This is a genomic window from Bradyrhizobium australiense (assembly GCF_013114825.1).
In the GTDB taxonomy this organism is placed as follows: Bacteria; Pseudomonadota; Alphaproteobacteria; order Rhizobiales; family Xanthobacteraceae; genus Bradyrhizobium; species Bradyrhizobium australiense.
Genome location: NZ_JAAVLX010000003.1, coordinates 453962 through 568212 on the forward strand (window position 1 = coordinate 453962; position 114251 = coordinate 568212).

At 63.1% G+C, this 114251-nt stretch carries 103 protein-coding genes, 1 tRNA gene and 1 pseudogene (2 of these 105 running past the window's edge); 58 read left to right on the top strand and 47 right to left on the bottom strand.

Annotated elements, in window-relative coordinates; genetic code table 11:
- Positions 1–408: the 3' portion of a bifunctional 2-polyprenyl-6-hydroxyphenol methylase/3-demethylubiquinol 3-O-methyltransferase UbiG gene (ubiG, locus tag HCN58_RS09255; protein WP_171579047.1), read on the top strand. 360 nt of this gene lie to the left of the window's left edge; the window shows 408 of its 768 coding nt (coding positions 361–768); the start codon falls outside the window, past its left edge; the stop codon is at positions 406–408.
- 235 nt (positions 409–643) lie between these two features.
- Entirely contained in the window at positions 644–1543 is a 900-nt protein-coding gene (locus HCN58_RS09260; protein WP_171579048.1) for a DMT family transporter, read from the top strand.
- A 111-nt stretch (positions 1544–1654) separates the two neighbouring features.
- On the opposite strand, the gene HCN58_RS09265 is transcribed toward HCN58_RS09260, so the two are convergent.
- Genes HCN58_RS09265 through HCN58_RS09280 form a run of 4 tightly spaced genes read right to left on the bottom strand, consistent with a single transcriptional unit; the run spans position 1655 to position 4108 of the window.
- Positions 1655–2125: a DUF1178 family protein gene (locus HCN58_RS09265; protein ID WP_171579049.1), complete on the bottom strand. Its 471-nt coding sequence runs from the start codon at positions 2123–2125 to the stop codon at positions 1655–1657.
- Complete coding sequence (locus HCN58_RS09270; RefSeq protein WP_171579050.1) at positions 2122–3000, bottom strand: carbon-nitrogen hydrolase family protein; 879 nt, start codon at positions 2998–3000, stop codon at positions 2122–2124. Before HCN58_RS09270 ends, HCN58_RS09265 begins: the two co-directional genes overlap by 4 nt.
- Positions 2997–3269 (bottom strand): glutaredoxin 3, encoded by a 273-nt coding sequence (gene grxC, locus HCN58_RS09275; RefSeq protein WP_171579051.1) that lies wholly within the window; start codon positions 3267–3269, stop codon positions 2997–2999. Before grxC ends, HCN58_RS09270 begins: the two co-directional genes overlap by 4 nt.
- Before the next feature lie 29 nt (positions 3270–3298).
- Positions 3299–4108, bottom strand: a complete 810-nt coding sequence (locus HCN58_RS09280; RefSeq protein WP_171579052.1) for a ComF family protein — start codon at positions 4106–4108, stop codon at positions 3299–3301.
- A gap of 77 nt (positions 4109–4185) precedes the next feature.
- Here HCN58_RS09280 and HCN58_RS09285 point away from each other — a divergent pair, with 77 nt between their 5' ends.
- Entirely contained in the window at positions 4186–5031 is an 846-nt protein-coding gene (locus HCN58_RS09285) for a methyltransferase domain-containing protein (protein WP_171579053.1), read from the top strand.
- A 239-nt stretch (positions 5032–5270) separates the two neighbouring features.
- On the opposite strand, the gene mutT is transcribed toward HCN58_RS09285, so the two are convergent.
- The 3 genes from mutT to HCN58_RS09300 form a co-directional block, all read right to left on the bottom strand.
- On the bottom strand, positions 5271–5681 hold the full coding sequence (gene mutT, locus HCN58_RS09290; RefSeq protein ID WP_171579054.1) for an 8-oxo-dGTP diphosphatase MutT: 411 nt from the start codon (positions 5679–5681) through the stop codon (positions 5271–5273).
- A gap of 15 nt (positions 5682–5696) precedes the next feature.
- The gene (gene argJ / locus HCN58_RS09295; RefSeq protein ID WP_171579055.1) at positions 5697–6935 is read right to left on the bottom strand and encodes a bifunctional glutamate N-acetyltransferase/amino-acid acetyltransferase ArgJ; all 1239 of its coding nucleotides are present in this window, start codon (positions 6933–6935) and stop codon (positions 5697–5699) included.
- Positions 6936–7135: 200 nt separating this feature from the next.
- Positions 7136–8056 carry a peptidylprolyl isomerase gene (locus HCN58_RS09300; RefSeq protein WP_171579056.1) on the bottom strand — a complete coding sequence of 307 codons (921 nt, stop codon included), beginning with the start codon at positions 8054–8056 and terminating at the stop codon, positions 7136–7138.
- 346 nt (positions 8057–8402) lie between these two features.
- On the opposite strand from HCN58_RS09300, the gene secA reads away from it, so the two are divergent.
- Entirely contained in the window at positions 8403–11240 is a 2838-nt protein-coding gene (gene secA, locus HCN58_RS09305) for a preprotein translocase subunit SecA (RefSeq protein WP_171579057.1), read from the top strand.
- 605 nt (positions 11241–11845) lie between these two features.
- On the opposite strand, the gene HCN58_RS09310 is transcribed toward secA, so the two are convergent.
- From HCN58_RS09310 to HCN58_RS09325, 4 genes are all read right to left on the bottom strand, one after another.
- Complete coding sequence (locus HCN58_RS09310; RefSeq protein ID WP_171579058.1) at positions 11846–13327, bottom strand: L,D-transpeptidase family protein; 1482 nt, start codon at positions 13325–13327, stop codon at positions 11846–11848.
- 288 nt (positions 13328–13615) lie between these two features.
- Complete coding sequence (locus HCN58_RS09315; RefSeq protein ID WP_171579059.1) at positions 13616–14578, bottom strand: acetyl-CoA carboxylase carboxyltransferase subunit alpha; 963 nt, start codon at positions 14576–14578, stop codon at positions 13616–13618.
- A 331-nt stretch (positions 14579–14909) separates the two neighbouring features.
- Positions 14910–15872: a site-specific tyrosine recombinase XerD gene (gene xerD / locus HCN58_RS09320; protein ID WP_171579060.1), complete on the bottom strand. Its 963-nt coding sequence runs from the start codon at positions 15870–15872 to the stop codon at positions 14910–14912.
- Positions 15873–15942: 70 nt separating this feature from the next.
- Positions 15943–16089: a histidine kinase gene (locus tag HCN58_RS09325; protein ID WP_171579061.1), complete on the bottom strand. Its 147-nt coding sequence runs from the start codon at positions 16087–16089 to the stop codon at positions 15943–15945.
- 142 nt (positions 16090–16231) lie between these two features.
- Between HCN58_RS09325 and HCN58_RS09330 the strand changes: the two genes are divergently transcribed.
- From HCN58_RS09330 to HCN58_RS09340, 3 genes are all read left to right on the top strand, one after another.
- Positions 16232–16864, top strand: coding sequence for a shikimate kinase (locus HCN58_RS09330; RefSeq protein WP_171579062.1), 633 nt, complete (start codon positions 16232–16234; stop codon positions 16862–16864).
- Positions 16861–18003: a 3-dehydroquinate synthase gene (gene aroB / locus HCN58_RS09335; RefSeq protein WP_171579063.1), complete on the top strand. Its 1143-nt coding sequence runs from the start codon at positions 16861–16863 to the stop codon at positions 18001–18003. The genes HCN58_RS09330 and aroB overlap by 4 nt, the downstream gene beginning before the upstream one ends.
- A 67-nt stretch (positions 18004–18070) precedes the next feature.
- The gene (locus tag HCN58_RS09340) at positions 18071–19423 is read left to right on the top strand and encodes a hemolysin family protein (protein ID WP_171579064.1); all 1353 of its coding nucleotides are present in this window, start codon (positions 18071–18073) and stop codon (positions 19421–19423) included.
- A 157-nt stretch (positions 19424–19580) separates the two neighbouring features.
- Here the strand turns inward: HCN58_RS09340 and HCN58_RS09345 are convergent, their stop codons facing one another.
- Both HCN58_RS09345 and HCN58_RS09350 read right to left on the bottom strand, forming a co-directional pair.
- The gene (locus HCN58_RS09345) at positions 19581–19940 is read right to left on the bottom strand and encodes a hypothetical protein (RefSeq protein ID WP_235983510.1); all 360 of its coding nucleotides are present in this window, start codon (positions 19938–19940) and stop codon (positions 19581–19583) included.
- A 291-nt stretch (positions 19941–20231) separates the two neighbouring features.
- Positions 20232–20510, bottom strand: a complete 279-nt coding sequence (locus HCN58_RS09350; RefSeq protein WP_171579066.1) for a BolA family protein — start codon at positions 20508–20510, stop codon at positions 20232–20234.
- Between the two features lie 109 nt (positions 20511–20619).
- On the opposite strand from HCN58_RS09350, the gene HCN58_RS09355 reads away from it, so the two are divergent.
- A complete protein-coding gene (locus tag HCN58_RS09355; RefSeq protein ID WP_171579067.1) occupies positions 20620–21267 on the top strand; it encodes a J domain-containing protein in 648 nt (215 codons plus the stop codon).
- 150 nt (positions 21268–21417) lie between these two features.
- On the opposite strand, the gene HCN58_RS09360 is transcribed toward HCN58_RS09355, so the two are convergent.
- Complete coding sequence (locus tag HCN58_RS09360) at positions 21418–22509, bottom strand: citrate synthase/methylcitrate synthase (RefSeq protein ID WP_171579068.1); 1092 nt, start codon at positions 22507–22509, stop codon at positions 21418–21420.
- Positions 22510–22581: 72 nt separating this feature from the next.
- On the opposite strand from HCN58_RS09360, the gene HCN58_RS09365 reads away from it, so the two are divergent.
- Positions 22582–23799: a citrate synthase family protein gene (locus HCN58_RS09365; protein ID WP_171579069.1), complete on the top strand. Its 1218-nt coding sequence runs from the start codon at positions 22582–22584 to the stop codon at positions 23797–23799.
- On the opposite strand, the gene HCN58_RS09370 is transcribed toward HCN58_RS09365, so the two are convergent.
- Positions 23757–24440, bottom strand: a complete 684-nt coding sequence (locus HCN58_RS09370) for a DedA family protein (protein WP_171579070.1) — start codon at positions 24438–24440, stop codon at positions 23757–23759. The genes HCN58_RS09365 and HCN58_RS09370 overlap by 43 nt on opposite strands.
- A 302-nt stretch (positions 24441–24742) precedes the next feature.
- Between HCN58_RS09370 and cobS the strand changes: the two genes are divergently transcribed.
- The 5 genes from cobS to HCN58_RS09395 all read left to right on the top strand — a co-directional run bounded on the left by cobS (position 24743) and on the right by HCN58_RS09395 (position 31448).
- Entirely contained in the window at positions 24743–25741 is a 999-nt protein-coding gene (cobS, locus tag HCN58_RS09375) for a cobaltochelatase subunit CobS (protein WP_065746623.1), read from the top strand.
- Positions 25742–25874: 133 nt separating this feature from the next.
- Positions 25875–27779 carry a cobaltochelatase subunit CobT gene (gene cobT, locus HCN58_RS09380; protein ID WP_171579071.1) on the top strand — a complete coding sequence of 635 codons (1905 nt, stop codon included), beginning with the start codon at positions 25875–25877 and terminating at the stop codon, positions 27777–27779.
- A 4-nt stretch (positions 27780–27783) separates the two neighbouring features.
- Positions 27784–28851: an esterase-like activity of phytase family protein gene (locus HCN58_RS09385; RefSeq protein WP_171579072.1), complete on the top strand. Its 1068-nt coding sequence runs from the start codon at positions 27784–27786 to the stop codon at positions 28849–28851.
- Between the two features lie 120 nt (positions 28852–28971).
- Positions 28972–30084, top strand: coding sequence for an NADH:flavin oxidoreductase/NADH oxidase (locus tag HCN58_RS09390; protein WP_171579073.1), 1113 nt, complete (start codon positions 28972–28974; stop codon positions 30082–30084).
- Between the two features lie 263 nt (positions 30085–30347).
- The gene (locus HCN58_RS09395) at positions 30348–31448 is read left to right on the top strand and encodes an LLM class flavin-dependent oxidoreductase (RefSeq protein WP_171579074.1); all 1101 of its coding nucleotides are present in this window, start codon (positions 30348–30350) and stop codon (positions 31446–31448) included.
- Positions 31449–31609: 161 nt separating this feature from the next.
- Here the strand turns inward: HCN58_RS09395 and HCN58_RS09400 are convergent, their stop codons facing one another.
- The 6 genes from HCN58_RS09400 to rpmB form a co-directional block, all read right to left on the bottom strand.
- Positions 31610–32731 (bottom strand): DUF2336 domain-containing protein, encoded by a 1122-nt coding sequence (locus tag HCN58_RS09400; protein WP_171579075.1) that lies wholly within the window; start codon positions 32729–32731, stop codon positions 31610–31612.
- A 479-nt stretch (positions 32732–33210) separates the two neighbouring features.
- The gene (locus HCN58_RS09405) at positions 33211–34497 is read right to left on the bottom strand and encodes a T6SS phospholipase effector Tle1-like catalytic domain-containing protein (protein WP_171579076.1); all 1287 of its coding nucleotides are present in this window, start codon (positions 34495–34497) and stop codon (positions 33211–33213) included.
- 113 nt (positions 34498–34610) lie between these two features.
- Entirely contained in the window at positions 34611–34937 is a 327-nt protein-coding gene (locus HCN58_RS09410) for a transcriptional regulator (protein ID WP_171579077.1), read from the bottom strand.
- A 110-nt stretch (positions 34938–35047) separates the two neighbouring features.
- Positions 35048–36709: a P-loop NTPase fold protein gene (locus tag HCN58_RS09415; protein ID WP_171579078.1), complete on the bottom strand. Its 1662-nt coding sequence runs from the start codon at positions 36707–36709 to the stop codon at positions 35048–35050.
- An 11-nt stretch (positions 36710–36720) separates the two neighbouring features.
- Entirely contained in the window at positions 36721–37290 is a 570-nt protein-coding gene (locus HCN58_RS09420; protein ID WP_171579079.1) for a P-loop NTPase fold protein, read from the bottom strand.
- A 150-nt stretch (positions 37291–37440) separates the two neighbouring features.
- Positions 37441–37749: a 50S ribosomal protein L28 gene (gene rpmB, locus HCN58_RS09425; protein WP_171579080.1), complete on the bottom strand. Its 309-nt coding sequence runs from the start codon at positions 37747–37749 to the stop codon at positions 37441–37443.
- Between the two features lie 337 nt (positions 37750–38086).
- On the opposite strand from rpmB, the gene HCN58_RS09430 reads away from it, so the two are divergent.
- The 6 genes from HCN58_RS09430 (at position 38087) to HCN58_RS35650 (ending at position 45483) form a co-directional block, all read left to right on the top strand.
- Positions 38087–38992, top strand: coding sequence for a DUF3108 domain-containing protein (locus HCN58_RS09430; protein ID WP_171579081.1), 906 nt, complete (start codon positions 38087–38089; stop codon positions 38990–38992).
- A gap of 517 nt (positions 38993–39509) precedes the next feature.
- A complete protein-coding gene (locus HCN58_RS09435) occupies positions 39510–42932 on the top strand; it encodes a helicase-related protein (protein ID WP_171579082.1) in 3423 nt (1140 codons plus the stop codon).
- A 12-nt stretch (positions 42933–42944) separates the two neighbouring features.
- Positions 42945–43214, top strand: coding sequence for an RNA-binding S4 domain-containing protein (locus HCN58_RS09440; protein ID WP_171579083.1), 270 nt, complete (start codon positions 42945–42947; stop codon positions 43212–43214).
- Positions 43215–43338: 124 nt separating this feature from the next.
- Positions 43339–43677 carry a ferredoxin FdxA gene (fdxA, locus tag HCN58_RS09445; RefSeq protein WP_057842040.1) on the top strand — a complete coding sequence of 113 codons (339 nt, stop codon included), beginning with the start codon at positions 43339–43341 and terminating at the stop codon, positions 43675–43677.
- 414 nt (positions 43678–44091) lie between these two features.
- Entirely contained in the window at positions 44092–44877 is a 786-nt protein-coding gene (locus tag HCN58_RS09450) for a CarD family transcriptional regulator (protein WP_210265924.1), read from the top strand.
- Between the two features lie 264 nt (positions 44878–45141).
- Complete coding sequence (locus tag HCN58_RS35650) at positions 45142–45483, top strand: hypothetical protein (RefSeq protein ID WP_235983511.1); 342 nt, start codon at positions 45142–45144, stop codon at positions 45481–45483.
- A gap of 156 nt (positions 45484–45639) precedes the next feature.
- Here the strand turns inward: HCN58_RS35650 and HCN58_RS09460 are convergent, their stop codons facing one another.
- Together HCN58_RS09460 and HCN58_RS09465 are read right to left on the bottom strand one after the other, a co-directional pair.
- Positions 45640–47127 (bottom strand): M48 family metalloprotease, encoded by a 1488-nt coding sequence (locus tag HCN58_RS09460; RefSeq protein ID WP_171579534.1) that lies wholly within the window; start codon positions 47125–47127, stop codon positions 45640–45642.
- A gap of 99 nt (positions 47128–47226) precedes the next feature.
- Positions 47227–48012, bottom strand: coding sequence for a thermonuclease family protein (locus HCN58_RS09465; protein WP_171579085.1), 786 nt, complete (start codon positions 48010–48012; stop codon positions 47227–47229).
- A gap of 83 nt (positions 48013–48095) precedes the next feature.
- Here HCN58_RS09465 and HCN58_RS09470 point away from each other — a divergent pair, with 83 nt between their 5' ends.
- The 6 genes from HCN58_RS09470 to HCN58_RS09495 all read left to right on the top strand — a co-directional run bounded on the left by HCN58_RS09470 (position 48096) and on the right by HCN58_RS09495 (position 56692).
- Complete coding sequence (locus tag HCN58_RS09470; RefSeq protein WP_210265925.1) at positions 48096–48527, top strand: VOC family protein; 432 nt, start codon at positions 48096–48098, stop codon at positions 48525–48527.
- A 57-nt stretch (positions 48528–48584) separates the two neighbouring features.
- Positions 48585–49862, top strand: a complete 1278-nt coding sequence (locus HCN58_RS09475; protein WP_171579086.1) for a serine hydrolase domain-containing protein — start codon at positions 48585–48587, stop codon at positions 49860–49862.
- A gap of 387 nt (positions 49863–50249) precedes the next feature.
- Positions 50250–53594 (top strand): adenylate/guanylate cyclase domain-containing protein, encoded by a 3345-nt coding sequence (locus tag HCN58_RS09480; RefSeq protein ID WP_171579087.1) that lies wholly within the window; start codon positions 50250–50252, stop codon positions 53592–53594.
- Positions 53595–53765: 171 nt separating this feature from the next.
- On the top strand, positions 53766–54974 hold the full coding sequence (locus tag HCN58_RS09485; RefSeq protein WP_171579088.1) for an ABC transporter substrate-binding protein: 1209 nt from the start codon (positions 53766–53768) through the stop codon (positions 54972–54974).
- Positions 54975–55131: 157 nt separating this feature from the next.
- Complete coding sequence (locus tag HCN58_RS09490; protein WP_171579089.1) at positions 55132–55926, top strand: enoyl-CoA hydratase; 795 nt, start codon at positions 55132–55134, stop codon at positions 55924–55926.
- A gap of 1 nt (position 55927) precedes the next feature.
- Entirely contained in the window at positions 55928–56692 is a 765-nt protein-coding gene (locus HCN58_RS09495) for a VOC family protein (RefSeq protein WP_171579090.1), read from the top strand.
- A gap of 184 nt (positions 56693–56876) precedes the next feature.
- Here HCN58_RS09495 and HCN58_RS09500 read toward each other — a convergent pair whose 3' ends face one another.
- From HCN58_RS09500 to HCN58_RS09510, 3 genes are read right to left on the bottom strand one after another with little or no spacing between them, the layout of a single operon-like run.
- Entirely contained in the window at positions 56877–57677 is an 801-nt protein-coding gene (locus tag HCN58_RS09500) for an enoyl-CoA hydratase/isomerase family protein (RefSeq protein ID WP_171579091.1), read from the bottom strand.
- 39 nt (positions 57678–57716) lie between these two features.
- Positions 57717–58877, bottom strand: coding sequence for an acyl-CoA dehydrogenase family protein (locus tag HCN58_RS09505; RefSeq protein ID WP_171579092.1), 1161 nt, complete (start codon positions 58875–58877; stop codon positions 57717–57719).
- Positions 58878–58911: 34 nt separating this feature from the next.
- Positions 58912–59979 carry an acyl-CoA dehydrogenase family protein gene (locus tag HCN58_RS09510; RefSeq protein WP_171579093.1) on the bottom strand — a complete coding sequence of 356 codons (1068 nt, stop codon included), beginning with the start codon at positions 59977–59979 and terminating at the stop codon, positions 58912–58914.
- Between the two features lie 279 nt (positions 59980–60258).
- Between HCN58_RS09510 and HCN58_RS09515 the strand changes: the two genes are divergently transcribed.
- Positions 60259–61038, top strand: a complete 780-nt coding sequence (locus HCN58_RS09515) for an SDR family NAD(P)-dependent oxidoreductase (RefSeq protein WP_171579094.1) — start codon at positions 60259–60261, stop codon at positions 61036–61038.
- A gap of 146 nt (positions 61039–61184) precedes the next feature.
- Here HCN58_RS09515 and HCN58_RS09520 read toward each other — a convergent pair whose 3' ends face one another.
- Positions 61185–61463 carry a GlsB/YeaQ/YmgE family stress response membrane protein gene (locus HCN58_RS09520; RefSeq protein ID WP_171579095.1) on the bottom strand — a complete coding sequence of 93 codons (279 nt, stop codon included), beginning with the start codon at positions 61461–61463 and terminating at the stop codon, positions 61185–61187.
- A 71-nt stretch (positions 61464–61534) separates the two neighbouring features.
- A complete protein-coding gene (locus tag HCN58_RS09525) occupies positions 61535–62104 on the bottom strand; it encodes a YidB family protein (RefSeq protein ID WP_171579096.1) in 570 nt (189 codons plus the stop codon).
- Between the two features lie 138 nt (positions 62105–62242).
- On the opposite strand from HCN58_RS09525, the gene HCN58_RS09530 reads away from it, so the two are divergent.
- Together HCN58_RS09530 and HCN58_RS09535 are read left to right on the top strand one after the other, a co-directional pair.
- Entirely contained in the window at positions 62243–63250 is a 1008-nt protein-coding gene (locus tag HCN58_RS09530; RefSeq protein ID WP_171579097.1) for a 2-dehydropantoate 2-reductase, read from the top strand.
- A 64-nt stretch (positions 63251–63314) separates the two neighbouring features.
- Positions 63315–63515, top strand: a complete 201-nt coding sequence (locus HCN58_RS09535; protein ID WP_171579098.1) for a hypothetical protein — start codon at positions 63315–63317, stop codon at positions 63513–63515.
- Between the two features lie 201 nt (positions 63516–63716).
- On the opposite strand, the gene HCN58_RS09540 is transcribed toward HCN58_RS09535, so the two are convergent.
- Together HCN58_RS09540 and HCN58_RS09545 are read right to left on the bottom strand one after the other, a co-directional pair.
- Positions 63717–64358 (bottom strand): hypothetical protein, encoded by a 642-nt coding sequence (locus HCN58_RS09540; RefSeq protein WP_171579099.1) that lies wholly within the window; start codon positions 64356–64358, stop codon positions 63717–63719.
- Positions 64359–64623: 265 nt separating this feature from the next.
- Positions 64624–65580 (bottom strand): helix-turn-helix domain-containing protein, encoded by a 957-nt coding sequence (locus HCN58_RS09545; RefSeq protein WP_235983512.1) that lies wholly within the window; start codon positions 65578–65580, stop codon positions 64624–64626.
- A 252-nt stretch (positions 65581–65832) separates the two neighbouring features.
- Here HCN58_RS09545 and HCN58_RS09550 point away from each other — a divergent pair, with 252 nt between their 5' ends.
- From HCN58_RS09550 to HCN58_RS09560, 3 genes are all read left to right on the top strand, one after another.
- Entirely contained in the window at positions 65833–66471 is a 639-nt protein-coding gene (locus HCN58_RS09550; protein ID WP_171579100.1) for an RraA family protein, read from the top strand.
- Between the two features lie 213 nt (positions 66472–66684).
- Entirely contained in the window at positions 66685–67053 is a 369-nt protein-coding gene (locus HCN58_RS09555; RefSeq protein WP_171579101.1) for a cupin domain-containing protein, read from the top strand.
- Between the two features lie 57 nt (positions 67054–67110).
- Positions 67111–68070 carry a Bug family tripartite tricarboxylate transporter substrate binding protein gene (locus tag HCN58_RS09560; RefSeq protein ID WP_171579102.1) on the top strand — a complete coding sequence of 320 codons (960 nt, stop codon included), beginning with the start codon at positions 67111–67113 and terminating at the stop codon, positions 68068–68070.
- Positions 68071–68173: 103 nt separating this feature from the next.
- Here HCN58_RS09560 and HCN58_RS09565 read toward each other — a convergent pair whose 3' ends face one another.
- Positions 68174–68722: a PRC-barrel domain-containing protein gene (locus HCN58_RS09565; RefSeq protein ID WP_171579103.1), complete on the bottom strand. Its 549-nt coding sequence runs from the start codon at positions 68720–68722 to the stop codon at positions 68174–68176.
- A gap of 571 nt (positions 68723–69293) precedes the next feature.
- On the opposite strand from HCN58_RS09565, the gene HCN58_RS09570 reads away from it, so the two are divergent.
- Positions 69294–69370, top strand: a tRNA-Arg gene (locus HCN58_RS09570).
- A gap of 364 nt (positions 69371–69734) precedes the next feature.
- Here HCN58_RS09570 and HCN58_RS09575 read toward each other — a convergent pair.
- Positions 69735–70103, bottom strand: a complete 369-nt coding sequence (locus HCN58_RS09575) for an antibiotic biosynthesis monooxygenase family protein (RefSeq protein WP_171579104.1) — start codon at positions 70101–70103, stop codon at positions 69735–69737.
- Positions 70104–70201: 98 nt separating this feature from the next.
- On the opposite strand from HCN58_RS09575, the gene HCN58_RS09580 reads away from it, so the two are divergent.
- Entirely contained in the window at positions 70202–70672 is a 471-nt protein-coding gene (locus tag HCN58_RS09580) for a MarR family winged helix-turn-helix transcriptional regulator (RefSeq protein WP_171579105.1), read from the top strand.
- A 24-nt stretch (positions 70673–70696) separates the two neighbouring features.
- On the opposite strand, the gene HCN58_RS09585 is transcribed toward HCN58_RS09580, so the two are convergent.
- Positions 70697–71659, bottom strand: coding sequence for an alpha/beta hydrolase (locus HCN58_RS09585; protein ID WP_171579106.1), 963 nt, complete (start codon positions 71657–71659; stop codon positions 70697–70699).
- A gap of 252 nt (positions 71660–71911) precedes the next feature.
- Between HCN58_RS09585 and HCN58_RS09590 the strand changes: the two genes are divergently transcribed.
- A complete protein-coding gene (locus tag HCN58_RS09590) occupies positions 71912–72154 on the top strand; it encodes a hypothetical protein (protein ID WP_171579107.1) in 243 nt (80 codons plus the stop codon).
- Positions 72155–72190: 36 nt separating this feature from the next.
- On the opposite strand, the gene HCN58_RS09595 is transcribed toward HCN58_RS09590, so the two are convergent.
- A complete protein-coding gene (locus tag HCN58_RS09595) occupies positions 72191–74038 on the bottom strand; it encodes a di-heme-cytochrome C peroxidase (protein ID WP_171579108.1) in 1848 nt (615 codons plus the stop codon).
- Positions 74039–74276: 238 nt separating this feature from the next.
- On the opposite strand from HCN58_RS09595, the gene HCN58_RS09600 reads away from it, so the two are divergent.
- Together HCN58_RS09600 and HCN58_RS09605 are read left to right on the top strand one after the other, a co-directional pair.
- Complete coding sequence (locus HCN58_RS09600; RefSeq protein WP_171579109.1) at positions 74277–74999, top strand: alpha/beta hydrolase family protein; 723 nt, start codon at positions 74277–74279, stop codon at positions 74997–74999.
- 138 nt (positions 75000–75137) lie between these two features.
- Positions 75138–75872: an aspartate/glutamate racemase family protein gene (locus HCN58_RS09605; protein ID WP_171579110.1), complete on the top strand. Its 735-nt coding sequence runs from the start codon at positions 75138–75140 to the stop codon at positions 75870–75872.
- Here the strand turns inward: HCN58_RS09605 and HCN58_RS09610 are convergent.
- Together HCN58_RS09610 and HCN58_RS09615 are read right to left on the bottom strand one after the other, a co-directional pair.
- Positions 75864–76646, bottom strand: coding sequence for an SDR family oxidoreductase (locus tag HCN58_RS09610; RefSeq protein ID WP_171579111.1), 783 nt, complete (start codon positions 76644–76646; stop codon positions 75864–75866). The genes HCN58_RS09605 and HCN58_RS09610 overlap by 9 nt on opposite strands.
- A gap of 15 nt (positions 76647–76661) precedes the next feature.
- Positions 76662–77636: a ketopantoate reductase family protein gene (locus tag HCN58_RS09615; RefSeq protein WP_171579112.1), complete on the bottom strand. Its 975-nt coding sequence runs from the start codon at positions 77634–77636 to the stop codon at positions 76662–76664.
- A gap of 207 nt (positions 77637–77843) precedes the next feature.
- Between HCN58_RS09615 and HCN58_RS09620 the strand changes: the two genes are divergently transcribed.
- The 7 genes from HCN58_RS09620 to HCN58_RS09650 all read left to right on the top strand — a co-directional run bounded on the left by HCN58_RS09620 (position 77844) and on the right by HCN58_RS09650 (position 85258).
- Positions 77844–79202 (top strand): Spy/CpxP family protein refolding chaperone, encoded by a 1359-nt coding sequence (locus HCN58_RS09620; protein ID WP_171579113.1) that lies wholly within the window; start codon positions 77844–77846, stop codon positions 79200–79202.
- Positions 79203–79278: 76 nt separating this feature from the next.
- A complete protein-coding gene (locus tag HCN58_RS09625) occupies positions 79279–80076 on the top strand; it encodes an enoyl-CoA hydratase-related protein (protein ID WP_171579114.1) in 798 nt (265 codons plus the stop codon).
- A complete protein-coding gene (locus tag HCN58_RS09630) occupies positions 80077–80883 on the top strand; it encodes an aspartate dehydrogenase (RefSeq protein ID WP_171579115.1) in 807 nt (268 codons plus the stop codon).
- A gap of 103 nt (positions 80884–80986) precedes the next feature.
- Positions 80987–82351 carry an FAD-dependent oxidoreductase gene (locus HCN58_RS09635; RefSeq protein ID WP_171579116.1) on the top strand — a complete coding sequence of 455 codons (1365 nt, stop codon included), beginning with the start codon at positions 80987–80989 and terminating at the stop codon, positions 82349–82351.
- A gap of 190 nt (positions 82352–82541) precedes the next feature.
- Positions 82542–83546 carry an ABC transporter substrate-binding protein gene (locus HCN58_RS09640; RefSeq protein WP_171579117.1) on the top strand — a complete coding sequence of 335 codons (1005 nt, stop codon included), beginning with the start codon at positions 82542–82544 and terminating at the stop codon, positions 83544–83546.
- 121 nt (positions 83547–83667) lie between these two features.
- A complete protein-coding gene (locus HCN58_RS09645; RefSeq protein WP_171579118.1) occupies positions 83668–84441 on the top strand; it encodes an ABC transporter ATP-binding protein in 774 nt (257 codons plus the stop codon).
- Entirely contained in the window at positions 84434–85258 is an 825-nt protein-coding gene (locus tag HCN58_RS09650) for an ABC transporter permease (protein ID WP_171579119.1), read from the top strand. Before HCN58_RS09645 ends, HCN58_RS09650 begins: the two co-directional genes overlap by 8 nt.
- Before the next feature lie 106 nt (positions 85259–85364).
- Here the strand turns inward: HCN58_RS09650 and gtdA are convergent, their stop codons facing one another.
- The gene (gene gtdA / locus HCN58_RS09655; protein WP_171579120.1) at positions 85365–86405 is read right to left on the bottom strand and encodes a gentisate 1,2-dioxygenase; all 1041 of its coding nucleotides are present in this window, start codon (positions 86403–86405) and stop codon (positions 85365–85367) included.
- Positions 86406–86512: 107 nt separating this feature from the next.
- Between gtdA and maiA the strand changes: the two genes are divergently transcribed.
- Both maiA and HCN58_RS09665 read left to right on the top strand, forming a co-directional pair.
- Positions 86513–87142: a maleylacetoacetate isomerase gene (gene maiA, locus HCN58_RS09660; protein ID WP_171579121.1), complete on the top strand. Its 630-nt coding sequence runs from the start codon at positions 86513–86515 to the stop codon at positions 87140–87142.
- Positions 87132–87641, top strand: coding sequence for a MarR family winged helix-turn-helix transcriptional regulator (locus HCN58_RS09665; protein ID WP_171579122.1), 510 nt, complete (start codon positions 87132–87134; stop codon positions 87639–87641). The genes maiA and HCN58_RS09665 overlap by 11 nt, the downstream gene beginning before the upstream one ends.
- 213 nt (positions 87642–87854) lie before the next feature.
- Here HCN58_RS09665 and HCN58_RS09670 read toward each other — a convergent pair whose 3' ends face one another.
- From HCN58_RS09670 to HCN58_RS09680, 3 genes are all read right to left on the bottom strand, one after another.
- Positions 87855–89468 (bottom strand): benzoate-CoA ligase family protein, encoded by a 1614-nt coding sequence (locus HCN58_RS09670; protein ID WP_171579123.1) that lies wholly within the window; start codon positions 89466–89468, stop codon positions 87855–87857.
- The gene (locus HCN58_RS09675) at positions 89465–90604 is read right to left on the bottom strand and encodes an FAD-dependent monooxygenase (protein WP_171579124.1); all 1140 of its coding nucleotides are present in this window, start codon (positions 90602–90604) and stop codon (positions 89465–89467) included. The genes HCN58_RS09670 and HCN58_RS09675 overlap by 4 nt, the downstream gene beginning before the upstream one ends.
- A 231-nt stretch (positions 90605–90835) precedes the next feature.
- Positions 90836–91045 carry a hypothetical protein gene (locus tag HCN58_RS09680; RefSeq protein WP_171579125.1) on the bottom strand — a complete coding sequence of 70 codons (210 nt, stop codon included), beginning with the start codon at positions 91043–91045 and terminating at the stop codon, positions 90836–90838.
- Positions 91046–91174: 129 nt separating this feature from the next.
- On the opposite strand from HCN58_RS09680, the gene HCN58_RS09685 reads away from it, so the two are divergent.
- Complete coding sequence (locus tag HCN58_RS09685) at positions 91175–91534, top strand: hypothetical protein (RefSeq protein WP_171579126.1); 360 nt, start codon at positions 91175–91177, stop codon at positions 91532–91534.
- 43 nt (positions 91535–91577) lie between these two features.
- Here HCN58_RS09685 and HCN58_RS09690 read toward each other — a convergent pair whose 3' ends face one another.
- Together HCN58_RS09690 and HCN58_RS09695 are read right to left on the bottom strand one after the other, a co-directional pair.
- Positions 91578–92432, bottom strand: a complete 855-nt coding sequence (locus HCN58_RS09690; RefSeq protein ID WP_171579127.1) for a cysteine rich repeat-containing protein — start codon at positions 92430–92432, stop codon at positions 91578–91580.
- A gap of 76 nt (positions 92433–92508) precedes the next feature.
- Positions 92509–92736, bottom strand: a complete 228-nt coding sequence (locus HCN58_RS09695) for a hypothetical protein (RefSeq protein WP_171578671.1) — start codon at positions 92734–92736, stop codon at positions 92509–92511.
- Here HCN58_RS09695 and HCN58_RS09700 point away from each other — a divergent pair.
- The 3 genes from HCN58_RS09700 to HCN58_RS09710 all read left to right on the top strand — a co-directional run bounded on the left by HCN58_RS09700 (position 92729) and on the right by HCN58_RS09710 (position 98638).
- Complete coding sequence (locus HCN58_RS09700; protein WP_376701163.1) at positions 92729–93835, top strand: efflux RND transporter periplasmic adaptor subunit; 1107 nt, start codon at positions 92729–92731, stop codon at positions 93833–93835. The two genes, HCN58_RS09695 and HCN58_RS09700, sit on opposite strands and share 8 nt — an antisense overlap.
- A 9-nt stretch (positions 93836–93844) precedes the next feature.
- Complete coding sequence (locus tag HCN58_RS09705) at positions 93845–97006, top strand: efflux RND transporter permease subunit (RefSeq protein WP_171579129.1); 3162 nt, start codon at positions 93845–93847, stop codon at positions 97004–97006.
- A gap of 510 nt (positions 97007–97516) precedes the next feature.
- Entirely contained in the window at positions 97517–98638 is a 1122-nt protein-coding gene (locus tag HCN58_RS09710; RefSeq protein WP_171579130.1) for an amidohydrolase family protein, read from the top strand.
- Positions 98639–98839: 201 nt separating this feature from the next.
- Here HCN58_RS09710 and HCN58_RS09715 read toward each other — a convergent pair whose 3' ends face one another.
- A complete protein-coding gene (locus HCN58_RS09715) occupies positions 98840–99841 on the bottom strand; it encodes an NADP-dependent oxidoreductase (protein ID WP_171579131.1) in 1002 nt (333 codons plus the stop codon).
- A 229-nt stretch (positions 99842–100070) separates the two neighbouring features.
- On the opposite strand from HCN58_RS09715, the gene HCN58_RS09720 reads away from it, so the two are divergent.
- Together HCN58_RS09720 and HCN58_RS09725 are read left to right on the top strand one after the other, a co-directional pair.
- Entirely contained in the window at positions 100071–101360 is a 1290-nt protein-coding gene (locus tag HCN58_RS09720; RefSeq protein WP_171579132.1) for a dicarboxylate/amino acid:cation symporter, read from the top strand.
- A 12-nt stretch (positions 101361–101372) separates the two neighbouring features.
- The gene (locus HCN58_RS09725) at positions 101373–102299 is read left to right on the top strand and encodes an amino acid ABC transporter substrate-binding protein (protein WP_171579133.1); all 927 of its coding nucleotides are present in this window, start codon (positions 101373–101375) and stop codon (positions 102297–102299) included.
- A gap of 113 nt (positions 102300–102412) precedes the next feature.
- Here the strand turns inward: HCN58_RS09725 and HCN58_RS09730 are convergent, their stop codons facing one another.
- On the bottom strand, positions 102413–103729 hold the full coding sequence (locus tag HCN58_RS09730) for a bifunctional folylpolyglutamate synthase/dihydrofolate synthase (protein ID WP_171579134.1): 1317 nt from the start codon (positions 103727–103729) through the stop codon (positions 102413–102415).
- A complete protein-coding gene (locus HCN58_RS09735) occupies positions 103729–104727 on the bottom strand; it encodes a hypothetical protein (RefSeq protein WP_171579135.1) in 999 nt (332 codons plus the stop codon). The genes HCN58_RS09730 and HCN58_RS09735 overlap by 1 nt, the downstream gene beginning before the upstream one ends.
- Positions 104728–105017: 290 nt before the next feature.
- Here HCN58_RS09735 and HCN58_RS09740 point away from each other — a divergent pair, with 290 nt between their 5' ends.
- The 6 genes from HCN58_RS09740 to HCN58_RS09765 all read left to right on the top strand — a co-directional run bounded on the left by HCN58_RS09740 (position 105018) and on the right by HCN58_RS09765 (position 113796).
- Positions 105018–105791, top strand: coding sequence for a ferredoxin--NADP reductase (locus HCN58_RS09740; RefSeq protein ID WP_171579136.1), 774 nt, complete (start codon positions 105018–105020; stop codon positions 105789–105791).
- Between the two features lie 145 nt (positions 105792–105936).
- Positions 105937–106809, top strand: a complete 873-nt coding sequence (locus HCN58_RS09745; RefSeq protein ID WP_311966791.1) for a patatin-like phospholipase family protein — start codon at positions 105937–105939, stop codon at positions 106807–106809.
- A 188-nt stretch (positions 106810–106997) separates the two neighbouring features.
- Entirely contained in the window at positions 106998–108629 is a 1632-nt protein-coding gene (locus HCN58_RS09750; protein WP_171579137.1) for an FMN-binding glutamate synthase family protein, read from the top strand.
- 146 nt (positions 108630–108775) lie between these two features.
- Complete coding sequence (locus HCN58_RS09755) at positions 108776–109174, top strand: hypothetical protein (protein ID WP_171579138.1); 399 nt, start codon at positions 108776–108778, stop codon at positions 109172–109174.
- A gap of 48 nt (positions 109175–109222) precedes the next feature.
- Positions 109223–110446: an efflux RND transporter periplasmic adaptor subunit gene (locus tag HCN58_RS09760; protein ID WP_235983557.1), complete on the top strand. Its 1224-nt coding sequence runs from the start codon at positions 109223–109225 to the stop codon at positions 110444–110446.
- Positions 110446–113796: an efflux RND transporter permease subunit gene (locus HCN58_RS09765; protein ID WP_235983513.1), complete on the top strand. Its 3351-nt coding sequence runs from the start codon at positions 110446–110448 to the stop codon at positions 113794–113796. The genes HCN58_RS09760 and HCN58_RS09765 overlap by 1 nt, the downstream gene beginning before the upstream one ends.
- Here the strand turns inward: HCN58_RS09765 and HCN58_RS09770 are convergent.
- Both HCN58_RS09770 and HCN58_RS09775 read right to left on the bottom strand, forming a co-directional pair.
- Positions 113719–114006: pseudogene (locus HCN58_RS09770) on the bottom strand (DUF3147 family protein); the annotation flags it as partial. The gene HCN58_RS09765 and the pseudogene HCN58_RS09770 overlap by 78 nt on opposite strands.
- Positions 114007–114024: 18 nt before the next feature.
- On the bottom strand, positions 114025–114251 hold the end of the coding sequence (locus HCN58_RS09775; protein ID WP_171579538.1) for a carbohydrate porin. 1672 nt of this gene lie beyond the right edge of the window; the window shows 227 of its 1899 coding nt (coding positions 1673–1899); the start codon falls outside the window, past its right edge — the gene reads right to left on this strand; its stop codon occupies positions 114025–114027.

Sequence of the window (114251 nt, forward strand, 5' to 3'; positions counted from 1 at the left end):
TCTATCGATTATCGCTGCACTACCGTCGAGGAGATAGACCACCACGAGCGGTTCGACATCGTGCTGGCGATGGAAGTGATCGAGCATGTCACCGATGTCGGCGCGTTCCTCGCCCGCTGCGCGGCCATGGTCAAGCCGGGCGGGATGATGGTGGTCTCGACGCTGAACCGTAACTGGAAGAGCTTTGCGCTCGCGATCGTCGGTGCCGAATATGTGCTGCGTTGGCTGCCGCGCGGCACCCACCAATGGGACAAGTTCGTCACCCCCGACGAGCTCGCCCAGCACCTCGCCAATAACCGCCTCACCATCACCGAGCAGGCCGGCGTGGTCTACAACCCGCTCGCCGACCGATGGAGCATCTCGTCCGACATGGACGTGAATTACATGGTGGTGGCGGAAGGGATGTAGGCTACTCCTTATCGTCCTCGCTGCGAACGCAGGGACCCATAACCACGTGTGCTCGTTGTCGCGCGAAAGCCGTCGATCAGCGCAATTTGATTGAGAAGCCTCGGCGTATGGATCCCTGCGTTCGCAGGGACGACGGCAGGTTTGTGGCCCGAGCGCAATCCTGTCATGACGCCGCTCCCGTTGACCTAGCCCATCTCGCCCGGCACGGTGCGGCAGCTTCCTGCCGGTATCCTCCATGTTTTCCGTCGCCACGCTCTGGATTCCCTTCACTATCATCGCTGCGCTCGGGCAGGTCGCGCGCAACGCGATGCAGCGGTCGTTGACGGGGCCGCTCGGGACTTGGGGCGCCACCAACATCCGCTTTCTGTTCGGCTTTCCGTTCTCTCTGGTGTTCTTCGCGCTCGTGGTGGCGTTGACCGGCGACGCCGTTCCGTGGCCGACGGCTGTGTTCTGGCCATGGCTGCTGCTGGGTGCACTGAGCCAAATCGTCGGCACAGGCATGATGCTCCTTGCGATGAACGACCGTTCCTTCGTAGTGACGACGGCTTATTTGAAGACCGAGGCAATCCAGACTGCGATCTTCGGATTCATCTTTCTCAGCGACCATTTGACGGTGCTGAAGGTGATCGCGATCCTGATCGCAACCGCCGGCGTGGTCATCGCCGCGCTGCGACCCGGCTCCGAGAAGGGCTTTGCGGATTTGAAGCCGACGCTGCTGGGCCTCGCCGCCGCCGCGGCATTCGCGCTGTCGGCTGTCGGCTTTCGCGGCGCAGTCATCGTCGTGCCTGGCGTCTCCTTCGTCACCGCGGCGTCCTACACGCTGGTGCTCGGCCTGTTCGTGCAAACGCTGGTGCTGACGATCTATCTGCTCGCCCGCGCGCCTGATGTGCTGATGAAGATTTTCGGTCTGTGGCGGCCCTCGATGCTCGCCGGCTTCATGGGCGCGTTCGCCTCGCAATTCTGGTTTTTGGCGTTTGCGTTGACGGCGGCCGCAAACGTGCGCACGCTGGCGCTGGTTGAGGTGCTGTTCGCGCAGGCCGTGTCGTATTATTCGTTCAAGCAGCCGCTATCGGCGCGTGAACTGTCGGGCATAGTGCTGATCGTGATCGGCGTGGCGCTGCTGGTGGCGGTTTGATTCGGGAATCGTAGGGGTGGGCAAAGGCGCATTGCGCCGTGCCCACTAATCTCAATTCGCGCGAGATAATGGTGGCACGCTGTCGCTTTGCCCACCCTACACGATAGAACATCAATTCCTGTCGTCCGGCAGCACCGGCAGCGGCGAAACTTCGACCCCTTCATCGATCAGCGCGCGCGCCTCATCCGGCGAGGCTTCGCCGTAGATCGGGCGATGCTCGATGTCGCCGTAATGCATCTTGCGCGCTTCGTTGGGGAAGCGCTCGCCGACATTGTCGGCATTTTTCACGATGTGGTCGCGCAATTCCTTCAGCTTGGCGCGCAGCTCGCGCTCCTGTGCCATCAACAGCGGCGTCGATTCCGATCCGGTTACTTCCGCAGGCGCGGCCGGCGTGGGCGCGGCTTGCTCGCGGCCCTTCTTGCTGACGATCTGCGGAGCCATGATGGCGCGCTCGACCTTCACCGAGCCGCAATTCGGGCAGCTCACCAGCCTGCGCTTTTCCTGGCTCTCATAGGCCGCGGAGCTTTGAAACCAGCTTTCGAAAGCATGGCCCTTCTCGCAGCGAAGGTTGTAGCGGATCATGCCGAGCCCCGGACGACGTGCAGATGCTCGGGGCCGGCCTTGGGATCGGCAATGCCGAAGCGCCTGCCATGCTGCAGCGACGGCACGGCTCGCCGAGCAGTCTCGACTTTGGATGTATCGATCTCGGCAAGGAACACGCCGGGCTCGATGCCGCCCTCGGCGAGAATTTCGCCCCAGGGCGCGACGATCAGCGAATGGCCGTAGGTCTCGCGCTTGTTCTCGTGCATGCCGGCCTGCGCGGCTGCGAACACGAAGCAGCCGTTCTCGATGGCGCGGGCGCGCAACAGCGTGTGCCAATGCGCCTCGCCGGTCTTCCTGGTAAAGGCCGACGGGACCGTGAGGAATGACGCGCCGGCTTCGGCCAGCGCCCGATAGAGCGCGGGGAAGCGTACGTCGTAGCAGATCGTCAGCCCGATCCGGCCCCATGGCAGGTCCGAGATCACGGCAGTCTCGCCCGGCTGGTAGTTGGCGGATTCGCGATAGCTCTCGCCGCCGGGCAGATCGATATCGAACATATGGATCTTGTCGTAGCTGGCCAGCAGATTGCCGTCAGGCCCGATCAGAAACGAGCGGTTGACGGCGCGTTCCGGCGAGAAGCGCAGCGCCAGCGAGCCGATATGGAGATGGATCTTCAATTCCGCCGCCAGCGCGCGATAGGCCTTCAGCGAGAGATCGTCTTCTTCCGAGGCGAGATGTTCGAACAGCGCCTTGCGGTTCAGTTGCATCATGTTGCTCACCTCGGGCGTGAGCACGTAGTCAGCGCCTTGTGCGGCGGCCTCGCGAATCAGTCTGACGCCCTGCTCGAGGCTCGGTTCGGGCAGCAACCCGGTGCGCATCTGCACCATGGCAGCGGTGAAGGTGGAACCAGCGCTCATGAAGGGGCCTTTTCTCCCGCCAGCAACGTGTCGAGCTTGCCCGCGCGGTCGAGTGCATAAAGCTCGTCACAGCCGCCGACATGGGTTGTGCCGATGAAGATCTGCGGAAAGGTCGAGCCGTGCCCGGCGCGCTCGTACATCTGCTCGCGATAGGCCGGGTCGGCGGCGACGTTCAGTTCCGTGAACGCGGCGTTCTTGCGCGCCAGCAGCGATTTGGCGGCGGTACAGTAGCCGCAGCCCGGGCGGGTATAGATTTCAATGGCAGTCATGGCGCGCTCTGATTTGGCAAGTCTTTGAATTATATGGGAGCCCGGTGGCTGTCCACAACCCGCGCGAATACCAGCACGTCGACCTGCGCGGCCTTGGCGCGCAGTAGCGCACGAGCGCAAGCGTCGGTCGTGGCGCCTGACGTCAGCACGTCGTCGATCAGGATGACGCGGCGGCCCTGGATGTCGGCCGCGCGGTCGGCGGCAACCTTGAAGGCGCCCTGCACATTGTTGGCACGCTGCGGCCGGGATAACCCGATCTGCTGCTCGGTCGCGCGAATGCGGCGAAGCGCCTCGGAGGCCAGTTTGACGCCGGTTTGCTGCGAAATCACCCGCGCCAGCGCGCCGGACTGGTTGTAGCGGCGGCTCCAGCCGCGCCGCCAGTGCAGGGGAACTGGGACCAACACGTCGGCCTCATCAAGCAATTCCTTGCCCGCCCGGGCCATCCAGCGGCCCATGGACGGCGCCAGATCGGTGCGGTCCTGGTACTTCAGCGCATGAACCAGCGTCCGGGCGACGTCGTCATAGCGCACCACGGCGCGGGCGCGCTGGTAGGCTGGCGGGTTGGCGATCGCCTCCATCGACAGCAATTCGGGACCGGGGTCGTAGACGAAGGGGATGCCGAGCCGCGGACAGAATGGTGGTGCGATGAACGACAGTTTCGCCCAGCATGCCGCGCAAACGCCATCGCCATCGACCGGCTCGCGGCAGGAAACGCACAGCGTCGGCAGCGCGATGTCGAGCGCGAGCCGCGGCAGATGCGCGAATGCCTCGCAGCAGGCGCTCAACGCGCCGCGCAGATGGCTGGAAATGGAGCGTGGTGGTGATGCCTCGGCGTCCATGGAGTGAGGCTAGCGGTGTCCCGCGTGCGGCTCAAGCACGGCATTGCCAGAGATAGGCAGCCAGCGTACCAACCGGCATGGCTTCGAACCCGGCCAGCGCGCCTATCCTGTTCGACCGTGCGCTGCTGCGTGCACGGATCGAGCGCGCGCGGCGCGGCGGGCCGGTGACGTTCCTGCTTGATCGCGTTAGGGAAGACTTTGAAGAGCGGCTGCAGACGGTGATGCGAAGTTTTGCCGACGTGGCTGACATCTGGACGCCGGGTGAACTCCTGCAAAAACCTTTGGCCGATCGCTTTGCGTCCATTACCGGAGTCGATGTCGATCGATCGGAGACCCTGCGCTTGCCGCCGCAATCGCTCGATCTCGTTGTTTCCGCTCTGGCTTTTCAGTTCGTCAACGATCTGCCCGGCGTGCTGGCGCAGATCCGCCGCGCGTTGAAGCCAGACGGGCTGTTGCTCGCCGCAATGATCGGCGGCGATACGCTCACCGAACTCAGGCAATCTTTTGCCGCCGCGGAAGCCGAATGCGAGGGCGGGGCGTCGCCGCGCGTCGCGCCGTTTGCCGATTTGCGCGATATCGGCGCGCTGCTGCAGCGCGCAGGGCTCGCGCTGCCGGTCACCGATGTCGATCGCGTCGTGGTGCGCTACGACAGCGCGTTTGCGCTGATGGTCGATCTCAGGCGGATGGGTGCGACCAATATTCTGATCGAGCGGCGGCGCACGCCCACCCGCCGCGCCACCATGCTGCGGATGGCGCAGATTTACAGCGAGCGTTTTGCCGATGCGGACGGCCGTGTCCGCGCGACTTTCGATGTGATCTGGCTGTCAGGCTGGGCGCCACATGAAAGCCAGCCGAAGCCGTTGCGGCCGGGATCGGCGAAAGCAAGCCTGGAAGCGGCGGTGAAGAAAACTGCTCCCAAATAGACAACCTAAAGCGGGATGAGATTAGGTTGGGCCGTGACGACGGACCATTTTTCGTCTCGTGCCCCGGACGCAAGCAGCACGAGTGCTGCGAGCCGGCCCCATTCCTACTGTGCATGGGGTTGTTTTCGCGATTTTGTGTTTGGGCTCTGCGTGCCGCCGAAGAGGCGCTGCGCTGGAAGACTCTTTGAAGTTGATAGATGCCCGGATCAAGTCCGGGCATGACAGTGGTATGCGCCACCTCACATCAGCAAATCGATCAGATGCGGGATCAGCGGAATGTCCGCGGGCGGCATCGGGTAATCGCGCAGTTTGTTGGCGCGGACCCAGGCCAGCTGCTGGCCTTCGCGCGCCATCACCATGCCTTCCCAGCGCCGGCAGATGTAGAGCGCCATCAACAGATGAAAGCTGTCATAGGCGTAGCTCGCAAACGTCAGCGGCGCCAGACAGGGTTCGCTGACGTCGATCCCGATCTCCTCATGCAGTTCGCGGATCAAGGTCTGCTCCGGCCGCTCGCCGGGTTCGACCTTGCCGCCGGGAAATTCCCAGAGTCCTGCAAGCGCCTTGCCCTGCGGGCGCTGCGCGATCAGCACGCGCTTGTCGGTATCGACGAGGGCGCAGGCGACGACGAGAGTAAGCTTGATGTCAGCCATGCGCCGCTGTCTCGATCACGACCGATAGTCGCCGTTGATCGCGACATATTCCTTGGTGAGGTCGCAGGTGAGCACGCGGTCGCGGCTCTTGCCGAGCCCGAGGGCGACCTTGATCTGGATCTTCGGGTTCTTCATCACCTCGGAAACTTCCGCCTCGTTGTAGGACGGATCGCGCGCGCCGCTCTTGGCGACGCGAATGCCGTTGAACGAGATCGAAAGCTTGTCGCGGTTGGCGGGCTCGCCGGCCTTGCCGACCGCCATTACCACGCGGCCCCAATTGGCGTCCTCGCCCGCGATCGCCGTCTTCACCAGCGGCGAATTCGCGATCGACATGGCGATCTTGCGCGCGGAGTTCTTGGTGGTCGCGCCTTCGACGATCACTTCGACCAGCTTGCGCGCGCCTTCGCCGTCGCGGGCCACCTGTTCGGCAAGATTGGCCAGCACCTCGTTGAAGGCCTTGGCGAAAGCCTTCAGCCGCGGATCGCTGGCACGGCTGATCTTTGGCGCTCCGTCGGCCGCGGCCGCGCCGGTGGCGAAGGCCAAGAGCGTATCCGATGTCGAGGTGTCGCTATCGATGGTAATGGCGTTGAAGGTGTCCTCGACGCCGCTCTTCAGCAGCGACTGCAGCACGGCGGACGACAGCGGCGCGTCGGTGAACACGAACGACAGCATGGTCGCCATATCAGGGGCGATCATGCCGGCGCCCTTGGCCATGCCGTTGATCGTGACTTTGGACTTGCCGAGCTTCGCCGTGGCGGTTGCGACCTTCGGGAAAGTATCGGTGGTCATGATGGCCTTGGCCGCGGCCATCCATTCATCCGGCGCAGCTTGCTCGGCGAGTGTGCCAAGCACGCCGTTGAACTTGGTGGCATCAAGGGGCTCGCCGATCACGCCGGTAGACGCAAGAAACACCTCGTTGGCGCTGCAGCCCACCGCTTTTGCAGCGATCGAGGCCGTCAGTGCCGTCGCCTGTCGGCCGGTCTTGCCGGTGAATGCATTGGCGTTGCCGGAATTGACCACCAGCGCGCGGGCGCCGCGGCCGAGTTTGGCGCGGCACCATTCCACCGGCGCGGATGGGCATTTCGATTTGGTGAACACGCCGGCGACCGTGGTGCCCTTGTCCATCACCGCGAGCAGCACGTCAGTACGCCCCTTGTAGCGGATGCCGGCCGCAGCGGTGGCGAGCTTCACGCCCGCGATGGGGGGCATGTCGGGGACATCGGTCGGGGCGAGGGGGGAGACGGTAGTGGACATGGGCCAGAATCCGAGCGTGGGCATCAATTCGATCGTCATAGCCGGGCACAGTAATCTGCTTTGCGCAGACTACGTACACTTGTCTGCGCTCCCGGCCATCCACGTCCTCAGCAGCCGTCAATAAAGCCCCTTAAGACGTGGATGCCCGGCACAAGGCCGGGCATGACGTCTCATTACTGAACTCTGAGTGCGAAGTCGATTTACTTCTTCGCCGGCGCCATCTTGGAATCTGCGGGCTTCGCGGCATCCGGCTTGGCGTCAGTCTTGGCGGCTTCGGCCGGCTTGTCCATGCGCTCGACCTTGGCGGCCTCGCGCAGCTTGGCGACGTATTCGGCCTGCGCCTTGCGCGTCACATAGGTCTCGATCTGGGCCTTGACCTGCTCGAACTCGGGCGCCTTGCGGGCGCGCTTTTCCTCGACCTTGATGAGGTGCCAGCCGAATTGCGACTTGACGGGATCGGAGATCTTGCCGGGTTCGAGCGTGAAGGCGACCGCGGAGAATTCCGGCACCATCTGCTCCTTGGTGAAGAAGCCGAGATCGCCGCCATCGGAGGCGCCGGGGTCCTTGGACTTCTTCTTCGCCAGTTCGGCGAAGTCTCCGCCCTTCTTCAACTCTTCCGCGATTGCCTTGGCCTCATCCTCGGTCTCGACCAGGATGTGCCGGGCGTGGACTTCCATTTCCCCGGTGATCTGCTTGGCGGCCTCCTCATAGACCTTCTTCATGGCCTCATCGGTCGTCGCAGCCTTGCCCTCGGTGGCGAGCAGGCTGTCCATCAGCAGGCGGCTGCGCGTGAACGCCAGGCGCTTCTTGAAGTCTTCGGAATTCTCGACCTTCTTGTCCTCGGCGGCTTTTGCGACGATTTTCAGGTCGATCAGGAAGGCCAGCACGTTGTCCTTCTTGGTCGCCGGGTCCATTTGCGCGAGGCTGGGGCCGAGTTCCTCTTCCGCGAGCGCGACGTCGCTCTGGCGGATCTCCGCACCGTTAACCTTGGCGAGAACGGGGTTGTCCTGGGCGCGAACCGGCAGACCGGCGGCAAGAACCGCAGCCAGACAGGCCGTTACGGCCAGGGTGGCCGTGCCGAAGCGCAGGCCGGTTTTCGTTTCCGGGAACGAGGTGGTCATGGAAAATCCTTGTCTTGAAGAGGGGCGCCAAAGGCGGCGGGACACTCGCCCAATCATGCAGCCTTGGCAACGCGAAAAGTCTGTCAAAATGATGAATTCCTTGACATATGGACCCACGTTGACAAGGCCCGAACCCAGCCATATCTGTGCCGGATCGTACGGCGGCGATAGCGCTTATTTTGCTGCGTTTTTTGCCGCTGAACCTTGGATTGCTTAATTCCCACTCATTAGGCGGATGATGCCCCGGAACGGGCTATTTGCCGCCGTGCGTCACGGTGAGTTGATAGGCAACTTGGTGGACCACATCACGGCTGCAACGCAAGTAACGGCAAAGGCAGGAATTGGCATGATCGGCGCGCTCGCCCGCAAATTTTTCGGCTCCGCCAACGACCGGCGGGTGAAGGGATATCAGTCCCGCGTCAACGCCATCAATGAGCTTGAGCCTGAGCTTGCGAAGCTCTCGGATGAGGCGCTGAAGGCCCGCACCATCGAATTCCGCCAGCAGCTCGCCGACGGCAAGACGCTCGACGACATCCTGGTTCCAGCCTTCGCCACCGTGCGCGAGGCCGCCAAGCGCACCCTCGGCCAGCGCCATTTCGACGTCCAGCTGATCGGCGGCATGGTGCTGCATGAGGGCGACATCGCCGAGATGAAGACCGGCGAAGGCAAGACGCTGGTGGCGACGCTCGCGGTCTATCTCAACGCGCTCGCCGGCAAGGGCGTTCACGTCGTCACCGTCAACGACTACCTCGCCCGCCGCGATAGCGAATGGATGGGCCAGATCTACAAATTCCTCGGGCTCACCGTCGGCGTGATCGTCCATGGCCTCGACGACGCCGAGCGCAAAGACGCCTATTCGCGCGACATCACTTACGGCACCAACAACGAATACGGTTTCGATTATCTACGCGACAACATGAAGTACCGGCTGGAGGATATGGTCCAGCGCGGTCATTTCTACGCCATCGTTGACGAAGTCGACTCGATCCTGATCGACGAGGCGCGTACGCCGCTGATCATCTCCGGTCCGCTCGACGACCGCTCGGAATTCTACAACACCATCGACACCTTCTTCCCCAAGCTCGACAAGACCGATTACGAGGTCGACGAGAAGCAGCGCACGGTGACGCTGACCGAAGCCGGCATGGAGAAGATCGAGACGCTGCTGCGCGATGCCGGCCAGCTTAAGGGCGAGTCGCTCTACGACGTCGAGAACGTCTCGGTCGTGCACCACATCAACCAGGCGCTGCGGGCGCACTCGCTGTTCACCCGCGACAAGGACTACATCGTCCGCGACGGCGAAGTCATCATCATCGACGAGTTCACCGGCCGCATGATGCCGGGACGGCGCTATTCGGAAGGTTTGCACCAGGCGCTCGAAGCCAAGGAGCACGTCCAGGTCCAGCCGGAAAACCAGACGCTGGCCTCGATCACCTTCCAGAACTATTTCCGGATGTACGAAAAGCTTGCGGGCATGACCGGTACGGCCGCGACCGAAGCCGACGAATTGTTCGACATCTACAAGCTCGAGGTCGTGGAAATCCCGACCAACCTGCCGGTCGCGCGGCTCGACGAGGACGACGAGGTCTACCGCACCCAGACCGAGAAATACGCCGCGATCCTGGCCGAGATCGAGCGCGCCAATGCGCGGCTGCAGCCGGTGCTGGTCGGCACCGCCTCGATCGAAAAGTCGGAAGTGCTGGCTGAATATCTGAAGAAGCACGGCTACAAGCAGATCGACTTCGGCAATGACGCCGCGCTGGAGAAGCTCTATGCCGCGGCGCGCGCCGGCAAGCCGGCAAAACTGTTTGCAGTGCTGAACGCGCGCTTCCACGAGCAGGAAGCCTATATCGTCGCCGAGGCCGGCGTGCCCGGCGCGATCACGATCGCGACCAACATGGCCGGCCGCGGTACCGACATCAAGCTCGGCGGCTCGCTCGAGATGCGGATCCTTCAGGAGACCGCTGACATCACCGACGAGGCCGAGAAGGCCAAAAAGATCGAACAGATCAAGGCCGACATCGAGCGCTTCCGCGAGCTCGTGCTGAAGGCCGAGGAAGTGGTGGAGCTCGAGCCTGCCAAGGGCTCAAAGCCGGCCAAGACCGTGACCAAGCCCGGCGGGCTCTACATCATGGGCTCGGAGCGCCATGAATCCCGGCGCATCGACAACCAGCTCCGCGGCCGCTCTGGCCGCCAGGGCGACCCCGGACGCTCGAAATTCTTCCTGTCGCTGGAAGACGATCTGATGCGGATCTTCGGTTCCGACCGGCTCGACACCATGCTGCAGCGGCTTGGCCTGAAAGAGGGCGAGGCCATCATCCATCCCTGGATCAACAAGGCGCTGGAGAAGGCGCAGCAGAAGGTCGAGGCGCGCAACTTCGATATCCGCAAGAACCTGCTCAAGTTCGACAACGTCCAGAACGACCAGCGCAAGGTGATCTTCGACCAGCGCGTGGAGCTGATGAGGAGCGACAGCGTGGCCGAAATGGTCACGGACATGCGTCATGACTTCATCGACGACATCGTCGCCAAGCACGTGCCCGAGCACGCCTATGCCGAGCAGTGGGACGTCGCCGGCCTCAAGGAGGAATTGAAGCGAGTGCTTGACGTCGACCTGCCGGTTGATGAATGGGCCAAGGAAGAAGGCATTGCCGACGAGGAACTGCTGACGCGGATCGAGCAGCGCGTCGACGAGCACATGGCGGCCAAGGTCGCGCAATGGGGTCCCGACGTGATGCGCTACGTCGAAAAGACCATCCTGTTGCAGACGCTGGATCACCTCTGGCGCGAGCATCTGATCATGCTCGACCATCTGCGTCAGGTGATCGGTCTGCGCGGCTATGGCCAGCGCGATCCCTTGCAGGAATACAAGTCGGAAGCCTTCGGCCTGTATGAGGCAATGACCGCGCATCTGCGCGAGGCGGTGACGGCGCAATTGATGCGCGTCGAGATCGTGCCGCCGGAAGAGCAGCAGCCGGTGTTGCCGGCGATGGAGGCGCACAAGTTCGATCCCAACACAGGCGAGGATGAATTGGCCTTCGCTAACGCCTCGCTGGTGCCCCAGGCCCCGGCCGCCGATCGAGATCCCAAGAATCCCGCAAGCTGGGGCAAGGTCGGCCGCAACGAGGATTGTCCCTGCGGAAGCGGCAAGAAGTACAAGCACTGCCATGGCAAGTATGCCTGAGCGAAAGTGCAGGCAATTGGGTCATCATCCGCGAAAGCGGATAGGCGGGGGTAGGCATAGCGTGCTTTCGTGCATGTCTACCGGATCGCTGCACAATCTTGCTCGCTGGAGACTCGCTTTGCTCGGCTCTCCCTGCGATCTTGATCGCGTCTCTCGATTACCATTCCGTTAGCGGACAGTGTTGTAGGTCCAAAGCCGTGCAAGGTGCTTGCGGTTGTTATGGATCAGTTCGCAATTTCCCATCCTTGGCTTTCTTTCTGGGAGGCTTAGCCCTTTGTGCCCTGCCCGGGTTGGTCGCGGCCGGGGGAGGTGCAGGGCCTTGGATGGGGTGCGCCGTGGTTGCTAGCGGTCTATCGCTTTTGCTTTTTGTGGTGCTTTATCAGCCGGGGATACTCACCGGCTAAGAGTTTTACCCGTCAGTTTGGGGACCCGTGCTCTTGGTCGTCTGCCTGAGTTGGTTATTCACCTGGGCATCCATTCGGGAACGGCGTCGACGAATGTAACGCCGCCGGACGCGAGGAGAAAAATCGTTCGGCCCGCGACAACATTGATGCGTGGTGTGCCTCGCATGATCCAGGCTGCGTTTCCTGGCTTTTCGAAGTGTCTTACTTCACCGCCCCGAAGCGGCTGTCGAACGAATTCGTGGACATGATCGGTGCGGAGCCTGCGACCTGATTGTCCTTGGCGGCAGGGGTCGGACTATCCGACACCGAGGGTTTCAGCGGCGGGCGGCTGGCGGCCGCGTGTTTGGCGTCGGGTTTCGCTGCCGTCGTCTTCGGCGCAGTGGCTTCGGGACGTGGTGGGTCGCTCCGCTTGGCCTCGCCCGCCTTCGGCTTGGACGGCGGCGTGCTGGCGGTCGCGTCGGCGGCGCCGCCGAGACCGACCTTGCGGGCGAGATTGGAGAAGAAGCCGTCATTCTGGGCGGTCGGCGCCGCATTGGCGACCCGCGTCGGTGCTGCGGCGGGGGCAGGGGCAGCAGCCGGCGCTGCGGCCAGCTTCGGCTGCTCGGGCGGACCCATCAGCAGGTTTTCGGACGGAGCTTTCGGCGGATTGACATGGGAGGGAATGGTGCCGGGGGCGCGCGCCATCAGCGACAGGCTTGAGCCGTCGCCGGCCTCCGAAAGGCCGGTGCTGCCTTCGGGCACGCGGGCGGCGAACACCTTGTGCATGCCGCCGTCGATGCCGGTGTTGATTCGGGCGACGGGAGTCCCCTTCGCGATCAGTTTGGCGGTTTCGGCAAGGTCGGTCGCCTGCTTCTCGCGCACGGCGTCCGCGATTTCATCTGATATCACATAGGCGGGGCATTTGGCCGACGCGTCGAACACCGGGTCCTTGGTCGCGTTCGGCGGTTTGACCGCGTCGAACACGTATTTCTTTTCGCAGAAATCGACCTTCGGCTCCTGCCGCGTCACTTCGAAATGATCATTGCCTTCCTTGATCATTTTCCAGAACGGCATGTTCGGATTGTTGCGGTGCTTGGCCATGTTGGCCGGCGTCATCCGGAACGGATAGGCCTGCAACTGGAACGACTTCTGGCCGCCGAAGAAGGATTCGCGGCCCAGCGAATAGATTTCCGCGATCTGCTCGTCGGTCATCGCGTAGCAGCCGCGCGAGGAGCAGTCGCCATGCACCATCAACTGCGAGCCGGTACGTCCCAGCGCCTTATCGAACGCGTTGGGATAGCCGGTGTTGAAAGAGAGATAATAGGCGGATTGCGGGTTCATCTGCGCCGGCGAGATCGAGTAGAAGCCTTCCGGCGCCTGGCGATCGCCTTCGCGGATCTTGGGGCCGAGATCGCCCGACCAGCGGCAGATCGGATAGGTCTTCAAGAGCGCGAAGCGGCCGGAGCGATCCTGCTTCCAGATTTCCAGTTCGGCTTCCTGCTTGAACAGGCGGACCAGGATCGGCGACTGCAGATCCATGTCTTTCGCCGTCATGTCGGCGATCAGCTTTGGCGGGACCGGTTGATTGGCTTTGGCGTTGTTGGCCAGTGAAATATCGTCGCTGTTGCAGCCGGCCATCAATACGCCGGCGCCCGCAAGGACAGCCGACGTGACGAGCGCGCGAACCAGCGAGCGGTTAATCAAAGGCTAAGCTCCACACCCACCGGGCATTTTCGCACCCCAAATCACAGCGTCATGCCCTGAAGCCGTTGTCTAAAATCTTACCCATTGCCCCCCTGCGCCGCAACCCGAATGAGGCCGTCCAGCGGCTGCTGCGGCAGGCATGGTCAACAGAAACTAAAGACCGGGCTCGGGGCCTAATTGCGGCCGAATCAAGCGGCTCGCGAAAATAATGGCAGTTTAGAGGTCGTTAATGATTGTGGCGGGCAGGCCCGGGCGACCGCTCAAACGAGATCAGATACGGCGACGAAATCAGCCGAGCTTGCGGCCGATATCGAGGAATTTCTGCCGCCGGTGCCGCCGGATGGCATCCGCATCGAGGTTGCGAAGGTCGTTGAAGGCCTCCGCAACGGCATCGCCCGTGGCCGAGATCATGGCGGCCGGATCGCGGTGGGCCCCGCCGGCAGGCTCTTTCAGGATCTGATCGATCACGCCGAAGCGCAGCATGTCCTGCGCGGTGATCTTCATGCTGGTGGCGGCTTCCTGCGCCTTGGTGCCGTCGCGCCACAGGATCGAGGAGGCCGCTTCCGGCGAGATCACGCTGTAGATCGCGTGTTCGAACATCAAAACCTTGTTCGCGGTGGTGATGGCGATGGCGCCGCCCGACATGCCTTCGCCGGTGATGATCGCGACATTGGGCACGCCGAGCGACAGGCAGGCATCGGTGGAGCGTGCGATCGCTTCCGCCTGGCCGCGTTCCTCGGCGCCGATCCCGGGATAGGCGCCGGCGGAATCGACGATGGACAGCACGGGAATGCCGAAGCGATCGGCCATTTCCATCAGCCGGACGGCCTTGCGGTAACCTTCGGGACGCGCCATGCCGAAATTGTGCTTAATGCGGCCCTCGGTCGAGGCGCCCTTTTCCTGGCCGACCACGCAGATGCTCTCGCCGCGGAAACGGCCGAAGCCACCCACCAGCGCCTCGTCCTCGGCGAATTTGCGGTCGCCCGCCATCGGCGTGAATTCTGATATCAGCGCGGTGACGAAGTCGGTGAAGTGCGGGCGCTGCGGATGGCGCGCCACCAGCGTCTTCTGCCACGGCGTCAAATTGGCGTAGAGGTCGGCCAGCGCCTGCTGCGCCTTGTCCTCGATGCGCGAAATCTCATCGCCGATGTCGCTGCCGGACGCCGCCAGCGCGCGCAATTCATCGACCTTGGCCTCGAGTTCGGCGACGGGTTTTTCAAAGTCGAGATAGCTGCGCATCTGATCCGGCATCAAGGCAATATAGGTAACAACGTGCTTTGTGGCGAAGCGGTTTCGATTCGCTCCAGGAAAGCACGTAGCTTCAATGATTTAGCGCGCATCTCGGTCCGGATGACCCGGTTTGCCGAAAGCGCGCCAAACAAGGCCGCGGGCGGGAAACGGCTCTTTCGGGGCAGATGGCGCGGAAGTCAAGGCGGCAAGTTCATCCAGCCGTCGTCCCCACGCACACGGGGACCCATAACCATGGGTATTTATGGTTAGAGAACGCTGGGGCTCCAGCGTATCTCATCTGGCTGGTCGGTGGTTATGGGTCCCTGCGTTCGCAGGGACGACAAGAGGATCCTTACTTCTCTGCCAGCGGATGCAGGTCGCGCACCAGGCTCTTCAGCCGCTCCTCGACCACATGGGTATAGATTTGCGTGGTCGAGATGTCGGTGTGGCCGAGCAGGGTCTGCACGATGCGCAGGTCGGCGCCATTGTGCAGCAGGTGGCTGGCAAAGGCGTGCCGCAGCACGTGCGGGGAGACCAGCCGCGGCGCGAGGCCTGATGCAGCCGCCAGTTCCTTCAAGTCGCGCGCAAAATGCTGCCGCGTCAGATGGCCGCTCTCGCCGAAGGAGGGAAACAACCACTTTGATGGGGCAGCGTTTTTCTTCTTCTCGGGCTTGAGCGCATCCATCGCGGCGAGATAATCGGCCATCGCCTGCCTTGAGGCTTCGTTGAGCGGCACCAGCCGCTCCTTGTTGCCCTTGCCGCGCACCATGATCATGCGGGCATCGCGCCGCGCGGCCGACAGCGGCAAGGCCACCAGCTCGGAGACGCGCAGGCCCGTGGCGTAGAGCACTTCCAAAAGGCAATACAGCCGCATCGCGCGCAGCCGCTGCTGCGGCGAAGCGTTCTCGGCCGCGGTCAATTCCTTGGCCCGCGTCAGCATGCGGTCGACGTCCGCGATCGACAGCACTTTCGGCAGCCCGCGGCCACGTTTTGGACCTGATAGGATCGCGGCCGGATCGTCGATACGGATGCGCTCGTTGAGGAGGAAGCGGAACAGGTGCCGCATCGCCGACAGCCGCCGCGCCACGCTGGAGGATTTGAAGCCGCGGGTGTCGAGATCGGCGAGGTAGTCGCGCAGCACGTCGGTCCCGGCACGGGTAAAGTTCTGGCCGGCCTGCCCAAGAAATTCGGAAAAATCCGTAAGGTCGCGGCGATAGGCGTCGAGCGTATTGTTGCCCGCCCCCTGTTCCGCCGCGAGCATGTCGAGGAACAGATTGATCAGCTTCGTATCGGAGTTCGACTTGCTGGAACGCATTGAGCTCGACATCTCTTTAAAAGGGAGATGTCTCCCGAATTCGCCTCATCCACAAATCAGACGATAGCGGCTATTTCTTGAGAAATCTGTCTGCGGGAATCGTAACCGTCATTTCACGGGGCTTCGGGTTGACGAAATTCGCCAGCGCGAAAATCACGCCATAGATCACCCCGGCGATCACGCCGACGACGGTCAGAAAGCGGAACAAACTGGGCATACGGGGCTCAAGGCGGCGAATTAACCAATGAAATCATCCAACATGTTCCCATCCCCGTGGCAAGAGTCTCTGGCAACGGCGTCAGCCGGGGTAGTATAGGTGTCGCGGAGCGGTGGAAATCCGCGAAACCACAGGGTTTTTTATGTCCGAGACCGTCGCACCGGCCCAGGCGAGCGCCCCTCAGGAGGCCGGCATCACGTCGGCGCTGGGAAGGCGTTCGGTCGTGCTGGTCGGGATGATGGGGGCCGGCAAGTCCACCATCGGCCGCCGGCTGGCGGCGCGGCTGGGCCTGCCGTTTCTCGACGCCGATATTGAGATAGAAGCGGCGGCCGGGATGTCGATCCCGGATATTTTCGAAGCCCATGGCGAGCCGCATTTCCGGGACGGCGAGGCGCGGGTCATTGCGCGGCTGCTCGACAGCGGCCCGGCCGTGATCGCGACCGGCGGCGGCGCCTTCATGCGCGAGGAGACCCGCAACCGTATCCGCGACAAGGCGGTCTCGATCTGGCTCAAGGCGGATGTTGACATCATCATGAAGCGGGTGAAGCGCCGCGCCGACCGGCCGCTGCTGCAGACCGAGGATCCGGCCGCGACCGTCAGCCGTCTGCTCGAAGCGCGCGAGCCGGTCTATCGGACGGCCGACCTGACCATCTTGTCTCGCGACGTGCCGCATGACCGCATTGTCGACGAATGTATCGAGGCCCTGCGCGCCCGGCTGTGTGCTGGCGCCGCAGCCGCCCAGCCAACAACCGACGGGATGAACGTCACGCCATGACCGCGCCGCTGAAACATTCCGCCGACATCACGGTCGACGTCGCCCTCGGTGACCGCGCCTATAACATCGTGATCGGCCGCGGCGTGCTTGATACGCTCGGCGCGCGCGTCGCTGCGCTGCGCCCCGGCGTGCGAACCGCCATCGTCACCGACCGCACCGTCGCAAAGCATTGGCTGGAGCAGACCGAGCGTTCGCTGGCGGAAGCCGGCATTCCGATCTCGCGCGTCATCGTCGAGGAGGGCGAGGGATCGAAAACCTATGCCGGTCTCGAAAAGGTCTCTGAAGCGCTGATCGCGGCGAAGATCGAGCGCAACGATCTGGTGATCGCGCTCGGCGGCGGCGTGGTCGGCGATCTCGCCGGCTTTGCGGCCGCGATCCTGCGCCGCGGCGTCGATTTCGTGCAGGTGCCGACCTCGCTTTTGGCGCAGGTGGATTCCTCGGTCGGCGGCAAGACCGGCATCAATTCGCCGCAGGGCAAGAATCTGCTTGGCGCGTTTCATCAGCCGGTGCTGGTGATCGCCGATACGTCGGTATTGGATACGCTGTCGCCGCGCCAGTTCCGCGCCGGCTACGCCGAAGTCGCCAAATATGGCGTGCTCGGCGATGAAGCCTTTTTCACCTGGCTCGAAGCCAACCATGCCGACATCTTCTCCGGCGGCGCGGCGCGCGAGCACGCGATTGCAACTTCCTGCCGCGCCAAGGCCGCGATCGTCTCGCGCGACGAGCGCGAAAACGGCGAGCGCGCGTTGCTCAACCTCGGCCACACTTTCGGCCATGCGCTGGAGACCGCGACCGGCTTTTCCGATCGCCTGTTCCACGGTGAAGGCGTTTCCATCGGCATGGTGCTGGCGGCGGAGTTTTCAGCGAAACTCGGCATGATCTCCGAGGCCGACGCCAGCCGGGTCGAGCGCCATCTTGCTTCCGTCGGGCTCCCGACCCATTTGCAGGACATCGCGGGCTTTGCCCAGGAAGGGCTGGCCGATGCCGACGCCCTGATGGCGCTGATGGCGCAGGACAAGAAGGTCAAGCGCGGCAAGCTCACTTTCATCCTGCTGCAGGCGATCGGCCGCGCGGTGGTTGCAAACGACCTCGAGCCGGCGCTGGTTCGCGATTTCCTGCAACAGAAGTTGTCTGGATGAGAACGGAATTGTCGGGGCGCGGCTTGACGCAAGCGTCGCGTGGGGCCGGGGCCGTCACGAGGAATATATGAGTTCGACCGCGTACAATCTGCTGCTCGCGATCTTGCTGCTCGCCGCCAACGCGTTTTACGTGGCCGCCGAGTTTGCGCTGGTCAAGAGCCGCGGGTTTCGCATCAGGGCGATGGTCGAGCAGGACCGGTTCGGCGCCCACCTGCTGCACGGCATGATGGGCAATATCGAGGCCTATCTCGCCTGCTGCCAACTCGGCATCACCATGGCCTCGCTCGGCCTCGGCTGGGTCGGCGAACCCACGGTTTCGGCGCTGCTCGAGCCGCTGCTTATCCCGCTCGGAATGTCGGAACGCACGCTGCACTTTGTCTCGTTCCTGGCGGGCTTTTTGGTGTTCTCCTCGTTGCACATCGTCGTCGGCGAGCAGGTGCCGAAGACGCTCGCGATCCGCCAGCCGATGCCGGTCTCGCAGTGGATCGCCTATCCGCTCCATCTGTCCTATCTGGTCTTCTATCCGCTGAACTGGCTGCTCAACACCGCGTCGCGCGGGATCTTGCGCATGCTCGGCGTGAAGGAATCCTCGCAGCACGAAATCCTCACCGATTCCGAGATCGAGGGGCTGGTGGAGGAATCGGCCGTGCACGGCGGTATCGAAAGCGGCGAGGCCGAGTACATCCACAACGTCTTCCGCTTCGGCGATCTCGCGGTATCCGACGTCATGGTCCATCGCACCGCGATGGTGATGATCAACGCGGACCTGCCGCCGGACGAACTGGTGCGCGAGGTGCTGGCGACCGAGTACACCCGGATTCCCTTGTGGCGCGACAAGCCGGAAAACATCATAGGCGTGCTGCACGCCAAGGATCTGCTGCGCGCGATCCGCGCTTCCGAAGGCGACACTTCGCGCATCGACGTTTCGGCGATCATGCTGCCGCCCTGGTTCGTGCCGGAGATGCGGCCCCTGTCCGAACAGTTGAAGGCGTTCCGCCGCCGCAAAACCCACTTCGCGCTCGTCGTCGACGAATATGGCGAGGTCGAAGGCATGGTGACGCTGGAAGACGTCCTGGAAGAGATCGTCGGCGACATTTCCGACGAGCACGACGTCGTGGTTGCCGGCGTCCGCGTCCAGGCCGACGGCTCCGTCGTGGTGGACGGTTCAGTGCCGATCCGCGATCTCAATCGCGCCATGAATTGGCACCTGCCCGACGAGGAGGCGACCACCGTTGCAGGCCTCGTGATTCACGAAGCGCGCTCGATCCCGGAACGCGGCCAGAGCTTCACCTTCCACGGCTGCCGCTTCCGCGTGCTGCGGCGGGAGCGCAACCGCATCACCGCGCTGAAGATCACACCGCTGCCGCGCGATACCGAGGCGGAGGATCCGAAGCCGAAGCGGGCGGGAACGGCGTTTTAGGAGGACTGGACTGCGGTCTTACCGTCACCCTGAGGAGCCGCGAAGCGGCGTCTCGAAGGGCGACGGCCCGGCCGGTGGCCGCTCATTCGTCGAGGCTCGCGGAGCCTGTCATCGGGCCGCGCTTCGCGCGGACCCGTTGGCTCGCGCCTCAGGATGATTATTCAATATCGATGGCGACGCCGCTGAGCTTCCACTGGCCGTCAGAGGGAATGAAGCCGAGCTGGTACTTCACCTTTTTCGGCGTGGTGTCGAAGCGGCCCTTCAGGCGCAGCACACCCTTGTCGTCGATCCTGGCGTCCTCCTCCGGAATGACCGGGCTGGCGACGATGGCATCGAACACGGCGTGCTTCTCGACCAGGTCCTTGAAGACGGCCCGCAGCTTGTCGGGTGGAAACTGGTCACGGAACGGCTTTGAAATCTTGGCGTGCAGAATCGTGAAATTGTCCGATGCCACCGCGTCGTTGAGCGTCACGAGAATGCTCTTGATCAGCACCTCCTGGACAAAGGGGCTCGGCATGTCCAACGCCTGCGCCCGGATTGAGGAGACCGCAACCAGCAGTGCTGCGGCGGCACATCTGAAGCGTGCCCAATATCGCATCGGACGACCCATCGAGCTGCGATGGCATCAGGCTGAGCCGCGTTCAAATGGAACCTGATCCACCGCCTCAGTGATTGTCTCACAGTTGCGAAAACGGTTCTACCGGCCCGGCCGATCTTCACAGGAAGCTGGCGGATCGCCCCATGTCAGGCTGCCGATGGCTTCCGCGAGCAACCCGTTCGGGTGAGTGCGCCGACATATCCAGCCAAACTACCGGCCGGCGGTTTCTCCCGGCGCCTGCGCCTTGATGGCGAGCGCATGGACGGAGCCCTGGAGTTCCGCTGCAAGCGTCGCATTTACCATGCGGTGACGTTCGATCCGGCTCTTCCCTTCGAAGGCCGGAGATACGATATAGACCCTGAAATGCGTTTCGCCGCCCGGCCTGTGGCCGGCATGGCCTTCATGCAGATGCGATTCGTCGGCGACATCGAGGCTTTCCGGCAAGAAAGCTTCACGCAACTTGTTTATGATAGTGTCCTTGGTGCTCATGATGGCGGCAGATAATTCTGTATCTGCTTTCCGTCAATGATGCATCCGAACGGAGGTATTCGCAATGTCAAGACTTGAAGCTTTGGGCATTGCGTAGTCAAAGTCAGCCATGGCGATTGATTCATCCAAGTTTTTCGATTCCATTCGCATCAAGCCCAACAAGCTGAGTGCGAAGCAGCAGGCGCAGGCGCGCGAGGAAGCCGCCATGTGCGAATGGGCGGGCTGCCAGAACAAGGGGCCGCATCGCGCGCCCAAGGGCCGGGAGAATTCCCGCGAGTATTGGCACTTCTGTCTCAACCACGTGCGTGAATACAACCAGTCCTACAATTTCTTTCAGGGCATGAACGCCGATGCCGTCGCGCGCTACCAAAAGGATGCGCTGACCGGCCATCGCCCGACCTGGAAGATGGGCGCCAACACCGCCGGCAAGAAGGGCAAGCAACCCAGCGCCGAGGACTTTGATGGCGCCGCCGATCCGTTCAGCATGTTCTCGGAGCTCAACGGCCGCGGCCGCTGGCGTCCCGGTCCAGGCGCACAGGCCAAGACCGAGACGCGCAAGGTGATGAACGCCGAACGCAAGGCGCTGCAGGTGATGGGGCTTTCCGCCGAAGCAACGCTCGAGGACGTCAAGGCCAAGTACAAGGCGCTGGTCAAGCAGCACCATCCCGACGCCAATGGCGGCGACCGCTCCACCGAGGACCGCCTGATCGAGATCATCAAGGCGTATAATTATTTGAAGACGGTGGTGCGGGCGTAGTCAGCCCTGTAGCGCGGATGGAGCCAACGGGTCGCGCGAATGCGCGCCCGACGACAGGCTCCGCGCAATCCGGGGTTCTCTCATCCGCTGATACACTGGTCCCGGATTACGCTGGCGCTCCATCCGGGCTACGTTTGCTACGATTTTTGCTCACCCCGGCATCGATCCAACATAAGCCGAACTCGGCCGGATCAGCCGGCCGCCACGCTGCTGCTCCCGGGCATGCGCGGTCCAGCCCGCCGCGCGGGCCACGGCAAAGATCGGCGTAAATGCCTGGCGCGGAATTTTCAGCGCGTCGAGCAGGATTGCGGTGAAGAACTCCACATTGGTGTCGAGCGGGCGATCGGGATTTTTCCGCCGCAGCGCGTCGCGTATGTAGGCTTCGACCTCACCTGCGAACGCCAGATCGGTGCCGCCTCCTGCAAGCCGCTCGATCGCGCCCTTGAGCACATCGGCACGAGGATCGCGGACGCGATAGACGCGGTGACCGAAACCCATCAGCCGCTCGCCGCGGGCCAGCGCACTGTCGACCCACGGCTTGATCCGCTCGGTCGAGCCGATCGCATCCAGCATCTCCAGCACCGGTTCAGGGGCGCCGCCATGCAATGGCCCGGTCAGGGCGCAATAGCCGGCGGTGACGGCTGCGAATAAATCCGCCTGCGTCGAGGCCACCACGCGCGTCGTGAAGGTCGACGCGTTCATGCCGTGATCGCAGACCGTGACGAAATAGGTGTCCAGCGCAGTGATCTCGGGCGTTTCGGCCTTGCGGCCGCGCAGCATCGACAGTGTGTCGGCAGCATGGCCAAGGGTCGGATCGGGCGCGATCGGATCATCGCCTTTGGCCCGTTGCAGCAGCGCGCCGGCAATCACAGGCAACGCGCCGAGGATGGTTGCCTCATGCTCAAGTCCGTTCTCCCCGCGCAAGCCGGCGACGGCAGCGCGAAAGCCGTCGATAATCGACAAGCCACGCGTTGCCGGCAGCAATTCGGGTAGTCGTGCGAATGCGCGTTCCCGCGCAGCGCCGAGCCTTGAGCGCACATTGGCTTCGCTGAGGGAGATTCCCATTGCCGAGTTCCACAGGCGCGCGGTCACGCCTTCGAAACTCGATTTTCCCGCGAAGTCGCCGATCCGCTCGCCGGTGATAATTAGTTCGCCGCCCTCGCCGTCGACATGGCTGAGCGCGGTTTCGGCGGCCGGAATGCCGTCGAGGCCGATCGGGGTCTTCGAAATCTGCATGTTCATGGGGCTCTCCTTTGCTTGCGGCAAAGGTCGGGCCTCTCGACAGATTGATCAATCTTGATTACGTAAATCAATATGAAAAAATCCGCCGGACTTTACCTCTCGGCGCGCGAGGCCTCCGCCGAACTCGCTATCTCCCAAGCGACGCTTTATGCCTATGTCAGCCGTGGCTTGATCCGCTCGGAGCCGTCTGACGATTCTCGCAGCCACCGCTACCGGGCCGAGGACGTCCGCACGCTAAAAGAGCGCCGCGCGCCGTCGCCGGAGCCGCGCGGCCTGCGCAGTTTCGACGCCGATCTGCCGGTGATGGATTCCGCCGTCGGAACCATCACCGAGGACGGCGCGATCTATCGCGGCGTCAACTGCATCGATCTCGCCGAGCGCGACACGCTCGAACATGCCGCGACGCTGCTGTGGGACGTGACCGGCGTCGATCCCTTCGATCAGAACAATTGCCCCGTTGTGTCAGACGAAATGCGCGCAGTGGCCGAGGCCGCACGTGGAGCTAATGCGATCGATCGCGCCATCGCAGTGCTGGCGCTCGCCGCCAGGGCTGACCCAAGGGCCTTCACCCGCGCCGACGAAGAGCGCGCGATGCTAGGTGGCCGCATCATGCGCCTCGTAGTCGCGACCATGCTGAACACCAAACCCTCGGCAAAGCCGCTTCACGTGCAGATCGCACGCGTCTGGGCGCCAGAGCACAAGCAAGCGGCCGATTTGATCCGCCGCGCGCTGGTGCTGCTGGCGGATCATGAGCTGAATGCCTCGACCTTCACCGTGCGCTGCGCGGCCTCGACCGGGCTAAATCTCTACGATGCCATGATCGCCGGTCTCGTCGCGCTGAAAGGCCCGAAGCATGGCGGCGCCGGCGTGCTGGCGGCGCAGCTCCTGAAGACGCTCGCAGATGGCGAGGTCGCCCCTCTGATCCGCGAGCGCGTCGCGCTCGGCGAACACTTTGCCGGCTTTGGCCATGGAGTCTACAAGCATGGCGATCCCCGCGCGCGGGCGCTTCTGGAGGCGCTGGCGCGCTCGGGCGCTGACCGCAAGCTCACCCACGAAATCCCGGAGCGGATCGCCGAAGCGACCGGCGAGTTCGTCAATATCGATTATGCCCTTGCGGTGCTGGTGCACACGCTCGGCCTGCCGCCCGGCCATGAACTGGTGCTGTTTTCCATGGCGCGAACCGTGGGATGGATCGCGCATGCCTGCGAGCAATTGCGCCATGGCCGGCTGATCCGGCCCCGCGCGCGCTATGTTGGTCCCGCACCGGGACGGAGCCCGGTCCGGGCCTGATCCGAAGGAGTCTTTCCGATCCGCCGGCGGCGCAGCGCCCAGACGCCGAGCGCGATGATCGCTGCCGCGAACACGGCTAGAATCCACACGTGCTTGCCGGCGCCCTGGTGATGCGGCACGCCGGCATATTTATGCAATGCGGAGACCGCGAGCACGCCCGGCAGCACATGCGCCAACGCCCAGGCGAGTACCGCGGGAATATTGACGCCGAAGAAGAGCGCTGGCGACATTCCGAGCGCGCCCGCCGTGACCGGTACGAACGCGCGGATCGGCGGCACAAAGCGCGCAAACAATACAGCCAGCGTTCCCCAGCGCTGGAAGAAAGCTTCGCTCTGCGCCATCACGCCTGGATAGCGGGACATCGGCCGGGCGTTGAGAATTTCGCGTTGCGAGCGATGGCCGACCCAGAATGCCGAGCCGTCGCCGAGCACGGCGCCGGCGATCGCGGCCGCCAGCACGCCTCCCAGCTTCAGTTCGCCGCCGGGCACCAGGGCACTCAGGGCAAGGATGATGGTCGAGCCCGGCACCAGCGCGCCTGCAACCGGGATCGCTTCCAACAGGGCAGCGAGAAATAGCGTCAGGTAAGCCAGCCACGGATGGGCAGATACGAATGCAATCACGGGATCGAGGAATGAAGTCACAACTGCCGTCCAGTGGGTGGGCCGCCTGCACCAGAGCTACCAAGCCCGGGCAGGGGCCGAAAGTGCCGGCAGACCTCCGGTTTTGCCCCGGCAAAGTGACCAGGGCGGCAAAAGTACGGCGTGATTCGCAGAGCAGCCCTCCAAAAACCTGATACGCGTCCTATCTTAATGATAAGGCAATGGAACTTTGATTGCGCCGCGGGCTTCTGCCGGCCCTTGCTCTCTGCTAGGTTCACGTTAGCCCCCATCCGCAGCCATTCAACAGATCTGGTTTCGGGAACGCCCGGGACCTCGGAGGATTGATGACGACCGCCGCCATGAGCAAAGTTTCGGAGCCCGTCGGATTGCCCGACATGAAGGTGTCGGTCCGGCAGGTCTTCGGTATCGACAGCGACCTCGAAGTGCCGGCCTATTCCGAAGTCGACCCGCATGTGCCGGAGGTCGATTCGGACTACCGCTTCGACCGTGCCACCACGCTCGCGATTCTCGCCGGCTTCGCCAAGAACCGCCGCGTCATGGTCACCGGCTATCACGGCACCGGCAAATCGACCCATATCGAGCAGGTCGCGGCGCGCCTGAACTGGCCCTGCGTGCGCGTCAACCTGGACAGCCACATCAGCCGTATCGACCTGGTCGGCAAGGACTCGATTGTCATCAAGGACGGCAAGCAGGTCACGGAATTCCGCGATGGCATCCTGCCGTGGGCGCTGCAGCACAACATTGCGCTGGTGTTCGATGAATACGACGCCGGCCGCCCCGACGTGATGTTCGTGATCCAGCGCGTGCTGGAAGTTTCCGGCCGCCTGACGCTGTTGGACCAGAACAAGGTCATCAAGCCGCACCCGGCGTTCCGCCTTTTTTCGACTGCGAACACGGTGGGGCTCGGCGACACCTCGGGCCTCTATCACGGCACCCAGCAGATCAACCAGGGCCAGATGGACCGCTGGTCGATCGTCACCACGCTGAACTATCTGGCGCATGACGAGGAAGTCGAAATCGTGCTGGCCAAGGCGCATCACTACCGCACCCAGGAAGGCCGCGATATCGTCAACAAGATGGTGCGCCTTGCCGATCTCACCCGCAATGCCTTCGCCAACGGCGATCTATCGACGGTAATGAGCCCGCGCACGGTGATTACCTGGGCCGAGAACTCCGACATCTTCGGCGATATCGGCTTCGCGTTCCGCGTCACCTTCCTCAACAAGTGTGACGAACTGGAGCGGCCGCTGGTGGCCGAATTCTATCAGCGCTGCTTCAACCAGGAGCTGCCTGAGAGTTCGGTGAACGTGGCGCTCTCATAGTCGTCGTCCCTGCGCAAGCAAGGACCCATACGCCGTGACGTCTCAATAGTGCGACGGAGCCAGAGTTTGAAGACAATGATCGCCGGTGGTTATGGGTCCCTGCTTTCGCAGGGACGACGGCGGTGAGGTGGTAATGACGACGTCGAACTCGAAATTCCGCACCGGATCCAAGGAAGCACCGACCGAGCCGTTCAAGCGCGCGGTGACCTCGTGCCTGCGCGCGATTGCGAAGGCGCCGGAGCTGGACGTGACGTTCGCGGCCGAACGTCCCGGTCTCGCGCCTGGCAAGGCGCGGCTGCCGGAGCCCGCCCGCAAGATGACCAAGCGGGATGCGGCGATCGTGCGCGGCCATGCCGATTCGATCGCGCTGAAGCTCGCCTGTCACGATCCCAAGGTGCATCGCAAGCTGATGCCGGGAAATCCGCAGGCGCGCGGCGTGTTCGAGGCGGTGGAGCAGGCGCGCGTCGAAGCCATCGGCTCGCGACGAATGGCAGGCGTTGCCAAAAATCTTACCGCGATGCTCGACGATCATTTCCATCGCGGCAAATACGACGAGATCACCGACCGTGCCGACGCGCCGCTGTCGGATGCGCTGGCGATGCTGGTGCGCGAACGGCTGACGGGACTTGCGCCGCCGACGGCTGCTAAAAAAATGGTCGATCTCTGGCGCCCAGTGCTGGAAAACAAGATCGGAGCCCGGCTCGACAAGCTCAGCCGCGTCACCGAGGACCAGGCCAAGTTCGGCGATCTCGTGCACGACTTGCTGTCGGCGCTCGACCTCGGCGATGACCGCGATGCGGACGCCGATGACGACGAAAACGATGATGAGAATCAGGACGGCGAGAGCGATCAGTCCGGCGCCGAGGGCTCGCCCGATTCCGATGCCGCGCAGGAAATGAGCGCCGACCAGGCGCAGGCTTCCACCGACGAGATGTCGGAAAGCGCGATGGAGAGCGCGCAGGCCTCCACGTCAGATACGTTCGACGACGGCGAACTCGGCGACGACGAGACGCCGGGGGAAGCGACGCGGCCGAATACGCGCGGCGCCAACGAGCCGCGCGGGCCGGAATATCACGCCTTTGCACCGAAATTCGACGAGGTCATCGCGGCCGAAGATCTCTGCGACCATGACGAGCTGGAGCGGTTGCGCTCGTATCTCGACAAGCAGCTCGCGCACCTGCAGGGCATCGTGGCGCGGCTGGCCAACCGGCTGCAACGCCGCCTGATGGCGCAGCAGAACCGCGCCTGGGAGTTCGACCTTGAGGAAGGCATCCTCGATCCGGCGCGGCTGTCGCGCGTGGTCACCGATCCCTATCACCCGCTGTCCTTTATGCATGAAAAGGAAGCGACCTTCCGCGATACCGTGGTGACGCTGCTGCTCGACAATTCCGGTTCGATGCGCGGCCGCCCGATCACGGTGGCGGCGACCTGCGCCGACATTCTCGCGCGCACGCTGGAGCGTTGCGGCGTCAAGGTCGAGATTCTGGGCTTCACCACCCGCGCCTGGAAGGGCGGCCAGTCCCGCGAGGCGTGGCTTGCGGCCGGCAAGCCGGCCAATCCCGGCCGCCTCAACGACCTGCGCCACATCATCTACAAATCCGCCGACGCGCCCTGGCGGCGTTCGCGCAAGAATCTCGGCCTGATGATGCGCGAGGGGCTGTTGAAGGAGAACATCGACGGCGAGGCGCTGGACTGGGCGCACAAGCGACTGCTCGGTCGCGCCGAGCAGCGCAAGATCCTGATGATGATTTCGGACGGCGCGCCGGTCGACGATTCTACGCTGTCCGTCAATCCCGGCAATTACCTCGAGCGGCATCTGCGCCACATCATCGAGGAGATCGAGACCCGTTCGCCGGTCGAACTGATCGCGATCGGCATCGGTCACGACGTCACGCGCTATTATCGGCGCGCGGTCACCATCGTCGATGCCGAGGAGCTCGGCGGCGCCATCACTGAAAAGCTCGCCGAGCTGTTCAGCGAGACCCAGGGCGCCGCGCCCACCACGGGCCACCACCGGCCGCGCCGCCTGCACTCGTGAGAGCATGCGCCCGCTCATAGGCCGCCGCCGCCTTTTGAAATATGCAGCGGCGGGGCTTTCGGTTGCGGCCGTGCCGGGAGCCGCGCTGGCGCAAACGGCGGTTCAGCGGCCGCCGAAGCAGACCGTTCCCGACGAATTCTCGGTCAGTGCGCCGGTATCGATCGAGGTCAATGCCCGGCCGCTGCCCTCCTTCGACACCCGCGACCGGTCGCGGGTGCGGTTCGGCGAACTCGAATATCGCAGTGGCCTCATTCTCACCTCGCGGTTTCGCGGCTTCGGCGGGTTGTCGGGCCTGCGGCTGGATGCCAAGGGCGAGCGCTTCATCGCCATCAGCGACAAGGCCGGCTGGTTCACCGGGCGTATCGTCTACAAGGGCCGCGAGATGACCGGGCTCGACGATGTCGAGGCTTCGCCGATGCTCGGGCCTGACGGCAAGCCGATCACTTCGCGCGGCTGGTTCGATACAGAGGCGATCGCGCTCGACGGCTCGCTGGTCTATGTCGGCCTCGAGCGCGTCAATCAGATACTGCGCTTCGACTTCGCCAAGGGATTTACCCGCGCGCATGGCGAATTGATTCAGTTGCCGCTGGGCGTGCGCAAGCTGCCCTATAACAAGGGAATCGAGGCGCTTGTCGTGGTGCCGAAAGGCTTGCCGCTGGCGGGAACGCTGATCGCGATCTCCGAACGCGGGCTCGACGCGCATGGCAACATCACAGCCTTCCTGATCGGTAGGACGCTGGGGCTGTTCAGCATCCGCCGCAGCGACAATTTCGATATCAGCGACGCGGTGCTGCTGCCGTCCGGCGGGCTGCTGCTGCTGGAACGAAAATTCTCCTGGCTCGGCGGGATCGGCATTCGTATCCGCCGCGTCGCGCTTGCTTCCATCGCGCCCGGGGCCGTGATCGACGGTCCCGCGATCTTCGAGGCCGATCTCGGCAACGAAATCGACAACATGGAAGGCATCGACGCCCACGTCACGCCGGAGGGCGAAACGGTCCTGACGCTCGTCTCGGACGACAATTTCTCGCTGATCCAGCGCAATCTGCTGCTGCAATTCGCGCTGGTGGAGTAGCGCCGCTCGTTCTCCCCCGTATATTCGCCCGGCAGGGTTGAGCCAGGCGCGGTTGAGCGGCGGGCGCGGCCTCGTTACACAATAGGGCTTGCTTTCCTCCCGGTCCGGATCCCTTCGCCCATGAGCGCTTTGTTTACCCCGATCAAACTGCGCGGCCTGACGCTCGCCAATCGCATCATGGTGGCGCCGATGTGCCAGTATTCCGCTGATAATGGCGAGGCCAATGACTGGCACTTCACCCACATCAATTCGCTGGCGCTGTCGGGCGCTGCGGTCTTCTGCATCGAGGCGACGGCGGTGGAGCCCACGGGCCGCATCACACCCGGCTGCCTCGGCCTCTATAACGACGCCACCGAAGCCGCGCTGAAGCCGATCCTTGGCTCCGTGCGCAAGCGTTCGAAGGCCGCCGTGATGATGCAGCTCGCGCACGCCGGCCGCAAGGCATCGAGCCACACGCCGTGGGATGGCGGGCAACTGATCCCGGTAGCCGAAGGCGGCTGGCGGCCGGAGGGGCCGTCGGCGATCCCGCACAAGGAAGGCGAGCCGCCGCCTGTCGCCCTCGATGCCACGGGCCTGGCGCGCGTGCGCGACGCGTTCGTGGCGACTGCGAAGCGCGCCGAGCGGCTTGGGATCGATGCGATCGAGGTGCATTCGGCGCACGGCTATCTGCTGCATCAGTTTCTGTCGCCGATCGCCAACCGTCGCACCGATCAGTATGGCGGCTCGTTGCAGAATCGCATGCGCTTCCCGCTCGAAGTGTTCGACGCGGTGCGCGCGGCGTTCCCGCACGACAAGCCGGTGGGATTGCGCGTCTCCTGCACCGACTGGGTGGAAGGCGGCTGGGATCTTTCGCAGACCATCGAGTTCGCGCAGGAGCTGAAAAAACGCGGCGTCGACTGGATCGACGCGTCCTCCGGCGGCGTCTCGCCGCTGCAAAAAATTCCGCTCGGCCCCGGGTATCAGGTGCCCTTCGCGCAAGCGATCCGCGAGGCTACGGGGCTGACCACGATTGCCGTCGGGCTGATTACGGAGCCGAAGCAGGCCGAGGAGATTGTGGCCTCGGGCAAGGCCGACATGGTCGCGCTCGCCCGCGCCATGCTCTACGACCCGCGCTGGGGCTGGCACGCCGCAGCCGAACTCGGCGGCGAGGTGTTCGCGCCGCCACAATACTGGCGTTCGCAGCCCTCGACGCAAAAGGCACTGTTCGGCGCCACGACGTTCGGGACGCGGTAGCCTCTTTCTTTCTTCTCCCCTTGCGGGCGAAGGGAAGTAAGCGCTCCGCTCTTTCCCCGTCATTGCGAGCGAGGCGAAGCAATCCATCCTTTCGTCACGCGGCGATATGGATGCTTCTTTGCTTCGCGCCTCGCAATGACGATCTCGAAACCGAACGCCTGCCCATCCGTTTCGTCATATCTCGGCCATACGTCCGGCGTGCTATGCTTTCGCGTGCGCGCGATAGACGCGTTTTCAATAACAACATACCGCGAGGACACCCCATGGAGATCGGATATTTCACGATGCCGTCGCATCCGCCGGAGTGCGGATTGAAAGAGGGTCACGACTGGGACCTGCAGACGCTGCGCTGGCTCGATGAACTCGGCTATCAGGAAGCCTGGATCGGCGAGCACCACACCGCGCCCTGGGAACCGCATCCCTCGCCCGATCTCATTCTCGCGCAGGCGTTCTTGCAGACCAAGAACATCCGCCTCGGTCCCGGCGGTTTCCTGTTGCCCTATCATCATCCGGCGGAATTGGCGAACCGCGTCGCGATGCTCGATCATCTCTCCGGCGGACGGCTGAACTTCGGCGTCGCGGCAAGCGGCCTGCCGAGCGACTGGGCGATGTTCAACGTCGACGGCATGTCCGGCCAGAACCGCGACATGACCCGCGAGGCGCTGGAGATCATCCTGAAAATGTGGACCGAGGACGCACCCTGGACCCACACCGGCAAGTTCTGGACCGTGAGCAAGCCCGACACCATGTTCGACTTCCTCAAGCCGCACCTCAAGCCGTTGCAGGCGCCGCATCCGCCGATCGGCGTCGCCGGTCTCTCCAAGGGCTCGGATACGCTCAAGCTCGCCGGCGAGCGCGGCTACATCCCGATGAGCCTCAACCTCAACCCGGCCTATGTCGGGAGCCACTGGGAATCGGTCGAGATCGGGGCTGCGAAAACCGGACGCAAGCCGAAGCGCAGCGACTGGCGGCTGGTGCGCGAGGTGTTCATCGCCGACACCGACGAGGAGGCGTGGCGGCTTTCGGTCGGCGACATGATGGGCCGCATGATGGGCGAATATTTTTTGCCCTTGCTCGGCCATTTCGGGTTCAAGGACTACCTCAAGGCCGCGCCCGATGTCGCCGACTCCGACGTCACCGTCGAGTATTGCGCCCGCAACAACTGGATCGTTGGCTCGCCGTCGACGGTCACCGAGAAGATCGAAAAGATCTACCACGAGGTCGGCGGCTTCGGCACGCTGCTGGTGTTCGGCTTCGACTACAAGCACAAGCCGGAGGCGTGGTACAATTCGCTGCGCCTGTTGAAGCAGGAGGTGATGCCGCGGCTGGAGCATCTCGACGCTGGTCTCACCAAGGCGGCGTGACGGCTCTTCCTTTCTCTACAAGGGGAGAGGGGAGCGAGCGCTCCGCTGTTTCCGCGTCATTGCGAGCGTAGCGAAGCAATCCATTCTTTCGTGATGCGGAGAGATGGATTGCTTCGTCGCTATCGCTCCTCGCAATGACGGCGGATGCCATCACAAATCGCTCAATTCGTCTTCGCCGCGTCGGCGGCGCGAACCTGCCAGAAGCGCAGCAGGCGGCGGGCGTTCTCGACCGTCAGCTTGGCGTATTGCTCCCTTGCTTTCGCCAGCTCATGCCGGCCCATCGAGCCCGCGACGAAGCGGCTGTCGAGTACGGCGGCCACCGTTTCCCAGTTCAGTCCGGCGACGCGGCAGGGGATCAGCACGCCCTCGTCGCGCAGGCTCTGCATCACCGGGCGGATCACCTCGACGCTCGAGCCGGAGAGCTCGGCGAGCGCTGCGACCGTCTCGGCATATTTCCGTTCTCTCGCAAACGCCAACAGCGCCGGCTCGTTCAGCTTGCCGTGCCTGGCGAGCGCGGTGACGAAGCGGCGCGCGGCGGCGAAATCGCGCGTGCGCGACATTTCGCGGCCGGCGCCGTTGGCCGCAGCCGCGATCGCGTTGCGAATTTCCTCGAACAGATGCGGCGGCGCGCGAGATAGCAGCCGCGTGCGTACGACGTCGGTCGCGTTCTGCAGCAATTGCCGGCGCTGCTCGGCCGGCAGGTCGACGCGGATGCCGGTCTCGACCGCCAGATCGGGATCGCTCTCCGCCTGCTTCAGCACGATCGCGTAGCCGCTCGCCGACATCCGCGCGCCGGGATTGCTGACGAGGCGCCGGCTGACGGAGGGATAATGCCGTTTCAAGAGCGCATCGGTGACGATCTCGGTCAGCCACCAACGTCCTGAGATCGCCAGCAGATGCTGCTCGCCCTTGGTCTCTGCCAATTCGACCAGATCCTCTGCCGTCAGCCGCGCCGATTCGGTCAGCACCGGACGGGCGATCGCAATCTCATCATTGTGGGCGAGCCTTCGGATCACGCGAGGCGGCGCCTGCTTGATCGAAGCGAGCTGCGTGCTCAGTTCGGCGAGCGCGATGCGCGCGGACACATCGGCCAGCGCGCGCAGCTCGATGGTCCGGATCAGCCGTTCCAGCACGTCGCCGAAAAGCTCGATCTGCTCGCCGGAATAGCCGTCGGCGGACAGCAGAAGCAGGTCGGTGACCTGCCTAAGCGCATCCAGATGTTTTTCCGCCGAGCCGGCCTGGATGGCCGCCTCGACCTCCTCAGTGATCGATCGTTCCAACATCGCTCGTCCTGAGCGTTTCAAGCCGGTTCTGGCAGCAGATGGATGAGAATAGGCAGCAGAGTTGAACGATTCGTAAACCATTTGGGTTCCGCGGCGGCAGGAATGCGGCTGTGGGATTGCGGGGTGCTAGGCCAGTGGCCCAGTGACGCGGCGGCCTTCTCCCTCTCCCGCGTGCGGGGGAAGACGAGCAGAGCTCGCTCTGAGAGGGCCGGGGTGGGGGTGCCTCCGCATAACGAGCTCGTAGTGTGGCTAAGTGGGGAGGGAGCCGACCGCCCGTGTGGCGATAATATGCTGAGCTGTCATACCCCGCGCATGCGGGGTATCCAGTACGCTGCGGCCTATCGATAGTGGTGACGGTATGCGCATGTGCGCAAACTCTCTCCCCGTTATTGCGAGGAGCAACGCGACGAAGCAATCCATAGCGCCACGCGCCGAGGCATGGATTGCTTCGCTTCGTTCGCAATGACGGGGAGAGGCCATCAATCCGCCGCGACGTCCTCCGCGCTCGCATGCGCCGGCGGCACCGGCATTGGGAATTTCTCGTACTGCTTCGGCAGGTTGACCGGGCGGTAGCTCGGCATCGCATCCATGCGCGCCAGCACCGACTCGTGGATCACAGCGCCGTCGGGAATGAAGCGCGGCTCGGCGTCGGGGATGTAATAGCCGAGATAACTCTGCCGCGCCGGCCATTCCTTGTACGTCGCACTCTTCGGCAGATATTCGAGCAGCCACCACGCGCCGCGCAGCGACTCGTGCAGCTCGCCGCGCACGTCAGGCGCGACATAGGAGAACGGGCTGCCCTTGCGCTGGATGCCCCAGGCGAGCTGGTTGACGGTGGCCTGGTTGACGCGGAGCCCGCATTTGACCGCCTCGTCGATCATCCAGAGCAGCGGATATTTTGAAAGCCCGCTTTGCTTTTCCGGATAGCCGCCGCCGATATCGGCATGGACGCCTGAGAACCACACCTGCAGAATATCCTGCGGCTCGGCGTTGATGTCGTTGAAGCGGTTGTGCCGGAAGGTCTGTGGATCGTCCCACTTCTTGAGGCGGAACATGCAGCGCCGCTCGTCGATCGAGATCGCCTGCCGGAACGCCTGCACGCTCGGATTCGCAATCGTGAACGCCAGCTCCTCCAGGCTCGGCCAATAGAAGCGATCGGCCCGCGGCACGATCACGCTCGCGACCGTATCCCAGACGCCGACGAAGCGGATCGTCGGCCAGCGCGCCGAGGTGATGCGCGCGAACTGCGCGGCGTTGTCGAACGCCGTCTGCGGCAGCGGCCCTCCCGCGTCGCCGGCATCGCCGAGCAGCTTCATCTCGCGGCGCAGCTTCGGCGCCTCGTCGGAGGAGAACTGCTTGTAGGCGATCAGCCCGCTTCCTGCGAGATTGACCTGCTCGGGCGTGATCAATCCAATCTTGTGCACCAGCCCCGCCAGCACCCGCACGGTATAGGCGCCGCGGGAAAAGCCGAACAGATAGATCTGGTCGCCTTCGCGATAATGCTGGACCAGGAAGCCATAGGCCGCGAGCACGTTGTCATCGAGCCCATAGCCGGTGGCAAGCCCCAGGATGGCGTTGAAATCCTGCTTCAGTCTGTGCCACGGGTCCGGCCGCTCCAGCGTGCCGACGCCGGGATCGTAAAACACCATCTGCCGCGGCTCGGTCTTCTCCGTCTTGCGCAGGCAGCGATACAGCTTGAGCACGTTGGAGATGTTCTCGGAAATCTCGTTGCCGGTGCCGTCGCAGCAGATGATGATGTTGCGCATGATGACGTTCCCCCGGTGCTACCGGAGCGAGTATAGCGGAATTTGGGGATTTTGGATGACGCTGCGGGAAGTGGCCATATCTCGTCCACGTCTTCCTTGCGCAAGGCCCCGCATCAGACCGCTTCGGTGACCGCGCGAATCTTCAGGTGCACGCCGGTTTCTTCCTGCAGCGCGCCGATGACGCCAAGCAGGTTTTCAGCCGTAGGATTGCCCTCCGGCCCGAACATCCGCATCAGGCTCTTCGGCGAGCGCCCGAGCACCTCGCCCAGCCGGTCGAATCCGACCGTTGCGTTGATATAGGCCCGCAAAGCGGCGCGGCCGTGATCGGTCTCGCCCTGCAGCAGGGCCTGCACCGCCTCCTGAAACAGCGCCCGGCGAAAGGTAGGCTCTCGCTCCGCCCGCGCCCGCACGGTGTCGCGAAAATTCAGGGTCAGTGGCATGGCCTCATCCTTCACGCTTTCGCTTCTTGTAATCGCGCCAGCGGCAGCGCGGCCTCGATGCCGTTCTGCGGTCAATTTTAGTTGCTTCGCCGGATTTGTCCTTCTCTTGGTTAGTTCTTTGGTGATGCTTGCCAAGCCCCTAGTAACTCCTTCGCTTTTATCGAATGCGAACCGAGTTCTGCTGCAGTGGCCAATTGCTTAAGGCGTTCGAGCACCTTGTCAGGATCAGTAAGAACACGAACGTATTGCTCGTATAGTGGATAATGAACGCCGCGGTCAGAGCTGTTTGCCCAACCTCGAAGTGCTTCGAGTGCCCACAGAAATCTCCCGTCCTTAATCGTTGCTTCCGAAAATCGCCTCCTAACATCATCAGCATCGCCCAACTGTACCCAACAAAAAAGTACGTCCGTCGGACTCGGAAGAGCGAAGATCTTCCGCATTCCGAGAGACTCAAAGCGCTTGATGATTGTGCTGAGACATTCGTCGAATTCCTCTCGATCAAGCCAAGCATTTTGCGGGTAAGATCGATGCCCCTCTGGCAAGCCTAATGCAAATCCCTGGTCGCGCATAACGAACGCGAGCCAGTTGATGCTCTTTCCTTCGCGCACGGCAGCGAGAAAATTCCCTGGAGAGTTCTTGCGTAAGAGAAGCCGAGTTCGATCCCAAGTCTCACTGTGCCCAAGTACGGCTATTTGATCAGTGCGTCGCGCAAAATCATCCATAGTTTCGGCGAAGGCTGCTAGCATTCCTGAACGCGCGGTCGGTCCTTCGATGTCTGCCGGCCCATCAACGAGACGATCAAGCAAGAAGTCCAGGAAATGACCTTTACGCTCATGAGCGCGCTCGAAGAGCGATATCAGGATTTCAACCGCCTTCGCGGGGTCGTCTTCGACCGCGCTTCTGAACGCTGAGATGTCAGCATCGCGGACTGCATAGGAAGGCATGTCGAATGCGAAATAGCCCCTCCAATGGCTCGGGCTGCCCAACCGTTTGCCGTGCTCAAAGACTTCTAGTTCGCCTCGCTCAAACTTAAAGACTTGAGGACCCTTATCGGAGGACAATGATAGCGAGTTGAGGCCCGGCAATATTCGATCAAGCCCGGACATATAGGCCTCCTCGCTCCAACCGCGATTTTTTAGTAGGTCAAGGAGCTTTTGAGCCGCCGCCGCCCGTTCAGTGTCGTTGACACTTCCGCGATCACGATAGCTTCCAACATTCTGCAGATAGTCGCGTGTCCAAGAGTAGAGTTCAGGCCACTTTGTTTTCAGGAGCTGAAGCCAAACGAAGTCGAAGAAATCGAGTTCGCCAGGAACATAAGGCCAAGCAAGCTCTATCGATTGATGCAATCGAACAACGTCCCGTGGTGTGTTCAATAGTAGTCCGCACCATCGATCGAACAATGATTCTCGTCTGAATTGGACTTCGTGATCTTTGGCGCCACCTTCCATCTGAAAAGGAAAGGACTTCTTCAAAAGCCTCTGGAAATACCTCCGCAAAGCAAATGGCTCTTGGGGAGGAACGTGGACGATGTCTTGGAAGATTTTATCGATGTATAGGCGACCATCCTGTATTCCAAGCCCGTGGTTGACCTGCTGAGACAAGACGTTCGCATCAAAGCAAAAGACATACGTAACAAATGGGAAGTCCGCAACTTTTCTGGCTAGCCGAAGAAGTTCTAACGCTTCGTACGCTTCTAGGCGGTCAGTATCATCGATGATAACTGTGAAACGAACGTTTGGAAGCAGCTTGCCGACAGCATTCAGCCCCGCCACGATTTCCGCCTTCAGTTGATCAAGAGAAGGAGCCTCCCGAAAAGCTTGGCAAATCCGCTAGCAGTCTTGAGGCCCGTCGCAGCTAGAGCAGTTGCGCCTGTCGGATCGACAGCAACCGCGCTACCAACAGGAACGGCCAGGGCGCTCATGTATTCGCCGTATCGTCGCATTCTCGTAGATAGTCGCCTGGCGGCTCTTCCAAGCAGCCATCTGGAGGGATGCCAGTAGCTTCGCCGTCGTTGAACGACTTCTATTTGTTGCGCCAATTGGCCGAAGAATGCTGCGATAAGTGCGTTCTTCTCGCCAATCAGCCAAGGTTCGAATCGAATGACGACGTGTTCGTCATATTGGGTGAGTTGCTCCGCAACAAAATTGGCTAGCGTTGATTTCCCGCTTCCCCAAGTACCCTCCAATCCTAAAACGTATCCATCGGCCGATATCCGTGTTGCGAGAATTTGAGATAGGCTGCGCGAAATCTCAGCAAGGCCAAACTCGTCATCCTTTATCGCCTTCAGGGGAGCGTCACCCTTCAGCTTTTTCTCGTCCGTCACGCCCAAGTCAACGCTGCTCGTTTCTGCCATAGGTCATGCCATGCGCAATAGAGGGGTCTCAATCTTACATAGAAGATCGATCGGCGTCCTCGTACGGTTGTATGAGCTTGAGAAACAAAAACGGCCGGGTCTTCCGACCCGGCCGCTCCAAACTTCGATCCGCCGATTGTAACTTAAATCTCAGCTCGCCTTCTTCACGAACGCGGGCTTGCCGACCTTCTTCTCGATCGCGCGCTTCAGTTCGAGCGCGCGGGGGGAGAGGACGTCGGCCTTGGCCTTGAGGAGGTAGGCGTCGAGGCCGCCATTGTGGTCGACGCTCTTGAGCGCATTGGTCGAGACGCGCAGGCGCACGTTGCGGCCGAGCGCGTCCGAGATGAAGGTGACGTTGGCCAGGTTCGGCAGGAAGCGCCGCTTGGTCTTGATGTTGGAGTGGCTCACCTTGTGGCCCACCTGGGGGCCCTTGGCCGTCAGTTCGCAGCGCCGGGACATCTTGCAAAATCCTCTTCCATCCCCGACAGGGCCAAGCCGCTTCTCGCGGGCGCCGCGGGGGTCCAAAATCGCGTCCATTTCCAGGAACCGCGGACGTATAGGGGGAGACGGCCACGCGGTCAAGGTTCTTGCGCTGGCCGCGACCGCTGAATTAGCGGGTTTGTAAGGGGTTCCAGCCACTTAAGCCATCATATAAAGGGCGCAATCCGCGCCGACATCATGGGTTTAGCACAAAACGACCTTGGCCCTCCCGCGAGCGGCGGGCGGCGATGAAAGGTCCATCAAAAGGCGTGGTTTCGCGAAAAACACGCGTTGTTTGCCGGATATTTCTGCCTAAATGAACATCAGCTCGCGCCGTTCCCGGGATTTTTCATTCGTGACCGCCAGATGCGCCGTTTCGCGCCAACCCCTCTCCGCAAGCCTCGGCCTCGTCGTCGGCCTGTGTGCCGCCGCGTTTGCATCGCTCGCGCCACAGCCGGCTGCCGCGCAAGGGCGGCTGGATGCGCATTATGAGGCGACGCTGGCGGGCATCCCCGTCGGCAAGGGAAGCTGGACCATCGAAATCGGCGATGATGCGTTTTCGGCCTCCGCGCAAGGCGGCACGGCCGGGCTGCTCAAGGCGTTTTCCGGCGGCACCGGTTCCGGCGCCAGCCAAGGCCGCATCGTGAACGGCGCGCTGGTCGCGAACGCCTATACCGCGACCACCACCACGCAGAAGAAATCCGAAACCATCCGCCTCGTGCTGGCAGGCGGCAACGTGAAGGACTTTTCGATCGACCCGACGCCGCCGGTCGATCCGGACCGTATCGTCGTTACCGAGGCGCACCGGAAAAACGTGCTCGATCCCATGACCGGCTCGATGCTGCGCGTGCCTGGTAATGGCGAGGTGCTGGCGCCGGATTCCTGCCGCACCGGCGCGGGGATCTTTGACGGACGCCTGCGCTACGACCTCAAGCTCGACTACAAGCGCATGGAAACGGTGAAGGCCGAAAAGGGCTATCACGGGCCGGCGCTGGTCTGCGCGATCTACTTTACGCCGGTTGCCGGCTACATTCCCGATCGCCCCGTCATCAAATATCTCGCCGGCGAACGGCGGATCGAAATCACGTTTGTGCCGATCGCCGGCACGCGCGTCCTGGTTCCCTTCCGCATGACGATCCCGACGCCGTTTGGCCTGGCGATGCTGGAAGCGACGTCTTTCGTGACGTCAGCGATGCCGCCACGGGTGGCGAAGACGAATTGAGCTCATAGTTTGCCGTCGTCCCTGCGAACGCAGGGACCCATAACCACAGGCGATCATTGTTGCGGGCGCTCGTAATTCCCATCGCCCGTAATTGTACGGCCGCGGCGTATGGGTCCCTGCGTCGCAGGGACGACGGGGAAGCTGAATCCACCTTGACTCTTCCCCACTTCTGATTCGACTCCGCTGCCTCGATCTTTTTAAGAAATCAGTCCCAAAACCGTCGCTTGTGGAGCCGCTGTAAACTTGATCTAGTGCCACCCCGAGCGCTTCAGCGCGAGATGTTGCGGTGAACGTATCGGGTCTCGGTAGGAGTCAGCGATTCGGACGCGATTCGTTCCAGACTCGTTCCAGAGCTTAAGCCGCGACAGCATCACCGTCGCAAAGTGAAACAGTTTCCGTCATTGCGAGCGAAGCGAAGCAATCCATCGGGCCGCAAAGAAAGAATGGATTGCGTCGTCGCGTTGCTCCTCGCAATGACGATGGAAGCGCCGGAATTTTAAAGAAACACCTGCACAGAATGGCTTTCTCTCCTTCCACGTTCGCGAATGATCGCGCGCCCGGCGCGGGCGTTACCGCTGTCCTCGGGCCGACCAATACCGGCAAGACGCATCTCGCGATCGAGCGGATGCTGGGGCATTCGTCGGGCGTGATCGGCCTGCCGCTGCGGCTGCTGGCGCGCGAGGTCTACAACAAGATCGCGGATCGGGCGGGGAGCGAAGCGGTCGCGCTCGTCACCGGCGAGGAGAAGATCAAGCCGAAGAACCCGCGCTACTGGGTCTCCACCGTCGAAGCGATGCCCCGGGATCTCGACGTGTCGTTTCTGGCCGTCGACGAAATCCAGATCGCCGCCGATCTCGAGCGCGGGCATGTCTTCACCGACCGCATCCTGCACCGCCGCGGCCGTGACGAGACGCTGCTGCTCGGCGCCGCCACCATGCGGCCGATCATCGAGCGGCTGCTGCCGGGTGCTTCCATTGTCACACGTCCGAGACTCTCGCAGCTCGAATTCGCCGGCGACCGCAAGATCACGCGCCAGCCGCGCCGCACCGCGATCGTCGCTTTCTCGGCCGATGAAGTCTATGCGATTGCCGAACTGATCCGCCGGCAACATGGCGGTGCGGCCGTCGTGCTCGGCTCGCTCTCACCACGCACGAGAAACGCGCAAGTCGCGATGTTCCAGAACGGCGACGTCGATTATCTCGTCGCGACCGATGCTGTGGGCATGGGGTTGAACCTCGACGTCGACCACGTCGCTTTCGCTTCCGACCGCAAGTACGACGGCTATCAGTTCCGCAGGCTCAATCCGGCCGAGTTCGCACAGATCGCGGGCCGCGCCGGGCGCGCCACCCGCAACGGCACCTTCGGTACCACGGGCCGCTGTGCACCTTTCGAGCCGGAACTGGTGAACGCGCTGCAGAACCATACGTTCGATAGCGTCAAGATGCTGCAGTGGCGGAATTCGAAGCTGGATTTCTCCTCGCTCGGCGCGCTGCAGGTGTCGCTGGCGCTGCCGCCGGGGCATGACGCGCTGACCCGCGCGCCGATTGCCGAAGATTTGCGCGTGCTCGATCATGCGGCGCGCGACGGCGAGGTGAGGGACATGGCCCACGGCAAGGCCGCGGTGGAACGGCTGTGGGACGCCTGCCAGATCCCGGATTACCGCAAGATCGCGCCGGCCGCCCACGCCGAGCTCGTGACCACGCTTTATGCGTTCCTGATGCAAAAAGGTCGGATACCCGATGCATGGTTCGCCGCCCAGGTCGACCAGGCCGACCGCGTTACCGGCGATATCGACACGCTGTCGGGCCGGATCGCGCAGATCCGCACCTGGACCTTCGTCGCCAACCGGCCGGACTGGCTGTCCGACCCCGACCACTGGCAGGGGATCACCCGGGAGGTGGAAAATAAATTATCCGATGCGCTGCATGAACGGCTTACGGAGCGTTTCGTTGACCGGCGGACCAGTGTATTGATGCGCCGCCTGCGGGAGAACTCAGTTTTGAATACGGAAATTGGCAAGACCGGCGAAGTGATTGTTGAGGGGCACGCGATCGGCCGCCTCGATGGATTTACCTTTGCGCCCGATGCGGCGGAAGCCGGCTCGGACGCGAAAGCCCTGCAGGCCGCCGCGCAGCAGGTGCTGGCAAGCGAAATCGATGCGCGCGCCGCAAAACTTTCCGCAGCCCCCGACGACCAGTTCGTGCTGACCTCCGACGGCACCATCCGCTGGACCGGCGATGCCGTGGCAAAGCTGGTCGCGGCCGACGATGCGCTGCATCCGCGCATCCGCATCATTTCCGACGAGCGCCTTTCAGGTGCGCCGCGCGAAGCCGTGCAGGCGCGGCTCGATCTGTGGCTGAAGACGCATATCGAAAAGCTGCTGGGCCCGCTGTTCGGGCTCTCCAAGGCCGAGGACATCACCGGCATTGCGCGCGGCATTGCGTTCCAGCTCGTCGAAGCGCTCGGCGTGCTGGAGCGTAGCAAGATCGCGAGCGAGATGAAGGATCTCGACCAGGCTTCGCGCGCGACGCTGCGTAAATACGGCGTCCGCTTCGGCGCCTATCACATCTATTTCCCCGGGCTTTTGAAGCCTGCGGCGAGGGCGCTGGCCTCGCTGCTGTGGGCCGAGAAGCAAGACAATGTCGACATGTCCGCGCTCTCGGGCGCGCAGCATCTGGCGAGTTCGGGGCGCACCTCTTTCCCGGTCGACAAGGCACTGCCGCGCGATGCCTATCGCGTGCTCGGCTACCGCCAGTGCGGCGAGCGCGCGGTGCGCGTCGACATCCTGGAGCGGCTCGCCGATCTCATTCGGCCCGCATTGGCGTGGCGCGAGACGTCGCCGGGCGAGAAGCCGGCCGGCGCGTTCGATGGCCGCGGCTTTGTGGTGACGCAGGCGATGACCTCGCTGACGGGATCCGCCGGTGAAGATTTTGCGTCGATCCTGCGCGCGCTCGGCTACCGCATGGACCGTCGCCCGCCATTGCCGCCGAAGCCCGCGCCCGAGGCCGTGGTCGAGACCGTCAACGCCGAAACACCGCCGGTGGAGGCAAGCGCCGAGGCGACCGCCGAGACGCCGGTGGAAGAAGTCGCGGCCGAACTGCCCTCGACGAACGAGGCTGCTTCGTCCGCCTCGCTGCTGCCGGACGTCACGCCGTTCGCCGCGGAAGAACCTGCGGCTGAGCCTGCGCCCGCCGAGACCACGCCCGCGGAAGCCGCGATTCTGGACGCGCCACCGGAACAGGAACCGGCGGAAGCGATCAGCGCCGCGGAAGTGGCGGCCGAGCCCGCAACCGCGAGCGAAGCTCCCAGTGAACCCGCTGCCGCCGAAACCGCTCCCGTCGAAGCCGCTGCACCAGAGACGAAATCCGAGACGCCGGCGGAGCCTGTGCTCGTCGAAGTGTGGCGGCCCGGCGGCCGTTCCGATGAGCGCCGCCCGCATCATGACCGCCACCGGCAGCGCCATCACCGCGCGGGCGAAGGCGCGCCGGCAGCAAGCGGCGACGGCGGTGAGGGTGCGCCGCGCGAGCAGCGCCATCGCCGCGGCCGTCGCCATGGCGAGTTCAGAAAACCCCGCGAGGGCGCGCCGGCCGATGCTACGGCTACGCCGGCTGCCGAAGGCGCGCCCGCGGCAGAGGCGCGTCAGGATCGCCCGCCGCGCGAGCGTTTCGAGGGCAAGGGCCGTGACCGTGAGGAGCGCCGCGACAAATTCGATCGCAACAAGGGCGAGCGCAAGGGTGGCCGCGACAAGGGCGAGCGCGGCGGCCGCGATTTCGGCGGACGCGACAAGGGCGGCCGCGACAAGCGCGATAGCGGCCCCTCCCATCGTCAATGGGCGACCAGTGCGAACCCACGCGACCGTGACCGGCCGATCGATCCGAATTCGCCGTTCGCAAAACTGGCGGCGCTGAAGGAACAGCTCGCCGGCAACCGCAAGGAATAGTCGAGCAAATATTTGGAGCGGCAGCGTCTCGACAAATGGCTGTGGCATGCGCGGGTGGTGAAGGCCCGCACCTCGGCTGCCGCCCTCGTCGAGGCCGGTCATGTCCGCATCAACGGCGTGCGCGAAATGGCGCCGGGACATTCGGTGAAGGTCGGCGACGTCTTGACGATCGGGCTCGATCGCACCGTACGCATCCTCAAAGTCGTGGGTTTTTCCGAGCGGCGCGGGGATGCTGCGGCCGCGCGCGTGCTCTACGACGATTTGCAGATTGGCAAACAATAACTATCTGCGCAGGGCACGCAGGGACGCCTGAAAAACGGCCGCTAAGGGCCCGCTGCTTCCCTTGCAGCAGCGCACCGCATGCGCTACGCAAACCCCGGAAAACTGATCCGTTTCGGAGCGTTGGATGACTTACGTCGTCACTGAAGCCTGCATCAAGTGCAAGTATACCGACTGCGTTGAGGTCTGCCCCGTAGACTGCTTCTACGAGGGCGAGAACATGCTGGTCATCCATCCCGACGAATGCATCGACTGTGGCGTCTGCGAACCCGAGTGTCCTGCGGATGCCATCAAGCCCGACACCGAGCCCGGCCTGGAGAAGTGGCTCGAGGTCAACACCGAATACGCCAAGAGTTGGCCCAACATCACCCAGAAGAAGGATGCCCCGCCGGACGCGAAAGAATTCGAAGGTGTCGAGGGCAAGTTCGAGAAATATTTTTCCAAGGAGCCCGGTAGCGGCGATTAAGCCTGTGGATAAATTGAGGGCTGTGAGCCTGATTTTGGCCCCAATCTGAACCGAACGCGCTTGTCGGATTTAACCCTGTTAGCGGACTTATGCCGGAAACCGCCCCGTAAGGGCCCGGAACCCGGCGTAAATCATTGATTTTTGCGGAAAATGTGCTATATTGAGCACATTACAAGCCGATCCCGGCCATGCGTATCCTGTGGCCCCGGTGGGTTTCTGTAAAAACATCGAACAGGGGCGTGGCAGTTCCGCGCGCAGGCTGTGTCACAGAAAACGCGTAAAAAGAGTGCTTCCAAGACGACGAAAAAAGCCGCTCCGGCCAGCCGCAGCGCAACCAAAGGCCGTGCCAAGGCGCCCGTAAAGGAAGCCAGGAAGGTTTCGGCCACAAAGTCCTCAAAGAACAAAAGAAGCGCAATGCCAGAAAAGACTGCCAAGACCGCCGCGAAAGCGACGGGTTCGAAGACCAGTGCCCCGAAACTTGCTGCCAAGGCTCCCGTCAAAACCCCTGTGAAGGCTGCGCCTGCGAAAGCCGCGGCGCCGAAGGCTCCGGCCAAGCCGGTCGCTGCCGCGCCGCGCGTCGAGGAGCCGAAGAAGGTCGTGACCCAGCGTCAGGGCTTCAAGGCCAACGAATTCGTGGTCTATCCCGCTCACGGCGTCGGCCAGATCCTGGCGATCGAGGAGCAGGAGATCGCGGGCGCCAAGCTCGAGCTGTTCGTGATCAATTTCATGAAGGACAAGATGACGCTCCGCGTGCCGACCGCCAAGGTCGCCAATGTGGGCATGCGCAAGCTGTCCGAGCCGGCGTTGGTCAAGAAGGCCCTCGAAACCCTCAAAGGCCGTGCGCGCGTAAAACGCACGATGTGGTCGCGCCGGGCGCAGGAGTATGAAGCGAAGATCAATTCGGGCGACATCGTCGCGATTGCCGAAGTGGTCCGTGATCTCTACCGTTCGGAATCGCAGCCCGAACAGTCCTACAGCGAACGTCAGCTCTATGAAGCCGCGCTCGACCGTCTGTCGCGCGAAATCGCCGTCGTGCAGCATTCGACTGAGACCGAAGCGGTCAAGGAAATCGAAGGCCAGCTCGCCAAGAGCCCGCGCCGCGGCGCCAAGGCTGAAGCGACGGAAGCTGACGCCGAAGCCGACGAGGCCGATGTCGACGCTGACGGCGACGACGCAGCCGTGGCGGACGAGGCCGCCTGAAAGAATCCCGAGCATTGAAACGAAAAGCCCGGTCGAAAGACCGGGCTTTTTGTTTTGAGGTGAGGAAATTCCTTCGCGTCCTTCGTCCCTTCTCCCACAAGGGGAGAAGGGACGTCGCCGGTTGACGAGAGAGGCAAGCTCACCCGAAGATTGGACAGTATTTGCAGTCACTTACGCGGAAAGTGGCCCAATTTTCGACTTTTTGTGACCAGAATCGGGGGAGAACCTCCCGACTGCATCCAGATCTACCGCAAGGGGGATTCGATGAAAGGGCAGGTTCAGACAGTCTTGTTCGCCGTTGTCATGGCCGCGCTGCTTCCGGTCAGCGCGCCGGCCGCGCAGGTCAGGGAATGCAGTGCGGCTGTGCCCTCAAGTCAGAAAGGGCATTGGTCCTGGCGCCTGATCGACGGGCGCAAATGCTGGTACGCCGGCACGGCCATGATTTCGAAATCATTGCTGAAGTGGCCTGCCGCAGCGCCGGCAGAGGCGGCGCCCGTCAGTCTCGCCACGGAGAAGCGCAGCGAGCCGATGGATGCGCAGGCGCGGATGCTCGACGATGACAATAGTTTCGAGTCGCGCTGGCGCGCGCGTGTGATTCCGGAGTAGGTGCGAACTTCGCCTCCTTCTCCCACAGGGGGAGAAGGAAGGCGGAACCGTAGCCCGGATGGAGCGAAAGCGTCATCCGGGGCCATGCCGGAAGGAGGTCGAGGTAATCCCGGAATGCGCTGCGCTCCATCCGGGCTACGTTCGCCGGGGTCGGCCTCAATCCACCACGATCTTCACGCGATCCCTTGGCTTGATCTGGGCGTGCTGGTCGAGGCCGTTGAGGATACGGAAGCGCTCGGTGGGGCGGTCGAGGCCGGACATGCGATGGGAGAGCGATTCCACGGTGTCGCCGGGCTGCACCGTGATGACCTTGATACGCAGGGGACGCGCGGCCTGGATTTCTTCCAGCGTCAGGCGGCGGAACGAGTTGACGGTCTCGCGCGCATTGCGCTCGCTTTCGGTGTTGCGCTGCTTGGCGGCGAAGATAAAGCGGTAGACGTCGCTGCCGTAGCGCAGCGCATAGACCTTGAACTGCCACTGATCGCCGTTCGCGGAAGCCGAAGCCACCGGAAAACCATTGATCATGAGGTCTTCGGTCGAGCCCTTGTCGACGCCTTCCATCCAGCCGGAATTGAGGTAGTCGGCCAGCGACTGTTCGGCCGGCACGCGCACCACATCGAAGCGCATCGCCTGCGTGCCGCCCTCGCGCACGCCGATCACGGCCTGCGCGGTGTTGTCGAGCGTAAACGTCTCGGGTGCGGCAAAGGTGAAGCCGAGCTTGGGATGCAGGAAACGCCGGCCGCGCACAAAACCTTCGCTGGGATCTTCGCCATAGACGATGTTGTCGATCGCGGCGAGATAGGTCTCGCGGTCGCGCTCGCCGCTCTGCGGCGAGGTATATTGCCGCGCGCTGGCCTGCGCGTTCTGCACGCGCTCAGGCGTCGCCGGGTGCGAGGAAAGGAAATCCTGCGCGCGCGGATCGAGCGAGGTCTTGCCGGCCTTCAGCGCCGCATTGCGTTCCATCGCGGCGAGGAAGCGCGCCGCGCCGTAGGGATCGAAATGGGCGCGGGCCGAAATGCCGACGCCGATGCCGTCGGCCTCGAATTCCTGCTGCCGCGAGAAGCTCGCCATCGTCAGCTTGGTTTTTGCCAGCGCCAGCGCCGTCAGGTCGGGATCGTTGCTCATGTCAGTGACGACGCGCGTCACTACCGCCGCCTGCCGCGCCTGGTCCTCACGGATCGAGGCATGCTTTGCGATGACATGCGCCATTTCGTGGCTCAGCACCGAGGACAGTTCCGAGGTGTCGCTGGCGAGCGCCACCAGCCCGCGCGTTACATAGAGCTGGCCGGTCGGCAGCGCGAAGGCGTTGACCGCGCCGGAATTGAGGATGGTGACCCGGTAGGCCTGGTCCGGACGGTCCGACGCCGCCACCAGCCGGTCGACGGTCTTGCCGATCAGGGTCGCGAGTTTCGGATCGTCATAGGCGCCGCCATAGGAGGCGAGAATGCGCTCGTGCTCGCGCTCGCTCGCCGGCGTCTGGGCGACGGTGCGGCTCGGCTTGGGCGCGGCAACCGTCGGCGCAGCGGTCTCGATCTTTCCAAGATTCCCACAGGAAGAAAGCGTCAGCGCAGCGCACAACAGGGCCGGCGCAGCCAGAAGGCGGCAGCCCGTATTTCCTTCGCGCCGTTCTGCACGATGCGTCAAATCAGCCACTCAGATCACGATCCGACCGGAATCAGTGATCCCATCCCTTTTCTGCGCGTGATCCAAACGAAAACCGGTGCCCAGTTTTCGGATCAAGCGCTATTTCCCGCCCAGCACCTCAATCTGCCCCACCCGAAGCAGTTCGATCCGTGGTCCTCCCCGCGACGAGACAACCCCGCGGACACGAATCCGTCGATTTTCGAGCGACTTAGGTCCAAGGCCGGCGCTCTCGAACACCGGTATGATGCGCCTTGAAATAGTCGCAGCAAAGTCCCGTGTCCAGTTCCGCCCGAAATTCAAGTAGGTGACTGCCCCCGCCTGTCGAACGGACAGTACTCTGCCCTCGACCACCGTAAACTGCCCAATCGCGGCCAGAATATCGCCCGGACTTTCCGTGTTTTTTATGGCCGTGGGTTCAGCCCAGATGCCCAATTTGGCATCCCGCGCGGTCGCCTCGGCCGCGGCCAGCGCTGCAGCGCAATTTTTATCAGCTATATCGCTCGAAACCAGCGCCTCGCCGCGGCGCAGCAGCTCGCTTTGGACCGATTGTTCCGAGCCGGTCACGAACACAATGGCCGGCTGCCGGCCATAACGATCCGGCGTGTCGTCCTCGCCATGCAGCGTCACGTCGCGGCCAACGACAATGGCGGACAATGCGGCTCTGCCCCCGGCCCTATCGGTTCCAGCACGCTCGATGCCGGCAAGGCGGATCTCGCGGCCGTCCTCGAGGCGAAAGCTGCGCGCGTCGGTTACGGCGGCGACACGGACTTCGCCTTGCCGCTCGAATACGCAATCCGCGCCGTAGGCTCGGCCGACGGACGCCAGCACAAGGCAGGCGGCGTAGGCCGGAAGCGCAGCGCTGTAACGTAATGCCGGACCAATCATAACGCTGCCTCTGTCCCGCTCGTTCCTTGTATGCTTGGATGGCAACGACATTGCTACCTGAGATTGCCACGCGGGGAGCGACAATGGAAGTCAACGGCATCGCGCATATTTTTCTCACCGCCTCGAATTACGAGCGCTCCCGCGATTTCTATCGGAAGCTGCTGTCGTTCCTGGCCTTGAAACCGGTGATCGACACCGAGACGACCTATTACTGCGTCGGCGGCCGTACCGCGGTCGGCATCAACGCGCCGTCAGCGGAGCACGAGGACGCCGCGTTCGAACCGCAGCTCGTCCGCCTGCATCACCTCTGCTTCCGTGCCCGCGAGCGCGCCGACGTCGACGAGCTGCACAGCTTTCTGCAGACGCTCGGCGCCAAAATCATCCGCGCGCCGCGCGAAGATCAATGGGCGCCGGGCCATTACCTCGATCCTGTTCGAAGATCCCGATGGCATCCGGCTAAAGCTCAATCATGTGCCGGGGAAGGGGTTGTTGGCGTATTACGCGCGCCTTCGTAGGATCGGTACAGCGAAGCGAAACCCATCCGACGCGCTACTTTCCGCGGGAGAAAGAGCATGAACCGTCACTTATCTTGGTTTGCGTTACCGCTTGCACTTGTTGTGGGAGCGTCCGGAGTCGGCCAAGAAGCGGCGAGAGTCGCTAGCGAGGCTGCCCTCGGGCCGGTATTTTCAGATACCGGCCCCGAGGCTGAAGTCTACGGCGCCGCCGCAGGGTTTCCGGTTGGTGATCGCGCGAGCGCTAGTCAACCTGGATATCTCGTCGGCACCTACAGCCATTTCGGTGAAATGTTTCCATCACGGCTGGTGCGACGCGCCGCGACACCCTGGCCGTTCAAGCGGGCGGCGGAGCCCGCGATCTCCTACCACTTCCGATCGGAAAGGCTCTCGATCGAGAACTATCTCGCCCGCAACCCGACCACCGGGCTGTTGATCGCAAGGGACGACACAATTCTCTATGAGCACTATCAGTACGCGCGCACCGATCAAGACCGATTCCTTTCACAGTCGATGGCGAAGACGATCACGGCGATGCTGATCGGCATCGCTGTTTCGGAAGGTAAAATTAAGTCGATCGACGATCCCGTCGCGGCCTATGTCGCCGGCCTCTCGACGACGGAATACGGAAAGACCTCGATTCGGGACCTGCTGCATATGTCGTCAGGCGTCACCTTCAAGGAAATCTACGACGGAAATGACGACATCGCCCAGCTCTCACGTGATCTGTTCGGCGGCTCGGGGAAGGATCCCGTCGCCAGCGTTGCCCAGTTCAACACGCGCGTAGCTCCCCCCGGCACCACGTGGCATTACGCCAGCATCGAGACAGAAATCCTGGGTCTGGTGTTGCGGGCTGTCACCGGCGGACCCGTCGCGGGCTATCTCCAGGACAGGATCTGGCAGGCAATTGGCGCAGAGTCTGACGCGTTGTGGGCCATCGATGGCACCGGACAAGAAATCACATTCTGCTGCTTCAACGCAGTCCTGCGCGACTACGCGCGGTTCGGCCGTCTCTTGGCCCATGACGGGGCATGGGAGGGACGTCAAGTGATACCACGGCAGTGGCTATTGGACGCCACGACGGTGCAGCCGGCCGCCGCTTATCTCGCTCCTGGAACGGCCACGCCGTATTTTGGCTACGGATACCAGGTGTGGCTTCTTCCCGGCGAGGCGCGCCGGTTCGCTCTACTCGGAATCCGGGGACAAATAATCCTTGTAGATCCCGTCTCCAAACTCGTCATGGTGCACACCGCCGTTCGTCAGAAGCCATCGGAGCCGTCCTCGTATGCAGAGGTCCTCGCGCTGTGGTTCGCGGTGGTCGCGCAGCTTGGAAAATGATCGTCGGTTTCGCGCAATCATTCCGCTTCGCGCTGATGGGTGGCGCGACTTGTCCGCCGTAGCTCATCAACGCAGGCGGAAGCGATACCCATCATATCTCCGCGCAAGGACTTGATGGGTTTCGCTGCGCTCTACCATCCTACTTGGCTGACGATGCAATGCTGCTTGCTGCACATCGAGCGCGCATCGCAAAGCAGTTATTCTCATCATGCCATGCGCTGATTGGTGGTGAGGATCTGTAGCGGAGCACCGCCTTGGTAGGAACTCGACAGCTAACCGCGGCCGAATAGCTGCATCAGGGCGTGCCATCCCCGAGATATTAGGCTAACGTTTCGCCGCCGTGGCCCAGAGATCGGCCTGCTGTCAACCACACACTCGGTGGAGCCAATGCAGCAGATTGCGGACTGGCTCGAAAATCTTGGGCTTGGGCAATACGCGAAGCGTTTTGCCGAGAACGGGATCGATGTCAGTGTCCTTCCCGAACTAAGGGACGAGGACTTCGATAGACTTGGTGTCCTGCTCGGCCATCGCCGCAAGATGCTTCGCGCTATCGCCGAACTCAACCAGGCCGAATTGACAGCGGCTCGGCAGCATGACGCCGAACGACGCCACCTCACCGTTATGTTCTGCGATCTGGTCGGATCGACGGCGCTCTCGGCGCGCCTCGATCCCGAGGACATGTGGGAGGTGATCCGCGTCTATCGCGCCGCGTGCGCAAAAGTGATCGCGGCTTATGACGGCGTGATAGCCCGGTTTGTCGGCGACGGAATTCTCGCCTATTTCGGTTACCCCCGGGCGCACGAGGATGATGCGGAACGCGCAGTGCGCGCCGGCCTCGACATCATCCCCGCAATGAGGCAGCTCGAAACGCGCACGCAAGGGCGGGTCGACGTGCGGATCGCCATCGCAACGGGTCTTGTAGTGGTCGGTGACCTCACCAGCGGAGGCGCATTCGAAGAACAGGCGATGGTCGGCGATACGCCAAATATCGCTGCCCGGCTGCAGAGCCTGGCGGAGCCAGGGGCCGTTGTCGTCGCCGCTTCGACGCGCCAATTGCTTGGCGATCTCTTCACCTTTCAAAACCTCGGGTATCGCGAGGTCAAGGGGATATCAGAACCTATTGCAGTCTGGGCGGTCGAAGGCGGTGCCGCGTCGGAGAGCCGCTTCGAGGCGGTGCGCACGGCGCGGTCCATCGGCTTTGTCGGGCGCAAGGCAGAGACCGAATTCGTGCTCGCGCGACAGCAACTGGCGTGGCAGGGCGAGGGTCAGGTGGTGCTGATTTCCGGTGAGGCCGGGATCGGCAAGTCGCGCCTTGTGGCAACGCTGTGCGAGAGCGCTGCGCTGGGGCGGCACCGCCGGCTGCGGTATCAGTGCTCACCCTACCACTCGAACAGCGCGCTTCATCCCTTTGTCGCTCAGCTCGAGCGCGCCGCCGGCATCGGTCCAGAGGACACGTCCGAGCAAAAGCTCGACAAGCTCGAGGCAATGCTTGCACTCGGAACGCAGCGGGTCGGCAACGCCACGCCGCTCATTGCCGCGCTGCTTTCCATCCCGACCGGCGAGCGCTATCCACCGCTGGCTTTGAATCCAGTGCAGCAGCGGCGACAGACCTTCGCCGCCCTGCTCGACCAGTTTGAGGGTCTGGCACGGCAGCAGCCACTGCTGATCGTCTGCGAGGACATGCACTGGGCCGATGCCACAACCCTCGAACTGTTCGATCTCGCCGTCGATCGGATCAGGGGACTGCCGGTGCTCGCGCTCGCGACATTCCGGCCGGAGTTCGAGCCGCCTTGGGTAGGTCTTGCCAATGTTAGCCTGCTGCGGCTCGATCGGCTTGACCGGCGGGACACGCGCGCACTGGTCGAGCAGGTGACCATCGGTCGAGAAATTCCACGCGAGATGATGACGCAGATCGTCGACAAAACGGATGGTGTCCCGCTGTTCGTGGAAGAACTGACCAAGATGGTGTTGGAGTCAGGACTGCTGGTCGAAAATGACGGCCGCTATCGCTTCGATAGTCCGCTGCCGCCGCTCGCCATTCCCGCGACGCTGCATGACTCGCTTATGGCGCGGCTCGATCGGCTGGCGCCGGTGAAGGAGGTAGCGCAGATAGGTGCCGCCATTGGCCGCGACTTCTCATACACGCTGCTGCGATCCGTGGCGGGTCGCGATGATCTGACGCTGAGTGCTGCTCTGGCGCAACTCGAAGAGGCCGAACTGCTGTTGCGCCACGGCACGCCGCCGGAAGCGACCTATACCTTCAAGCATGCGCTCGTTCAGGAAACCGCCTACGAGAGCCTGCTCAGGAGCCGGAGGCAACTGCTGCATAGCCACATCGGCGATGTTCTGCGCGAAAAGTTTCCGGTCATCGCCGAGACCGAGCCGGAAGTCCTGGCATACCACTTCACTGAGGCGGGCCTGAGCGGAATGGCTGTCGAATGGTGGCGCAAGGCAGGCCAGCAGGCATTAAGACGCTCGGCATATAACGAGGCAATCGCACATCTCGGCAAGGCGGTTGCCATCGCAGATAGCCTGCCCGACGAGCCGGGCCGAACCATGAACCGGCTGCAGCTTCAAATCGCCTATGGCCGCGCGCTGCGAGGCAGCCTTGGCCACAGTGCCCCCGAGACGGTGGCCGCCTGGAAGCGCGCGCGGCAACTCGCAACTGATATCAATGATCCGGTCGAACTGGCGCCGATCCATTCGGGCCTGTTCAATGCCTGCCTGACTCACGGCGAGATCGCGCCGATGCGTGACCTGGCGGAGACCATCATGATCCTCGCCAGGCAGCGACCGGAATCGCCTGTGGCCGCCGTCCTCGCGCGCTGGACAACCGGCGTGACCTGCTGGTTCGGGGGCGATTACCTGAACGCGCAACTGCATCTTGAGCGCGCACTCGCTGCCTATGAGGCCGAACCCAATCCGGCAACCTTCAAGGCGTCGGCGCTGGACCTGCCTTTCGTCATCATGAGGTTTCTTGCCCTGGTGCTTTGGCCGCTCGGAAAGATTGATCGATCGCGCCGGCTCGCCACCGAAGCGGTGCGTGCCACGGGAGAAACGCGAGCGCTTTCTCAGGCCAATGCGCTCGTTCACAAGGCCGTCTTCGATGGGCTATGCGGGGGCATGTTGCAGGAAACGGAGACGATTTTGGCTCTCGGGCTCGCCCGGGAGCATACGATGCCGTTGTACGTTGCCGCCGGCAGTTACCTGAACGGCCTGGCAAGGTGGCGCGCCGGCGACCGGATGGATGGACTTGCCGAAATGCGCCGGGGCTGGACCTTGCTTCACGAGAATGACTGCTACCTTTGCGAGCCATTTTGGGGAATGCAGGTTGCCGTGGCGAATGCGGAAGCCGGGCAGCTTGAGACCGGATTGGAAATTTTGCGGGAGCTGATCTCCTGGACAGAACAATCCGGCCAGCATTGGCTCGATGCCGAACTTCATCGTAGTCAGGGTGAGCTGTTGTTGCGGCTTGATCCGCCTGATGTGTCCATGGCTGAACACAGCTTCCGTCGCGGCCTGGAAATCGCCCGAGCCCAGCAGACCAGAACTTTCGAGCTGCGCAGCGCAGTCGGACTTGCGCAACTCTGCAGGGCATATGGGCGCGAGGGATCAATTTCCGAGGTGCTGGCGCCAATCCTCGTCCATTTCGACGCCGAACAACATCTGCCCGAAATCGAACAAGCGGAAGCCTTGCTCAAGGGTGGGTTAGGAGCTCGGTCCAGCATTTAGTGATCGTTCTGGTGCGTAGCTGGCCCCGCGCCCTGTCGTTCATTCCGCTTAGCGGAAAACACGACAGAGCCCGCGCTGTCCTCCGCCTTGCCGCTAATGATGCCATGCGGCATGATCGTGCAGACAATTCAAAGCCGCTGGCAATGCGGCGCGTGCACAGGGAGAAACTCCATGAAGAGAGCCGTGACGGCCGTTTTCGCCGCCGCGCTGGCGATGTCGGCGACGGCGGCAATGGCGCAAGGCAAGCCGCCGCTCAAGCTCGGCGGCATTCTCGATATGTCCGGGCTTTATGCCGACATCACCGGGCCGGGCTCGGAGACTGCCGCGAAGATGGCAGTGGAGGATTTTGGCGGCGAGGTGCTGGGGCGCAAGGTCGAGATCGTCGCGGCCGATCATCTCAACAAGGCCGACCTCGCGGCCAGTATCGCGCGCGACATGCTCGACAATCAGGGCGTCGAGATGCTGTACGACGTGGCAGCGTCGGCGACTGCGCTCGCCGCCGGCGAGATTGCGAAAGCGCGCAACAAGATCGTGATGTATAGCGGCCCGGCGTCAATCCGGCTGAGCAACGAGGCCTGCGGGCCCTACACCGTGCACTATTCCTACGACACCTTTGCGCAGGCCAACGTCACCGGGCTCGCCACGGTTAAATCCGGCTTCGACACTTGGTTCTTCCTCACCGCCGATTATGCCTTCGGCCAGGACCTGGAAAAGGACACCACCAATGTGGTGGTGAAAGCCGGCGGCAAGGTGCTCGGCAGCGTCAAGCATCCGCTCAATACGTCGGACTTCTCCTCGTTCCTGCTGCAGGCGCAGAGCTCAAAGGCTAAAGTCGTGGGTCTTGCCAATGCCGGCGGCGACACCATCAACGCGATCAAGCAGGCGGCGGAATTTGGGCTCACCAAGAGCGGCGGTCAAAAGCTTTCGCCGCTGCTCGCCTTCGTCACCGACATCGACAGCGTCGGGCTGGAAACGGCGCAGGGGCTGTTGCTGGCCGAAGCCTTCTATTGGGACCTCAACGACGACACCCGCGCGTTCTCAAAACGCTTCATGGAACGCGTCAAGCGGCCGCCGACCGCGGCGCAGGCCAGCGTCTACTCTTCCGTCCTTCACTATTTGAAAGCCGTGAAGGCCGCGGGCACCACGGACGCGGCCGCGGTGATGAAGGTGATGAAGGAGACGCCGGTCAACGACATGTTCGCCAGGAACGGGCGGATTCGCGAGGATGGCCGCATGGTGCACGACATGTATCTGTTCGAGGTCAAGAAGCCGTCGGAGTCCAAAGCGCGCTGGGATTACTACAAGCTCCTGGCCACCATCCCCGGCAACGAGGCATTCCAGCCGCTGGAAGCCTCGCGTTGTCCGCTGGTGAAGAAATGACGGAGTGACGAAGTCACGCAGTCACCCCGGGGCGATGCGAAGCATCGAACCATGATGCGCAATTGCGCATTTGAGGATATCGAGATTCCGGGTCTGGTCCTTCGGACCATCCCGGAATGACGCCGACAACAAACCAACAACAACGAAAGCACGACAGATGAGCACAAACGAAATGGTCCTCCAGAAGTTCGAACAAGGCTTGCTCACCATCACCATGAACCGCCCCGACCGGCGCAATGCGCTCAATCCGGACATGACGCGCGGGCTGGTGGAGGCGGCGCGGCGGGCGGCGGAGGATCACGAGGTGCGTGCGGTGCTGATCAAGGGCGCCGGCGGCACGTTCTGCGTCGGCGGCGACGTCAAGTCGATGGCGGAGGGCAGGACGCCGCTCGGCTTCGAGGCCAAGATGGCCAATCTGCGCCGCGGCATGGAAGTGTCGCGCATCCTGCACCAGATGCCGAAGCCTGTCGTGGCGCAGCTCGACGGCGCCGCCGCGGGCGCCGGGCTTTCGATCGCGCTGTCCTGCGACCTGCGCGTCGCCAGCGCCTCCTGCAAGATCACGACCGCGTTCGCCAAGGTCGGATTATCAGGGGATTACGGCGGCACCTATTTCCTTACCCAGATGCTCGGCAGCGCCAAGGCGCGCGAGCTCTATCTGACCTCGCCGGTGCTGAGCGCGACGGAGGCCTACAATCTCGGCATGGTGACAAAGGTGGTGCCGGACGCCGAGATCGATGCCGAGGCGCACGATCTCGCGATGTCGCTGGCGCAGGGGCCATCGGTGACGCTGGGCTACATCAAGCGCAACATCAACAACGCCGAAACGATGTCGCTGGAAGCCTGTTTCGATGCCGAAGCGATCCATCATTCGCGCGCCGGCGACACCGCCGATCACAAGGAAGCCGCGAAAGCGTTTGTCGAGAAGCGCAAGCCGGTATTTCAGGGACATTGATATGGCCGAATATCTCAGGCTGCGGCAGATCTGCCTGGTGGCGCCGAACCTCGCGCCCGTAATCTCGGACATTTCCGAAATCATGGGCCTCAACGTGTGCTACCGCGACGGCAACGTCGCCAAATACGGGCTGGAGAATGCGCTGCTGCCGGTCGACACCATTTTGCTGGAAGTGGTGGCGCCGACGCAAGCTGGCACCGCGGCGGGACGCTTCCTCGACAAGACCGGCGGCCGCGGCGGTTATATGGCGATCTTCTGCTGCGACGATCCCGACGCGCGCGGCAAGCACGCCAACGCGATCGGCGTGCGCACCGCGAACGTGATCACGCACGCGCCCTATCACGGCGTGCAATTGCACCCGCGCGATTGCCGCGCCGCCTTCATCGAGTTCAATCACACCGACGACAGCGACGATGTGCTGGGGCCCTATCCGCCGGCCGGGCCGGATTGGCAGAAGGCGATCCGCAAGGACGTGACGCAGGCGCTGACGAAAGTCGAGATGCAGAGCCCGGATCCGCGAGGACTCGCGGAGCATTGGGGGAAGATTTTGGGTATTGCTGTAGCCGGGAATGCGAGCGGCGACCCTGAGCTGAAATTGCCTAATGCCAGCTTCCGCTTCGTCGAGGGCGCGAGCGATCTGATGAGCGGATTGACGTTCAAGGTCGCCGATGTCGCCAAGGTGCGGGATGCTGCCAAGGCGAAGGGATGCAAGGTATCAGGCAATACTTTCGATCTTTGCGGCGTGACCTTCAGCCTGTTGGCGTGAGGCGATGCCACTTCCCCTCTCCCCTTGTGGGAGAGGGTGGATCGCCGGCGCGAAGCGGCGGCGAGACGGGTGAGGGGTTCTCTCCGCAAACACGGACCTCTCACGCGGAGAGAACCCCCTCATCCGGCGCTGCGCGCCACCTTCTCCCGCAAGGGGGAGAAGGGAAGATGAGAGCCGCGCGAAATCACCTACCCTTGAAATTCGCCGCCCTTCGTTCGGCGGTGGCCTTGACGCCTTCCTTGAAATCTTCCGTCGCGCGCAGTTTGGTCTGTTCGGCGAGTTCGTGGTTGGTGGCGGCCATCACGCGGTCGGCGAGGCCGGCGCGCATGGTGGCACGGGTCGAGATCAGGCCGAGCGGGGAGCATTCGGCGATTTCTGCGGCGAGCTTCATCGCCTCAGCGCGCACCTGGTCCTGTGGCACGCAGACATTGGCGAGGCCCATCCTTGTGGCTTCCTCGCCGGTGACGCGGCGGCTGGTGTAGAAAATCAATTCCGCATTGTTGCGGCCAACCAGCTCGGGAAGGGTCGTGGTCAGGCCAAAACCCGGATGAAAGCCGAGCTTGGTGAAGTTCGCGGCAAAACGCGCTTCGGGGCAGGTGACGCGGAAGTCGGCGGACACGGCCAACCCCAACCCGCCGCCGATGGCGGCGCCGTGAACGGCTGCGACGATCGGCTTCTTGTTGCGGAAGATGCGCACGGCCTGGACGTAGAGATGGTTGATCGGCAGGTTCGCCGCCGGATCCTTTTGCGCGTTCGCTTCCTGCTCCTGCCGCTTCGGATCGGAGAAATCGGCGCCGGCGCAGAACGCCTTGCCTTGCGCGGCGAGCACCGAAGCGCGGATTTCGATATCATTGTCGAACTCCTCCAGCGCATCCGCGATCTGGTTGATCAGCGAGACGTCGAAGAAGTTCAGCGGGGGCTTTCGGATTTCGATCAGGCCGACATGGCCATGCTTTTCGACGCTGATATCAGTGTATTTGGTCATGCGGTTTCCTCGTTGAATCAGTGCAAGCCAGGCCGCGCGCTAGCGCAATCCGAGCCCTCGGGCGATGATGCCGCGCAGCACTTCGGTGGTGCCGCCCTGGATCGTCAGCTTGGGCGCGGTCTTGATGGCGAAGTCGAGCTGCTTTTCCAGCGTCTCGCGGTTGGTGGCGGTCTCCTCGACAAAGGCGGCGAGCTCGCGCACGCGGTGCGGCAATTGCTGTTCCCAGATCGTGCCGATGTCCTTGACGATGGACGCCTCGACCACCGGCTCCTTGCCGGCCTGAAGCATGCCCGCCACCGAAACCGACATGCGCCGCATCGTGTGCACCTGCGCCACCAGCCGCCCGATGCCTTCGGCGCTGCGGGTGTCCGGGTTGCTGCCGACAGCGCGGACCAGTTCAGTCAGCACGTAGTAGGTTTCCAGAAAGCGTTCGGGGCCGGACCGTTCATACGCGAGCTCGGAGGTCGCCTGTTTCCAGGCGCCGTCGACTTCGCCGAGCACGTGGTCCTCGGGAATGAAGTGATCGGTGAACACGACCTCGTTGAATTCATACTGTCCGGTGATCTGGCCGATCGGGTTCACCTGGATTCCCGGCTGCTTCATCTTGACCAGAAATTGCGTCAGGCCATGGCGGCGGTTTTCCTTCGTCGGGGGCGAGGTACGGAAAATCGCAATCATGTAGTCGGCGATATGGGCCGAGGAAGTCCAGATCTTGGTGCCGTTGATCAGGTAGCCGCCGTCGGTTTTTGTCGCGCGGGTTTGCGCCGCGAACAGATCGGAGCCGGAGTTCGGCTCGCTCATGCCGATCGCAAAACAGATCTCGCCGCGGCAGATGCGCGGCAGGATCTCCATCTTGATGTGCTCGGGCGCGTATTTCAAAAGCACCGGACCGCTCTGGCGGTCGGCGACGAAGAAGCGGCGCGTCGGCGCATTCGCGACGCGCATTTCCTCGGTCACCACATAGCGCTCGAGGAACGAGCGCTCGTGGCCGCCATATTTCTTTGGCCAGGTCATGCCGAGCCAGCCGCGCGCGCCGACCTTGCGGGAGAATTCCGGAACGTCGGTATCTTCTCGGTTCGGCTTGTGCGGATCGAAGGTGCCGGCGGCGATTTCCTCGGCAAGGAAGGCGCGCACCTCCTTGCGCAACTGCTCGCATTCGCTCGGCAGGCGGATCGGATCGAAACGGAGGGCTGCGGTCATTATCGTTCTCTATGCAGGCAAAGCGATGTGAAACTCAGCGCGAGGCCACCAGCGGCCACAATTCATCGGCGCCGCGGTTGCAGACGAGCTTGCCGAGCGCGACCGCCCAGTAGCTTTCCGAGCCGAAATCGTCGCGCCAGGCGAGCGCGCGCAGCGAGTAGCGATGCAGGATATGCTCGATGGTGAAGCCGATTGCGCCATGGACCTGATGGGCGATGCCGCCGCCTTTTTCCGCCGCTTCCGCGCAGCGGATCTTTGCCGCGACCGCTTCGAGGAACACTTCGTCGTTAAAGGAGGTTGCGTTGGCGATGGCGTCCGCGGCCGAGGTCGCCGCGGCCAGCGCGGCCGCCGACTCACCGGCGAGCCGCGCCAGATTGTGCTGCACCGCCTGGAACTTCGAGATCTTCTTCTCGAACGCGACGCGCTCGTTGGAATAGCGTACGGAAATCTCCAGCATCGATTCCAGCGCGCCGGCGATCTGCAGGGAGCGCGCGACGCCGCCCATCAGCATCAGCCGGGCCTGGTCGAAGCCTGTCGGCGCCGGCTTGATTGCGACCGGCGGCACCTTGTCCAGCATCACGACATCAGAAGGGTCGCCGCCGAGATTGAGCCCGCTCTCGATCCGGCATTTGCCGGCATCGAGCAGCGCGATGGAGAAATCACCCTTCGCATCATTGGCGAGCACCGCAAAATGTTTTGCGACCTTGGCAAACGGCACGCCGCGCGCCCTGCCGGAGAGGCTGCCATCGGCATTGACGGTAATCCGGTCTTTCGGGCTCGCGGGCACCACCGTCATCTCGCCGCCGGGTGACGCGATTTTGGCCTGCGCCAGAAGCCAGCCGGCCAGCATGGTCTCCGTCAGCGGCACCGCCACCGCAAAACGTCCGGCCGCGCTCAAGACGCTGAAACCTTCGGCGAGGCTTGCACCCGAGCCGCCGCAATCTTCCGGCACCCAAGCTAATGGTAGGCCGGCGTCGGTCAGCGCCTGCCAGAGCGGGGCTTTCCACTCGCCCTTGTTGTCGCGATTGATGGTTTGGGCGTCGGCGAGATCGGCGAAAATTTTCTCCGCGGTCTCGGCAACGATGTTCTCACTCTCCGCCACAGCGTTCCCCGAAATTGATTGGCACCCGCCCGGCGCTTGGTAACCAAAGCCTCGGGTGCGGTCTTTTCTTGCGCTTTATGATGGGCAAAAGCCATAGCCGTGACAAGCGCTGTCCGCAGGGCCGCATGAGGCGGCGGCATGAAGATCGTAGGCAAAGAATAATTCCGCACAGTGGAACGTTAGCGGATTTGCACGCACTTTGCGGCACGATATGGTAAGCCCGCGACCTACGAACGGGCGGTTCGAAACCCAGCTCAAAAGCAACAAGAGGGAATTAGGATGTCGAAGGATGGTTTGTGCGCGATTGTCACCGGTTCTGCTTCCGGCTTGGGAGCCGCGACCGCGGCCATTCTGGCAACGGGCGGCGCGCGCATCGTCGTCAACTATTCCAACAGCAAGGCGGAAGCGGAAGCCACGGCCGATCTTTGTCGCAGCGCCGGCGCCGAAGTCGTGGTGGTGCAGGGTGACGTGTCGCGCGATGAGGACTGTAGAAAGATCGCCGCCGCCGTGCCGTGGGGACGGCTCGACGTGCTGGTCAACAATGCCGGCACCACCAAGCATGTGCCGCATCACGATCTCGATGGGCTTTCCGCCGAGGACTTCCAGCGCATCTATGCCGTCAACACGATCGGCCCGTTCCAGATGATCCGCGCGGCGCGCGCGCTGCTCGAAGCGGGCGCGAAAGCCTCCGGTGCGCCGTCTGCCGTGGTCAATGTCTCGTCGGTCGCCGGCATTTCCGGCGGCGGCTCTTCCGTCGCCTATGCCGCGAGCAAGGGCGCGCTCAACACCATGACGCAGTCGCTGGCGCGTGCGCTGGCGCCTTTGATCCGCGTCAACACGGTATGCCCGGGTTATATCGATACGCCCTGGTTCACCAAGGGCCGCGGCGAGGCAGGGGCGAAAGCGGTGCGCGATGCCGTGGTAGCGAAGGTGCCGCTGAAGGTTGCGTCAACGGCGGAAGACATCGCGCAACTCGTCTGCTTCCTCGCGTCGCCGGCGTCGAGCAACATGACGGGCGAATTCGTGCGGATGGATGCGGGCATGCATTTGGTTTTGTGAGGGTTGGAGGCTGTCATTCCGGGATAGTGCGTTAGCACCAGACCTCAGGTGCGCAATTGCGCACCGGGGAATCTCGAGATCCTCAGGTGCGCAAGTGCGCACCATGGTTCGATGCTTCGCATCGCCCCGGGATGACGCCTTCCGCGTCACCTGTTCCCCGGATCCGAGATCACGCCGCGCGCGACCAGCCGGTTCCAGATGAACAGCACCACCAGCGCGCCGATGGTGGCCGTGATGAAGCCGGCGCCCTGGTCGGGGCCGTAATGGCCGATCGCCTGGCCGATGAAGGTCGCCAGGAACGCGCCGGCGATGCCGAGCACCGTAGTCAGAATGAAGCCGGTCGGGTTGTTCTGGCCCGGCGAAAGGATGCGCGCGATGATGCCGGCGACGAAGCCGACGACGATGATCCAGATAATGCCGCCCATTTCCGTCCCTTTCCAATGCATCGATGGTGAAAGCGGCGCGGCGCTTCCCGAGCGCCGCGCGTCTCGCGGCGTCAGATCGAAATTTCGTTCTCGTTCGGCAGTCGTCCGTCCGGCGTCAGATGATTGACGACGTCGGGCAGATACTGGCTGAGCCCTTGCAGCAAATCGTCTCGCGACAATCCGCTTTGCGCCGATAGCTGATCGATCTCGTCGGCGCCGAGCGCATTGGCGAGATCGCCGGGCGAGACCTGCTTGTTGGGGCCGTTGCTGACCCAGGAGTCGGCCTGATCACCAAGGCCCTTCTGCTGTAATTGATTCAGGAGGTCGCCGAGGCCGCCGCTCAAGATGCTGCCGGCCGCGCCGCCTGCGAGCAGGCCGCCCAACCCGCCCTTGAGCATGTCGCTGAGGCCACCGCCGCCTATGCCGCCTGGAAGACCGGCGTTCACATTGCCCGGCGTGGGCGCCGGTTGCGGCGCGGAGCCGGTCTGGTTGCCGCTAAAATGCTTGATACCCTTCCAGGCGAGCAGTGCCAGGATCGCCATGGTCAAGGGCGACATTCCGCCGCTCTCGGCTTGTGAGCTGGGGCGGCTCGGGCCGCGCGGCCCGTTCACCATGCCGTTGAGTACGTCGAGTAAACCCATGGTTGTCTCCTCCGCGTAGCCCCGCGTGAAACATAACTGTGGCACATGACGGTTACAAGGCGCGGGCGGTGCCGCCTGCGATAGGCACAGTCCGCGCGCTCTGCTATTCGAAGCCGGGTGCAACGCGGTGGGTGACAAATGGTTTCGCGCCAAATGATCGGTATCGCCGGGGCGGGCAGCATCGGCTGCTTCGTCGGCGGCATGCTGGCGGCCGGCGGCCGCCGCGTGGCGCTGCTGGCGCGTCCGCGCGTGATCGCCGAAATCGAAGCCAACGGGCTGCGGCCGACGAGTTTTGAAGGTTTTGACCAGACCATCACGCACGGTCGGTTCGCATTGTCGGAAAATCCTTCCGTTTTTGCAGATGCCGGCGTCGTGCTGGTCACGGTCAAGAGCGCCGATACTGCTGCGATGGCCGACGTGATCGCTCACCACGCACCATCAGATGCCGTCGTTATCAGCCTGCAAAACGGCGTCGGCAATGCCGCCGTCCTCCGCCATCGCCTGCCGGGGCGGCGCGTGCTCGGCGGCATGGTGCCGTTCAACGTGATCGCGCTGGGCGAGGGGCGATTTCATCGCGCGACCTCGGGCGACATCGTCATCGAGCAGGACGAGGCGCGCACCGCCGAGAAGTTGTCGGTGCCGGGACTGACAATGCGGCCGACCGGCAACATCGACGGCGTGCAATGGGGCAAGCTGCTGCTCAATCTCAACAACGCGCTCAACGCGCTGGCCGATCTGCCGCTGCGCCGGCAGCTCGCACAACGCCCATGGCGGCGATTGTTCGCTGACCAACTCGCTGAAGCTCTTGCGGCGATCCGCGCCGAGGGCATCAAGCCGGTCTCGGCAACACCGATCCCGCCCGCCTGGATGCCGGTGCTGCTGCGCCTGCCGGATCCGGTCTTCGAAGCGTTGCTGGGGCGGACGATGAAGATCGATCCTGAGGCGCGCTCGTCGATGTGGGAAGATCTGCAGCGTGGCCGCCGCACCGAAATCGATTATCTGCAGGGCGTCATCACCGAAATCGCCGAGCGCCGCCGGCTTAAGGCGCCGCTGTCGCGCCGGATCGTGGAATTGATCCGGCGGGCCGAGCGTGAGGCCAAGGGTTCGCCGGGCCTGACGCCGGAGCAGATTCGTCCCGTGAATTGATTTGCCTTGAAATGGCGCCGGCCTGGCGCGAATTTCGTTGAGGTGAGCCGATGGGAGAAGCGACATGAAACGAACGGGCCTCGCGCTGGTAGCGATTGTCGTCCTGGCCGGCTGGGCGTCATTGCTGCCCGCCTATGCCGTGCCGCCGACGGTGACGCCGTCGCCGGGCTATGACGCGCGGCTGCAGGAGCAGCGGGCGGCGTCGCGCGCGGTCGCAGCACCCGCCGTCAAGCCGCGCCGCGGCAAGAAGGCGCGCGCGCATTGAAGCTGACGTCGCCGCGCCTGCCTGGCATGCCGAAGCTCGGACAAGCCGAATTCGCATTACCGGAAGTCCTGGACGATCGTGATTACGGATTGACACTTCCGCAGGCTGTCATTCCGGGATGCGCGCAGCGCAGACCGCGGTTGTCGGTGCGAGATTCCGGGTTCGTGCATCCGCACGCCCGGAATGACGAAGAAAAGCTCGTCAGCTCTTCTTCTGCTTTGCCGGCTGCTGCTGCTGTGGATTGAACAGCCGCTTCAGTTCGTTGATGCTCTCCGAGAGCCGCGGCCATTCACACGAGAATTGGCTCTTGGCGCATTGAGCAGCCCTAATGCGTGCGGCCTGCTTGACCGGGCTCGCCACCGGGATCGGCACTTTTTCGATTTCGACCGGCGGAGAGGCCTGCTCGGTGCGCAGCGAGACCTGCTGGATGCCTTGTTCTATGCCCTGCGCTGGCGGCGGCTCCGGCTGTTGCTGCCTGGCCGCCTGCGCCGCGACGGCGTGGTTGCGCCGTTCGCGCTCGAGATAGGCGGTATATTGCTCGTCGATCTTCTTCTGCTCTTCCGGCGTCGGGTTGGGACCTGCGATGTCGAAGGTCCGGTCCTGCATGAAATCATAATAGGTGTAGCCGCCGCCGGGCTTGCGGCGGCCGGCGAATTTCGCGTTGCATTCGGCGAGTTTCGCCGTCTTCTCTTCTTTGGTCGTCGCTTTTTCGGCAACGTCGGCGCAAGATTCGAAATCCACCGGCGCACTGCGCCACCATTGCGCGTCCGCGGGCATCGGCGCGAGCACGAACAGCCCACCGATCGCGGCAAAAACCAATGACGATGCACGTGAGGCGATCACGGACGATTTGCTCCGGTCGAATTCTTGGGAACTTTGGCTGAGTCGATTGTCATCATTTTGGCAGCGCTGTCACGCCCAAACTGCACGATGTTCCCGCTGGCGTTGTGATCTTACCCACTTCATGTGACCGATGGAACACAATGCCCGAACGAAAAAATTGTTGAGCAAATTCAACAGCAAAAGCACGTTGCGCACACGATGCTGCAGCGATGGGATTCGCACCATCTGAAGGCGAGCGGATAAGCACGCCACATTGTGGCAAGAATCAGTCAGATCCTCTCGCGCGGGCCAATGTGCGCGATGCCGTTTCGTGGAACGCGGAGCGATAAAGCCTTGCGAATTCGCCCATGTGATGAAAGCCGTTGGCGCGGGCGCACGACGTCACGGTGATGGCGTCGGATCCTTTCACGAGCTGTGCGCGAGCCGACCAAAGCTGCTTAAGACGCAAATAGCGATGCAGGCTCATGCCGCGAACGCTCGCCACCGCCGTGCCCAGCGTTCTGACCGACACGCCGCATTGTTCGGCAAGGTCGACGCTGTAGATTGGCGCGGCGGGATGAAGCGCCACATACTCGTCGATCATGCGAACCAGGCGGCAATAGCCACGGCTTGCAATCCTGCCCGCAACTTCCGGTGTTCTGCTGCTGCGGAACATCTCGTCGATGGCGAGCAGCAGGCCTTCCTGGAGGGCAAGCGCCGAGCGCGGCTCCTGCAACAGTTCCGGTATGGCGGAGGCTGTCTGCAAAATACCTGCCGTGACGGATCTGACGGTTGCGAGGGCGTCGGCGTCCGGCGTGAACGGGCAGAGCTGGTCCGGATTATCGAACCATTCCCGATCCCGCAGGCCGGCGCCAAGCGTGATGATCGCGTGCAGCGACCCGCGGGGTTCGACGAACTGCAAATCCACATTGCCGCGCATGCCGACAAAGGCCGGACGGTTCACGGACATGCCGTTGACGGCGACGTCGTAGTTGTCCTCGATCTGGAAGATGACGACACCATGCGCCGCGCGGTAGCTGACATCAACGATGCGGGGAAACGAGGAAAGCGCCGTGATCTGGCAGCAGGGCAACTGCACCATCGCGCGCGCGGTATGGAAATTCGCAAGATTCAACGGGACGCTGCGCGCGTCCGCGACGAATTCGACCGGCCGGAAGGCGTCGATGTCGGAAAACCGGAAAATCGAAAGGGCCGGCGAGGGGGCAAGCTTCTGGAACAGCATTTAAGAGAACTGGCGACGTGAATCTTCGCTGCCAGCGTCGGCCGGTCTGGTTAAGGCCGCGTTAAGAAGTGTGGCCGGCTGAAGATTTTGGCAGCACCGGCTCGACGTGCGGGGCCTACGTACCAGCCGCCCTGGACCCATCCAAATCCATTATACCTGCTCCAGCGGAATGCTAAGTGTCTTGCCGCAACCCAAGCCATCATGTGGCTGCTCGTGTCGCGCGGCCCGGAGCCGCAGGAGGAAACAGTTTTTATGACCATCACCACGGCCATGACCAGCGTGCCGAAGCCCGCGCCTGACCTGATCGACGCGTTCAGAGGGGCGCCGACGTCTGTCATTAGCGACAATCTTGCCCGGCTACCGGGGGCGGTCGGCCTGCGGCCGTTCCACCGCGGCAGCAAGCTCGTTGGAGTTGCCTTCACCGTGCGCACGCGGCCCGGCGACAACCTTGCGATCCACCGGGCGCTCGAACTGGTCGGGCCGGGCGACGTGATCGTGGTCGACGGCGGCGGCGACGAGACGCGGGCGCTGGTCGGTGAGATCATGAAGAACATCGCCGAATACCGCGGCGCCGCGGGCTATGTGATCGACGGCGCCATCCGCGACGTCGCGGCCTTCGCTGCTTCCGACTTTCCCTGCTTTGCCCGCGCGGCGATCCACCGCGGCCCGTACAAGAGCGGGCCCGGCGAGATCAACGTGCCGGTTTCCATCGGCGGTTCGGTGATTTCTCCTGGCGACATCGTGGTGGGCGATGAGGACGGCGTAGTGTCGTTTCCCGCTGCGACGGCCGCCTCCTTGCTTGAGGCGGTTCGCGCCCAGATCGAGCGCGAGGAGGATACGCTGATCGCGATTCGTGAAGGCCGCTACCAAGGCAGCTACGGCAAGTCTTGAGGATAGACTTTGATCGATGCGCAACGATCCCAAAGCGGACGCAGTGCAGCGCATGGCGCTGCATGCGTCCGGGAACCCGCGGCGCGTGGTGTGGACCCCGGCTCAGCGGCGCACCGCTTCGCGCTCTGCCGCATCCAGGGAACGCAGGCCGGTACGTGTCGCATCAAATTGAAGCGCCGCTGAGTAAAAATCACGCGCTTGAGGGAGGAAACGATGAGTCAGAAGGAAGAATTCCACAACCTCGACAACCCCGCCGACGGCCTATTTCGCGAACTCGCCCCCGGGCTCACGACGCGCATTTTCTCCGGCGAGCACGCCATGCTGTCGGTGGTGACGCTGGCGCCGCATTCGCAAGGCACCCTGCATCATCACCCCGAAGAACAATGGGGCGTGCTGCTTGAAGGCTCGGCGATCCGTGTTCAGGGCGGTGAGGAAATTCCGGTCAAGAAGGGCGATTTCTGGCGCACGCCTGGAAATGTGCCACATACGATGCGGGCTGGACCGGAGGGGGCGCGTGTGCTTGACATCTTCAGTCCACCGCGGCCCGAGTACAAGAAAGCCGGGTCCGGCTTCGGCACGTAAGCAAAGTCTGCGAACAAAAATAAAAAAATCGCCGGCGACAATGGGAGGAGAGTTCTGGTGAAGATTACAAGACGCAACTTGCTTGCGGCGACAGCCGCGTTCGCGGTGACGCCGGCGCTGGCGCAGCCGGCCAAGAACATGACGCTGGTGGTGCCGTTCCCGCCGGGGGGATCGACCGACGCGCTGGCGCGGCTATTGCAGTCTCATCTGCAGACGAAGCTCGGCCGGACTGTGCTGGTGGAGAACAAGTCGGGCGCGGCCGGCTCGCTCGGCGCCGTGCAGGTCGCCAAGAGCGCGCCTGACGGCGCGACGTTTCTCGTGACTTTCGACTCGCACGCGGTGATCCCCTCGATCCTCGAAAAGCCGGGGCTGGATGTCGAGAAGGATCTGGTACCGGTGCTCCTGGTCGGCACCGCGCCTTACGTTGTTGCCGCGAATGCCGAGCGGCCGTACAAGAGCTTTGCCGACGTGATCGCGGCCTGCAAGGCCAATCCCGGCGCGGTGAAATATGCCTCCGTCGGCATCGGCACGCTCGGCCATCTCGCGATGACGGTGCTCGGCAAGAAGGCCGGCGTGGAGATCACGCATGTGCCCTACCGCGGCGGCGGTCCGGCCATGAATGACGTGCTGGGTGGCCATGTCGACCTCATCGTGGGCTCGGCGGCGCTCGTGACCGCGCAGCTCGGCACCAACATGCTGCGTCCCATCCTGCAATTGGGCCGCGAGCGGCTATCCGTGCTCAAGGATACCCAGACGGCGATCGAAGCGGGCTTTCCCGATTTCGAGACGCTCGCCTGGTGGGGCGTTTTCGCGCCGAAGGGGACGCCGGAAGATGTGATCGCCGGCATGGCGAAATCGGTGAGGGAGATTCTGAGCGAGCCGGCGGTAGCGGCGCAGCTGCGCGATACGCAGAACATGTCTTTGCTGCTCGCCGATGGCAAGGCGTTCTCGACCTTCTTCGCCAAGCAGGTGAGCATCTGGGGGCAGGTGGTCCGCGAGAACAACATCAAGGCGTAGGGTTGAGGGACGCACATCCGCGACACGGGACTCAACTTCCTTATCCGATCATGAAAAAGGCCCCACCAGCGTGGGGCCTTGATCAACTGAGCCCGTCGGAGCCTTAGTTGTAGTCTGAATATTTGAACTGCGGCATCGCCTTGAGCTGCTCCTTGGTGCCACTCATCACGGCGTGATCGGGCATCCAGTCGTTCGCATCGGCGCTGCGCGCCGTATTCGTCGTCGTGGCGCCCGTGGCCGCGCCGGTCGTGGTCTCGCGCTGCGTGCCTGCAGTGTCGCGCGTCGTGGTGCCGGGCGCGGTCGAGCTGGTACGGACCGGCTCCTCGACGAATTTCAGCTTGTCCATGGAAACGGCGATGTCGTGCTCGCCCATCCCCAGGAAGCCGCCGACGCCGATGACGACGGCATTGACCTTGCCGGTCTTGTCCAGGATCAGCTCGTTGATGTCGCCGAGCTTTTCATTTGCTTCATTATAGACGTCGAGGCCCATGAGCTTGGACGCGCGCCAGTTGCCCTTGAGCATCATCTTTTCCTGCGAGCCGGCGGTCGTCGCGGCGGGGGCGGCGGGCTGAGCCGTCTGCGCGGTCTGCGCATAGGCGGAAGCACTGAAAACGGCGGCACTCAAGAGAGCCGCGGCTAAGAGTTTCTGCATTTCTGTCCTCCTCCGAAAATCGGTCGATGCTCCTAGAACAGAACGCATGCGCGAATGTTCCTCTGCATCCGGGAGAAGTTTCGGAACGACGTGAGGATGCGGCGCGACGATGCCTTATTTTGCCGGTTTCTTGCTGCGACACCAACGCATCGGTACGCGCTGACGTCTAACCCGTTCCCGGGCATGGGCGCTCTCCTATGCCGCGCCCTGTCCGAGTCCGTCAAACCAAGCAAGCGAGGCGGGTTTCACGGTCTGCACTTCGCGCCTCGTTGCTTAAACCGCGGTGTCCGCTTTGTCCGACTGTGTCATTGCCCGGTCACGTCCCAAAGCCAAATCAGCCGTATGCTGAAGCGGTATGGCCGCAAACAAGGTAACGGCGGTACACGGGCGCAACAGGCGCAACTGGAGCCGTCGGCGGACGGCTCCTCTTTGGCTTCCGGTCCGATCGCCGAGATACTCCGACCGAACCGGCACTTTTCGCGCCACCCAGGAGGTCGGTCCGGAGGGCTGGCGATGCCAGGCTTGCTTTGCTATGAAGCGTCCAAGCACCTGCCTCGCCACGCGGGTCCGCGGTCCCGTAGCTCAGCCGGATAGAGCGACGGTTTCCTAAACCGTAGGTCGGAAGTTCGAGTCTTCCCGGGATCGCCAGCACGCTCCGGCTCTATAAATGCGGATCGTCCGCGGTTCGAGCCAGCTCATGACAGACGTCGTAACTGTCACTCCGAACCCACCGCGATCAGCGGCATGCGCTTGATCTTTGCGCCGATTACTGCGCCCGGCGCTTTCCCGCCAAAGCGAAACCCCAGCCTCCCGCCGCCATCAGCGCCGGAATCAGCAACAGAAAACCCCACGGTATCGCCGTCTTGACGGCCGTAACGACGCCGGGGAGGCGAACAACTCGCTGAGCGCGGTCGACAGCCAGAAACTCGCATTCGTTACGAGCGCCACCATGCCGGCCACTGTATGAACGATCTTGATCATGGCTTCGATGCTTCCTGTGGGCTTGCTTCGGCTATGCGACGCAGACGCCTGGTACCGCGACCTTCTGGAACAGGTGTGGGGAGGCGACGGCCGAGGACGGATAGGCGGAGAGCTTTGCCCTGAATTCCGGATGCGTGAATGCGGCCCGGAAGGCGGCGGTGGATTCCCACACCGCGCAGTTCAGGTAGGTCGGGCTTTCACCGATTGCGCGGTGAAGCTGGGTCGAGATGAAGCCGGGCTGGCGCTTCATGAATGCCGCGTCGGCCTGCCAGGTTTTCAGGAAGGCCTGCTCGTCGGCCTTGTCGAGCGTGAAGAGGTTTACCAGCACGACCGAGGTGGCTTCGATTGCGATCTGGCGGTCGATCGGAAACGCGGGATCAAGCGGGCGCATGAGGGACATGATGGCTCCTGTTTCGCTGTGGATATATGATGTCAACATGGTACGATAGCGTCATACGTGGTTGACATCATAATGTCAATACAGTTTTATGGTGACAAATGCGCGCGACCAAGCGAACCCCGGCCGGCGATGCCTTGACCGAATTCATCCTTGACCTGTTCAGGCTCAACGGCCTGCTTTTGACGGCGGGGGACCGCCTGGTGGCCCGGCTCGGGCTGACAAGTGCGCGCTGGCAGATCCTCGGCGCGATCGTCGCCGCGGAGCGGCCGCAGCCGGTGGCATGGCTCGCGCGCGATCTCGGCGCCAATCGCCAGAACGTACAACGGATCGTCAACGACCTGGAGAGGGAAGGACTCGTCGCGTTCGAGACCAACCCGCATCACCGGCGCGCGCAACTCGTCATTCTGACGGACAAGGGAAGGCAGACTTACGAGGCGGCCGGACTTTTGCAGGCTCCTTGGGTCAACGGCCTGTCGCAGGGGCTTTCAGTCAAAGAAATAGAAGCTGCCCACCGCGTCATCGCGGCGCTGCGACAGAAACTGGATGGCGAGGATGAACCTCAAGCGTGAATGTCGTCCGACCCAGTGACCTTCTTACGCACCCTTCTCGAGCAACACCTTGAAATCCGCCCGTGCGCGTTGCGCTTCGCGCTTGGCGGTCTCTGATGCCTCGCCGAGACCGAAATAGCCATGGATCAGGCCGAGGCCGTCATAATAGCTGGTCGGCACGCCGGCCGCCTTTAGGGCGTCGGCGTAGGCCTTGCCCTCGTCGCGCAAGGGATCGAACCATGCGGTGCAGACGATCGCCGGCGCTACGCCGGCAAGGTTTTTGGCGCGTAGCGGCGAGACGCGCCAGTCGGTGCCGTGCGTTTTGTCTTCGAGGTAGTGGCCGCAAAACCATTCCATGGTGGCACGGGTGAGGAAATAGCCTTCGGCGTTCGCGCTGCGCGAAGGGAAGCGGGCGTTTTCCGCTGCGTCTGCGAAATTTCCGGCGACATCGGTGACGGGATAGACCAGGAATTGCGCAGCCAGCCTGATGCCGGCGTCGCGGCAGGCGATCGCGGTGGCGGCCGCCAGATTGCCGCCCGCACTGTCGCCGGCGACGCCGATGCGCGCGGCATCGCCACCGAATTCGGCGATGCGGGCGATGACGTCCTGTGTGGCCGCGAAGGCGTCCTCGAAGGCGCCGGGAAAGCGCACCTCGGGCGGGCGGCGGTAATCGACCGAGATGACGACGGCGCCGGTCTCGATCGCCAGCCAGCGCGCCTGCCGGTCGTGGGTCTCCAGATCGCCCGCAACCCAGCCGCCGCCATGAAAGAACACGACGGTCGGCGATCTGTCGTTCGAGTTCCGGTAGGCCCGCGCAGCAAGGAACCCAGCCGCGCCTTTCACCTTGATATCTTCCGTGCTCATCACCGGAGGCGGAGGAACCGCCGCGCGCGAGGCCGCCAAAGCGCGAAGCGCATCGCGCGCGCTCTGCGGCGTCATCGTCGCGGGATCGCGCAGCGGCAGCAGCGGAATGATCTGGGCGACGACGGGATCGAGCGGCGGAATCATGCGAGGCCTCTGTGCGGAACAGCGCGCCAGCATAGGTAACGGGCGCGGCTGCCGCAATTGCGGCGTTAGGCGCAAGCAGGCGTCCAGCCAAGCCGGCAGATTTTCCTTCAATTGATAAGAATTCCCGGGAAGCGGATGCGCGGCGCGCGGCGATCGAATCGCGGTCCGTTTACTTCTGGTTATCCTTAAACCAGCGTGCGCGGGGAACGGGCGGACGCGCCGATCATTACACCTTTCAGACGGAGTGATGCGATGGATCAAATTTCCGGAATGGATCGGGCGCTCGATGAAATGCTGGTGCATCTCGGCGGGATGGTGCTGAAACTTTCCAGGCCGCAGGTAACGCGAACGCCCGAAGAGCGGCGTGCGCTGGCGTGTTCGGTCAACCAATATTCGGTGTGCGCGGCGCGCTCGGGTGATCCGCGCGTGCACCAGCTCAAGGCCGAGCTTGAGGAAACGATCAAGCCACATTTGCGGCTGGTCGCCAGCCGGTAAGCCAGCCGTTCGATTCCGTAACGTTGCTCGAATGACTCAGAGCGTCTTTAGGTATTCGATCAGCGCCTTTCGATCGTCGGCCGACAGCTCCGGTCCGATAACGCCCTTGATTTCCTTGTCCTTGCGGTAGTCCTTCCTGAATTCGTGGCCCCGGTTCGAGTTGCCGCGAATCGAGGTGTCGAGTTCGAAACCGTTCTTGAAGGGCTCGGTCTTATAGCCAAGCTTCACCGGATCGTACTCGCGGCTGCCGAGGTAGAATTTCGTCGGTCTCTTCTCCGGATCGCCGAGCAGATCGTCGATGGTCGGCACCGAACCGTTGTGCAGATAGGGCGGCGTCGCCCAGATGCCGTTCAGCGGACGGACCTTGTAGGCCAATTCGCCCCTGAGTTCGTTCGGCATGTATCCGTCGATCCGCTTCCGGTCAGCGGGACTGACCGGCGGCTTCTTCTGGTCGAAGATGCTGTTGACGGTCTTCTCGACGAGTTCGCCGAGTGCGAATGCGAAGCTGGAGTTCTTGATGCCCAGATTTTCAGGAACCGCGACCGTTCGGGCGAGCATGTCTGCCGCCTGTGCGGGATCGGTCCCGATATGCGAGATCGGAACATTCTCGACCTTGAGGATCGCTTCGCCGGCCTCGTTCTTCCTCCACCAGTCCTTGTTGTTGAAATCGTAGAATGCTTCGCTCGTCACCGGCGGCCGGTGACACTCCTGACAATGGATCTTGTAGAGTTCGGCGCCCCGATCGGCCAGCTTCTGGTCGATCGGCGGCAGGATGTCGCCCGGCCATTTCGGGGATCGGAGACCTGAAAACCCGTCCTTGGCACTCGGCGGGGCGTTGCCCCTGATCATCTGCTCCATCTCGTAGAGCGTCTCGACGTTGACGCTCGACTTGTAGAGTCCCTTGGACGGCTCGGTCAGATTGAGCTCGGCCGACACGCCGAGCGATTCGCCGGCATTGCGCACCATCGGCTGCATGATAGAGCCGTTATACTGCACCCAGTCGAACCATGACGTGTTCCAGATCCGGGGAAAATGCACCGGCGCGGAGGAGCCGGCGTAGTTCTCCGGCTTCTTCAAATCGAGTGAAAACACCTGATTGCCGATCCGGTTGAGCGCGTCGAGCCGTCCGTAACCTTCCAGAATGCTCTGCGAGGCGACGCGTTCTTCCAGATTTTTGACCTGCTTGTATTGGACAAGAACCTGGTCGAGCTGGTTCTTCAGCGTCTCGCGGTCGTCGATTGTGGATTCCGGACCCAAGATGCGCTCGGCGAAACGGCTGAAGCGGCCGGGCCAATAGCGCGTCAGCAGCAGCGAGACGCCCATGCCTTGTTTCATCTTGAACAGGTCGGTCAGCGCCGGTCCGCCGTCGATGACGACAGCGGTGTCCTTGTAGGTGAAGCTGCCGGTGTGGCAGGCCGCGCAGGTCAGGCCGACGCCGGTCATGTCCTGCTTGTTGCGCGGGTTCTTCCACGGCGCGCCGGTCGGGTCCAGCATCGGTCCGCCCTGCGCGAAGCCGATCGGAAGCGCCTTCTTGCCGGGGATGACGGTATCGGCAATGAACCCGTAGCGATCGAGATAGGCGGTCTCGCTGAACAGGCCGACTTCGGTGAACAACAGCCAGGGAATCGTCGGCTGCTCCAGCGCCATGAACCATTCGTAGGGAAAGCCGAAGGTCCGCGTTCCCTGATCGGCGTGATAGAACCAGCTCAGCTTTTCCTTGGCGACGCCCTGATCGAGCCAGACGGTTTTCTTCGGTGTGGGATGCTCCACGATCTTGACGTGAAGATCCTGCCAGAGCTTGGTGATGTCGTCCCTGACGGCGGCGTAACCGATGCCGACGACCGCCAGCGCGATCACAATTTTCGCAATCCTCCAGCCCCGCATGGCCTGCCCCTTGTCAAAACCGCGCTGGTGGCGCGCAATATCCGTCTGCTATCAAAAAACGCCGCAAGGCGAATCGCCCTCGGCGTGCGATCGAATAAGATGCCACCTTATAGTCGCGCCATGGGCCTGTCCATAAATCCGGTTGTTCGGGCCTGCAGTGATTTCGGTCGGATCATCTCCCGCCGGGATTTTTCCAGTATAGAGTGCCGATCATGCAATTGAATGTTGGCCAGTTCACATGACGGCAGAAGCGGCGGAACGCTTGCGAATCGAGATCGGCCCCGATCAGGCGGTTTCCGGGCTATTGGCGCAGCCGCCACAGCCCCGCGCCTGTTACGTGTTCGCGCACGGGGCCGGCGCGGGCATGACCCATTCGTCGATGGAAACGGTTGCGGCTGGTCTTGCCGAGCGCGGCATCGCGACGCTGCGCTATCAGTTTCCCTATATGGAGAAAGGCGGCAAACGGCCCGATCCGCCCGCGGTTGCGCATGCCGCCGTACGAGCGGCCGTGGCTGAAGCCGGGCGACGCTTTCCCTCGCTGCCGCTGATCGCGGGCGGCCGATCGTTCGGCGGACGGATGACGTCGCAGGCGCAGGCGCTTTCGCCGTTGCCCGGCGTTGGCGCTCTCGTGTTTCTCGGCTTTCCCTTGCATCCGGCCGGAAAACCTTCCAGCGAGCGCGCCAGGCATCTCGCCGACGTCACAATCCCGATGCTGTTTTTGCAGGGCACGCGCGATGCGTTGGCCGAGCTGAGCCTGCTCGAGCCAGTCGCCAAAAGCCTGGGTTCGCGCGCGACGCTGCATTTGCTTGATGGCGCCGATCATTCCTTTCATGTGCTGAAGAGTTCGGGACGGAATGATCGCGCGGTGATGGACGAGGCGCTGGACGCGTTCGCCGCGTGGGTAGACGACACTGTCGGTTTATCTCTCAGATGTCGTCCCTGCGAACGCAGGGACCCATAACCACGACTGTTCATTGTTGAAGAAAGCCGGCTCGTGCCCTTTCCGTTGGCCGCGGCGTATGGGTCCCGGCTCGCGCTTCGCTTGGCTGGACGACGGGGAAAAAGTTGCGCTCCGCACCATCCTGGTTACCATGCATCCATGACAAAAATCCTGATCGTCAATCCGAACACGACCGTCTCGATGACTGAAACGATCGGCGCCGCCGCGCGCGCCGTTGCAGCAGCAGGCACCGAAATATCCGCCGTCACGTCGGCGATGGGGCCGGTCTCGATCGAAGGATACTACGATGAGGCCTTTGCCGTGCCCGGCCTGATTCAGGCGCTGATGAATGCGCCGGATGCTGACGCTGGCATCATCGCCTGTTTCGACGACACCGGGCTCGACGCAGCGCGATCGGTGGCGCGCTTTCCGGTGGTCGGTATTTGCGAGGCGGCGCTGGTGACGGCCGGCCAAATCGCAAAACGCATCGCCATCGTCACCACGCTGCCGCGCTCGATCGTGCCGCTCGAAGAGCTGGTGCGCCGCTATGGCTTTGCGGAGAGGGCGCAGGTCACCGCCTGCGACGTCGCAGTGCTCGATCTCGAAAAGCCGGGCTCGGGTGCGGAAGCGAAGCTTGAAGCCGAGATTGCCCGCGCGCTCGATAAAGGCGCGGAAACGATCGTGCTGGGCTGCGCAGGGATGGCCGATCTCGCGCAAAAACTGTCACGGAAATTCGGCGTTCCCGTTGTCGATGGCGTGGCGGCGGCGGTGAAGCAGGCCGAGGCGCTGGCCGGCTTGAAGCTGACGACATCTCGCCGCGGTTCATATGCATCGCCGGGCGCTAAGAATTACATCGGAATACTGCAGCCGTTCGCGCCGAAACTCTCAGGCTGACGCCGGCGCGCCGTAGATCTTGTCGCGCAGCCGGCGCATGCCGGCGAGCCAGCGGTCGCGGTTGGAGGCCTTGCGCAGCATGTATTCGGCGACCTGCGGGTGCGACAGGATGAGGAAGCGTTCTTCCGCCATCGCCTCGATCACCATGCGCGCCACTTCCGGCGGCTGCAGCACGCCGTCCACTCTCGCCGCGCTCGGGCCCGGCGTCGTCATGCCGGTTTGCACCGATTGCGGGCACAGCACGGAGACGCGGATGCCGCGGTCGCCATATTGAATGGCGAGATGTTCGGCGAGCGCCACGGCGGCGTTTTTGGTGACGCCGTAAGGCATCGAGTTCAGCGACGCCAGCAGGCCCGCCGCGGAAGCGGTGTTGAGGAGATAGCCGGAGCCCCGCGCGAGCATTCCGGGCACCAGCGCGCGGGCCGCGAATACATGGCTCATGACATGGACGCGCCAGCTCACCTCCCAGTCGGCGTCGGAGGCCGTCTCCTGTCCCTTGCGCGAGAGGCCGGCATTGGAGAAGAACACGTCGACCGGGCCATACTTGGCTTCGGCGGCGGCGATCAGCGCCTTGATGTCTTCCTCGAGCCCGACGTCGGCGGTGATCGGCAGCCCATCGATGTCGCCCGCGACCTTGGCCAGCTTCTCGCGCGAGGTTTTCAGATCGGCGACGACGACGCCACGCGCGCCGGCTTCCGCATAGGCGCGCGCCACCGCTTCGCCGATGCCGCTCGCGGCTCCCGTAACGACGCAGACCTTGCCTTTGACATGCATGATGCGGTTTCCTCTTTAGGTCTTGTACAGCCCCTTGTCGCGCGCCTGGCGGATGGCGAGCGCGGCCATCATGTCCAGCATCGGCGTCGAAATTCCGGCCGCGCGGGCGAAGGCAGCCGGCGCGCGAACCAGTACGTCGATCTCCATGGCGCGACCGAGCTCGTAATCCTGCAGGATGGAGGGCTTGTGGTCTGGCGCCGGGCCGGAACGCGTAACGCGCTTGACTTGCGGAAAGCAACTCTGCGCAACGCTGTTGGCCTCGTCGAGCAGGCGCGGCACGATGTCGGCGAGGTCAGGATCGTCGCGGACCGCCCGCGCGGTGTGCCCGGTCAGCAAACACAGCACCGACATCGACATGTTGGTCAGGAGTTTGGACCAGATCGTCTCCCTGATCTGCGTGACCTCGGGCGAGTCGATCGCGGCGTCGTTCAGCGCGGCGCGCAGCTTCGCGACGCGCTCGCTGGCGCGATCATCGCATTCGCCGATCAGGAGCCGGTTGCGCTCGGGCGAAAGGTTAGCGACCACGCCGGGCGCCAAGACTTCATTCGACGAGAACACCACGCCGCCGACGATATGCTTTTTCGGGATCGCCGCGCGCAGGCGCCCGCCGGGATCGAGGAAAGCCAGATCCGGCACCGGCGGATGGCTTGGCGAGAGTCCGATATCGTACCACCAGGGAATGCCGTTCTGCGCGAACACCACGGCGGTGTCGTCGCCGAGCAGCGGCTGCAGTCCAGCGGCGAGGCTGGCGAGGCTTGTTGCCTTCAGCGTGCAAATCACGGCGTCATGCCGGCCCAGCGCGGCGGGATCAGTGGATGCGCTGACCTTCGCCTTGAACTCGCCATTTCCAACCCGCAGCGTCAGCCCGTTGGCTTTCACGGCATCCAGATGCGCACCCCGCATCACGCAGGAAACGTCATGTCCTGCCAGTGCGAGCCGCACCGCAAAATGGCTGCCGACGGCGCCCGCACCGAAAACGCAAATCCGCATGGATGGGAAATCCTGTTGGGGGAAGGAGTGCCGTTGCTAGTTTTCACAAGCCTCGCCCGGACGCAACCGGTCCGCCGCACAGGGCGGCTTGCGAAGGGCGCGGCCTTGGAGGCGAGGGGAACCCTGCCGTTCAGTCCGCGTTCATCCACGTGTCCTCAAGCTTGCGGCATAGCGACAATGGGACGTGCGACGATGATGAGACGTGCCATGTCAAAGATCACGCTGGCAATTGCCGCCATTGTCTTCGCAACGGCGCTGTGCGTGGCGGACTTCGCGATCGCGAAAGGCGGTCATGGAGGCGGCCACGGCGGTGGCCGCGGCGGCGGTCATCATGGCGGCGGCCATCGTGGCGGAGGTCACGGCCATCATTTCGGCGGACGGCATCATGGCGGCCATTTTCACGGCAGAGCGGCGCATTTCCGCTCGTTCTCCACACACCGTTCATTCTCCGCACATCGCATGAACTTTGCCGCGAGCGGCCGTGCGTTGAACTCGCGCGCCCTCGCGCGCAGCTATCGCCACACCGCTGCCCTGCACAGTCCCGCCATGCGCGCCAGCGTCACCGCAGGCGCGGCGCTGGCAGGATGGCAATATGGACGCGGCAGAGGCGGCGGATGGTGGCGACACGGCAATGGCGGATATGGCTGGGTCGGACCGCTGTTCTGGCCGTTCGCCTATTACGACCTCTACGACTATACGCTGTGGGGACCGAGTGTCGGGGCACCGTTCTGGTACTATGGCTACGACGATATTTATGCCGGCCTATTCGGGCCCTACGACTATGAGGGTCTTACGGGCTACCTGCCGCCGCGCGGTTCTCCCGGTGCCGGGTCGGACCGACTGGCGCTATTATGCGGTGAGGACAGTCGCGAAATCGCAGGACTTCCGATCTACCTGATCGCGCAGACGATCGACCCTACCGAGGCGCAGCGCGCCGCGCTTGACGATCTCGCCAATGCGTCGGTGACGGCGGCACAGAAGATCAAAGCGGCGTGTCCGACTTCGATTGCGTTGACGGCGTCCGGCCGTCTTGCGTCGATGCAGCAGCGCATTGAAGCGATGATCGCGGGCGTCGCTACCGTGCAGCCGGCGCTGGACAAGTTTTACGGTCTGCTGAATGACGAGCAGAAGGCGCGGCTGAACGCCGTCGCGGAGGAGCAGGAAAGGAAAGCCGAGCGGCGCGGCAGAAGGTCGTTGGTGCGAGCCTGTGACGTCACGCAATCCTCTAGCTTGCGATGGCCGACCGAGGAGATCGAGGCGCGGCTGCGCCCGACCGACGTGCAACGCACGGGCCTTACGGCCCTGCAGAATGCGAGCACCAAAGCTAGCGAGATGCTGAGCGCATCGTGCCGGGCCGAGGAAGCCGCCACGCCATCCGCGCGGCTTGCGGCGGCCGGCAAGCGGCTCGATGTCATGCTGCAGGCGGTCAAGCAGGTGCGCACCGCGCTTGATGATTTCTATGTGACCTTGAACGACGAGCAGAAAGCCCAGTTCGAGGCGATCGGCCCGCGGCGAACCTCCTTTGCCGACCGGGCCGATACGACGCGGCGGTACGGCCGAAGATAATCCGGCGGCCGTGACAGCACCCGCGATCCCGGCCTATTGTTCGGCATAACAAGATGCCGAACCAAGGGGCCGCCGAATGACCGCCAATCCGGTTTTGTGGAATCTCGATGCGCGCGGTGTCGCCACCGTCACGCTCAATCGCCCGGAAGTGAATAACGCCTATGACGCGGGCCTGATCGGCGGCCTGCTCGCGGCGATGGACGACCTCGGCAGGCAGCAAAACCTTCGCGTCGTCGTGCTCAAGGGAAACGGCAAGCATTTCCAGGCCGGCGCCGACCTGAAGTGGATCAACGGCGTGCGGCCGAAATCGACTGAAGAGAACGAGGCGGTGTCGCGCGCGACATTCGAGGCCGTGCAGCGGCTGAATACACTGCCGATCCCGACGGTGGCCCTGGTGCAGGGTGGCTGCTTTGGCGGCGGCACCGGCGTGATCTCGGCGTGCGACGTCGTGATCGCGGCCGACAATGCGCTGTTCTCGATCACCGAAGTGCGATGGGGCCTGACCGCCGCGATCATCATCCCCCAACTCTGTGACGCCATCGGCGTTCGCCAGGTCCGCCGCTATGCCCTGACCGGCGAACGGTTCGGTGCGGACGAGGCCCGCCGTATCGGCCTCGTGCATGAGGTGGTACCGCTGGCCGAACTGGAATCCGCTGGCGCCAAGGTGGTCGAGCAACTGCTTGCTAACGGGCCCGAAGCGCTCGCGGAAACCAAGCGGCTGGCGATGGAAAGCTCGTTCGGCGGCATGAGCGTCGATGACGAGGCTTACGCGCGGCTCGTGAAGATGCATTCGGCGCGGCGGCAGACCAAGGAGGCGTCGGAAGGGCTGGCGTCGTTTGCGGAGAAGCGGGCGGCGAATTGGGGGGCAGGGTAAATGTGTTCCAAACGCATCGCCATTGCCGGACTGGGTGAGATCGGCCGAACGGTGGCGCGCAACCTTGCGCAGGGAATGCCGGGTCTCGTTCTCTCCGGCATCGCGACAAAGGATCGGATGAAAGCGCAGGCCTGGCTTGACCGCGAGAGCATTCCGTGTCCGCTGGTTTCGCTCGATGAACTGCCCGGCCATGCCGACCTGGTCGTCGAATGCGCGCCGGCTGATATCCTCGACCAGATCTGCCGGCCGATGCTGAGTGCCGGAAAGCAGGTGATGGTGCTGAGCGCCAGCGCGCTATTGCCGCGTCCCGATCTCGTCGGTCTGGCGCGGGCGCATGGCGGTCAGATCATCGTGCCGACCGGCGCGCTGATCGGCTTCGATGCGGTTTCGGCGGCCGCCGAAGGCACCATCCATTCGGTGCAGATGGTTACGCGCAAGCCACCCGGCGGTCTTGCCGGCGCGCCCTATCTCGTCGAGAACGGGATCTCTATTGATGGACTGACATCGGCGCTGTGCGTTTTCAAGGGCTCGGCGCGCGATGCGGCTGCCGCCTTTCCGGCCAACGTGAACGTAGTGGCAGCGTTGTCACTGGCCGGCATCGGGCCCGATCGCACCACGATCGAAATCTGGGCCGATCCGGCGGTGACGCGGAACTGCCATCAGATCCGGGTCGAATCCGACTCGGCCTCGTTCACCATGTCGATCGAAAACATCCCCTCGGAAAATCCGAAAACCGGCCGCATCACCGCGCTCTCGGTGATCGCGGCGTTGCGCAAGCTGACCTCGCCGCTGCAGGTCGGAACGTAAGCAACGGTTCCAGAAAGCTGATCGCGCTATTTGCTGGATTGTAGTCCGTTACGCATCAATTCATAGTGCCGGCAACAAGATCAACAGGGATAGACAGCGACCAGTGTCGGCCAAAACGATCGAAGAACCCGCGCGCCGGGTGCCAGTCTACGGCGAATATGAAGTTGCTGTCCTCGGTGGCGGACCTGCCGGCATTGCGGCCGCGGTCGCTTCCGCGCGCGCAGGCCGCCGCTCGCTGCTGATCGAGCGCTACGGCTTTCTCGGAGGCATGGGCACCGCCGCGGGTGTGACGAATTTCTGCGGGCTGCATGCCAATGTTCATGGCGAGATGCACCGCGTGGTGCAGGGCATCGCTTCCGATCTGCTGGCGCGGATCGACCAGCTGGATGGGCTGAATGCGCCGCATCTGATTCTCGGAAAAATCCTTGCGCAGGCCTATGACACCGCGGCCTACAAGATCGCGGCGGACGATCTGCTGGCGGCGCACAAGGTCGACATCCTCTTTCATGCACTGGGCGCCGGCGTGGTGATGGGTGATGAGAAGCGCATCCACGCGCTGATGATCGAGACCAAGGCGGGACGTCAGGCAGTACGCGCCGACATCTTCATCGATTGCTCGGGCGATGGCGATCTCGCGGCCTGGGCTGGCGCGCCGTTTGAAGTCGGCGACAGTGCCGGCAGCATGCTCTACCCCTCGATGATGCTCCGCCTCAACGGCATCGATCCCGAAAAGGCGGGCGATGCCTGGCGGACTATTCCGGCGCTGATGGAAAAGGCCGAAGCCGCGGGCACGCATCGTTTTCCGCGCAAGTCCGCGATCGTGCGGCCGCAGCGTTCCGGCATCGAGTGGCGGGTGAATTTCACCCAGCTCGCGCGCGAGGACGGCAGCGCGGTCAGCGGCATCGACCCTGATCAGATGACGCGCGGCGAGATCGAGGGTCGGCGGCAGGCCGTGCAAGCTTTCGAATTCCTGCGAACGGTGCCCGGTTTCGAAAAATCCTACATCGTCGACCTGCCGCCGCAGCTCGGCATTCGCGAGACGCGCCGTGTGGTCGGGGGCTACATGCTGTCGGGCGAGGACGTGCTCGGCTGCGCCTCGTTCGACGACTCAATCGGCGTCAATGGCTGGCCGATGGAACAGCATGTCGCCGGCGATGTCGTCTTCAAGTTTCCTCCGATCCCGGAATCGCGCGGCTTCAACGAACTGCCGTATCGCATGCTGGCGCCCGAGGGCATAGACAATCTCCTGGTGGCCGGCCGCTGCGCCTCAATGACCCATGATGGGCAGTCGGCGGCGCGGGTCTCCGGCGCCTGCTTTGTGATGGGGGAGGCGGCTGGGTCGGCAGCGGCGCTGGCGCTGTCGGGAAACACGATTCCGCGCGACATTGCGGTTGAAAAGTTGCAGCAGATGCTAAAACAACAAGGCGCGTTCATCGGCCGGGATCAGGCGGTGCCCCAGGGGTTATGAAGCCGTGCACGCCAGAGGATGGATATGTTTATGTCGTCCCTGCGAACGCAGGGACCCATAATCACAGGACTTGGTAATAGCAAAGCCGTTTGCCCTTGTGCTCGAAGAAAGGCCGCGGCGTATGAGTCCCTGCGTTTGCAGGGACGACCCGAATAGATAGGCTTTGACAAGAACAGGCGGAGGAAACCGGATGACGAAATTTGCGCGGCTTGCGCTGGCGGGCCTGTTGGCGATGGCGGCGGGCGGGGTCGCACGGGCTGATGATGCGTTGAAAGCCAAAATCGGCGTGCTCAGGCTGTCGTCGTCGGCACCGGTGTTCATCGCGCAGGACAAGGGCTATTTCCGCGAGGCCGGACTCGATATCGAACTGAAATTCTTCGACGCGGCGCAGCCGATTGCGGTGGCGACCACGTCCGGCGACGTCGATTTCGGCATCACGGCGTTTACCGCCGGGCTCTACAATCTCGCTGGCAAGGGTACGCTGAAGGTGATCGGCGGCATGAGCCGCGAGAAGGCGGGCTATCCCCTGATCGGCTACTTCGCCAGCAACAACGCCTATGCCGCGGGACTGAAGACGCCGAAGGATCTCGCCGGCAAGCGAATCGCGGTGACCCAGGTCGGCTCCAGTTTTCACTATTCGCTGGGGCTGCTCGCCGACAAATACGGCTTCAAGCTCGCGGACGTGAAGGTGATGCCGCTGCAGTCGCTGTCCAATGCCGCCGCGGCACTCAAGGGCGAGACCGTCGATGCGGCCTTGCTGCCGATCTCGACCGCGCGGTCGCTGGTAGATTCCGGCGGCGCGAAGTTTCTGGGCTGGGTCGGCGACGAGACGCCGTGGCAGCTGGGTGCGGTGTTCGCCTCGCCGAAGACGCTTGCCAACAAGGCGCTGGTGACAAAACTGCTCGCTGCGCTGGTGCGTGCCGACCGCGAATATCACGACGTCATCCTGGCTTCCGTGAAGGACGGCAAGGCCGAGATCAGCGACAAGACCAAGCCATTGCTCGAGATCATCGCGAAATACACCAATTTGCCGGTGGAGCAGGTGGTCGGCAATTGCGCCTATATCGATCCCGACGGCAAGCTCGACGTCAAGAACGTCGACAATCAGATCGCGTGGCTGCAGGAGCAGGGTTTTGTCGACAAGGGGTTTGCGGCGGACGCGATCATCGCGAAGGAATATGTGAAGGCGGATTGAGAGGCCAATGCCGTCATTGCGAGCGCAGCGAAACGATCCATGCCGCGGCACGGGGATGGATGGATTGCTTCGTCGCTTCGCTCCTCGCAATGACGGGTCTGGCACCGAACTAGGAAACCAAATGGACCTGATCGCCGACCATATCAGTCATCGCTTCGGCAGCCTCGACGTGCTCGACAACGTGTCCTTCACGGTCGCCTCCGGCGAAGTGGTGGCGATCGTCGGGCCCTCCGGCTGCGGCAAGAGCACGCTGCTGTCGATTCTGGGCGGCCTGCTGCGGCCGAGCGCCGGTGCCGCTGAACTGCGCGGCGCGCCGCCGGCCGACAGTCTCAATCCGCTGACCTTCGTGTTCCAGGATTTTGCGCTGCTGCCGTGGTGCACGGTGAAAGCGAATGTCGAATTCCCGCTGAGTCATACGGCGCTCGATGCCGCCGCGCGCCGCGCCGTCGTCGATGATGCGCTGCGCCGGACCGGCCTGTCGGATTTTCGCAGCGCCTATCCCAAGCAGTTGTCGGGCGGCATGCGCCAGCGCGTCGGCATCGCGCGGGCGCTTGCGGTGCGGCCCGCGATTCTGTTGATGGACGAGCCGCTGTCGGCGCTGGATTCGCAAACGCGCGAATTGCTGATGGAGGATTTCATCGGTCTGCTCGCCGACGGCGCGATGGGCGCGGTCTATGTCACGCATAATCTGGAAGAGGCGGTGCGGCTTGCCGATCGCGTGGTGGTGCTCTCGCGCCGGCCCGGCCGCGTGCGCGAGGTCGTGACCATTTCCATGACGCGCGCGGAGCGCGGCGGAATCGATGCCCGCGGCAAGTTGCTCGCCCTGCAAAACCAGTTGTGGTCGCTGATCCGCGAGGAGGCGATCGACGCCGAGCGCGAGGTGCAGCATGCTTGACCGCGCACCGCAGGAACTGCAAGCGGATGAGAGCAAGCTGCGGCCGGTCGCGTTCCGTGGCGCGGGTTTTACACCGGGCGGCGGCCGCACCTCGGGCTGGATCGCGCTGGCGCTGGTGCTTGCGCTTTGGCAACTCGCCGGCAGCGCCGGCTGGGTCAATCCGCTGTTCCTGCCGGCGCCTTCAGCGATTGCGGTCGCGATCTACAAGCTCGCGGTATCAGGCGCGCTCTGGCAGCATGTCTCGGCATCGGTGGTTCGTATCGGCTCAGGCTGGCTGATCGGCACGGTGGCCGGCGTGATCGTCGGTTTTGCAATCGGCCTCTCGACCCTGGCGCGTGGCGTCGGCATCACCTTCATCTCGGCGCTGTTTCCGATTCCGAAGATCGCGCTGCTGCCGCTTCTGATCCTCTGGCTCGGGATCGGCGAAGAGCCAAAGATCGCGACGATTGCGCTGGGCGTATTCTTCTCCACCGCGATCTCGGTCTATAGCGGCGTCGACGCGGTGCCGCGCAACCTGATCCGGATGGCGCAGAGCTTTAATGTGCCGTTTCACGCCATCGTGCGCCGCGTGGTCTGGCCGGGCGCGCTGCCCTCGATTCTTGCTGGTTTCCGCATCACGGCGTCGGTGGCGCTGTTACTCGTCGTCAGCGCGGAAATGATCGGCGCCCAGTTTGGCATCGGCGCCTTCGTGCTGCAGGCCGGCAATCTGATGCAGACCGATCAGCTCCTCGCCGGCGTCGTGATCCTGTCGCTGTTCGGGCTCGCGGTGGGGAAGGCGATCAACGTGCTGGAAGCGCGGTTGCTCCACTGGCGGTGAATGGTCGAACTGCCGTCATTCCGGGATTGTCCGAAGGACCAGACCCGGAATCTCGCGATTCCGGGTTCGATGCTGCGCATCGCCCCGGACTGACAGCCTATCTCCCTCACGCATTGCCGCGGTCTTCGCGGAACAGGTCGAGCTTCTGCTGCACCGGGCGATCCGAGAAGGAGAACAGCACCGAGTCGGTGTCGGCTTCGTGCGTGACCCAGTGCCAACTCGGCACCACGAACAAGTCGCGCGCGCCCCACTCGAACGTCTGGTCACCAATCCGGGTGCGGCCCTTGCCTTCGATCGCGGCGAACACGGTGGCGTCGGTCGAGCGATAGCGCGCGGTCTCGAAACCCTTCGGCAATAGCTGGATGAAGGTGCCGATGGTCGGCATCGCGAAATCGCCGGTCTCGGGGTTGGAGAATTTCAGCTTCAGCCCGTGGCAGGCATCCCATTCGTCGCGTGCCTTGGCGCGCTCCAGCGCCTCGCGCGTATAGTTATAGGGATAGTTGAAGATCGGCGAGGTCTTGGATTTGCGCTTCTCGTCGACCGGCAGCAGATTGTGGCCGTAGCGCGCAAAGCTGTCGCCGGCGGGCTTGGAGATCTTCTGCTGGTCCTCATTCGAACCTTCGGCAAAGGACGCATCGAAGAACTGCACCATTGGGATGTCGAGGCCGTCGAGCCAGAACATCGGCTCATTCGTCTCGTTGGAATGGTCGTGCCAGGTCATCGACGGTGTGATGATGAAATCGCCCGGCTCCATCGCAGTGCGCTCGCCGTCGACTGTGGTGTGGGCGCCCTTGCCTTCGAGCACGAAGCGCAGCGCCGACTGGCTGTGCCGGTGCGCCGGCGCGACATCGCCCGGCACCACCATCTGCACGCCGGCAAATAGCGAGGTCGTGACCTTCGACTGGCCGCGCAGACCCGGATTCTCAAGCACCAGTACCCGCCGCTCGGCTTCCTTGGCGGTGATCAGCTTGCCGGCCTCGGTCATGTAGTCGCGGATGGAATCGAATTTCCACAGATGCGGGCGGCAGGCGCTGCGCGGCTCCGGCGTAACGAGGTCACCCAGCACGTTCCACAGCGCGGAGAGATTGTCGCCGTCGATCTTCTTGTAGAACGCCTCGCGCTCCGGCGTCTTGTGCACGGCTTCCATGGCAAGCCTCCCGTTATTCCTATCGCCTAGATTGACAGTATGCTTACAATATCGGTAACGTCAATGTGGTAAACCCGAACAGGCTAGAAGAATCAGGGGAGGTTCCGATGAAGCTGCACGGCTATTTTCGCAGCAGCGCGGCATACCGGGTCAGGATCGCGCTCAACCTCAAGGGGCTCACGGCAGAGCATCTGCCGCATCACCTTCGAAAAGGCGAACAGATTGCGCCGGACTATCTCGCGCTCAACCCGCAGGGGCTGGTGCCAACGTTGGAGGACGATGGCGCAGTGCTGACGCAGTCGCTGGCCATCGTCGAATGGCTCGACGACACCCATCCCAACCCGCCGCTATTGCCAAAGGATCCGCTGAGGCGCGCAAAAGTGCGCGCCTTCGCACTGGCCATCGCCTGCGACATTCATCCGGTGCAGAATTTGAAGGTCCTGGCCCGACTGCGCCAGCTCGGCCTGCCCGAGGAGAAGGTGACGGAATGGGCGGCCTGGGCCAATCGCGAAGGCCTGTCCGCTTGCGAGGCCCTGATCAAGCGCGAGAAGGGGCCGTTCTGTTTCGGCGGCGCGCCGACGATTGCCGACCTCTGCCTGGTGCCGCAGCTTGCCAATGCGCGGCGCTTCGGCGTCGACGTTTCGGCCTTTTTCCGCCTGCTCGAAGCGGAAGCTGCGGCAAAGCAAATGAAGGCGTTCACCGATGCCGCGCCGGACAGGCAGCCCGATGCCGAGTAAACCCTCAGCCATCACGATGGATGCGGTCTACACCGCGCCAGGCTATCTGTTCCGGCGGATGCAGCAGATTGCGGTCTCGATCTTCGTCGAGGAGTGCAGCGCGTTCGACCTGACGCCGGTGCAATATGCGGCGCTGGTGGCGATCCACACCCATCCCGGCATCGACGCGACGCGGCTGTCGGCGGTGATCGCGTTCGACCGCTCCACGCTCGGCAACGTGATCGAACGGCTGGAGAGCAAGGCGCTGATCGAACGCAAGCCATCGCGCGAGGACAAGCGCGTCAAGCTGCTCTATCTCAGCAAATCAGGCGCAGCCGTGCTGCGCGACATCATGCCGTCGGTTGAGCGCGCACAGGTCAGAATGCTGCAACCGCTGAAGCCGGCCGATCGCAAGACCCTGCTGGCGCTTCTGACGCAGCTCGTCGATCTCAACAACGAAGCCTCGCGCGTACCGCTGCGGGCGGAAGATGCGCTGGAGCACCTGGGGAAGGCGGGATGAAGGGGACGCTGGGGAACCGGTCGAGATTGGCCACGCAGGGTACCATGAGCCGCCGGGTTTCCCTTACCTCTCCCGCTTGCGGGGGAGGTCGACGCGCTCGTCAGAGCGCGGCGGGTGGGGAAAAGTCTATCCACTCGGCGAGCGGGTCGCGGGGAGAGACCCCCACCCGCGCCTCCTCCGCAAGCGGGAGAGGGAGTGCGGCGGAGCTCGCCGTTACATCTTCGTCAACGCTTGCCGATCAATCTTGCCTGTGCCGGTCTTCGGCAGCTCCGCGATGAAGGTGATCTCGCGCGGATATTTGTAGGGCAGCAGTTTTGTCTTGACGTAATCCTGCAGCTTCTTCGTGGCATCATTGGTGTCGAACTCGCCCTTGTTCATTACCACCACCGCCTTCAGCGTCATGCGCCGATCAGGCAATTCGGCGGCGAACACGGCGCATTCCCTGATGTCGGGGTGCTCGGCGAGGCAGAGCTCGACCTCAAGCGGGTAGACCCACTGGCCTGATATCTTGACCAGGTCGTCGGCGCGGCCGCGGAAGAAGTGAAAGCCGTCGGCATCGCGCATGAAGCGGTCGCCGGTGTAGATCCAGCCGCCCTCGCGAATCGTCTCCGCCGACTTGTCCGGCCGGTTCCAGTACAGCGGCGTATTGGAATCGCCGCGGACCCACAAGATACCTTCCTCATTGTCGCCGACTTCGCGGCCGTCGTTATCCTTGAGCAGGATTTCGTAGCCGGGCACGCGCAGGCCGGCGGCGCCGAGCTTCTTCTTCTCGGGAAGGTTGGAGAGATAAATGTGCAGGACTTCCGTCGAACCGAGTCCCTCGATGATCTCCAGCCCCGTCAGCTTCTTCCAGCCGTTGAACACCTCCGCCGACAGCACTTCGGCTGCCGATAGCGCCATCCGCAGCGACGAGAAATCGGTGGCTGCCGCACCCTCGGCCTTGGTCAGCGAGGTGTAAAGCGTCGGCAATCCGTAGAACACGGAGGGCCGGTACTTTTCGATCGCCGCGAAGATCGCGGCCGGCTTTGGCTGGCCGGGCAACAATAGCGTCCCCGCGCCGACCGAGAACGGGAAGGTGATGGCGTTACCGAAACCGTAGGCGAAGAAGATTTTCGGCACCGAGAAGCAGATGTCGTCGGGCCCGAGCTTGAGCACGTTACGCGCAAAGGCCTGCTCGCTGTAGGCCATGTCGTGCTGCAGATGGACGATGCCCTTGGGGCGGCCGGTCGAGCCGGATGAATACATCCAGAACGCCATCTCGTCGCGGTGCGTGTCGGCTTCCGGCAGATCGGCGGCGAAGCCATGCAGCCACTTCGCCGCGTCGAGGCTCTTCGATACGGCGTGTTCGCCCGCCGCGCCATTGACCACGACCAAGGTTTGCAGCGGCGTGTCCTTGCATGCCTCCGCGTTGAACCGCGACGTAAATTCGGCCTCCGCGACCGCCACCGCCGCGCCGGCGTCCGAGAGATAGAACTGCAGCAAGTCCGGCGGCGTCAGCGTGTTGATCAACAACGGCACCAAGCCTGAGCGCACCGCGCCGAAAAATGCCGCTGGATAGGCCGGCGTATCGTCGAGGAACATGAGGATGCGGTCGCCGCGCTTCAGGCCGAGCGACTGAAAGCCATGTCCCCATTGCGCGGCCTCGGCGCAGAGCTCAGCGTAGGTGCGCGTGCCGCCGGGACCGGTCAGCGCCAGCCGGTCGCCGTGGCCGGCCGCGAGATTGTCAAAGAGGATGCGGCTGGCGTTATAGCGTTCCGGGATCGCAAAGCCGATCTCGCGCGCGCCCGGATTGTCGCGGGGGACCAAATCGGAAACTTCTGACGTCATGCCTGGCTCCCCACCTTTTTCGCGGCCTCGTAGCGCGCCATGAATTCCGGCGACATCGCCCGCAACCGGGCGTCGGCGATCCGCCCGGAGCGAGTGATGTAGCTGTAGGCAAAATCCATCAGGTCGAGCTTCATGTGTTCGGGGAAATGTTCATACCAATCGGCGCTGGTGCGCGCCGCCGTCACCAGCTTCTGCACGATCGGCTTGCGTTCGGCCTGGTAGCGGGCAATGCCTGCGGGAATTGCCGTCTCTGCCTCGAGCGCCTTGGTCAGCGCGATCGCGTCTTCGATCGCGAGCCGGGTGCCCGAGCCGATCGAGAAATGCGCGGTATGCAGGGCGTCGCCAATCAGCACCATGTTGCGGTGCGACCAGTTCTCGTTCCAGATCCAGGGGAAATTGCGCCACACCGATTTGTTCGAGACCAGCGGGTGGCCTTCGAGGGTATCCGCGAAGATTTCCTCGCAGATCGCCTGCGACTGTTCAATCGTCTTGTGCTCGAAGCCATAAGCCTGCCAGGTGGCCGCATCACATTCGACCAGGAACGTGCTCATTGCGGGCGAATAGCGATAGTGATGCGCGTTGAAGGACCCCAGATCGGTCTTCACAAACGTCTGCGACAGCGTGGCAAAGCGTTTGCTGGTGCCGTACCAGGCGAACTTGTTGGTCGAGTGCGAAATCGAGGTCCCGAATTCCTTCTCAAAGCCGCGGCGCACCAGCGAGTTCAGTCCGTCGGCGGCGACGATCAGATCGTATCCGCCGAGTTCGTCCAAAGACTGGATCGTGGTGCCGTATCGCGCCGCCACGCCTGCCACGCGGACGCGCTGCTGCAGGATGGTGAGTAGTTCGAGCCGGCCGATCGAGGAGAAGCCGATGCCGTCGATCTCGACGCTCTCTCCACGCAAATTGAGCGTGATGTTCTTCCAGCTTTCCATCCGCGGCGTGATGGCGTCGACCGTCTCAGGATCGTCGGCGCGCAAGAATTCCAGCGCCTGTTCGGAGAACACCACGCCAAACCCCCAGGTCGCACCTTCGGGGTTCTGTTCGAACAGGTCGATATGCGCGTCCGGATGACGCCGCTTCCAGAGATAGGCAAAATAGAGACCGCCGGGGCCTCCGCCGATGACGGCGATACGCACGTCTTCCTCCCAATTAGACAGTATACTTACTAATTTGGACTGGAGACTAATCCGCGCCGGAAATTTGCGCTACAGAAAAATGGTGGGCGAGCGCGGCCTGGACCCAGTCCGGAGCGCGCCAGGGACCGACCTCTTGGGGCGCTGTTCAGCTCCGCCAGTTCTGTCCGCGAACGGTTGTCCGCTCTGCGGCAGCACTGGCTTGACCGTGCCTTCGACGGAAACGCCTGGGGCTCAAGTGCAGCGGCGAACCTTCACGCCATTCACCACCACGGTCCTGCAAACCACGGCAGGCTTGCGGACGACGACCGCGCCGCGCGCTCCGGCGCAACCGGCCCTGGCGACGCCGCGGGCACAGACCACCGCGTTGGCTTCGGTGGTTTCGAACGTCATGGTGGCGGAAAAGGACAGCACGGCGGCTGCCATCAGCAGGAAGGAACGCATGTTAATCTCCCGGACTGGTACTGGTTGATGTTCAGGCCTGAAAGTTTCTTCTTGAAAGTCTCTTGGGAAGGTTCTGCGGATGCTCTAGTGAAGCTCCATTCATCGCTGAGGAAAACCCGAGGAAGATTCATGGCGCAGGTCAGAACCAAATGGCTGGCGTTCTATTCCGAACGCGTCGAGCCGGTCTCCAAGGAAATCTTTTCACACGTCGAGAAGATGATCATCGGGACGTTGATCATATCCGCCGGCGCCCATGTCTCGAGTAACGAGCCAGCGATCGTCCTGTTCGGCTATCTGCGCCACGGTCTCGTCGGCCGCGGCGTCATGTTGTTCGGCGTCATTCTCCTGCTGCTGAACTTTCTCGACGGCCTCCACAAACTTGCCAAGCTCAACTGGCATATCGCGTACCAACTCCTGATGGCGATGCTTTATGTCGCGCTATCGGTCCGGCTCATTCAGCTCATCCTCGCCTTTCGCGGCGGTGACTGACCGGCGATCCCCGGATCAACCGAGGATCGCCGCACAGGCGTGATTATCGCACCGCGAACTGCGACAGCACGTCCTTGCAGGCCGGCGAAAGCTGGGCGGCATGGTTCGCCAGGCATTGTACGATCCGGCCGCCACCAGCGGGCACGTCGCCGCAAATCGTGCGGACGTCGGCGCCGCAGGCCGATCGAAGCACGAGCAGTTCCTCGCGCGGGCGCATCGGCCGCAACACAATAACGGTCGGAGCCGCTGCCGGCGCAGCGGTAGCTGCGGCACCTGGTGCGGCTGGCGCCGCGCCTGCTGCGGGCGCTGCCGGCCCACCGGCGCTGGCGGCAGCGACCGCCTTCTCGCAGCCGGCCGAAAGCTTCCCCTTATTCTTCTCCAGGCATTGCAGCGCGGGTGCGCCGCCGGTCGGCACGCCGGCGCAGACCTTCGGATAATCGGAGCGGCATGCGCTGCGGATGGCGGAAATCTGTGCGCTGGTCGGTTGCCCGGCGGGCACAGCGGCCGCAGTCTTTGGCGCGGCGGATTTGGCCGGCGCTGCCGTTGCAGCGGCCGGTGCCGCGGTTTTCGCCGGCGCGGCCTCGGCCGGCTTGGCGGTTTCCGCGGGCTTGGCCGCTTCTGCCGGTTTGGCGGGCGCAGCCGCCGGCGCCGCTACGGCGCGCACCGCGCCCTGACAGCTTGACGAGAGGCTCGACATGTTCTTCTGCAGGCATTGCAGCGCCGCCTCGCCGCCCGGCGGCACGCTGGAGCAATGCGCTATGTAGTCGGAGCGGCACTGGGACTTGATCGCGTCGCGTTGCGCCTGGCTCGGCGCTTGCGCGGATGCCGCAGTTGCGAATAGCGCGGCGGCTGCAACTAGCGGCCCAAGCTTCGCAACGCGCGTCAGCGTCTTGATCATTTGAATAAATCCTTTTGTTGTCGCTGGAAACCGCCGCTTCAACCGAACTGAAATCTTGAATACGCCTGCAGAAAAATCAGGTCGCATCATTTTCGCTTTCCGGTTCCGCCGCAAGCGGATTGTTGCTATTTTCATGGGATGGCGGAAAGCCGATTTCTGAATAAAGCCTTTTCCAGAACAAACCTATTGGGCCACCAAAAATGAAGGCTTCGCGTTCGCCTGCACGCTTGAGATCACACGGCACCGCCGCAGAAAGAGGCGCCGCCGTCTGCCGTGCAGCCTTCGCCCTTGGCGCGATGGGCATCTTAAGTGCCTGCGAACAAAATACTTTTGTCCCGCCGCCAGCGCCCAAGGTCGAAGTCGCGGTGCCGGTGCAGCGGCCTTTCACGCGCTATCTGGAAGCGACCGGCAATACCGCCGCGATCAAGAACGTCGATCTGGTCGCGCGCGTGCAGGGCTTTCTGCAATCGATCAACTACAAGGACGGCGCCTTCGTGAAGGAGGGCACGTCGCTGTTCACGATCGAGCCCGACACCTACAAGCTGAAGCTCGAACAGGCGCAGGCTGCGGAGTCCGGCGCGCAGGCCTCGGTGCGACAGGCCGAGGCGGATTTCAAGCGCCAGCAGGAGTTGGTGCAGCGGCAGGCCGTGTCCCAGGCGACGTTGGATACTTCCACGTCGACGCGCGACAATGCGCAAGCGAACCTGCTGCAGGCCCAGGTCAATACCAAGATCGCGGCGGTCAATTACGGTTACACCAATGTGGTCGCGCCGTTCGACGGGGTCGTCAGCGCGCATCTCGTCTCGGTCGGCGAACTCGTCGGCGCATCGTCGCCGACCCAACTCGCCACCATCGTGGCACTCGACCCGATCTATGTGAATTTCAACGTCAATGAACAGGACGTGCTGCGGATCCGCGAGGAAGCGCGCCGGCGCGGGATGACACCTGACGATCTCAGGCAGTTGCCGATCGAGGTGGGCCTGCAGACCGAAACCGGCTTTCCGCACAAGGGCAAGCTCGATTATGCCGCAGCGACGCTGAACCAGTCGACCGGCACGCTGCCCGTGCGCGGCGTGCTGCCCAATGCGGACCGCGCGCTGCTGCCGGGATTCTTCGTCCGAATTCGCGTGCCGATGGATCAGGTGCAAAACGCGCTGTTCGTGCCTGACGTGGCGCTCGGCAGCGATCAGGCCGGACGCTACGTGCTGGTCGTGAACGGTGAAAATATTGTCGAGCAGCGCAAGGTGCGCGTCGGACCGCTGGAAGGCGAACTGCGTGTCATCGAGGAAGGCCTGAAGGTCGACGACCGGATCATTACCGTCGGGTTATTGCGTGCGATCCCCGGCCAGAAGGTCGATCCGCAACTCAGGACGGTCGAAGCGCAGCCGGCGTCCGCCAAGTAGGAGCCGGCCATGATTTCAAAATTTTTCATCGAGCGGCCCGTTCTTTCCAACGTCATTGCAATCCTGATGATCCTGATCGGCGGCGTCTGCCTGTTCCGGCTTGCGGTTGCGCAATATCCCGACGTCGTGCCGCCGACGGTGCAGGTGACGACCCGTTATCCCGGCGCGAGCGCGAAAACCGTGATCGACACGGTGGCGCTGCCGATTGAGCAGCAGGTCAACGGTGTCGAGGACATGCTCTACATGCAGTCCTATAGCGGCGCCGACGGCTCCTATTCGCTGACGGTCACGTTCAAGATCGGCACCGACCTCAATTTCGCGCAGGTGCTGGTGCAGAACCGGGTCTCCAGCGCGCTGTCGCAATTGCCGCAATCGGTGCAGAACCAGGGCGTCACCGTGCAGAAGAGGTCGACGGCGATCCTGCTGTTCGTGACGCTGACATCGCCGAAATCGACCTATGACAGCCTGTTCCTGAGCAATTACGCCACCATCAACATTCGCGACGAGCTGTCGCGCCTGCCCGGCGTCGGCAACGTCACCGTGTTCGGCGCCGGTCAATATTCGATGCGGGTCTGGCTCGATCCGAACAAGCTGCAGGCGCGCAACCTGATGCCGCAGGACGTGATCTCGGCGATCCAGCAGCAGAGCCAGCAGGTCACCGCGGGTCAGGTCGGCGCGCCGCCGGCACCTGCCGGTCAGGCGTTCCAATATACGCTGAACGTCAGCGGACGGCTCGACGACACCAGCGAATTCGAGAACGTCATCGTCAAGACCGGCAACAGCGGCGATGTCACGCGCGTGCGCGACGTCGGCTGGGTGGAGCTCGGCGCCCAGACCTACAGTCAGATCTTTTCGCTCAACAACAAGCCCGCCACCGGTATCGGCGTATTTCAATCGCCCGGCGCCAATGCGCTCGAGGTCGAGAAGGCCGTCAAGCAGAAGATGGAGGTGCTGGCCAAGTCATTTCCGCAGGACGTTGTCTACGACGCGCCGTTCGACACCACCAAATTCGTCTCCGAATCGATCAACGAGGTCTACAAGACGCTGATCGAAGCCGGCTTGCTTGTGCTCGTCGTGATCCTGATCTTCCTGCAGGACTGGCGCGCGATGCTGGTGCCGGCGACCACGGTGCCGGTGACCATCATCGGCGCCTTCGCGGCGATGGCGGCGCTCGGATTTACCGTCAACATCTCGACGCTGTTTGCGATCGTGCTCGCGATCGGCATCGTGGTCGACGATGCCATCGTCGTGGTCGAAGGCGCGGCCCACAATATCGAGAAGGGGATGTCCGGCCATGACGCGGCGATCAGCGCAATGGATGCGCTGTTTGCGCCGATCATCGGCATCACGCTGGTGCTGGTCTCTGTATTCTTGCCGTCGGCCTTCCTGCCGGGACTGACGGGGCGGATGTATGCGCAGTTCGCGCTGGTGATTGCCGCGACCGCGCTGCTCAGCGCGATCAATGCCGCGACCCTGAAGCCGACGCAGTGCGCCCTATGGCTGCGCCGGCCCGCGCCGCCGGAACAGCGCAATTTTTTCTACCGCGGATTCAATGCCGTCTATAACCGCCTCGAAGCTTGGTATGGCCGGCTGATCAGCGGGCTGGTCGCGCACAGCAACGTGTCGGTCGTCTGCGCGCTGATTCTGATCGCGATCGGCGGTTACGGGCTGTCGCGGGTGCCGACCGGTTTCATTCCGATTGAGGACCAGGGCTATCTGCTGGTCGCCGTGCAATTGCCTGACGGCGCGGCGCTGGAGCGGACCCAGCGCGTGCTGACGCGGGTCAGCGAAATAACCGGCAAATCCGCGGGCGTCGAGCAGGTGATCACCATTGCCGGCATCTCCGCGCTCGACAATTCCTCCAGCCTTGCCAATGCCGGCGTGGCCTATCTGATCCTCAAGGAGTGGAGTGCGCGCGGCGAGGGCGAGGATCTGCGATCGCTGTTCGTCGGCTTGAACGAAAAACTGTCTGTCATCGAGGAAGCGCGGATCCTCGTGGTTCCGCCGCCGCCGATCCAGGGCATCGGCAACGCTGCCGGCTTTGCGATGCAGGTGCAGCTTCGCGACGGCAATTCCGATTTCAGCAAGCTGCAGGCAATCACGGGCGCGATGGTTTCCAATGCGGCGTCGCAAAGCGCGCTGCAGCGGGTCAGCTCGCCGTTCCGCTCGATGGTGCCGCAGTTCGACGTCGAGGTAGATCGGGTCAAGGCCCAGACCATGCATGTTACGACCGACCAGGTCTTCTCGACATTGTCGTCCTACATGGGGTCGAGCTACGTCAACCAGTTCAACAAGTTCGGCCGTACCTTCCAGGTCTATACGCAGGGCGATGCGCAATTCCGCCTGACGCCGCGTGACATCGGACGGATGACGGTGCGCAATAGCCAGGGCGACATGATCCCGCTCGGCGCGGTCGCGAAGATCACGCCGGCAGTCGGGCCGTCGCTGATCAGCCTGTATAATCTCTATCCGTCGGCCACCATCATCGGCCTCCCCGCCACGGGTTACAGCTCCGGCCAGTCGATGAATCTCATGGAGGAGATCGCCGCCAAGACGCTGCCGCCGGGCACCGGCTTCGAGTGGACGGCGATGTCGTACCAGGAGAAGGTCGTCGGCGGCCAGATCTACTGGGCGTTCGGCCTGGCTCTGCTGCTGGTGTATCTCGTGCTGGCCGGGCAATATGAGAGCTGGTACGCGCCGGTCTCGGTGATCCTCGCGGTACCGCTGTCGCTGCTCGGGCCGATGCTGGTGCTGAGCGGGCTGAGGATCGAGAACAATCTCTACACCCAGATCGGCATCATCCTCTTGATTGCGTTGTCGGCCAAGAACGCGATCCTGATCGTCGAGGTGGCGCTAGAGCTCCATGTGCGCGACCGCAAGCCGCTCTTGGAGTCTGCAATCGAGGCGGCGCGCGCCCGTTTCCGTCCGATCCTGATGACGTCATTCGCCTTCATCCTCGGCGTCGTGCCGCTGGTGCTCGCCACCGGTGCCGGCGCCAATGCGCGGAAGTCGATCGGCATCACCGTGTTCTCGGGCATGCTGGCGTCAACGTGCCTGGCGGTGCTGTTCGTGCCGACGTTCTTTGTCGTGATCCAGCGGTTCGAGAACTGGCTGAAGGAGCGGAAGCGGAAGGCAAGCGTGCAGGCGACGGCGGCGACGTCAGCGCATTAGCCGTGCTGCCGAACCTCCCTCGCCCCGCTCTTGCGGGGAGAGGGTCGGGGTGAGGTGCCTATCCGCGAGTCGGGCCTCGATGACAAACCTGTACCCCCCTCACCCGGATTGCTCCGCAATCCGACCTCTCCCCGCAAGCGGGGCGAGGTTAAGCAACACCGAGCGTCACACCCTCACCATTCGCTTGCCGCGGTTCTCGCCGGTGAGCAGCAGGCCAATCAGTGCCTTCGGCGTGCTTTCTGGGCCGTCGATCACATTCTCCTGCAGCTTCTGGTTTGCCTGAAGCGATAAGGACGAGGTCGCGCAAAACCTCGCGTCAAGCCGGTCTGGCGGAACCAATTTTCCGTTCTGATGTTGTAGGCGGCCACGTGCGACGACGAGACGCGTCGCCGTCAGCGTGGCGTCGCCTCGCGTACTCCCCAAACGTCTGCCTGTTCGCCGATTGCCATTTCATTCGGAAAACAGGATGCCTGATTGGAAATAGACAAGAAAACATGGAGGAAGCTTGCCATGACCACTCGTCGTGATTTTCTGAAGACCGGCAGCGCGGCCCTTGCTTCCGGCATCGTCTTCTGCAACTGCGGTCTCTTGCACAGCGTTCAGGCTGGGCAGTCACGCCAGATTCTGCCGGTCAGGGTCGCCGGACAACGAGTCAGAACGATCGACGTCCACTCCCACTGCCATTTCCGCGAAGCCGGCGCGCTGCTCGGCCCGGATGCCGCCGCAGCCCAGCTTCCGCCGGTCAGCGGCGCGGAAGAGGCTTTCATCGAAATCAATCAGCGGCTTGCCGCCATGGATGCCCAGGCTGTCGATATGGAAGTGCTGTCGATCAATCCGTTCTGGTACAACCGCGAGCGCGATCTGGCCGGCCAGATCGTGAAGATTCAGAACGAAAAGCTGGCTGAGCTCTGTGCCTCGAAGCCGGACCGGTTTGCAGCTTTCGCCTCTCTTACCCTGCAGGCGCCCGATCTGGCCGTGCAGGAACTCGAGACCGCGGTGAAGAAGCAGGGCCTGAAGGGAGCCGCGATCGGCGACGTCGTCAACGGCGTCGAATTCTCCGATCCGAAATTCCACCCGGTATGGGCTAAGGCCGAAGAACTCGGCGTGCCCCTGTTTATCCATCCGCAGGGCATTCCCGAACTCAGCAAGCGATTGAGCGGCAACGGCTGGCTTGCCAACACGATCGGCAATCCGCTGGGAACGACCCTGGCGCTCTCGCATCTTATCTTCGAGGGTACCTTCGATCGCTTTCCTGGGCTAAAAGTGATCGCAGCCCATGGCGGCGGCTTCCTGCCGTCCTACGCCGATCGCTCGGACCATGCCTGCCTTGTCGGTCCCAAAGGCTGCAATCCGGCGGTGCAGCTCAGGCAAAAGCCCAGCGATTACCTCAAGCAGATCTATTTCGATTCCCTGATCTTCTCACCGGAGGCGATCCGCCATCTGGCAGCCCAGGTTGGCGCCAGCCAGATCGTGCTGGGCAGCGACTATCCCTATCCCTGGCAGCTCAATCCGGTGGACCACATTTTCGACTCGGCATCGCTAAGCGACGACGATAAAGCCGACATCCTCGGCCGCACCGCGGAAAGGCTGTTCAACCTGGAGACGCAGACCGTCGGCACCGTGAAGCAATGATCCATGGCCTAGCCGTGGTGCTCGGACTTCCTCGCCCCCGCTCTTGCAGGGTGGAGACGAGCGAAACTCGCTCTTAGAGGGGCGGGGAGAGGGGCCTATCCGCGAGTCAGGTGTTGATCATAGACCTGTACCCCCTCACCCGGATCGCAAAAGCGATCCGACCTCGCCCCGCAAGCGGGGCGAGGTTAATCCAGAGCAGGCCTACACCTTCACCATGCGCTTGCCGCGGTTCTCGCCGGCGAGCAAACCGATCAGCGCCTTTGGCGTGTTCTCGATTCCATCGATCACGTCCTCCTGCACCTTCAGTTTGCCGGAAGCGACCCAGGACTGCAGATCGGCCAGCGCCGCAGCGCTCTGGTCCATAAAGTCCATCACGATGAAACCCTGCACGATGAGGCGCTTCACCACAATCAGGCCGGGCACGCCGCGTGGGCCGTGGGCCGACGGCACGCCGTCATATTGCGAGATCGCGCCGCAGCAGGCGATGCGGCCGCGGTTGTTCATCAGCGAAAGGCAGGCTTCGAGAATGTCGCCGCCGACATTGTCGAAGTAGACGTCGATGCCCTTGGGCGCGGCTGATCGCAGCGCCTTGAAGGTGGCGCCATCCTTGTAATCGACGGCAGCATCGAAGCCGAGTTCGGAGGTCAGCCACTGGCATTTCTCCTTGCCGCCGGCAATACCGACGACATGGCAGCCCTTGATCTTGGCAATCTGCCCGACGATCGATCCGACCGAGCCCGCGGCCGCCGACACGACGACAGTCTCACCTTCCTTCGGCTTGCCGGCATGTAAGAGACCAAAATAGGCGGTGAGGCCGGCGACGCCGTAGACGCTGAGCAGATGCGTCATCGGCTCCAGCCTCGGCATTTTGTTCAGATGCTTTGCCGGCACGGCGGCATAGTCCTGCCAGCCGGTGTCGCCGAACACGAGATCTCCCGGCGCAAGTCCTGGCGCTTTCGAGGACACGACTTCCGCGATGCTGCCGCCTGCCATCACGGTGTTGGCCTCAATCGCGGCGCGGTAGGTGGCGCCGTGCATCCAGGCCCGGTTGGCGGCATCCAGCGAAATATAACGTGTCCGTACCAGCGCCTCACCATCCTTCGGCTCGGGCACCGCACCATTGACTAGCTTGAAATGCTCAAGTCCCAGCTTGCCGGTCGGCTTCTCGACCAGCAGGATCTGACGGTTGACGGTGTTGTTCATGACGTTCTCCCCTCCACGTACTAATTGTTCTGGCGTTTCCGGATGCAATTGACCGCACACCAGGCATCCAACTGCACAGATTGTGCGCTGCATGAACGCTAGTCAGCGTGTGTGCATTCCACAACAGGAACATTTCGGCAAACCTGCCGATCCTTGATCTGTGTTGCGCCGGTTGTGAAATCTGCCAAACTCCCGCTCGCCGGTTGCTGCAAGAAAACGGGGGCAAGAAATGTCCAACAGGTTTACGCAACTTATCCTGATCGCAATGGCGCTCGGCATTGTGATGGGGACGCTGGTTTACAACTTCCTGCCCGACAGCCGGGTGGAGATAGCGGCCGACGTAAACCTGATCGCCATGCTGTTCCTGCGCCTGATCAAGATGATCATCGCGCCGCTGGTGTTCGCCACCCTCGTCGGCGGCATCGCGCATATGGGTTCAGGCTCCAAGCTGGGCCGCGTGTTCGCCAAGACGATGGGCTGGTTCGTCAGCGCCTCCTTTGTCTCGCTGCTGCTTGGGCTCGTGATGGTCAATCTGCTGCAGCCCGGCGCCAACTTCCCCGGCACGCTGCCCGACAAGGCACAAACGACCGGCTTGCCGGTCTCGGCCTTCTCGATTGAGAAATTCCTGACGCATCTGATTCCGACCTCGATTGCGGATGCGATGGCGCAGAACGAGATCCTGCAGATCGTGGTGTTCGCGGTGTTCTTCGCGGTGGCGCTCGGCGCGATGCCGGAGCGGTCGAAGCCGATCATGGGGCTGATCGACGACCTCGCCCACATCATGCTGAAGGTGACCGGCTATGTGATGCTGTTCGCGCCGATCGCGGTGTGGGCGGCGATCATGGCGACGGTATCGAAGAACGGACTTGGCGTGTTGTGGAAGCTGATCGTGTTCATGGGCGGCTTCTATCTGTCGCTCTTGATCCTGTGGGGCATCCTGGTCGTGGTCGGCTTTGTCGTGATCGGGCCGCGATACAGCCATTTGCTGCGTCTGATCCGGGAGCCGCTGATGATTGCGTTCTCGACGGCGTCGTCGGAAGCCGCCTATCCGAAGACGCTGGAAGGCCTGAATCGCTTCGGGGCGTCGTCGCGGATTTCCGCCTTCGTGCTGCCGCTCGGCTATTCTTTCAACCTCGACGGCACGATGATGTACTGCACCTTTGCAAGCGTCTTCATCGCGCAGACCTACCAGATTGACATGCCGCTCGGCACCCAGCTTGCGATGCTCGCGACGCTGATGATCACCTCGAAGGGCGTCGCCGGTGTGCCGCGCGCCTCGCTGGTGGTGATTGCCTCGACACTCAGCCAGTTCGGCATTCCCGAGGCCGGCCTGCTCATGATCATGGGCATCGACACCTTCCTCGACATGGGACGGAGCGCCACCAACGTGATCGGCAATTCGCTGGCGACTGCCGTGGTGGCGAAGTGGGAGGGCGAGCTGAAGGCGGAGCATGAACTCGGGCCGGATGACGTCGTTCCATCCGATGCTGTTCCGGGCGATGCTGTGCCGGCTCAGTGAGGGGAGAGATGCATGCATCCGTACCCAAGGAGATCAATCGGGGCGAGCGGCCTTTTGCTGGTGGCCTGTCTGCTTGCGGGTCCGGCGTCGGCGCAAACAGCCGGCGAGGGGCTTAGCCCGACGCTTGCCAACATCAAGCGGACGAATACCGTGCGTTTGGGTTATCGCGAGAGCTCGCCGCCGTTCTCGTTCCTGGATCAGTCCAACCGGCCGATCGGCTACAGCCTCGAACTCTGCGAGGCGATTGTCGAGGAGATCGGCATCGAGGTCGATGACGCCAACCTCAGGATCGAATACGTCAAGGTCACCTCCGACGACCGCATCCCGGCCGTGACGCAAAACAAGATCGACCTCGAATGCGGCTCGACCACGGCCAATGCCGAACGCGCCAAGCAGGTGGCGTTCTCGCCGCTGATCTTCGTCGCCGGCACCAAGCTGATGGTGCCGAAGGCGTCGACGATTGCGGCGCCCACGGACCTGAAAGGCAAGACCGTGGTGGTGACCAAAGGCACCACCAACGAGCAGGCGATGCACACCATCGACAAGAAATTTTCGCTCGGGCTCAACATCGTGACAGCGCCCGATCACGAACAGTCCTATCAGGTGCTGGCGGACGGCAAGGCGGATGCGTTCGCGACCGATGACATCCTGCTCTACGGCCTGATCGCGCGGCACAAGAGCCAGGACGAGTTCAAGGTGACGAGCGAATATCTGTCCTACGATCCCTATGGCATCATGTTCCGCAAGGGCGAGCCGCAGTTGAAAGCCGTGGTCGAGCGCACCTTTCGCAAGCTCGGTTCGGGCCGCGACCTGGTGCCGCTCTACAACAAATGGTTCGTGGGGCGGCTGCCGACCGGCGAGAAGCTCGGCGTCTCGATCTCGCCGCAACTCGAAGAGGCGTTCAAGGTGCTCGATGATACCCAAGGGTCGAGTAACTAGGAGCGCAACCGTCATTCCGGGGCGCAACGAAGTTGCGAACCCGGAATCTCGAGATTCTCAGGCGCGTAATTGCGCACCATAGTTCGCGCTTTGCCCGCCCCGGAATGACGAACTCAGAAAAAGTTCAGATCTTGCGCGCGCCCGCCCTTGACGACGGTCGCATACTCGATCGCGAGGAATAAACCGCCGGCCACATAAATTCTTCGCCGCTTCGTCTTGGCTAATTCCTGCGAGAGTCGTACCGCATCCTCGACTGTCGCGGCGAGACAAATATCCGCCTTGGCGTTGGCGAGCCGCACGGCGGCGGCGATCGCTTCAGCATCCGCCCCCTTGTGATGCGCCGCCGTGCAGATGATCGTATCGAAGGATGGCGCCAGTGCGCCGACGATTTCGTCCGCGTTCTTGTCGCGTGAGGCGCCGGCGACGAGGATCCAGTTTTCATCGCCATGGATTGCGAAGAGGCTGGCAAGCGATTGCCGGATGCCGTCCGGCGTGTGGCCGACGTCGATCACCGTGAGAGGATCTTGCTGAATGATTTCGAGACGACCGGGCCATCGCGCGTCCCGCAGGCCCGAACGGATAGCGGCTTCAATGCGCTCGAGAGCCTTGCGCGGATGCTCGCGTTGCAGCCAGAGCAGGAACAGGATCGTGGCGATGGCAGCGTTGTTGAACTGAAAAGCGCCGGGCAGGCCCAGCTCCATGCCGCGAAAATCATGATATCCGAACTGGAAATCGAAATGCTGCCCTGACGCGGATTGGACCTCGTTGTCGACGGTGATCTCGTCGCGGACGAATAGCGGGGTACAGCCGCGCCAGCGATTATACTCGACGAGATGTCGCCGCAGGTCGCGGCAGTTTTCGCCATATATAATCGTGCCGCCGGCGGCGCAGGCGTCGCTCTTGTCGGACGCGATCAGCTCGAGCGAGTTTCCGAGCAATTCGACATGCTCGTAATCAACCGAAGTGACGCATGTCTCGCGCGCGCCAATCAGGCGGACCGGATCGTAGCGTCCGCCGATGCCGGCCTCGAATACCGCGAAATCGCATCCGCTCTTCTGGAAGTGCAGGCAGGCGAGCGCGAACAGCGCTTCGAAAGCGCCGAATATTTCACCGCGACGGCTCGAGATGTCGGCGACCACGGCCTCGACCTGACGCTTCAGGCGGGCGAACGCGTCGTCGTCGATCTCGACGTCGTCGACCTGTATCCGTTCGTTGAAACGAAACAGATGCGGGGAAGTGAAGAGACCCGTGCGCAAACCGTAAGCGCGGCCGATTCGAGCGCACATCACCGCCGTGCTGCCCTTGCCGTTCGAGCCGGTCACCACCACCGAGATGCGCCGCAGCCGTGCGCGGTCAACGGCCAGCATGTCCAACAGGTCCGCCATGCGCGCGAGGCAGACGCCGTCGCCATATTTCGGCAGGTCGAACACTACAGTAATCCCATAGCGGTGAAGGTATGGTGCCAGATTTTCAGAATGAGGTCGCCGCGATCGGAATTTTCTAGCAACCGAATCGACGGGTTGGAATTGACCTCGATGAGTTGCGTGGAATCGGGTTGGCCGCCGATATCGACGAACATGTCAATGGCCGCGACGCGAAGTCCGATCGCACGCGCAGCCCGCCGCGCCAGCGCGATTGTGTCTTCGGACGGGGCGTCCACCAGCACCATCGTGCCGCCCGCGCTCAGATTCGTCCGTCCGGGGATCTCGCGGCGCTCGCTCTTTGCCGGCACGGCGTCGAGCGATGGATCGTTGGTCGGCAGCGAAGCAGGTGACAGGCCGCGGGTGCGCAGGGCGTCGTTGTGGGCGGCGAGCAGTTCGCGCACGGTACGCACGCCGTCGCCCGTGACGAACGGCGGATATTTTCGCGCGCAATAGAGTACGTCATCGTCGAGTAGGAAAACGCGATACTCGATGCCATCGACGATCGGCTGGATCAAAACGGCGTCATAATGCTTCATCACGTCGTCGAGATAGCGAACGAGCTCCGGTTCGCCGTGAACGGGTTGCGCGAAATCGCCGCGCGAGCCCGTGAGCGGCTTGACGAAAGCCGCCCTGCCCAATTCGTTGAAACATGCAATCGCATCGCTGCGCTCATGACCTGCTGGGCGATGCGCGCGATGGCGATCGTGCAGGAAGAAATACTCGCCGCCGAGCGCGGGCACGCCGGCGTCTCGCAGAATTTTGCTTGCGAAATGTTTATCAGACGCCAGTGTCGAAGCCGTCGCGTTGTTCTGCGGATACCAGGAGCATCTGCCGGCACCGAAATGAAGCAGCCTGTCGCGCGAGGCGATGCTGAATATCAGTCCCGAGCCGCCGTCGAGATCGCGAAACGCCAGCCCAAATTCAGCGCAGGCAAATTCGGCATAGACCGCCTGGTCCGGATAGAAGCCCGGTTTTCCCTTTCGAAACTCTGCTGGGCTTCGCATGCGATCTCTTTTGAAACGTTCTTAATCTGATGTAGTCATTTATTGCCAGATCGCTGCCGAATTCAGCAAGTTAATTGCGCGAGAAAGCGTTAACGAAGCCAATCGAACCTTTTTGCAAATTAGACCGACAGCCATTCCGAGTTCTCAATTGTGCTGCAGGTCATATTGACTATGTGTGTCACGTGCGCAAATGAAGCGCCAAATCGCCAATGATTTCGCTGATTTCTTGGCGCTTCGAGGCCCGAAAACCGAAACGTTCTACATCGAGACGTCAGGAAGAACGAAAACACATGAGCGCGTTCTATAGAGAGAAAGTCCTTTCTGTCCGCCACTGGACCGATACGCTTTTCAGCTTCCGGGCCACCCGCGATTCCGGTTTCCGCTTCCAGAACGGCCAGTTCGCGATGATCGGCCTCGAGGTCGAGGGTCGGCCGCTGCTGCGCGCCTACAGCATGGCCAGCGCCAATCACGAGGAAGAGCTCGAATTCTTCTCCATCAAGGTCGCGGACGGGCCGCTGACCTCGAAGCTGCAGAAGATCCGCGAAGGCGACGAGATTCTGGTCGGCCGCAAGGCGACCGGCACGCTGATCACCGACAATCTGATTCCGGGCAAGCGCCTCTTGCTGCTGTCGACCGGCACCGGACTGGCGCCATTCGCCAGCTTGATCAAGGACCCCGACGTCTATGAGCGGTTCGAGACCATCGTGCTCGTTCACGGTTGCCGCCAGGTTTCCGAACTTGCTTATGGTGAAGAGCTGGTCGCCAAGCTGCGCGATGACGAGCTGTTCGGGCCGCTATTGTCGGAGAAGCTCCGGTACTATCCGACCGTGACCCGCGAGCCGTTCCGCAATCGCGGCCGCATCACCGACCTGATCTCATCCGAGCAGTTGTTCAACGACATCCACCAGCCGCCGCTCAACATCGAGACCGACCGCATCATGATGTGCGGCAGCCCGGCCATGCTGGAGGAACTTAAGCAGATGTTCGAATCCGGCGGCTTCATCGAAGGCAGCGGCAACACGCCGGGCCATTTCGTGATCGAAAAAGCGTTCGTCGAGCGCTGAGGCCTTCGGCGTCATTCCGGGGCGCGTCGAAGACGCGAACCCGGAATGACGACCGCTTGAATAGCCCACTCCATTTCCCCGCTGCTATAACCACTCCCGAACGCCGCGCGGCCGTTGCCGACGCGATGATTGAGGGAGTGCGTGCGTGCCGGTGCGTGACGAGATTGGTCCCGGGAAGACCGCCTTCGTGTTCGCCGGCGGTGGCAGTTTCGGTGCCATCCAGGTCGGCATGTTGCAATCGCTCGCCGCCCACGGCGTGACCGCCGACATGGTGGTCGGCTCCAGCGTCGGGGCGTTGAACGGCGCGTTCTATGCCGGCGATCCCACGCTTGATGGCGTGCAGCGGCTGGCGGCTATCTGGCGCGGATTGCAGCGGCACGACGTCTTTCCGATTAGCTGGCGGACGGTGCTGAGCTTTCTATGGCGCCGCGATTTCCTGATCCCGCACGACGGCATTCGCAAGCTGATCGAGGATCACATTCCCTACCGCAATCTCGAACAGGCGAAGCTGCCGGTGCATATCGTCGCCACCGATATCATCTCCGGCGACAGCGTGGTGCTGTCGGAAGGCTCCACCGCGGAAGCGATCGTCGCCTCCACCGCAATCCCAGGCGCGTTCTCGCCGATCCGTTACAAGGACACCTATCTCGCCGACGGCGCGATCTCCAGCAACACGCCGATTCAGGTCGCTGTGAAGAAGGGCGCAAAGCGCCTGATCATTCTGCCGACCGGGCATGCTTGCGCGAACCAGGCGCCGCCGGTCGGCGCGGTCGCCAACGCGCTGCACGCGCTGACGCTCCTGATCGCGCGGCAATTGGTCAGCGAGCTCGAAGCGCTGGCGCCGGACATCGAGTATTTCGTGGTGCCGCCGCTATGCCCGCTGGTAGGCTCACCCTACGATTTCTCGCGCACCGCCGACCATATCGACCGCGCCGTCCTCGCCACCGACGCATGGCTGGCCCAGCACGGCCTGCAGCAGGGCAAGATTCCGCACGAGATGCGGTTGCACAGCCACTGAACGGCAGGCGCCGGGTCGTTACGCTGCATTGCAAAAGGCGACAGGTCTATTTCGATCCGGCGAAAAAAGCCGATTATTTTTCGAGCCGCCGTCACTTCCGTGGCCGTCGCTCCGTATATCGTGTAGCGCTCGTTCCGGCGGTTGGACTAAGCTGCCGGCCGAGCGCGACTAATTGGGCTGAGGGTTCCATGGACACGTTGCTGCTGCCGTTCTCGCCACGCTACATTATTTTGACGGTCTGCGCCGTCGTCACGGCATTGCTGATCGGTATTGGGCTTTTCGACCACAATCCGAAGGTGTGGGAAATTCTGCTGATCCCGATCGTGATTTTCAGCGCGCTCACGCTGCTCGGCATTCGTGATCTGCTGCAGAAGAATCATGCCGTTCTGCGCAACTATCCGATCTCGGCGCATATTCGTTTTTTGCTCGAGGAAATCCGGCCGGAGATCCGGCAATACTTCTTCGAGAGCGAGAAGGACGGCATGCCGTTCTCCCGCGACACCCGCGCTCTGGTCTATCAGCGCGCCAAGATGCAGCTCGACAAGCGGCCGTTCGGCACCCAGGAAGACGTCTATCGTGAGGGTTACGAATGGATGCATCACTCGGTGGCGCCGAAGGCTCGTAGCGCCGCGGAGTTCCGCGTCACTATCGGCGGCCCGGATTGCACCAAACCGTATTCGGCATCGGTCTTCAATATCTCGGCGATGAGTTTTGGCGCGCTCAGCCCCAATGCCGTGCGCGCGCTGAACATAGGTGCCAAGAAGGGCGGCTTCGCGCATGACACCGGAGAAGGCGGTGTCAGCCCCTATCATCGCGAAAACGGCGGCGATCTCATCTGGGAGATCGGTTCCGGCTATTTCGGCTGCCGCAACCGCGATGGTTCGTTCAACTCGGAGGAATTTGCCCGCGTCGCGGCCGACGACCAGATCAAGATGGTCGAACTCAAGATTAGCCAGGGCGCCAAGCCCGGACATGGCGGTGTGCTGCCGGCAGCCAAGGTGTCGGAGGAGATCGCCAAGATCAGGGGCGTCGCGATGGGCGAGGATTGCATTTCGCCGGCCACTCACCGCGCGTTTTCAACGCCGCTGCAGATGATGGCATTCATCGGCGAGATGCGCCGCCTGTCGGGCGGCAAGCCGGCCGGGTTCAAGATGTGCATCGGGCACCCCTGGGAATTCCTGGCGATCTGCAAGGCGATGCTGGAGACCGGCATTTATCCGGACTTCATCGTCGTCGACGGCAATGAAGGTGGCACCGGCGCGGCGCCGTTGGAGTTCATGGATCATCTGGGCATGCCGATGCGCGAGGGCGTCAGTTTTGTCCATAACGCGTTAATCGGCATCAACGCGCGCGACCGCATCAAGATCGGCGCCGCCGGCAAGATCGCGACCGCCTTCGATATGGCGCGCGCCATGGCAATCGGCGCCGACTGGTGCAATTCCGCGCGCGGATTCATGTTCGCGCTGGGCTGCATCCAGTCCTTGAGCTGCCACACCGATCGTTGTCCGACCGGCGTGTCCACGCAGGATCCTACCCGTGCCCGGGCGCTGGTGGTGCCACTCAAGACCGAGCGGGTCTACATGTACCATCATGCCACCCTGCACGCGCTGTCCGAGCTTCTCGCCGCCGCCGGCCTCGACCACCCGAAGCAGCTGCGGCCAATCCACTTCTCGAAGCGCACGTCGAGCACAGAGGTCATGTCATTTGCGAAACTCTATCCTTCGCTGCGTCCGGGCGAGTTGATCGAAGGCACCCAGGATCCGCGCTACCGCGATGCATGGGCGATGGCGCGCGCAGATTCGTTCCAGCCGGCGGGATAGAATCCCAACGGTTTCCCACGGCTGCTTGAATCCCGGCAGGACGGTAAGGTCTCCGGATTGCGGCAATTGTGGGGGCGTTAATTCCGGTTCGCGCATCCGCGATACGCCGGTTGTGGGATGTCGCTCGATTATCTATACAGACACGCATGAACGCCCTTCGCAGCAAGCCGGGGCTGGCCGGGTTTAGGTCACGCTGGCTGGCTCTCTTCTGTATCGTGCTGACCTTGTCGTTCGGCACGAGCGCGGCCGTGTCCGCGAGCGAGAGCGCGCATCATGAGGTCGAGGTCGCGCAGGCCGCGTCGCCTGTTGCGACGATCATCTGCCTCGGTGACGACCGTTCCTGCGGATTGCCCGATCATGACGAAGACCAGGTCATTCCGCATCTTCACACGGTCGACATCGGATCAGTGGGCTTGCCCGCCGTGGACGCTCCAGTCGCGACCCTTCAACTGAGGGCGGAAAGCGTCCCGCTGCCGGCGTTCCTGCCTGTCGACGGGCTGAAGCAGCCCACCCCCGAACGTCCCCCAAGAACCACCTGCATCTAAAGCTGTCTGGGCGCATCTGCGCCCGGCGAATGGATTCGAACGGTGTCCATGCGCGGCGTCGGTCGTCGGCCTATCCGCCGCCACTGGCGCCGCGCGAGCTTTCTCGCAGGAACGATCTCGATGTGGATATCAAGAAAGTTGTCAGCCCTCGGCGTGGGGCTGCTCTTGGCGTGCATGCAGCCGGCCTGGGCTGCGCCGGAAACCCAGCCCGGCCGCGAAGGCTTCATCAAACTGTCGCCAGCGCAAATCGCCGCCTTGCGGATCGAGGTGGCGCCGGCCGGTCCCGGTACGCTGTTGCGAACCGTGCGCGTGCCGGGCAACGTCATCATGAATCCCGACCGGATCGGTCATGTGCCGGCCAAGGTAATCGGGACCGTCGTCGAGTTGCGCAAGCGCCTTGGCGACGTGGTTCAGAAGGGCGAGGTTGTCGCCTACCTTGAGAGCCGCGAGGTTGCCGACGCCAAGAGCGAATTCCTGACGGCGGGTGCCAATCTCGAGCTGCAGACGACGCTGTTCGAGCGCGAGCGGTCGCTGTTCGAAAAGAAGATATCCGCCGAGCAGCAATTCCTCCGCGCGGAGAATGCATTTTCCCTCTCGAAGCTGCGGCACGATCTGGCGCGCCAGAAACTCTCTGCGCTGGATGTCGATGAGACCGAGATCGCAGAGCTTCCGAAACAGCCGGTCGCGAACCTCAGACGCTATGCTCTGCGGTCGCCGATTGCCGGCCGGGTGATCGACCGGAGAGTCGATCTCGGCGCGCCCGTCGGCGGCGACCAGCAGGAGAAGGAGATCTACGTCATCGCCGATCTGTCGTCCGTCTGGGTCGAACTCGTGGCCTCGGCGCCGGACCTCGCGCTGCTGAAAGAGGGCGATGGCCTTGCAATCGAAGACTCGGCCCGTGCGAAGGCTACCGGTGAGACCGTTTTCATCAGCCCGATGGTGAACAAGGATACCAGGACGACGCGGGTCATTGTCTCGCTCGATAACGCGGAGGGGCGCTGGCGCCCCGGATCCTTCGTCAGCGCGAATATTCCGGTTGACCGGCGCGCCGTCCCGCTGCTGCTTCCAAGAAATGCGCTTCAGGCGATCGACGGAAGGCCTCTGGTGTTCGTGCAGGTTCCGGAGGGATTTGAATCCCGCGCGGTGCAGGTGGGAGCGATGACGGAGGAATCGGTCGAAGTGCTGGGCGGTCTGAAGTCAGGCGAGATCGTCGCCGTGCTCAACACGTTCATCCTGAAGTCCGAGCTCGGAAAAGCAAAGGCGGACGAGTGATGATTGAAAAGATCCTCGATCTTTCGGTCCGTAGCCGCTGGTTCGTCGTGCTGTTGACGGCTGTCGCCTGCGCGCTTGGCATCTGGTCGCTCAACAAGCTGCCGATCGACGCCGTGCCTGATGTCACCAACAACCAGGTCCAGATCAATGCCATCGCGCCGGCGCTGACGCCGGTGGAGATGGAAAAGCAGATCACGTTCCAGATCGAAAATGCCCTGGCGGGCACGCCGACTCTCGAGCATACGCGGTCATTCTCCCGTAACGGCTTTGCCCAGGTAACGGCGGTCTTTAGCGATAAGACCAATATCTACTTCGCACGCCAGCAGGTGAACGAGCGGCTGCAGGAGATCCGGCAATCGCTCCCCCCCGAGGCCGAGGTCCGGCTCGGCCCGATCTCGACGGGCCTTGGCGAGGTCTATTGGTGGGCGCTCGAATACCAGAAGCCGCCCAAAGATGCGGCCATCGTGGACGGCAGGCCGGGCTGGCAGAGCGACGGCAGCTATCTCACGCCGGAAGCCCGGCACCTGCGCAGCGATTTCGAACGCGCGGTCTACCTGCGCACTGTCCAGGACTGGATCATCCGCCCGCAAATGCGGATGGTGCCGGGGATCGCCGGTGCTGACGCCATCGGTGGTTACGTCAAGCAATATCAGATCGCGCCTGACCCGGCGAAATCGATCGCCTATGGCATCTCCTTCGCCGACATCGTGAAGGCCGTTCAGGCCAACAACGTCAGCCGCGGTGCGAACTATGTCGAGCGTAATGGCGAGAACTATGTGGTACGGGCTGCCGGCCGAATTGAAGATATCTCCGAGATCGGCGAGATCGTCGTCGCTACCCGCGGCGACACGCCGCTGCGGGTCAAGGATCTCGCGGACATATTGATCGGGCGCGAACTCAGGACCGGCAGCGCCAGCGTCGATGGGCACGAGGCCGTGCTCGGGACCGCGCTGATGCTGATCGGCGGCAACAGCCGGACCGTATCCGCCGCGGCCGCGGCAAAGATCGAGCAGATCAACGCGACGCTGCCGCCGGGAATCGTCGCCAAAACCCTGCTCAACCGGACGCAACTGGTCGATTCCACCATCTATACCGTTGCCAAAAACCTCGCCGAGGGCGCCTTCCTCGTCATCCTCATCCTGTTTGCGCTGCTCGGCAATTTTCGCGCGGCGCTGATCGCCGCGCTGGTGATCCCCGCCGCGATGTTGTTGACGGCTACCGGCATGTTGCAGGTCAAGGTCAGCGCCAACCTGATGAGTCTCGGCGCAATCGATTTCGGCCTGATCGTGGACGGCGCCGTCATCATCACCGAGAACTGTCTCCGGCATTTGGCTGCACGGCAGCATCGTTTGGGACGCCAACTCGAACTTCCGGAGCGGCTGCAGACGGTGCGCTTGGCCGCCAGGGAAATGGTTGCGCCATCCGTCTATGGGCAGGCCGTGATCATGCTGGTTTACGTCCCGCTGCTGACGTTCTCCGGTGTCGAAGGCAAGATGTTCGAGCCGATGGCGTTGACCGTTATTATCGCCCTGTTGTCGGCCTTCGTGCTTTCGCTGACCTTCGTTCCGGCGATGATCGCGATTGCGGTAACCGGGCGCGTACAGGAAAAGCCTAACAGGATGGTTCAGGGCGCAACCGACCTGTACCGGTCGGCGCTCACGCGAACCTTGAAGGCACCGGGCATCGTGGTGAGTGCAGGTGCCGCCGTTTTTGCGCTGAGCATCCTGGTCTTTCTGTCGCTCGGACAGGAGTTCAACCCGACGCTCGATGAAAAGAATCTCGTGATCGAGGCGCGGCGGATTCCGAGTACGTCACTAGCTCAATCGCAGGCCATGCAGCTTGATCTCGAGCATACCGTTTCGAAGTTCCGCGAAGTGGCCTTCGTGTTCTCTCGCGTTGGCACGCCCGACATCGCCGCCGATCCGATGCCGCCCAATGCCGCGGACGCCTACGTCATCCTGAAGCCGCAACAGGAATGGCCCGACCCGTCCATGACAAAGGCGGAGCTGGTCGAACGGATCGAATCCGAATTGCAGAAATTGCCGGGTACCCGCTTCAGCTTCTCGCAACCGATCCAGATGCGGTTCAACGAGTTGATTGCGGGCGTCCGCGAGGACATCGCGGTCAAGATATTCGGCGACGAGTTCGAGCCGATGCTGAAATCCGCAAACCAGATCGTCGGCGTGCTGCGTAGCATCGGCGGCGCCCAGGACGTGCGGGTGGAGGAGGTGACGGGGTTGCCGTTCGTCGAAATCGCCATCGACAAAAAAGAAATCTCGCGCCGCGGACTGAGCATTGCCGCCGTTCAGGACGTGATCGGCGCCGCCATCGGCGGCCGAGAGGCCGGGCTGGTGTTCGAAGGCGACCGCCGGTTCCAGATCGTGGTCCGCCTTTCGGATGCGATCCGGACGAATGCCGATGTGATTCTCGGCCTGCCGGTGCCGTTGCCGGGCGTGGACGGACAGCCGTCGCGCATGACGGTGCCGCTGCGCGACGTGGCGTCGCTGACGTTTTCGGACGGGCCTAACCAGGTCAGCCGCGAAAACGGCAAGCGCCGCGTCGTGGTGACGGCAAACGTGCGGGGCCGCGATATCGGCTCTGTGGTGCAGGAGGCCCAGCAGAAGATTTCGCAACGCGTGGTGCTCCCGCCCGGATACTGGATCACCTGGGGAGGGCAGTTCGAAAACCTCGCATCGGCGCGCGAGCGGCTGAGTATCGTGGTGCCCGCGTGCTTTGCGATGATATTCCTGATTCTGTTCGCGGCGCTGGGATCGGCGCGTGACGCGCTATTGGTTTTCAGCGCGGTGCCGCTGGCGCTCTCCGGAGGCATCGTCGCACTCTGGCTGCGCGGCATGCCGTTCTCGGTCTCCGCGGCGGTTGGCTTCATCGCGCTCTCAGGCGTTGCCGTGCTCAACGGGCTGGTGATGCTGACCTTCATCAAGCAGCTCATTGCGAGCGGCCTTCCACCGCGGGAGGCGATCGTTGAGGGCGCGGTCACCCGGCTGCGCCCCGTTGCGATGACGGCGCTGGTCGCGTCCGTCGGTTTCGTTCCGATGGCACTTGCGACGGGCACCGGCGCGGAGGTTCAGAAGCCGCTGGCCACCGTCGTGATTGGCGGCCTGATGACGGCGACGTTCCTGACGCTGTTCGTGCTGCCGGCGCTCTATCGTTTGGTCAGCGCGGAAGCAAGAGCGGAAGGCGACCAGCTTTCAGAGATTGATGCCGAACCGGGCGAGCACCCAGGCGGTGATGAAGTAAAGGATCACGGTCACCGCGCAGCCGGCGGCGAGGCTGGGCCAGAACCCCACGCCCGCCCTGAGCAGCGCCGGCAACATCAGAAACATCGGTAGCGACGGCAGCACGTACCAGAACGTCGACTCCGCGACGCCGGCCACGCGCTCCGTATCGCCGGTGTCGCGCCAGAGCCAGAGGATGCTCAACAATGCAACGAGCGGCAGCGACACGACAAGCGCGCCGAACGCCGGACTGCGCTTGGCGATTTCCGACACCGCCGCAATGATGATTCCAGACAGGGCGCACTTGATCACAAAATAGAGCATGGGGTGCCTCAAAGGGCACTAGAACTCTCCGTGCAGCCTGCCGGAGAACACATGGACCGGGCCGCGGTCGGCATTGTACGCAGGATTGGTGACGAACTGGTAGTCCGCCGTCAGCGTGATCTGCCTGGTGAGCGCGTAGGCGTAATAGGTTTCGAGGATGCGCTCCTTGCGGTAATTGAGCTGTCCGTCGCCGATCAGCGGGCCGAGCCCGCCGGCGGCGATGAAGTCGCGATGATCGCGCGACA

Coding starts and splice junctions, on each gene's coding strand:
- HCN58_RS09260 (WP_171579048.1), top strand. CDS start 644: ATGTTTTCCGTCGCCACGCTCTGGATTCCCTTCACTATCATCGCTGCG.
- HCN58_RS09265 (WP_171579049.1), bottom strand. CDS start 2,125: ATGATCCGCTACAACCTTCGCTGCGAGAAGGGCCATGCTTTCGAAAGC.
- HCN58_RS09270 (WP_171579050.1), bottom strand. CDS start 3,000: ATGAGCGCTGGTTCCACCTTCACCGCTGCCATGGTGCAGATGCGCACC.
- grxC (WP_171579051.1), bottom strand. CDS start 3,269: ATGACTGCCATTGAAATCTATACCCGCCCGGGCTGCGGCTACTGTACC.
- HCN58_RS09280 (WP_171579052.1), bottom strand. CDS start 4,108: ATGGACGCCGAGGCATCACCACCACGCTCCATTTCCAGCCATCTGCGC.
- HCN58_RS09285 (WP_171579053.1), top strand. CDS start 4,186: ATGGCTTCGAACCCGGCCAGCGCGCCTATCCTGTTCGACCGTGCGCTG.
- mutT (WP_171579054.1), bottom strand. CDS start 5,681: ATGGCTGACATCAAGCTTACTCTCGTCGTCGCCTGCGCCCTCGTCGAT.
- argJ (WP_171579055.1), bottom strand. CDS start 6,935: ATGTCCACTACCGTCTCCCCCCTCGCCCCGACCGATGTCCCCGACATG.
- HCN58_RS09300 (WP_171579056.1), bottom strand. CDS start 8,056: ATGACCACCTCGTTCCCGGAAACGAAAACCGGCCTGCGCTTCGGCACG.
- secA (WP_171579057.1), top strand. CDS start 8,403: ATGATCGGCGCGCTCGCCCGCAAATTTTTCGGCTCCGCCAACGACCGG.
- HCN58_RS09315 (WP_171579059.1), bottom strand. CDS start 14,578: ATGCCGGATCAGATGCGCAGCTATCTCGACTTTGAAAAACCCGTCGCC.
- xerD (WP_171579060.1), bottom strand. CDS start 15,872: ATGCGTTCCAGCAAGTCGAACTCCGATACGAAGCTGATCAATCTGTTC.
- HCN58_RS09325 (WP_171579061.1), bottom strand. CDS start 16,089: ATGCCCAGTTTGTTCCGCTTTCTGACCGTCGTCGGCGTGATCGCCGGG.
- HCN58_RS09330 (WP_171579062.1), top strand. CDS start 16,232: ATGTCCGAGACCGTCGCACCGGCCCAGGCGAGCGCCCCTCAGGAGGCC.
- aroB (WP_171579063.1), top strand. CDS start 16,861: ATGACCGCGCCGCTGAAACATTCCGCCGACATCACGGTCGACGTCGCC.
- HCN58_RS09340 (WP_171579064.1), top strand. CDS start 18,071: ATGAGTTCGACCGCGTACAATCTGCTGCTCGCGATCTTGCTGCTCGCC.
- HCN58_RS09345 (WP_235983510.1), bottom strand. CDS start 19,940: ATGCCGAGCCCCTTTGTCCAGGAGGTGCTGATCAAGAGCATTCTCGTG.
- HCN58_RS09350 (WP_171579066.1), bottom strand. CDS start 20,510: ATGAGCACCAAGGACACTATCATAAACAAGTTGCGTGAAGCTTTCTTG.
- HCN58_RS09355 (WP_171579067.1), top strand. CDS start 20,620: ATGGCGATTGATTCATCCAAGTTTTTCGATTCCATTCGCATCAAGCCC.
- HCN58_RS09360 (WP_171579068.1), bottom strand. CDS start 22,509: ATGAACATGCAGATTTCGAAGACCCCGATCGGCCTCGACGGCATTCCG.
- HCN58_RS09365 (WP_171579069.1), top strand. CDS start 22,582: ATGAAAAAATCCGCCGGACTTTACCTCTCGGCGCGCGAGGCCTCCGCC.
- cobS (WP_065746623.1), top strand. CDS start 24,743: ATGACGACCGCCGCCATGAGCAAAGTTTCGGAGCCCGTCGGATTGCCC.
- cobT (WP_171579071.1), top strand. CDS start 25,875: ATGACGACGTCGAACTCGAAATTCCGCACCGGATCCAAGGAAGCACCG.
- HCN58_RS09385 (WP_171579072.1), top strand. CDS start 27,784: ATGCGCCCGCTCATAGGCCGCCGCCGCCTTTTGAAATATGCAGCGGCG.
- HCN58_RS09390 (WP_171579073.1), top strand. CDS start 28,972: ATGAGCGCTTTGTTTACCCCGATCAAACTGCGCGGCCTGACGCTCGCC.
- HCN58_RS09395 (WP_171579074.1), top strand. CDS start 30,348: ATGGAGATCGGATATTTCACGATGCCGTCGCATCCGCCGGAGTGCGGA.
- HCN58_RS09400 (WP_171579075.1), bottom strand. CDS start 32,731: ATGTTGGAACGATCGATCACTGAGGAGGTCGAGGCGGCCATCCAGGCC.
- HCN58_RS09405 (WP_171579076.1), bottom strand. CDS start 34,497: ATGCGCAACATCATCATCTGCTGCGACGGCACCGGCAACGAGATTTCC.
- HCN58_RS09410 (WP_171579077.1), bottom strand. CDS start 34,937: ATGCCACTGACCCTGAATTTTCGCGACACCGTGCGGGCGCGGGCGGAG.
- HCN58_RS09420 (WP_171579079.1), bottom strand. CDS start 37,290: ATGGCAGAAACGAGCAGCGTTGACTTGGGCGTGACGGACGAGAAAAAG.
- rpmB (WP_171579080.1), bottom strand. CDS start 37,749: ATGTCCCGGCGCTGCGAACTGACGGCCAAGGGCCCCCAGGTGGGCCAC.
- HCN58_RS09430 (WP_171579081.1), top strand. CDS start 38,087: ATGAACATCAGCTCGCGCCGTTCCCGGGATTTTTCATTCGTGACCGCC.
- HCN58_RS09435 (WP_171579082.1), top strand. CDS start 39,510: ATGGCTTTCTCTCCTTCCACGTTCGCGAATGATCGCGCGCCCGGCGCG.
- fdxA (WP_057842040.1), top strand. CDS start 43,339: ATGACTTACGTCGTCACTGAAGCCTGCATCAAGTGCAAGTATACCGAC.
- HCN58_RS09450 (WP_210265924.1), top strand. CDS start 44,092: ATGCCAGAAAAGACTGCCAAGACCGCCGCGAAAGCGACGGGTTCGAAG.
- HCN58_RS35650 (WP_235983511.1), top strand. CDS start 45,142: ATGAAAGGGCAGGTTCAGACAGTCTTGTTCGCCGTTGTCATGGCCGCG.
- HCN58_RS09465 (WP_171579085.1), bottom strand. CDS start 48,012: ATGATTGGTCCGGCATTACGTTACAGCGCTGCGCTTCCGGCCTACGCC.
- HCN58_RS09470 (WP_210265925.1), top strand. CDS start 48,096: ATGGAAGTCAACGGCATCGCGCATATTTTTCTCACCGCCTCGAATTAC.
- HCN58_RS09475 (WP_171579086.1), top strand. CDS start 48,585: ATGAACCGTCACTTATCTTGGTTTGCGTTACCGCTTGCACTTGTTGTG.
- HCN58_RS09480 (WP_171579087.1), top strand. CDS start 50,250: ATGCAGCAGATTGCGGACTGGCTCGAAAATCTTGGGCTTGGGCAATAC.
- HCN58_RS09485 (WP_171579088.1), top strand. CDS start 53,766: ATGAAGAGAGCCGTGACGGCCGTTTTCGCCGCCGCGCTGGCGATGTCG.
- HCN58_RS09490 (WP_171579089.1), top strand. CDS start 55,132: ATGAGCACAAACGAAATGGTCCTCCAGAAGTTCGAACAAGGCTTGCTC.
- HCN58_RS09495 (WP_171579090.1), top strand. CDS start 55,928: ATGGCCGAATATCTCAGGCTGCGGCAGATCTGCCTGGTGGCGCCGAAC.
- HCN58_RS09500 (WP_171579091.1), bottom strand. CDS start 57,677: ATGACCAAATACACTGATATCAGCGTCGAAAAGCATGGCCATGTCGGC.
- HCN58_RS09505 (WP_171579092.1), bottom strand. CDS start 58,877: ATGACCGCAGCCCTCCGTTTCGATCCGATCCGCCTGCCGAGCGAATGC.
- HCN58_RS09515 (WP_171579094.1), top strand. CDS start 60,259: ATGTCGAAGGATGGTTTGTGCGCGATTGTCACCGGTTCTGCTTCCGGC.
- HCN58_RS09520 (WP_171579095.1), bottom strand. CDS start 61,463: ATGGGCGGCATTATCTGGATCATCGTCGTCGGCTTCGTCGCCGGCATC.
- HCN58_RS09525 (WP_171579096.1), bottom strand. CDS start 62,104: ATGGGTTTACTCGACGTACTCAACGGCATGGTGAACGGGCCGCGCGGC.
- HCN58_RS09530 (WP_171579097.1), top strand. CDS start 62,243: ATGGTTTCGCGCCAAATGATCGGTATCGCCGGGGCGGGCAGCATCGGC.
- HCN58_RS09535 (WP_171579098.1), top strand. CDS start 63,315: ATGAAACGAACGGGCCTCGCGCTGGTAGCGATTGTCGTCCTGGCCGGC.
- HCN58_RS09545 (WP_235983512.1), bottom strand. CDS start 65,580: ATGCTGTTCCAGAAGCTTGCCCCCTCGCCGGCCCTTTCGATTTTCCGG.
- HCN58_RS09550 (WP_171579100.1), top strand. CDS start 65,833: ATGACCATCACCACGGCCATGACCAGCGTGCCGAAGCCCGCGCCTGAC.
- HCN58_RS09555 (WP_171579101.1), top strand. CDS start 66,685: ATGAGTCAGAAGGAAGAATTCCACAACCTCGACAACCCCGCCGACGGC.
- HCN58_RS09565 (WP_171579103.1), bottom strand. CDS start 68,722: ATGCAGAAACTCTTAGCCGCGGCTCTCTTGAGTGCCGCCGTTTTCAGT.
- HCN58_RS09575 (WP_171579104.1), bottom strand. CDS start 70,103: ATGTCCCTCATGCGCCCGCTTGATCCCGCGTTTCCGATCGACCGCCAG.
- HCN58_RS09580 (WP_171579105.1), top strand. CDS start 70,202: ATGCGCGCGACCAAGCGAACCCCGGCCGGCGATGCCTTGACCGAATTC.
- HCN58_RS09585 (WP_171579106.1), bottom strand. CDS start 71,659: ATGATTCCGCCGCTCGATCCCGTCGTCGCCCAGATCATTCCGCTGCTG.
- HCN58_RS09590 (WP_171579107.1), top strand. CDS start 71,912: ATGGATCAAATTTCCGGAATGGATCGGGCGCTCGATGAAATGCTGGTG.
- HCN58_RS09595 (WP_171579108.1), bottom strand. CDS start 74,038: ATGCGGGGCTGGAGGATTGCGAAAATTGTGATCGCGCTGGCGGTCGTC.
- HCN58_RS09600 (WP_171579109.1), top strand. CDS start 74,277: ATGACGGCAGAAGCGGCGGAACGCTTGCGAATCGAGATCGGCCCCGAT.
- HCN58_RS09605 (WP_171579110.1), top strand. CDS start 75,138: ATGACAAAAATCCTGATCGTCAATCCGAACACGACCGTCTCGATGACT.
- HCN58_RS09610 (WP_171579111.1), bottom strand. CDS start 76,646: ATGCATGTCAAAGGCAAGGTCTGCGTCGTTACGGGAGCCGCGAGCGGC.
- HCN58_RS09615 (WP_171579112.1), bottom strand. CDS start 77,636: ATGCGGATTTGCGTTTTCGGTGCGGGCGCCGTCGGCAGCCATTTTGCG.
- HCN58_RS09620 (WP_171579113.1), top strand. CDS start 77,844: ATGTCAAAGATCACGCTGGCAATTGCCGCCATTGTCTTCGCAACGGCG.
- HCN58_RS09625 (WP_171579114.1), top strand. CDS start 79,279: ATGACCGCCAATCCGGTTTTGTGGAATCTCGATGCGCGCGGTGTCGCC.
- HCN58_RS09630 (WP_171579115.1), top strand. CDS start 80,077: ATGTGTTCCAAACGCATCGCCATTGCCGGACTGGGTGAGATCGGCCGA.
- HCN58_RS09640 (WP_171579117.1), top strand. CDS start 82,542: ATGACGAAATTTGCGCGGCTTGCGCTGGCGGGCCTGTTGGCGATGGCG.
- HCN58_RS09645 (WP_171579118.1), top strand. CDS start 83,668: ATGGACCTGATCGCCGACCATATCAGTCATCGCTTCGGCAGCCTCGAC.
- HCN58_RS09650 (WP_171579119.1), top strand. CDS start 84,434: ATGCTTGACCGCGCACCGCAGGAACTGCAAGCGGATGAGAGCAAGCTG.
- gtdA (WP_171579120.1), bottom strand. CDS start 86,405: ATGGAAGCCGTGCACAAGACGCCGGAGCGCGAGGCGTTCTACAAGAAG.
- maiA (WP_171579121.1), top strand. CDS start 86,513: ATGAAGCTGCACGGCTATTTTCGCAGCAGCGCGGCATACCGGGTCAGG.
- HCN58_RS09665 (WP_171579122.1), top strand. CDS start 87,132: ATGCCGAGTAAACCCTCAGCCATCACGATGGATGCGGTCTACACCGCG.
- HCN58_RS09670 (WP_171579123.1), bottom strand. CDS start 89,468: ATGACGTCAGAAGTTTCCGATTTGGTCCCCCGCGACAATCCGGGCGCG.
- HCN58_RS09680 (WP_171579125.1), bottom strand. CDS start 91,045: ATGCGTTCCTTCCTGCTGATGGCAGCCGCCGTGCTGTCCTTTTCCGCC.
- HCN58_RS09685 (WP_171579126.1), top strand. CDS start 91,175: ATGGCGCAGGTCAGAACCAAATGGCTGGCGTTCTATTCCGAACGCGTC.
- HCN58_RS09690 (WP_171579127.1), bottom strand. CDS start 92,432: ATGATCAAGACGCTGACGCGCGTTGCGAAGCTTGGGCCGCTAGTTGCA.
- HCN58_RS09700 (WP_376701163.1), top strand. CDS start 92,729: ATGGGCATCTTAAGTGCCTGCGAACAAAATACTTTTGTCCCGCCGCCA.
- HCN58_RS09695 (WP_171578671.1), bottom strand. CDS start 92,736: ATGCCCATCGCGCCAAGGGCGAAGGCTGCACGGCAGACGGCGGCGCCT.
- HCN58_RS09705 (WP_171579129.1), top strand. CDS start 93,845: ATGATTTCAAAATTTTTCATCGAGCGGCCCGTTCTTTCCAACGTCATT.
- HCN58_RS09710 (WP_171579130.1), top strand. CDS start 97,517: ATGACCACTCGTCGTGATTTTCTGAAGACCGGCAGCGCGGCCCTTGCT.
- HCN58_RS09715 (WP_171579131.1), bottom strand. CDS start 99,841: ATGAACAACACCGTCAACCGTCAGATCCTGCTGGTCGAGAAGCCGACC.
- HCN58_RS09720 (WP_171579132.1), top strand. CDS start 100,071: ATGTCCAACAGGTTTACGCAACTTATCCTGATCGCAATGGCGCTCGGC.
- HCN58_RS09725 (WP_171579133.1), top strand. CDS start 101,373: ATGCATCCGTACCCAAGGAGATCAATCGGGGCGAGCGGCCTTTTGCTG.
- HCN58_RS09735 (WP_171579135.1), bottom strand. CDS start 104,727: ATGCGAAGCCCAGCAGAGTTTCGAAAGGGAAAACCGGGCTTCTATCCG.
- HCN58_RS09740 (WP_171579136.1), top strand. CDS start 105,018: ATGAGCGCGTTCTATAGAGAGAAAGTCCTTTCTGTCCGCCACTGGACC.
- HCN58_RS09750 (WP_171579137.1), top strand. CDS start 106,998: ATGGACACGTTGCTGCTGCCGTTCTCGCCACGCTACATTATTTTGACG.
- HCN58_RS09755 (WP_171579138.1), top strand. CDS start 108,776: ATGAACGCCCTTCGCAGCAAGCCGGGGCTGGCCGGGTTTAGGTCACGC.
- HCN58_RS09760 (WP_235983557.1), top strand. CDS start 109,223: ATGCGCGGCGTCGGTCGTCGGCCTATCCGCCGCCACTGGCGCCGCGCG.
- HCN58_RS09765 (WP_235983513.1), top strand. CDS start 110,446: ATGATTGAAAAGATCCTCGATCTTTCGGTCCGTAGCCGCTGGTTCGTC.